At 55.8% G+C, this 115,343-nt stretch carries 102 protein-coding genes, 2 tRNA genes and 1 other RNA gene (2 of these 105 running past the window's edge); 58 read left to right on the top strand and 47 right to left on the bottom strand.

What is annotated here, in order from left to right:
* A protein-coding gene (locus ACZ5CE_RS05360; protein WP_464576778.1) for a hypothetical protein crosses the window boundary here: on the bottom strand, positions 1-1,184 show its 5' portion. 37 nt of this gene lie to the left of the window's left edge; only the first 1,184 of its 1,221 coding nucleotides appear in the window; the start codon lies at positions 1,182-1,184; the stop codon falls past the left edge of the window.
* A 369-nt stretch (positions 1,185-1,553) separates the two neighbouring features.
* Complete coding sequence (locus tag ACZ5CE_RS05355; protein ID WP_464576777.1) at positions 1,554-1,733, bottom strand: hypothetical protein; 180 nt, start codon at positions 1,731-1,733, stop codon at positions 1,554-1,556.
* A 313-nt stretch (positions 1,734-2,046) separates the two neighbouring features.
* On the opposite strand from ACZ5CE_RS05355, the gene ACZ5CE_RS05350 reads away from it, so the two are divergent.
* Positions 2,047-2,328, top strand: coding sequence for a hypothetical protein (locus ACZ5CE_RS05350; protein WP_464576776.1), 282 nt, complete (start codon positions 2,047-2,049; stop codon positions 2,326-2,328).
* Positions 2,329-2,725: 397 nt separating this feature from the next.
* The gene (locus ACZ5CE_RS05345; RefSeq protein ID WP_464576775.1) at positions 2,726-3,289 is read left to right on the top strand and encodes a hypothetical protein; all 564 of its coding nucleotides are present in this window, start codon (positions 2,726-2,728) and stop codon (positions 3,287-3,289) included.
* 127 nt (positions 3,290-3,416) lie between these two features.
* On the opposite strand, the gene ACZ5CE_RS05340 is transcribed toward ACZ5CE_RS05345, so the two are convergent.
* Positions 3,417-3,677 carry a hypothetical protein gene (locus ACZ5CE_RS05340; RefSeq protein ID WP_464576774.1) on the bottom strand — a complete coding sequence of 87 codons (261 nt, stop codon included), beginning with the start codon at positions 3,675-3,677 and terminating at the stop codon, positions 3,417-3,419.
* 697 nt (positions 3,678-4,374) lie between these two features.
* Here ACZ5CE_RS05340 and ACZ5CE_RS05335 point away from each other — a divergent pair.
* From ACZ5CE_RS05335 to ACZ5CE_RS05285, 11 genes are all read left to right on the top strand, one after another.
* Positions 4,375-5,712, top strand: a complete 1,338-nt coding sequence (locus tag ACZ5CE_RS05335; protein WP_464576773.1) for a tyrosine-type recombinase/integrase — start codon at positions 4,375-4,377, stop codon at positions 5,710-5,712.
* Positions 5,709-6,380 (top strand): hypothetical protein, encoded by a 672-nt coding sequence (locus tag ACZ5CE_RS05330; RefSeq protein WP_464576772.1) that lies wholly within the window; start codon positions 5,709-5,711, stop codon positions 6,378-6,380. Before ACZ5CE_RS05335 ends, ACZ5CE_RS05330 begins: the two co-directional genes overlap by 4 nt.
* Complete coding sequence (locus ACZ5CE_RS05325; protein WP_464576771.1) at positions 6,353-6,739, top strand: helix-turn-helix transcriptional regulator; 387 nt, start codon at positions 6,353-6,355, stop codon at positions 6,737-6,739. Before ACZ5CE_RS05330 ends, ACZ5CE_RS05325 begins: the two co-directional genes overlap by 28 nt.
* A complete protein-coding gene (locus tag ACZ5CE_RS05320; protein WP_464576770.1) occupies positions 6,736-8,667 on the top strand; it encodes a phage/plasmid primase, P4 family in 1,932 nt (643 codons plus the stop codon). Before ACZ5CE_RS05325 ends, ACZ5CE_RS05320 begins: the two co-directional genes overlap by 4 nt.
* 33 nt (positions 8,668-8,700) lie before the next feature.
* On the top strand, positions 8,701-10,008 hold the full coding sequence (gene istA, locus ACZ5CE_RS05315; protein ID WP_464575911.1) for an IS21 family transposase: 1,308 nt from the start codon (positions 8,701-8,703) through the stop codon (positions 10,006-10,008).
* Positions 10,005-10,787 carry an IS21-like element helper ATPase IstB gene (istB, locus tag ACZ5CE_RS05310; RefSeq protein WP_464575910.1) on the top strand — a complete coding sequence of 261 codons (783 nt, stop codon included), beginning with the start codon at positions 10,005-10,007 and terminating at the stop codon, positions 10,785-10,787. Before istA ends, istB begins: the two co-directional genes overlap by 4 nt.
* A 58-nt stretch (positions 10,788-10,845) precedes the next feature.
* Positions 10,846-11,388, top strand: coding sequence for a phage/plasmid primase, P4 family (locus ACZ5CE_RS05305; RefSeq protein WP_464576769.1), 543 nt, complete (start codon positions 10,846-10,848; stop codon positions 11,386-11,388).
* A 172-nt stretch (positions 11,389-11,560) separates the two neighbouring features.
* Complete coding sequence (locus tag ACZ5CE_RS05300) at positions 11,561-11,908, top strand: hypothetical protein (protein ID WP_464576768.1); 348 nt, start codon at positions 11,561-11,563, stop codon at positions 11,906-11,908.
* Between the two features lie 8 nt (positions 11,909-11,916).
* Positions 11,917-12,522: a hypothetical protein gene (locus tag ACZ5CE_RS05295; protein ID WP_464576767.1), complete on the top strand. Its 606-nt coding sequence runs from the start codon at positions 11,917-11,919 to the stop codon at positions 12,520-12,522.
* Positions 12,523-12,587: 65 nt separating this feature from the next.
* Positions 12,588-13,697 (top strand): hypothetical protein, encoded by a 1,110-nt coding sequence (locus ACZ5CE_RS05290; protein ID WP_464576766.1) that lies wholly within the window; start codon positions 12,588-12,590, stop codon positions 13,695-13,697.
* A gap of 701 nt (positions 13,698-14,398) precedes the next feature.
* A protein-coding gene (locus ACZ5CE_RS05285; RefSeq protein WP_464574421.1) for an IS3 family transposase occupies positions 14,399-15,627 on the top strand; the annotation gives its coding sequence in 2 pieces (ribosomal slippage) (positions 14,399-14,675 and positions 14,675-15,627; 1,230 coding nt in all).
* A gap of 172 nt (positions 15,628-15,799) precedes the next feature.
* Here the strand turns inward: ACZ5CE_RS05285 and ACZ5CE_RS05280 are convergent.
* From ACZ5CE_RS05280 to ACZ5CE_RS05270, 3 genes are all read right to left on the bottom strand, one after another.
* Complete coding sequence (locus ACZ5CE_RS05280) at positions 15,800-16,906, bottom strand: translation initiation factor IF-2 associated domain-containing protein (protein WP_464576765.1); 1,107 nt, start codon at positions 16,904-16,906, stop codon at positions 15,800-15,802.
* Between the two features lie 513 nt (positions 16,907-17,419).
* A tRNA-Arg gene (locus tag ACZ5CE_RS05275) sits at positions 17,420-17,496 on the bottom strand.
* Between the two features lie 112 nt (positions 17,497-17,608).
* A complete protein-coding gene (locus ACZ5CE_RS05270; RefSeq protein ID WP_464576764.1) occupies positions 17,609-18,619 on the bottom strand; it encodes a zinc-dependent alcohol dehydrogenase family protein in 1,011 nt (336 codons plus the stop codon).
* A 199-nt stretch (positions 18,620-18,818) separates the two neighbouring features.
* Between ACZ5CE_RS05270 and ACZ5CE_RS05265 the strand changes: the two genes are divergently transcribed.
* On the top strand, positions 18,819-19,574 hold the full coding sequence (locus tag ACZ5CE_RS05265) for a DUF4336 domain-containing protein (protein WP_464576763.1): 756 nt from the start codon (positions 18,819-18,821) through the stop codon (positions 19,572-19,574).
* A gap of 387 nt (positions 19,575-19,961) precedes the next feature.
* Here ACZ5CE_RS05265 and ACZ5CE_RS05260 read toward each other — a convergent pair whose 3' ends face one another.
* A complete protein-coding gene (locus ACZ5CE_RS05260) occupies positions 19,962-20,690 on the bottom strand; it encodes a flagellar brake protein (protein ID WP_464576762.1) in 729 nt (242 codons plus the stop codon).
* 171 nt (positions 20,691-20,861) lie between these two features.
* Here ACZ5CE_RS05260 and ACZ5CE_RS05255 point away from each other — a divergent pair, with 171 nt between their 5' ends.
* From ACZ5CE_RS05255 to ACZ5CE_RS05245, 3 genes are all read left to right on the top strand, one after another.
* Positions 20,862-22,655 carry a sensor histidine kinase gene (locus ACZ5CE_RS05255; RefSeq protein ID WP_464576761.1) on the top strand — a complete coding sequence of 598 codons (1,794 nt, stop codon included), beginning with the start codon at positions 20,862-20,864 and terminating at the stop codon, positions 22,653-22,655.
* Between the two features lie 31 nt (positions 22,656-22,686).
* A complete protein-coding gene (locus ACZ5CE_RS05250) occupies positions 22,687-23,343 on the top strand; it encodes a response regulator (RefSeq protein ID WP_464576760.1) in 657 nt (218 codons plus the stop codon).
* A 181-nt stretch (positions 23,344-23,524) separates the two neighbouring features.
* The gene (locus ACZ5CE_RS05245; RefSeq protein ID WP_464576759.1) at positions 23,525-23,986 is read left to right on the top strand and encodes a hypothetical protein; all 462 of its coding nucleotides are present in this window, start codon (positions 23,525-23,527) and stop codon (positions 23,984-23,986) included.
* A gap of 325 nt (positions 23,987-24,311) precedes the next feature.
* Here ACZ5CE_RS05245 and ACZ5CE_RS05240 read toward each other — a convergent pair whose 3' ends face one another.
* Together ACZ5CE_RS05240 and ACZ5CE_RS05235 are read right to left on the bottom strand one after the other, a co-directional pair.
* On the bottom strand, positions 24,312-24,752 hold the full coding sequence (locus ACZ5CE_RS05240) for a YchJ family protein (RefSeq protein ID WP_464576758.1): 441 nt from the start codon (positions 24,750-24,752) through the stop codon (positions 24,312-24,314).
* Positions 24,753-25,009: 257 nt separating this feature from the next.
* Positions 25,010-28,939: a translocation/assembly module TamB domain-containing protein gene (locus ACZ5CE_RS05235; protein WP_464576757.1), complete on the bottom strand. Its 3,930-nt coding sequence runs from the start codon at positions 28,937-28,939 to the stop codon at positions 25,010-25,012.
* Between the two features lie 220 nt (positions 28,940-29,159).
* Between ACZ5CE_RS05235 and ACZ5CE_RS05230 the strand changes: the two genes are divergently transcribed.
* Positions 29,160-30,269 carry a tellurite resistance/C4-dicarboxylate transporter family protein gene (locus ACZ5CE_RS05230; protein ID WP_464576756.1) on the top strand — a complete coding sequence of 370 codons (1,110 nt, stop codon included), beginning with the start codon at positions 29,160-29,162 and terminating at the stop codon, positions 30,267-30,269.
* A gap of 113 nt (positions 30,270-30,382) precedes the next feature.
* On the opposite strand, the gene ACZ5CE_RS05225 is transcribed toward ACZ5CE_RS05230, so the two are convergent.
* From ACZ5CE_RS05225 to ACZ5CE_RS05215, 3 genes are all read right to left on the bottom strand, one after another.
* Complete coding sequence (locus ACZ5CE_RS05225; RefSeq protein ID WP_464576755.1) at positions 30,383-32,209, bottom strand: autotransporter assembly complex protein TamA; 1,827 nt, start codon at positions 32,207-32,209, stop codon at positions 30,383-30,385.
* 240 nt (positions 32,210-32,449) lie between these two features.
* Positions 32,450-33,235, bottom strand: coding sequence for an MlaA family lipoprotein (locus ACZ5CE_RS05220; RefSeq protein ID WP_464577438.1), 786 nt, complete (start codon positions 33,233-33,235; stop codon positions 32,450-32,452).
* A 16-nt stretch (positions 33,236-33,251) separates the two neighbouring features.
* Complete coding sequence (locus ACZ5CE_RS05215) at positions 33,252-34,034, bottom strand: MlaA family lipoprotein (RefSeq protein ID WP_464576754.1); 783 nt, start codon at positions 34,032-34,034, stop codon at positions 33,252-33,254.
* A 331-nt stretch (positions 34,035-34,365) separates the two neighbouring features.
* On the opposite strand from ACZ5CE_RS05215, the gene ACZ5CE_RS05210 reads away from it, so the two are divergent.
* Positions 34,366-34,860 carry a hypothetical protein gene (locus ACZ5CE_RS05210; protein WP_464576753.1) on the top strand — a complete coding sequence of 165 codons (495 nt, stop codon included), beginning with the start codon at positions 34,366-34,368 and terminating at the stop codon, positions 34,858-34,860.
* 89 nt (positions 34,861-34,949) lie between these two features.
* Here the strand turns inward: ACZ5CE_RS05210 and ACZ5CE_RS05205 are convergent, their stop codons facing one another.
* From ACZ5CE_RS05205 to ACZ5CE_RS05190, 4 genes are read right to left on the bottom strand one after another with little or no spacing between them, the layout of a single operon-like run.
* The gene (locus ACZ5CE_RS05205; RefSeq protein ID WP_464576752.1) at positions 34,950-35,588 is read right to left on the bottom strand and encodes a PqiC family protein; all 639 of its coding nucleotides are present in this window, start codon (positions 35,586-35,588) and stop codon (positions 34,950-34,952) included.
* Entirely contained in the window at positions 35,585-37,261 is a 1,677-nt protein-coding gene (locus ACZ5CE_RS05200) for a PqiB family protein (protein WP_464576751.1), read from the bottom strand. Before ACZ5CE_RS05200 ends, ACZ5CE_RS05205 begins: the two co-directional genes overlap by 4 nt.
* Positions 37,254-37,883, bottom strand: coding sequence for a paraquat-inducible protein A (locus ACZ5CE_RS05195; RefSeq protein WP_464576750.1), 630 nt, complete (start codon positions 37,881-37,883; stop codon positions 37,254-37,256). The genes ACZ5CE_RS05200 and ACZ5CE_RS05195 overlap by 8 nt, the downstream gene beginning before the upstream one ends.
* Positions 37,880-38,611, bottom strand: coding sequence for a paraquat-inducible protein A (locus ACZ5CE_RS05190; RefSeq protein WP_464576749.1), 732 nt, complete (start codon positions 38,609-38,611; stop codon positions 37,880-37,882). The genes ACZ5CE_RS05195 and ACZ5CE_RS05190 overlap by 4 nt, the downstream gene beginning before the upstream one ends.
* Positions 38,612-38,967: 356 nt before the next feature.
* Here ACZ5CE_RS05190 and ftsH point away from each other — a divergent pair, with 356 nt between their 5' ends.
* Both ftsH and ACZ5CE_RS05180 read left to right on the top strand, forming a co-directional pair.
* A complete protein-coding gene (gene ftsH, locus ACZ5CE_RS05185) occupies positions 38,968-40,809 on the top strand; it encodes an ATP-dependent zinc metalloprotease FtsH (RefSeq protein ID WP_464576748.1) in 1,842 nt (613 codons plus the stop codon).
* Between the two features lie 496 nt (positions 40,810-41,305).
* Positions 41,306-42,694, top strand: a complete 1,389-nt coding sequence (locus ACZ5CE_RS05180) for a DEAD/DEAH box helicase (RefSeq protein WP_464576747.1) — start codon at positions 41,306-41,308, stop codon at positions 42,692-42,694.
* A 302-nt stretch (positions 42,695-42,996) separates the two neighbouring features.
* Here the strand turns inward: ACZ5CE_RS05180 and ACZ5CE_RS05175 are convergent, their stop codons facing one another.
* A complete protein-coding gene (locus ACZ5CE_RS05175; RefSeq protein WP_464576746.1) occupies positions 42,997-43,383 on the bottom strand; it encodes a group II truncated hemoglobin in 387 nt (128 codons plus the stop codon).
* A gap of 118 nt (positions 43,384-43,501) precedes the next feature.
* Positions 43,502-44,872 carry a DNA repair protein RadA gene (radA, locus tag ACZ5CE_RS05170; protein ID WP_464576745.1) on the bottom strand — a complete coding sequence of 457 codons (1,371 nt, stop codon included), beginning with the start codon at positions 44,870-44,872 and terminating at the stop codon, positions 43,502-43,504.
* Between the two features lie 126 nt (positions 44,873-44,998).
* Here radA and ACZ5CE_RS05165 point away from each other — a divergent pair, with 126 nt between their 5' ends.
* The 3 genes from ACZ5CE_RS05165 to ACZ5CE_RS05155 all read left to right on the top strand — a co-directional run bounded on the left by ACZ5CE_RS05165 (position 44,999) and on the right by ACZ5CE_RS05155 (position 47,957).
* Positions 44,999-45,463, top strand: a complete 465-nt coding sequence (locus ACZ5CE_RS05165; protein ID WP_464576744.1) for a hypothetical protein — start codon at positions 44,999-45,001, stop codon at positions 45,461-45,463.
* 51 nt (positions 45,464-45,514) lie between these two features.
* Positions 45,515-47,188, top strand: coding sequence for an MFS transporter (locus tag ACZ5CE_RS05160; RefSeq protein WP_464576743.1), 1,674 nt, complete (start codon positions 45,515-45,517; stop codon positions 47,186-47,188).
* A 70-nt stretch (positions 47,189-47,258) separates the two neighbouring features.
* Entirely contained in the window at positions 47,259-47,957 is a 699-nt protein-coding gene (locus ACZ5CE_RS05155; RefSeq protein ID WP_464576742.1) for a pirin family protein, read from the top strand.
* Positions 47,958-47,991: 34 nt separating this feature from the next.
* Here the strand turns inward: ACZ5CE_RS05155 and tilS are convergent, their stop codons facing one another.
* Both tilS and ACZ5CE_RS05145 read right to left on the bottom strand, forming a co-directional pair.
* On the bottom strand, positions 47,992-49,467 hold the full coding sequence (tilS, locus tag ACZ5CE_RS05150) for a tRNA lysidine(34) synthetase TilS (protein ID WP_464576741.1): 1,476 nt from the start codon (positions 49,465-49,467) through the stop codon (positions 47,992-47,994).
* Positions 49,436-50,404, bottom strand: coding sequence for an acetyl-CoA carboxylase carboxyltransferase subunit alpha (locus ACZ5CE_RS05145; protein WP_464576740.1), 969 nt, complete (start codon positions 50,402-50,404; stop codon positions 49,436-49,438). Before ACZ5CE_RS05145 ends, tilS begins: the two co-directional genes overlap by 32 nt.
* A 300-nt stretch (positions 50,405-50,704) precedes the next feature.
* Here ACZ5CE_RS05145 and kdpF point away from each other — a divergent pair, with 300 nt between their 5' ends.
* The 8 genes from kdpF (at position 50,705) to ACZ5CE_RS05105 (ending at position 62,190) form a co-directional block, all read left to right on the top strand.
* Positions 50,705-50,794 carry a K(+)-transporting ATPase subunit F gene (gene kdpF / locus ACZ5CE_RS05140; protein WP_464576739.1) on the top strand — a complete coding sequence of 30 codons (90 nt, stop codon included), beginning with the start codon at positions 50,705-50,707 and terminating at the stop codon, positions 50,792-50,794.
* Positions 50,794-52,602 (top strand): potassium-transporting ATPase subunit KdpA, encoded by a 1,809-nt coding sequence (gene kdpA / locus ACZ5CE_RS05135; RefSeq protein WP_464576738.1) that lies wholly within the window; start codon positions 50,794-50,796, stop codon positions 52,600-52,602. The genes kdpF and kdpA overlap by 1 nt, the downstream gene beginning before the upstream one ends.
* A gap of 12 nt (positions 52,603-52,614) precedes the next feature.
* Positions 52,615-54,681 (top strand): potassium-transporting ATPase subunit KdpB, encoded by a 2,067-nt coding sequence (kdpB, locus tag ACZ5CE_RS05130; RefSeq protein WP_464576737.1) that lies wholly within the window; start codon positions 52,615-52,617, stop codon positions 54,679-54,681.
* Between the two features lie 9 nt (positions 54,682-54,690).
* Entirely contained in the window at positions 54,691-55,290 is a 600-nt protein-coding gene (gene kdpC, locus ACZ5CE_RS05125; RefSeq protein WP_464576736.1) for a potassium-transporting ATPase subunit KdpC, read from the top strand.
* Positions 55,291-55,351: 61 nt separating this feature from the next.
* Positions 55,352-58,114, top strand: a complete 2,763-nt coding sequence (gene kdpD / locus ACZ5CE_RS05120; protein WP_464576735.1) for a two-component system sensor histidine kinase KdpD — start codon at positions 55,352-55,354, stop codon at positions 58,112-58,114.
* A gap of 69 nt (positions 58,115-58,183) precedes the next feature.
* Entirely contained in the window at positions 58,184-58,873 is a 690-nt protein-coding gene (gene kdpE, locus ACZ5CE_RS05115; protein WP_464576734.1) for a two-component system response regulator KdpE, read from the top strand.
* Positions 58,874-59,277: 404 nt separating this feature from the next.
* Positions 59,278-60,372: a porin gene (locus ACZ5CE_RS05110; RefSeq protein WP_464576733.1), complete on the top strand. Its 1,095-nt coding sequence runs from the start codon at positions 59,278-59,280 to the stop codon at positions 60,370-60,372.
* Positions 60,373-60,543: 171 nt separating this feature from the next.
* Positions 60,544-62,190 carry an ABC-F family ATPase gene (locus ACZ5CE_RS05105; protein WP_464576732.1) on the top strand — a complete coding sequence of 549 codons (1,647 nt, stop codon included), beginning with the start codon at positions 60,544-60,546 and terminating at the stop codon, positions 62,188-62,190.
* 129 nt (positions 62,191-62,319) lie between these two features.
* On the opposite strand, the gene ACZ5CE_RS05100 is transcribed toward ACZ5CE_RS05105, so the two are convergent.
* From ACZ5CE_RS05100 to ACZ5CE_RS05080, 5 genes are all read right to left on the bottom strand, one after another.
* On the bottom strand, positions 62,320-62,646 hold the full coding sequence (locus ACZ5CE_RS05100) for a type II toxin-antitoxin system RelE/ParE family toxin (protein WP_464576731.1): 327 nt from the start codon (positions 62,644-62,646) through the stop codon (positions 62,320-62,322).
* The gene (locus ACZ5CE_RS05095; RefSeq protein ID WP_464576730.1) at positions 62,646-62,906 is read right to left on the bottom strand and encodes a type II toxin-antitoxin system Phd/YefM family antitoxin; all 261 of its coding nucleotides are present in this window, start codon (positions 62,904-62,906) and stop codon (positions 62,646-62,648) included. Before ACZ5CE_RS05095 ends, ACZ5CE_RS05100 begins: the two co-directional genes overlap by 1 nt.
* Positions 62,907-63,121: 215 nt before the next feature.
* Positions 63,122-63,667 carry a 1,6-anhydro-N-acetylmuramyl-L-alanine amidase AmpD gene (gene ampD, locus ACZ5CE_RS05090; protein WP_464576729.1) on the bottom strand — a complete coding sequence of 182 codons (546 nt, stop codon included), beginning with the start codon at positions 63,665-63,667 and terminating at the stop codon, positions 63,122-63,124.
* Positions 63,654-63,890 carry a PP0621 family protein gene (locus ACZ5CE_RS05085; protein ID WP_464576728.1) on the bottom strand — a complete coding sequence of 79 codons (237 nt, stop codon included), beginning with the start codon at positions 63,888-63,890 and terminating at the stop codon, positions 63,654-63,656. The genes ampD and ACZ5CE_RS05085 overlap by 14 nt, the downstream gene beginning before the upstream one ends.
* 50 nt (positions 63,891-63,940) lie before the next feature.
* Positions 63,941-64,017 (bottom strand) — tRNA-Pro (locus ACZ5CE_RS05080).
* A 419-nt stretch (positions 64,018-64,436) separates the two neighbouring features.
* Between ACZ5CE_RS05080 and ACZ5CE_RS05075 the strand changes: the two genes are divergently transcribed.
* A complete protein-coding gene (locus tag ACZ5CE_RS05075) occupies positions 64,437-66,320 on the top strand; it encodes a glycoside hydrolase family 15 protein (RefSeq protein WP_464576727.1) in 1,884 nt (627 codons plus the stop codon).
* Between the two features lie 75 nt (positions 66,321-66,395).
* Here the strand turns inward: ACZ5CE_RS05075 and ispB are convergent, their stop codons facing one another.
* Positions 66,396-67,364, bottom strand: coding sequence for an octaprenyl diphosphate synthase (ispB, locus tag ACZ5CE_RS05070; protein ID WP_464576726.1), 969 nt, complete (start codon positions 67,362-67,364; stop codon positions 66,396-66,398).
* Positions 67,365-68,003: 639 nt separating this feature from the next.
* Here ispB and rplU point away from each other — a divergent pair.
* The 13 genes from rplU to ACZ5CE_RS05005 all read left to right on the top strand — a co-directional run bounded on the left by rplU (position 68,004) and on the right by ACZ5CE_RS05005 (position 79,095).
* Positions 68,004-68,315 (top strand): 50S ribosomal protein L21, encoded by a 312-nt coding sequence (gene rplU / locus ACZ5CE_RS05065; RefSeq protein ID WP_464576725.1) that lies wholly within the window; start codon positions 68,004-68,006, stop codon positions 68,313-68,315.
* Positions 68,316-68,327: 12 nt separating this feature from the next.
* Complete coding sequence (gene rpmA / locus ACZ5CE_RS05060) at positions 68,328-68,588, top strand: 50S ribosomal protein L27 (protein WP_464576724.1); 261 nt, start codon at positions 68,328-68,330, stop codon at positions 68,586-68,588.
* Between the two features lie 105 nt (positions 68,589-68,693).
* Positions 68,694-69,761, top strand: a complete 1,068-nt coding sequence (gene cgtA / locus ACZ5CE_RS05055) for an Obg family GTPase CgtA (protein ID WP_464576723.1) — start codon at positions 68,694-68,696, stop codon at positions 69,759-69,761.
* A 205-nt stretch (positions 69,762-69,966) separates the two neighbouring features.
* On the top strand, positions 69,967-70,188 hold the full coding sequence (locus tag ACZ5CE_RS05050; protein WP_464576722.1) for a hypothetical protein: 222 nt from the start codon (positions 69,967-69,969) through the stop codon (positions 70,186-70,188).
* An 8-nt stretch (positions 70,189-70,196) separates the two neighbouring features.
* Entirely contained in the window at positions 70,197-70,709 is a 513-nt protein-coding gene (locus ACZ5CE_RS05045) for a hypothetical protein (protein WP_464576721.1), read from the top strand.
* Between the two features lie 11 nt (positions 70,710-70,720).
* Positions 70,721-71,566 (top strand): hypothetical protein, encoded by an 846-nt coding sequence (locus ACZ5CE_RS05040; RefSeq protein WP_464576720.1) that lies wholly within the window; start codon positions 70,721-70,723, stop codon positions 71,564-71,566.
* Entirely contained in the window at positions 71,563-71,961 is a 399-nt protein-coding gene (locus ACZ5CE_RS05035) for a DCC1-like thiol-disulfide oxidoreductase family protein (RefSeq protein WP_464576719.1), read from the top strand. The genes ACZ5CE_RS05040 and ACZ5CE_RS05035 overlap by 4 nt, the downstream gene beginning before the upstream one ends.
* A 273-nt stretch (positions 71,962-72,234) precedes the next feature.
* The gene (gene proB / locus ACZ5CE_RS05030; protein WP_464577436.1) at positions 72,235-73,356 is read left to right on the top strand and encodes a glutamate 5-kinase; all 1,122 of its coding nucleotides are present in this window, start codon (positions 72,235-72,237) and stop codon (positions 73,354-73,356) included.
* A gap of 68 nt (positions 73,357-73,424) precedes the next feature.
* Positions 73,425-73,757 carry a protein tyrosine phosphatase family protein gene (locus ACZ5CE_RS05025; RefSeq protein WP_464576718.1) on the top strand — a complete coding sequence of 111 codons (333 nt, stop codon included), beginning with the start codon at positions 73,425-73,427 and terminating at the stop codon, positions 73,755-73,757.
* Positions 73,758-73,815: 58 nt separating this feature from the next.
* Positions 73,816-76,308, top strand: a complete 2,493-nt coding sequence (locus tag ACZ5CE_RS05020) for an ATP-binding protein (RefSeq protein ID WP_464576717.1) — start codon at positions 73,816-73,818, stop codon at positions 76,306-76,308.
* A 43-nt stretch (positions 76,309-76,351) separates the two neighbouring features.
* A protein-coding gene (locus ACZ5CE_RS05015) for an IS5 family transposase (protein WP_464577434.1) occupies positions 76,352-77,124 on the top strand; the annotation gives its coding sequence in 2 pieces (ribosomal slippage) (positions 76,352-76,667 and positions 76,667-77,124; 774 coding nt in all).
* 148 nt (positions 77,125-77,272) lie between these two features.
* Complete coding sequence (locus tag ACZ5CE_RS05010) at positions 77,273-77,716, top strand: DUF4406 domain-containing protein (protein ID WP_464576716.1); 444 nt, start codon at positions 77,273-77,275, stop codon at positions 77,714-77,716.
* Positions 77,692-79,095, top strand: a complete 1,404-nt coding sequence (locus tag ACZ5CE_RS05005) for a hypothetical protein (protein ID WP_464576715.1) — start codon at positions 77,692-77,694, stop codon at positions 79,093-79,095. Before ACZ5CE_RS05010 ends, ACZ5CE_RS05005 begins: the two co-directional genes overlap by 25 nt.
* Before the next feature lie 281 nt (positions 79,096-79,376).
* Here ACZ5CE_RS05005 and ACZ5CE_RS05000 read toward each other — a convergent pair whose 3' ends face one another.
* The 6 genes from ACZ5CE_RS05000 to ACZ5CE_RS04975 form a co-directional block, all read right to left on the bottom strand.
* The gene (locus ACZ5CE_RS05000) at positions 79,377-79,940 is read right to left on the bottom strand and encodes a CNP1-like family protein (protein WP_464576714.1); all 564 of its coding nucleotides are present in this window, start codon (positions 79,938-79,940) and stop codon (positions 79,377-79,379) included.
* A gap of 33 nt (positions 79,941-79,973) precedes the next feature.
* Complete coding sequence (locus ACZ5CE_RS04995; protein ID WP_464576713.1) at positions 79,974-80,552, bottom strand: DUF3501 family protein; 579 nt, start codon at positions 80,550-80,552, stop codon at positions 79,974-79,976.
* Between the two features lie 64 nt (positions 80,553-80,616).
* A complete protein-coding gene (locus ACZ5CE_RS04990) occupies positions 80,617-81,945 on the bottom strand; it encodes a heterodisulfide reductase-related iron-sulfur binding cluster (RefSeq protein ID WP_464576712.1) in 1,329 nt (442 codons plus the stop codon).
* Between the two features lie 114 nt (positions 81,946-82,059).
* Positions 82,060-82,479: a rubrerythrin family protein gene (locus tag ACZ5CE_RS04985; RefSeq protein ID WP_464576711.1), complete on the bottom strand. Its 420-nt coding sequence runs from the start codon at positions 82,477-82,479 to the stop codon at positions 82,060-82,062.
* A 416-nt stretch (positions 82,480-82,895) separates the two neighbouring features.
* Positions 82,896-83,846: a D-2-hydroxyacid dehydrogenase gene (locus ACZ5CE_RS04980; RefSeq protein WP_464576710.1), complete on the bottom strand. Its 951-nt coding sequence runs from the start codon at positions 83,844-83,846 to the stop codon at positions 82,896-82,898.
* Between the two features lie 76 nt (positions 83,847-83,922).
* Complete coding sequence (locus ACZ5CE_RS04975) at positions 83,923-84,825, bottom strand: DMT family transporter (protein WP_464576709.1); 903 nt, start codon at positions 84,823-84,825, stop codon at positions 83,923-83,925.
* 83 nt (positions 84,826-84,908) lie between these two features.
* Between ACZ5CE_RS04975 and dapC the strand changes: the two genes are divergently transcribed.
* The 6 genes from dapC to prmB all read left to right on the top strand — a co-directional run bounded on the left by dapC (position 84,909) and on the right by prmB (position 90,930).
* The gene (gene dapC / locus ACZ5CE_RS04970; protein WP_464576708.1) at positions 84,909-86,150 is read left to right on the top strand and encodes a succinyldiaminopimelate transaminase; all 1,242 of its coding nucleotides are present in this window, start codon (positions 84,909-84,911) and stop codon (positions 86,148-86,150) included.
* A 13-nt stretch (positions 86,151-86,163) separates the two neighbouring features.
* Positions 86,164-86,985 (top strand): 2,3,4,5-tetrahydropyridine-2,6-dicarboxylate N-succinyltransferase, encoded by an 822-nt coding sequence (dapD, locus tag ACZ5CE_RS04965; RefSeq protein ID WP_464576707.1) that lies wholly within the window; start codon positions 86,164-86,166, stop codon positions 86,983-86,985.
* Positions 86,986-87,081: 96 nt separating this feature from the next.
* Positions 87,082-87,360 carry a type II toxin-antitoxin system TacA family antitoxin gene (locus ACZ5CE_RS04960; protein ID WP_464576706.1) on the top strand — a complete coding sequence of 93 codons (279 nt, stop codon included), beginning with the start codon at positions 87,082-87,084 and terminating at the stop codon, positions 87,358-87,360.
* A gap of 2 nt (positions 87,361-87,362) precedes the next feature.
* Positions 87,363-87,866 (top strand): GNAT family N-acetyltransferase, encoded by a 504-nt coding sequence (locus tag ACZ5CE_RS04955; protein WP_464576705.1) that lies wholly within the window; start codon positions 87,363-87,365, stop codon positions 87,864-87,866.
* Between the two features lie 922 nt (positions 87,867-88,788).
* A complete protein-coding gene (gene dapE, locus ACZ5CE_RS04950) occupies positions 88,789-89,925 on the top strand; it encodes a succinyl-diaminopimelate desuccinylase (RefSeq protein ID WP_464576704.1) in 1,137 nt (378 codons plus the stop codon).
* Between the two features lie 108 nt (positions 89,926-90,033).
* Positions 90,034-90,930 carry a 50S ribosomal protein L3 N(5)-glutamine methyltransferase gene (gene prmB / locus ACZ5CE_RS04945; RefSeq protein WP_464576703.1) on the top strand — a complete coding sequence of 299 codons (897 nt, stop codon included), beginning with the start codon at positions 90,034-90,036 and terminating at the stop codon, positions 90,928-90,930.
* Between the two features lie 18 nt (positions 90,931-90,948).
* On the opposite strand, the gene rluB is transcribed toward prmB, so the two are convergent.
* From rluB to ffs, 5 genes are all read right to left on the bottom strand, one after another.
* Positions 90,949-91,743, bottom strand: a complete 795-nt coding sequence (gene rluB / locus ACZ5CE_RS04940) for a 23S rRNA pseudouridine(2605) synthase RluB (RefSeq protein ID WP_464576702.1) — start codon at positions 91,741-91,743, stop codon at positions 90,949-90,951.
* 444 nt (positions 91,744-92,187) lie between these two features.
* Positions 92,188-92,796, bottom strand: a complete 609-nt coding sequence (recR, locus tag ACZ5CE_RS04935; protein ID WP_464576701.1) for a recombination mediator RecR — start codon at positions 92,794-92,796, stop codon at positions 92,188-92,190.
* A 343-nt stretch (positions 92,797-93,139) separates the two neighbouring features.
* Positions 93,140-93,463: a YbaB/EbfC family nucleoid-associated protein gene (locus tag ACZ5CE_RS04930; protein ID WP_464577433.1), complete on the bottom strand. Its 324-nt coding sequence runs from the start codon at positions 93,461-93,463 to the stop codon at positions 93,140-93,142.
* Positions 93,464-93,479: 16 nt separating this feature from the next.
* Positions 93,480-95,270, bottom strand: coding sequence for a DNA polymerase III subunit gamma/tau (gene dnaX, locus ACZ5CE_RS04925; protein ID WP_464576700.1), 1,791 nt, complete (start codon positions 95,268-95,270; stop codon positions 93,480-93,482).
* 157 nt (positions 95,271-95,427) lie between these two features.
* Positions 95,428-95,526, bottom strand: an RNA gene (gene ffs / locus ACZ5CE_RS04920) — signal recognition particle sRNA small type.
* Between the two features lie 357 nt (positions 95,527-95,883).
* On the opposite strand from ffs, the gene ACZ5CE_RS04915 reads away from it, so the two are divergent.
* The gene (locus ACZ5CE_RS04915; protein ID WP_464576699.1) at positions 95,884-96,306 is read left to right on the top strand and encodes a hypothetical protein; all 423 of its coding nucleotides are present in this window, start codon (positions 95,884-95,886) and stop codon (positions 96,304-96,306) included.
* Between the two features lie 26 nt (positions 96,307-96,332).
* Here ACZ5CE_RS04915 and ACZ5CE_RS04910 read toward each other — a convergent pair whose 3' ends face one another.
* The 8 genes from ACZ5CE_RS04910 to clpB form a co-directional block, all read right to left on the bottom strand.
* Complete coding sequence (locus tag ACZ5CE_RS04910; protein ID WP_464576698.1) at positions 96,333-97,457, bottom strand: glycosyltransferase family 2 protein; 1,125 nt, start codon at positions 97,455-97,457, stop codon at positions 96,333-96,335.
* Entirely contained in the window at positions 97,450-98,709 is a 1,260-nt protein-coding gene (locus tag ACZ5CE_RS04905; protein ID WP_464576697.1) for an O-antigen ligase family protein, read from the bottom strand. The genes ACZ5CE_RS04910 and ACZ5CE_RS04905 overlap by 8 nt, the downstream gene beginning before the upstream one ends.
* Positions 98,710-98,783: 74 nt before the next feature.
* The gene (locus tag ACZ5CE_RS04900) at positions 98,784-99,563 is read right to left on the bottom strand and encodes an FkbM family methyltransferase (RefSeq protein WP_464576696.1); all 780 of its coding nucleotides are present in this window, start codon (positions 99,561-99,563) and stop codon (positions 98,784-98,786) included.
* A 366-nt stretch (positions 99,564-99,929) separates the two neighbouring features.
* Positions 99,930-100,895 carry a glycosyltransferase family 2 protein gene (locus tag ACZ5CE_RS04895; protein ID WP_464576695.1) on the bottom strand — a complete coding sequence of 322 codons (966 nt, stop codon included), beginning with the start codon at positions 100,893-100,895 and terminating at the stop codon, positions 99,930-99,932.
* A gap of 64 nt (positions 100,896-100,959) precedes the next feature.
* Positions 100,960-102,066 (bottom strand): outer membrane protein assembly factor BamC, encoded by a 1,107-nt coding sequence (gene bamC / locus ACZ5CE_RS04890; RefSeq protein ID WP_464576694.1) that lies wholly within the window; start codon positions 102,064-102,066, stop codon positions 100,960-100,962.
* Between the two features lie 276 nt (positions 102,067-102,342).
* A complete protein-coding gene (tnpA, locus tag ACZ5CE_RS04885; RefSeq protein ID WP_464576693.1) occupies positions 102,343-102,774 on the bottom strand; it encodes an IS200/IS605 family transposase in 432 nt (143 codons plus the stop codon).
* Between the two features lie 110 nt (positions 102,775-102,884).
* On the bottom strand, positions 102,885-103,778 hold the full coding sequence (dapA, locus tag ACZ5CE_RS04880) for a 4-hydroxy-tetrahydrodipicolinate synthase (RefSeq protein WP_464576692.1): 894 nt from the start codon (positions 103,776-103,778) through the stop codon (positions 102,885-102,887).
* A gap of 300 nt (positions 103,779-104,078) precedes the next feature.
* Positions 104,079-106,688, bottom strand: coding sequence for an ATP-dependent chaperone ClpB (gene clpB, locus ACZ5CE_RS04875; RefSeq protein WP_464576691.1), 2,610 nt, complete (start codon positions 106,686-106,688; stop codon positions 104,079-104,081).
* 199 nt (positions 106,689-106,887) lie between these two features.
* Here clpB and nadC point away from each other — a divergent pair, with 199 nt between their 5' ends.
* Together nadC and ACZ5CE_RS04865 are read left to right on the top strand one after the other, a co-directional pair.
* Positions 106,888-107,766 carry a carboxylating nicotinate-nucleotide diphosphorylase gene (gene nadC / locus ACZ5CE_RS04870; protein WP_464576690.1) on the top strand — a complete coding sequence of 293 codons (879 nt, stop codon included), beginning with the start codon at positions 106,888-106,890 and terminating at the stop codon, positions 107,764-107,766.
* A gap of 438 nt (positions 107,767-108,204) precedes the next feature.
* A complete protein-coding gene (locus tag ACZ5CE_RS04865; RefSeq protein WP_464576689.1) occupies positions 108,205-109,386 on the top strand; it encodes a glycosyltransferase family 4 protein in 1,182 nt (393 codons plus the stop codon).
* Positions 109,387-109,454: 68 nt separating this feature from the next.
* Here ACZ5CE_RS04865 and ACZ5CE_RS04860 read toward each other — a convergent pair whose 3' ends face one another.
* Complete coding sequence (locus ACZ5CE_RS04860; protein ID WP_464576688.1) at positions 109,455-109,748, bottom strand: hypothetical protein; 294 nt, start codon at positions 109,746-109,748, stop codon at positions 109,455-109,457.
* An 879-nt stretch (positions 109,749-110,627) separates the two neighbouring features.
* Here ACZ5CE_RS04860 and ACZ5CE_RS04855 point away from each other — a divergent pair.
* The 3 genes from ACZ5CE_RS04855 (at position 110,628) to ACZ5CE_RS04845 (ending at position 113,943) form a co-directional block, all read left to right on the top strand.
* Positions 110,628-111,833, top strand: coding sequence for a cation:proton antiporter (locus tag ACZ5CE_RS04855; protein WP_464576687.1), 1,206 nt, complete (start codon positions 110,628-110,630; stop codon positions 111,831-111,833).
* Positions 111,830-112,945: a YbdK family carboxylate-amine ligase gene (locus ACZ5CE_RS04850; RefSeq protein ID WP_464576686.1), complete on the top strand. Its 1,116-nt coding sequence runs from the start codon at positions 111,830-111,832 to the stop codon at positions 112,943-112,945. The genes ACZ5CE_RS04855 and ACZ5CE_RS04850 overlap by 4 nt, the downstream gene beginning before the upstream one ends.
* A 224-nt stretch (positions 112,946-113,169) precedes the next feature.
* Positions 113,170-113,943, top strand: coding sequence for a gamma-glutamyl-gamma-aminobutyrate hydrolase family protein (locus tag ACZ5CE_RS04845; RefSeq protein WP_464576685.1), 774 nt, complete (start codon positions 113,170-113,172; stop codon positions 113,941-113,943).
* Between the two features lie 228 nt (positions 113,944-114,171).
* Here ACZ5CE_RS04845 and thrC read toward each other — a convergent pair whose 3' ends face one another.
* Positions 114,172-115,343 carry the 3' portion of a threonine synthase gene (thrC, locus tag ACZ5CE_RS04840; RefSeq protein WP_464576684.1) on the bottom strand. The gene runs 292 nt beyond the window's last position, so 1,172 of the gene's 1,464 nt are visible here — the last part of the coding sequence; its start codon lies off the right edge, out of view; the stop codon is at positions 114,172-114,174.

Genomic DNA, 115,343 nt, shown 5'->3' with positions numbered 1-115,343 from the left:
ACGGCTCGAATAAAACGGCCGTTTATCCTATGATAGATTTTTTGCAGAATGACATAACCCCAGGCGGGCATCGCGCTTTTACAAAACCTGACGATCACTGATACGAACAACACCCAGATCCGGGTATACAAAGCAGCAGAGAAAAAGTTATCGGGAAGGTGTTTCCAGATCTGATAGCGATTTAGAATCAGGTCCATCACTCCTATTCTGGAATAGTGCGATAGCACGATGTGCGCCGGATATCGATGGTCGCCAGGATAGGGGTAAGCAATCTCTTCTCGCGAAAGAAAGTATCTCCTTATTGCAGGGGCCCAGTCATCGCCAAAATATTTGGTATGATCTATCCATAAAGTGGGCCGCATGTCCGCCTCAAAAAAATACAATCTTCCATCCTGCCCGGACCGGATGCTGCTGATATTGGCAAAGCCGTCGGCTCCAAGCGCCTTTCCGAGCAGGCTTAGCTGATCAAAAATCTCCTTTTCCAGGAAAGCAAGCTGCGTATATCTTCTGACCGAAGTCGGCCCGAACCGGTATTGGTATCTTTCCACCATGGAGCAGGCAAAATGGATGAGCGCGCCGTTCTGGTAAAATGCTTCGAACGACACCTCGCTACCCATGATTTTCTTTTGCGCCAGGACGGGGTAGATATGCGGTTTGCTCGATATCACCCCGAGATCGCTTTCGTTTGCGCATTCAAACACCCCTCTTCCGCCTGTGGATGAGTCCAGTTTTATGACAACCGGATAGCCAAGCATGGCTAGAGACGCCTTTAGTTCCTGCTCGTTATTGGCTATCGCGTAGCCGGGCGTGTTGATTCCGCTTTTATCCAGTAACAGCGACAGGCCGATCTTCGAAAAAATATGGCCGAGATGCTCCTTCGATATGACCGGCAGCAGCTTCGCCTTCTCCTCTTCATGCAGATCGGAATGCAATATCGCGCCTAGTGTCGGATCATCCGTTACCACAACCAGCGAATAGTGTCTCCTGGCCTGATCGACTGCCGTTTTTATCAGGATGTCATCGTTTTGCGCAAAAACGTAGTTCCGTATCGATCTATTGTGCTTCAAGGAATCGTTGATGGAAATGATATCGACAGCAAAGCCAGCACGGGCCAACAGTTCCAGGGTCACTGCCATGAAATCTGGCCAGTGGCCGCCGATTAAAAGTGCTTCGAGCTTATGCATCGCGTCGTTGCCTATCCGTCCGTAACATCGCCATAAAAAGCGGCGCACGACGGTAGTAGATCATTTTCGCTGCCGCGCTGATAGCTGTATAAAATTACAGGAACCCCTTCGAGGCGGCCCCGCCCAGGAAAAAGCGGATGAGCCGGAGGCGGAGTCCGGGCACGGCCGTGCTAATCAGGTGGATAAACCAGAACAACGAATACGTCGGGTTGAATCGAGAAAGGAATGCCTCGAAGATGTGCTGGGACGATATGAAGCAAAAGGCCACCACGAAGGCTGGCCCCGGGCCACCAGGGGTATCAAGGGGGAATATCCATAACGTCAGGGGTTCTGCCCATCTGCCTATAGCCGGGGCGGGTGTCGGGATTATCAGAACTGGATGTCGTCCGGAATACTGATACGGCTCCCGCGAAAATACCGATCCTCCTCGCGTTCCGCATCATCGACTCTGATCGATGCCTGCATTTTCCACTGAATCAGCGCGTACTCCTCGGTCTCATTCTCCGGCACAACGTTCAATACACCGCCTGTCGTTATGAATGCCTTCATTTTATTTCCCCCTATCCCGGTTCCAGAGTTTATCATTCATATTCCGCATGAACTATCTCATGCGTATAGCCAACATAGACCATATGTATACAGCTCATGTGAGACGAGACTGGGCAATTTCCGTAAAGCACGGCATATGCCAGAATATGTCATTCGCCTAATTAGCCTGACTGGAATTTGCTGCGGACTTGCCGGGATATGCCCAGCCTGGGATCAAGGAAGCCATTTACTTCTCTTTATACGGCGGTATAGTTGCACGTTACACCATTGTTAGTGGGAAGAACACACCTGCAAATAATCAATATTTGATGAAATGAAAATTCCCTTTCCTGAAGACCACCATTTCTCATTGCTGGAATGGGTACAGAATTCCTCGACAGACGGGAATATGGAATTCGACTGGTCACTTATCGAAGATGTCTGTGCCGCCAGCGGGATGGACATGGAGGAATTTCTGGATCCCCGCGAGCACGATGCCGCAGCGCTCATACATGAGTGGTACGCCGAACATCGGGGACGAGGTGGCGATCCCGATCCTATCATGGAAGATATTCTTACCGCAGCGAAGATCGAAGAAGCGTTAGGGAAGCGCTGAATAAATCTCCGCTGGCGCGACGGTGGCTTTGCGGGATGGGATGCGCGAAAGGCGACGACGCGAATGGTTGATCCCCTTCGCTAGGAGCCTGACAAGGCAGACCACCCGCAAATCCCCGTCCCATAAGGGTTGCGGTAAAATCGGGCACTCATGGCGTTGCGCTCCTTGGCATCGTAGTCCAAGCTACGACCTGCGTCGCGCGCCTTATGATCATCCCGATTTTACCAGCAACGCGCTCAGCGAGGATTTGTTCAGCGCTTCCTTAAGTAATTCGAATAAGGACAATGAGGATAAAAAAGACTGAATAACAAGCCCTGGCAATTAGAAAGAAGATGCCATGAATAAAACTGGCGGGAATAAATATTTCCCCCTCGGCCGTCAATAAAGGAGATGCGCAGTGAGCGAGCCCGAACTTCCACAGGGGCAAACCGATGAAGGCACGGAAGCATTTTTTGGCGCCGACACCATAGCGTCTGGCGTGATCGCCGCACTGATAAAACAGTATGGGCCAAAGTCAGCTGAAGCGGTATATAAGGCGATAAAGGGCGATGATGTCGTTTTTTTCAGGATATTTGCAAGCTGGCAGGATAGCGAAGGCTATTGCATCCGGCTGGGATTGGAGAATTTGCTCCCCCACGGGGTTTATATTGAAAACATCAGGACAGTAACTCCAGATGATCTTCCGATGAAAGTATTAAAAGATAGCATAAGCTTTGGAGAGGGCAGCGGGGAACAAAGCCGATCGTTTGAGCCGATTTTGCTGCCTCCATACGGACCGGCCGGCGCATCCAAGACAGTATGGTTGCGAATTCAGGACCACGCGTTGAAGCTCCAGAATAAATCCCATGTCAAACTGCAATTCAAGTTGGTTAGACTGGATGAGGTAATTGATGTAGACAAGGAAATCAGATCCTTGACGGTAAGAATTCGGCATCTCAATAATTCCGCCGGCAGCTATTGATACCCTCTCATTCTCAACTCATGGGAATGGATGAACCCATCTTCAGTCCCGGATGCTTGCCTGCGGCAGATAACATCATCACCAGGATAGGGCTCTGCCCAGGATGAGTTTGTAGTTGGTTATTTCATCACGCAACTTTCTTGTCGGGGCTCTTGACCTGTTTTACTTTTGTTTCGACAGCAGACGACGTTCGTCCAAGGATTTGAGCAAGCCGCCTGAGAGGGATTTCCTGGCTGATCAGGTTTTTCAATAATTGGACCTGCTCCGCCGTCCAGGGAGTACCGTAGTTGCGGTATTCCTCCCTCCTGTCGGATAGTCTTCGCCTGTCCTCGACTCGCCGTTCTGGCTCATGATGCGCGGCATCGTTCTTACGTCTATCTTGAGGCATAACTCGTCTCCTTATCCGTTAACGCTCAACCCTTTCTATTGATGGATTTATTGTATAAAAATTAAGAAGCGCTGAAAACAAAAACCGCTTGGTATTGTGAACACGTAAGCAGCTGAATCTACAGATGAGTTATGACACACCCTGCAGGATTCGAACCTACAACTCCTTGGTTCGCAGCTATGTGGTTTTCGCCCTCGCCTTCCTATTCCTCCTCTGCCTTCCTGGCATTTGTCGCCTTCGCCCCCGCAAGAGGCAATCCAGACATTCCTTACTCTCGCCTGGGGAGGTATGCTGTTTTCGGTTATTTGGACATTAGTGGGAGGATAACTATCTGGGCTCCTGGCTTTGAGCAAGTCTGTCCTGCCGCTTCGCATGAATCAATAGACTTTACATCCGAACTCAGCGCAAGCAAAGAAAAACCGCTTAGTGGTTGCACACATAAGCGGCTGAATCTACTAAGGAATTATGGCGCGCCCGGCAGGATTCGAACCCACTACCCCTTGGTTCGTAGCTAGGTAGATACCTCTCTCACATTGTATCTTGCGGTCTCCCCTTATCCCATTACTGTAAACTAAGTTACGGTAATTATTGAATATTTCTTATTGCTCCGTCTCATACTGTAGCGTAAAATATCATCCTATCCCATCAATTTGTTGGGCACTTTGTTGGGCACTTTTTTTGAAGCGCAAGTGGAGGAATGATGCCAAAGCTAACGGTAAAGCAGCTGGAAGCACTTACGGCGCAGGACGCGGGTAAGAGAATATCTGACGCGGAAAGCCTATACGGCACGGTTAAGGTGCGCACTGAAGGGATTAGTGTGCTGTTTCGCTGGCGCTATCGCATCAACGGAGCCCATAAAGACTTTACCTGCGGCACTTGGCCTAAAGTCTCGCTAGCAAAAATTCGCGATAACCTGAATGAGGCGCAAAAATTACTGAAAGGGGGGAAAGACCCTGCCATAGAAAAGCATATAGAACGCCTCAAATCGCATGCCGACCAAGCGGAAGCCATAGATAAGGAACAGGCACGGATCAGCGAAGCTGAGGCACGCAAGGCACGTTTAGACGTGCTTGGACTGTTTGCACGATGGGAGCGGCTGGAATTAATACGGCGCAAAGACAAAGGGGCGGAAGTAAAGCGTAGCTTTGAGAAAGACGTGTTCCCGGCTATCGGTCACGTTGCTGTTGAAGATGTGACGCGTAGCATGGTAGCAAAACTCCTTTACGATGTTGTTGAGCGAGGGGCACCGATCATTGCCCGTAATCTCTTGGGTGACATGCGGCAGATGTTTGGCTTCGCCATAAAAAACGATTGGGTTGAAAATGACCCCAGCAGTCATTTGAAAAGAGATGACTTCGGCAGAAAGGTGGAACGAGAGCGGGTGCTGAGCGAAGCTGAAATCAAGGCATTGCCGGATAAATTGGCAGACGCGCACATGGCAGAACAAAATATATCTACGCTCTGGATCATGCTGTCCACATGCTGCCGAATAAGTGAGATTAGCCAAGCCCTATGGGCTGATGTGGACCTAGGTGCAGCCAAGTGGCGCATACCTCCCGAAAATGCAAAGAATGCGAAAGAGCACACCGTTTATTTGTCCTCCTTCGCTATCGAGCACTTTAATACGTTGCGGAGATTGTCTGAAGGTAGCTCTTGGGTTCTCCCAGCAAGCTATACAAATAGCCATATATGCTTGAAATCATTAACAAAACAGATAGGTGACAGGCAACGGGGGAATAAACCACCTATGAAGGGGCGAAGTGTGAATACAAACTCCCTCGCGCTGCCCGGAGGGAAATGGACCCCCCACGACCTACGGCGAACAGGCGCAACTCTGATGGGAGCACTTGGCGTACGTCCTGACGTGATAGAAAAATGCTTGAACCACGTCGAACAAAACAAGCTGGTACGCATTTATCAGCGTCAGAAACTTCAAGCTGAACAGGCTGAAGCATGGCGAGTGCTGGGAGAGCGGCTGGAACTGCTAAACCACGATATCACGAACGTAGTAAGCCTACGACAAGCCGTTGCATGAAGGACAGTAAACCAAAAGCAGAGCTAAAAATAGCTAATGCAGGTGTTCCGCAATCACTGGTCACACTGTGGGCTATAGTCTATCCACCAACACCAGAGCCCGAAGTTGTACCGGATGCCGAAGTTGTACCGGATGCCGAAGTTGTACCGGATGCCGAAGTTGTACCGGATGCCGTTTCTGAGTTGGCTGCAAAAATTCGCGATTGGATAGGGTACGATAAAGCCCGGACCCCAATGAATAGAACATTTGCAACCTTGAGGACGCGTAGCCCTCAAAAAATCATAGATATTATCCGGTGGCTGGATAATCCAGATACGCAACAGTTGTTCAACACTTCAGGGGCTTACGGAGCGAGAATAGACCTTGTCAATGCTTTGGTAAAAATTCTCTCTGGCGAAAAGGCCCACGCGGCTTTCGGTCAAAACAGAAATAAAGGGCGTCCACGACTGCCGGGTTTTACGCGGTCACGTGATGCTGCACTTTATGCAGAGTACCTTTTTCGGATAAAAGGTTATCCTTCTGACGACGCAACGTATGTAGCTGTCGAAACTTTCAATGCACGTGAAGAATTGGTCAAAGCCGAACGTATACCTCTGACAGCAGTCAGCGATTTGGACATAGACGCGCAAGCCAAGTTTTCATGCAGCAAGCATGGAATCATTCCTTAGTTCTACGTTGTCTTTCTTCAAAACTCAGCAAACGGGGGGTTACCCCCAGCCATCCTCGACTCACTCCATCGCAAGGTGTACAAAGCAAGCTCATAAGCGAGAGCATGGAGCTCTTGCAAAATCTGAGCGAGGAAAATATGGCTGTACAACACCAACAAACCAGTCGCGCCCTTCGGTTACGTAAAGTATGCGATCTTGTAGGGTATGCGCCTGCATCTATCTGGAGAAAGGTAAAAACTCAAGAATTTCCGGCACCGTTTCAGTTAGGCCCAAACGCATCAGCTTGGGACGAGAATGAAGTCTTAGATTGGCTTGAAGCAAAGAAAGCCAGCCGGCTTAGCAACGAGGCAGGGAAGTGAGCGTCCCTGCATTAATCAATCATCGTAACAACAGCGAGGCTTGTGAACCGTTCCTTCGCAGGGCGCTTCCCGGAAGTGGAAACTACAACGTCAGTGGACTTGACGCGCAAAAGAAATTTAGGTCCCAGTACGCAAACTCGGTACGCAATGCCGTAGCGAAAGCTCTTGAAGTTGATGAGGCTGGAAACGATGCCTTCTTCGCCATGGCTTCATATCGCGAACCGGGATCGCGTAAGGCTGACAATGTTTTATGGGTTAAATCCTTCTGGATCGATATTGATTGCGGCGAAGAGAAAGCGGCTGACGGAAAGGGCTATCGAACAAAAAGAGACGCTATCAAGGCATTAAATGCATTTCGCCTTGCTTACGCACTCCCAGCCCCGACAGTTGTAGATAGCGGAGGCGGACTTCATTGCTACTGGATACTGAGGCAAGATATCTCAGCCGCAGAGTGGCTTCCAGTGGCAAAGAAACTTAAGAAAATCATGGCGATGGGAGCAACCGTCCTGCTTGCTGATCCTTCCCGAACAGCGGATATTGCCAGTGTGCTCAGGCCGCCGGGCACTCGGAACCACAAACCCGGGTATAACACCCCCATTGTTAAAGTACTGCGTGAAAGTGCTGATGTTGATTTTTCAGATTTCAACGCAAAGGTAAGTGAGGCCCACGCAAAATTGCCTCTTTTACATCAGCAAAGCGGAGATTTGAGCGAGGGCTTAGGAAGGTATCCACCTCCTCCCGAAACCGTTGAGGAGATTGAGCGAGTTAAATCCATGCTCGCCGTACTATCTTCGGGTTGCGATAGAAGTACTTGGCTAAAAGTCTTGTTCGCGCTTGCATCAACTGGCTGGGAGTGTGCTCAAAATCTTGCACGCGAATGGAGCAAAGGGTCAAGCAAATATAACGAGGATGATTTCGACACCTCATGGGATTCTTATAGGCCGGACGGGGGTATTGGTCTTGGGACTCTCTTTTATCTTGCCAGAGAGAAGGAATGGGTAAGCGCAGCTAAAAATGCTGAGATTGAAGGCGCGCTAGGAGGTGCCAACGGCGATATTGTGAATGGGAAAATCTTTGCCCGACTGTTTTGTGACAGGCTTAAATTTGTGCACGAGACAAAGGAATGGCTTAAATACGAGGCCAATTCCGGCTGGGTTCTTGCACCTCCAGGGGAAGAGATTAGAGCAGCAAAAGCGGTTGTGGCGGAATTACGTAAGCACGCGGCTGAGAAATGGAAAATAGCTCCAGATGAAGCCCAAACGAAACGTCTAATGGCGCACGTCGAGCGGAGCAGTACAGAGCAAAAAATTCACGCCATGATTAACATGGCGAAATCGGAGCCTGCCATGACCGTGCGGCTATCCGAGGTGGACGCTGATCATATGCTGTTGGGAGTACCAAATGGCGTTATCGACTTACACACTCAGGAGCTAATACCCACTACTCCTGAGATACTTGTGACAAAGCGTTGCTCTGTTCCCTTTGACCCCGCCGCGACAGCTCCTCGTCTGGATGATTTTATCAAACGAATTACGGGTGGAAATACACAGCTTGCAGGATTTTTCCAACGGTTTGCAGGTTATCTCTTAACCGGGAACGTAAGTGAGCACTGTTTCGTTTTTTTCTACGGTTTGGGACGTAACGGGAAGACAACACTTGCAGAGCTTCTGTTTTGGCTTCTTGGCGACTATGCTGTCATTTTGCCTACCACCACCCTCATGCAGTCAAAACGTGACCCAAGTGCTGCCTCACCTGATTTAATGCTTCTCAAGGGACGCCGACTCGCATTGGCAACGGAAACTGATGAAAACGCTCGCTTTGCTGAGTCATCATTAAAAGCCATGACAGGCGGTGACACAATGACTGCGCGAAATCCCTATGGACTGTTTGTCATCGGTCATCCAATAATCCCCCGTTACGGTCATTGAAAAATCCCCACCTGTTTTTGTAGGAGAGAACAGATGGATACGTTATTGGAGAAAGCCGAGCGCATCATAGTCAGCATCACGGATACAGGAGAGGCCGTCATGCTGAGCAAAGAGCGCTGTGAACAGGTACGGCAGTTGCATGCCGGGAAGGTCTCGATTGCGGAGATTGGCAGGCGGCTTGATATCGACCGCAAGACTGTGCGCAAGATGGTGCGCGAGGCGGCGTGGCGGCCCTATGAGCGCGAAGCGCGGGCTGACACCTTATTGGCCCCGCACGATGCCTTTCTTCGGCGCCGGGCCAGTCAGGTGAATTATTCCGCACGGATTCTTTATCAGGAACTGCAGCGTGATTGCGGTTATAAGGGCAGTTACGAGACCGTCAAGCGGTTCGTGATGCCGCTGCGCGTGCAGGCGGATCCGGCGCAGATTTGCCAGCGGCGCTTCGAGACCGAACCCGGCCAACAAAGCCAGATCGATTGGGGGCAGATGCGTATTTATTTGCGCACCCAACCGGTGGTACTGCACGTCTTTGTCCTGACATTAGGCTACAGCCGGCGCGGCTATTATCGGGTATGCGCCAATGAGCAACTGGGCTTGTTTCTGGAAAGCCATGAAGCGGCCTTTGAGCATTTTGGCGGGCTCACCCGCGAGCACCTCTACGATCGAGCTCGCACCGTCTGCGAGCCGGTCAAGGGCGAAGGCTGGCGCTGGAATGAAACCTTCCGCTCCTTTGCCCGGCACTGGGGATTCGAGCCACGAGTGTGCGCACCCTACCGCGCCCAGACCAAAGGCAAAGTTGAATCGGGCGTGAAATATGTCAAGCGCAATTTCCTGCCTGGACGCACGTTTATCGATGTGGTGGACGTCCAGACTCAGCTTGACGAATGGACCGCCACCATTGCCGATCTGCGTGTGCACGGCACCACGCACCAGCGCCCTATCGATCGGTTCGCCGAGGAAGCCACGGTACTCTTGCCCAGTGCGGGCCACGGCTCGTTTGGCGAGCAGCGGCGTGTTGCGCGTATCGTGGCCGAGGACTACCTGGTGAGCTTCCAGAGCAATCGCTATTCGGTGCCCTTCGGCCTGATCGGCAAAACCGTCGAGGTCATTCCGGCAGGCGGCGCGTTACGCGTCGAGCATGCTGGAGTGGTGGTGGCCGAGCATCCCTTGTTGTCTGACAAACATCAGATGCGCGTCCTGCCCGAGCATGGCCCCGGGGCCGTGGCGCGCAATGGCCGCAAGCGGTTCGGCCTGGCCGGATCTGCAGAGCAAAGCCGCTGGTGGGGGCCGGCAGAGGTCGAGGTGCGCGACCCGAGCGTGTATGAAGAGGTGATGCAATGATGGCCGGACAACTTGAACGTTTGCATGAGCATATGGCGCAACTACGCTTGTTTAAAAGCCGGGACCGGCTGGAGGCTTTGTTACAGCAGGCCAGCGAGCAGGAACTGCCCTATGCCGACTTCCTTGACCAGCTCCTGGGCGAGGAAGTCGCCTCCAAGGCCGTCAGGAACATCACCATGCGCACTTCGCTGGCCAAATTCCCGTTCGTCAAGGGTCTGGACAGTTTCGACTTTACCTATCAGCCCTCGATCGACAAAAAACAGATCACGACCCTGGCCTCGTGCCACTTCATCGAGCACGGGGAGAATATCGTGATTCTGGGGCCTCCCGGCGTGGGCAAGACGCACCTGAGCGTGGGCCTGGGGATCAAGGCGATCGAGGCGGGTTACCGGGTGTTGTTTACGACAGCCGCCGCCATGATCGCCGTATTGACCAGGGCCGCCGCCGAGGGTCGTCTGGAGGACAAATTAAAGTTCTACACGGCACCGCGCTTGCTGATCGTTGACGAAATCGGCTATTTGCCCATTGAGCGCCACGGCGCCAATCTGTTCTTCCAATTGATCAGCAGGCGTTATGAAAAAGGACCGATGATCCTGACCAGCAATCAAAGCTTCGGCTCCTGGGCGGAGGTGTTCGGCGATCGCGTGATTGCGACCGCCGTGCTGGATCGAATCTTGCATCATGCCATTACCATGAATATACGAGGCAATTCCTACCGGCTTAAAGACAAACTCAAGGCGGGCCTGGTCCGGCCCGCCGAAAACCCATCCGTCGAGTGACGGCAACCCCAGGGTGGGGAAATTTAGATGACCACAACTGGGGAAATTTGTGTGACCCTTGACACTGTTTGCGAGTTGGACGCCAACACATAAGTTACTTATTGTGGGAAATCACCGCCCGGCGATCTCAGGCGGGGACTATGGAATCTGGCGAAGAGTCACGCTAATCCCCTTTAGAGAAACTATTGCCGATGAAGAATGCGATGGAAGGCTTCCAGAAAAATTGCGAGCTGAGGGGTCTGGCGTACTTAACTGGGCTTTGGACGGGCTTAGAGATTGGCAGCGGCAGGGATTGAACCCGCCCCGAGAGGTACAAGAAGCTGGGAAAGCTTATCAAGCAGACATGGATATTTTCGGCCAATGGATGGATGACCATGTAGATATCGCACCGAGTGAAAAAACATCTACAAGTGACCTGTACAAAGCATATACAAGTTGGGCGAAAGCATCAGGCTGGCTAAGACCTGCGACCCGGCAATCGTTTGGCAGGCGGCTGACCGAGCGGGGTATTTTTCTAGAAAAGGCAGGCAGTGGGACAAAATTCGCACGCGGAGTTCGGCTCAATGCAGAAGGACGATTAGCATGCATGAGCATTAATTGACCGGGGCGGATGATCTGGATGATTTACCCCCATTTTAGGAAACTTTTCTATAGCTCTTCTCATAGAGGACTTTCCGAAAAATGCCTAAAATCATCCAGAACATCCAGAAAAAAGTCACACTCATACATATCACCACAAACAGAGGATTTGGCTGAGTCAAGGAGATTGCAAAATGCAAACATGGATGGAAAAGATAAAGGCGGACGTTGCTGAGCGAGCAGCCCGGCGCGAGGTTGAAGATATCTCAGAAATGGACATGTTCAGACTGCGCACCGCACCAGTCATAGAACGGTTGCGGCGGTTTATAGAGTCGATGCCGGACGAGGAGCGCAGCACTCCGAGATCACTTGAATTTTACCGGCAGGTACTCAAGGCCAAATATCATGGGAAACATGCTCATTCAGGGGAAACAGGCGAAGCACTACGAGCCCTTGGGTATATCCGCAAGCGGGGGTGGTCAAGCGTTGAAGGCGGGTTCAGGGCTGTTTGGTATCCACCAGCCAAGCGGGAAATGGTATGAAAAATCGAATGAAACCCCTATTGGCTACGTATGACGCTAACCGGTCCACCATCGATAAAATAGCCTCCGATCGAATCGAAGCATCTGGTGAGCATGAGCGGATGTGCAAGCAGTTGGATGGCCCCGAGTTTACTAAAGCGTGGCGAAATGCTGAAATGCGAATCGTACCTGACCAAAAAACGGCAAGTCTTATTTGTCATCATGTGGCACGTGCTCAAGAGATATTGCGGCGCACCGTTACCCATTTAGATGAACCATTCATGCAAAAGGCGCAGTCTGAACCTTACCCGCGCAGCCATCGTTGCAAAATTATTCGTGAGCTTCCAGAAACCTTGTTAAGTCGACTGCAGCCGGTTTTTTCGCAAAGTGCCTTGTTCGACCCTGCCCAGGAATTCAAAAAGCAGTTTGACGGCTGGCGGAAATCGCTTGTCTCGCAACTGGATCAGGCTGAGCGAAATATCGAAAAAGGAAAGGGATATCAGATTCGCCGGTTTGAGGCATATCGGGAGATATTCGCTAGGGAATACCCGGTAATTGAGGCGTGGTTTGATGGAATTATTAAGTTATTAATTTCTGCCGAGTCTAGCGCAACATCATCGCTTAGTAGGCTCTGAAAAACGCGATATGCGGATAGTTTTTGACCCCACACCCATATCCTGTCCTCCTTCCACAGATAACTATGAGCGAAAACAAGTACACCCAAGAGATACAAAAAACGGGTTTTATTCTTGAGTACAGAATAGCGAACATCCTCCGGCAAGCAGGCTGGACGGTTATTAGTAATAAGTACTACGAAGATGATTTTGAAGGTAGCGTTAGAGAAATAGATCTGCTGGCTTACAAAGTATCGAAGGTACAACAGGTGGACGTATATACGACGCTTTTAGTAAGCTGCAAAAAAAGCGCCGCAGATATTTGGGCTTTACTCGCTAGAAAGATTAACCTTAAAGACCCAAATTCTAACTGGTGGCCTCTTCACGTGTGGAGCAACGACAAAGCGATGGGGTATGAAATTGCAAAGCCGGCCACCGCAAAAAATTATCACAACGAAATGATAAGACTTGGTGTTAAAGAAGCGTTATCCACTCCGGATTATGAGGTATTTGCCTTTCAAGAAATGAATCGGATCAGTGGCGCCCCTCACAACGACAAAAATATATTCTCCGCAGTGACGTCATTAATGAAAGCCCAAGCCTATGAGCTTGGTGCTTTATCGCAACGAAAAAAGACGCCTTCTTGCTATCAATTTAATCTCTTGTCGGTTATTGAATCCGATCTTGTTAGACTTGTTATCGACAACGATGTTATCTCTGAAGAAACAATCGAGGCTGAGCATTACATTTTTCGATACATTATAAAAAAGAACGAAACCTCTTCTAGGATACGTTTTATCACTTATGCTAGCTTTCTAGAGAAGCTAAAAGACTATGATCGCCTTCACCAAGCGAATTGCAACTGGTGTGATGCGGCTGATAAGTCGTTTTACAGTAAGATTCTAGAAGATTATAAGCGCCGAAATATTTTGATAGATGATTTTCGAGCAAAGACTAGGTGGGCAATATACTGGTTAGCCAAACAAAGGCACGGAGTGTTAATAGCGAAGGAAGATATTTCTGTTAGTTGGAGTAATGAACTTAGTTGCGCTGTCGTTTATATTGATTGTGATGAGGCTGTGATCCCAACTCTAAATGAAGATTTATCTTTACACGCCAAGGTAACAACTGGCTTTAAGGAAGTGTACCGGTACGACGGTGAATTTCGTTTTGAAGTTGACGATATTCCTTTTTAATACTATTGCGACCACCATCGACGTTTTCTGCATATTATCTACAGAATGGGTGTCATCGCGCCCATTGAGGAATTAGTGGCTGCCTCCATAACGTCCCCCTAGCGCCCCTAAATAGGAGTGTGTCCAATCTCTGTCCCTGGCAGTAGAATGAAGGCAAAAAACTATGATCCAAGCATGGTCAAGCGAAGAAGCTGGCGATGCCACATGCGAGAAATGTGGCTCAATCTACTCAGTAACAATCACTCGACTCCCCTTTAAGGACGTTGACTCCTTTAATTGTGAAGTTTGTAATCACGTAATGCGGGAATGGAAAAGCACTCGCGTTCCTGAGTACACGTTGAAAACGCCCGGGAAAAAACTACATGAATAAGATATTCCTGCCCCAGTGATCAAATCTTTCCCCTTTGCCACTGCTCAATCACGCAATCCAGCAGCCTAGCAGCATCCATTTGAGAGAGGGTTTTCTCATCGAGTATCGTTAGCCGCGCTGGGCTCGTAATCAAGCCCTTTCTGGCGAGTCTCCAATTCCACTTAATCTGTGCTTCCTTTGCCCGCTTTGCCTCCCTTTCGCGCTTGCGTTGCTCGTTAGCCTCTCGTATAACATCCAGCATCGATATCCGCACATTAATCTCCTAGTATAGTGGACCCCAGATACTGGACAGTGATTTAAGATGGTAGCCTGCTATAAAAAGGAGTAGGCAGTGAGTGAGAAGAAACGCAAGAATTTCAGTGGTGAGTTCAAGGCCAAGGTGGCGCTTGAAGCGATCCGGGGAGTCAAGACGGTAAACGAGATTGCCCGGGAGTTTGGGGTGCATCCGACCCAGGTGGGGTTGTGGAAGAAGGAGTTGCAGGGGCAGGCATCCGGGATATTCGACATTAGGCGCGGCCCCAAGCCGGTTGACCCATCCGCCAGCCCGGAGCGACTCTACTCTGAGATCGGGCGGCTGAAGATGGAACTGGACTGGCTTAAAAAAAAGTCCGGGATCAGTCTATAGGAGAGCGCAAGCGCTGGGTCAGTCCCAATGATCAGTTGGCACTGACCCGGCAATGCGAGCTGGCGGGGGTCGCTCGTTCCGCCACCTATGCACCGCACCGGGCTGTTGAACCGGACGAACAGGAATTGATCCTGTTGGTGCAGATCGATGCCGAATACACAAGGCATCCTTTTTACGGTAGCCGCAAGATGACGGTGTACTTGCGCGGCATGGGGCATCGCATCAACCGCAAGCGAGTGCAGCGGCTCATGGGCAAGCTGGGACTGGCGGGCATGGCGCCGGGGCCGAATACCAGTCGCGCCACCCAGCAGCACAAGGTCTATCCGTACCTGCTGCGCGGGGTAGAGGTGACACGGCCCAACCAGGTGTGGAGCAGCGATATTACTTATCTTCGCCTGGCGCGGGGATTTGTGTACCTGGTAGTGGTGATCGACTGGTACAGCCGCAAAGTTCTGACGTGGCGCGTGTCGAACACGTTGGATAGCGGGTTCTGTGTAGACTGCCTGGAGCAGGCATTGCAGACCTGTGGCCCCCCCGAGATATTCAATACCGATCAGGGCTGCCAGTTTACCTCAGAGGCATTCATCAGAGTGCTCAAGGCGCATGGTATTGCCATCAGCATGGACGGACGCGGACGGGCATTGGATAACATCTTCGTGGAACGGCTCTGGCGCAGCGTCAAGCACGAGGACGTGTATTTGAAAGGGTATGCCACCGTGCCTGAACTGCTGCTGGGATTGACAGAATACTTTGTGTTTTACAACACGGAAAGATCACACCAGTCGCTGGACTATCGCACGCCCAACGAGGTCTACCAGACAGCAAGGGGCGGCGGGGCAAGAATTGTGGATAAATTCAGTGAGCGAGAAACATCTCACTCAGAAACCGAATCGGAGCAGCGCCGTTCCGCTGCATGTGATCAGCTACCCTCTTAAACTCAACCTGATATTGTCTTGACTGAGGGGTCCACTTTATAGTTTAGGTAGGCGGGAACACCCCGATCACAAGTAGATAGTTTAAATAAGTCTCACGGATGAGCAAGAGATTATTTGCTCATGTACAGGAGTCATGTAGGCGATTCTTGTACGGCGGTCCTGTAATGCCGTGTCATGCCTCACTCAAACCGGCTGCCAAAACCGCAGCCTTCTGACTTAAATTCTTTTCCCTCAGTTCGGCAACTTGTCGTGCGATCAGCTCAGCCTGCTTCCTTGCTTCCTCTTGACGCAAATGCTGTACGGCATCTACTACCGGCGCGAGAACCGGGGCTGGCGCTAAAGGCACGAATGCAGCCGGCTCGGCCTTCTTGGCTAAATCACCTCTGACAATAACACGCGTCTTGCGAACCTCCACCTGGATACTGCGGGGACGCCCGGTGCTATCCGATTTGTTGATTTCAGAAGTCTGGCGCCGTGGCAGAGAAATCTTGCCTTTTTCATCCTTCGCGCCATGGATTCCGCGCAAATACTCAAGGAGTTGAGTCTTATCTGTCTCAGTCAGGCTATCCTTGGTCTGATGCTTGCTGACGCCGGCAGCCTTCAATTGCTCAAGCAATACTGCCGAGAGTACGCCGAGTTCACTCGCAAATTTTGCGATCGTAAGCGCGTTTTGCGAGTTTCGGGAAATTTCAGTTTGTTGGTTCCGTTGTTTTACTGAGATAAATTTAGCTGCTACTGCCCTTTCCACCGCACTCACCGCTTGTGTCAAACTACAACTGAAAATCTCATTGCACAGCACTTCTGATCCACTCTTAAAATAGCTTCTTCCCTCTGCTCGAAAACTATGAAGAGCTTGGTGCGTTTCGCTTTCAACCCGGCCCGCATGGTCACATTTGCATGACCAGTGAAACCTCCAATCATTGATACCGCCGTACCTATCTGAGTTAATCTGATCGATTCGAGATTGAACGGATGATGCTGTTGATCCTATTTTTGTTAGGTTATTTTTTGCCGAGTGAGCAACATAAACTTCGCCCGGGTCATTATATCTCGCCTCATAACCAAGGTTTGCAGGGCTACACTGAACGCAATGACCAGACTTTTTCCTGAGTGAATGCCCTCGTTTACAGGGTGTCACGCCCATAGCAACAACATAGCCTCCATCAGCCATTCTCCTTTGATACAGTGATCTGGGCATACCTGTAGCATCGAGAACACGTGAAAGCGGCAGGTTGTAATGTTCCAAAAAGTCCAACTGATCTTTGGTCAGTTTTGTCATTCTCTCCCCTTAGATAGCAGTCGATACAAGTGTTAGATTTCGCTGTAGAAGTTATGGCGCCATTCAAGCATTAATTATGCCAAGGCAACCTAATCTCATGGATTCAAGCTATTACATATTCGCCCTTGTAACTGCTGTAATAAATTTCGACGCAATCAGGGCGCTCCCTACTTCGAGTGCTCCATCACGTAATTAAATATGCTATTGTCATATATCTGAAAATGACTTGTGCTCTATGAGCAATACTTCAACCCAGGCGGGGGGTATCAAGTCCGTGGTCCCACCCCACCCTCTCTAAATCTCATGACTTGGAGTAACACAGCTAATACACACACTCGCTTAACTTCCAATCAAGTAGAAGACCAAGCTGTAACACAACTATAAGACCTGAGTGTGTGACTACAATACCCTTGCAGCCAGCCAATCTGTTGGGCACTTTGTTGGGCACTTTTTGAGATGGTGGCGGAAGAAAAAGAAAAAGGAGTTAGACTTTCATCTAACCCCTTGATTTTATGGCGCGCCCGGCAGGATTCGAACCCACGACCCCTTGGTTCGTAGCCAAGTACTCTATCCAACTGAGCTACGGGCGCTGAAGACCGATTAAAAGCTGTTCCAGACAGCCGGCCAATTATAACAGACTGGGGCATATTCCACGCAAGGCGCAGCCGGCAACGAGGATATTTTTGGAATTCCCATGCTTTTTCATTTCCCGGGAATAAGTACTGCCGCGCCCGTCAGCTTTCCTTCGCGCAGCCTTGTCAAGGCCACGTTCGCTTGAGGCAGAGAAAAAGATTCGGTGATTACCTTGACGGGGATTTGCGGCGCCAGCGCGAGAAACTCTTCCGCATCGCGCCGCGTCAGATTGGCGACCGAGACCAGCCGTTTTTCCCGCCAGAGAATGTCGTAGGGAAAGGCCGGGATATCGCTCATGTGGATGCCTCCGCATACCACGGTCCCGCCGGGCCGGATCGCGCGCAGTGCCGCTGGCACCAGCGCGCCCACCGGCGCAAAAATGATCGCGGCATCGAGCTCTTCCGGCGGCATGGTATCCGATCCGCCCACCCACGCCGCCCTCATCCTGTCGGCAAAATTCTGCGCCGCCACATCGCCGGCGCGGGTGAAGGCAAATAACTCGCGACCTTGATAAGCCAGTATTTGCGCCACGATATGCGCGGCCGCGCCAAAGCCGTAAATTCCCACTCGCTCGGCTTCTCCGGTCATTTTCAGCGCGCGATACCCGATGAGGCCCGCGCATAGCAGAGGGGCTGCTTCGACATCGCTATAGATGTCCGGAATGCGAAAACAATAGCGTGCATCCGCGACAGTATAACCGGCATAACCACCATTGATCTGATAGCCGGTGAATCTGGCCTTCGGGCACAGGTTCTCCATGCCATTGCGGCAATACCGGCATTCGCCGCACGTCCAGCCCAGCCAGGGAATGCCGATACGCTGCCCGATGGAAAAACCATCCACATCGGCACCGCACGCCTCCACCCTGCCCACGATTTCGTGCCCGGGAATAATGGGCAAATCCGAATTGGGCAGTTCTCCATCGATCACATGCAGATCCGTGCGGCACACCGCGCAGGCCGCTATCTTCACCAGCAATTGGCGCGGACCCGGCTGGGGCCGGGGGATGGTACGCAGCTCCACGGGCTGCCCGGGCTCATCCAGCACCATTGCCTGCATGGATATTGTTTGTTCAATCACGATGGCAGCGTCAGCGGCGACAAAACTTATTGGAGATTAATTCGTCCATATCAATACCTGGCAGCGTTGACCCGGCAGCAAGGAACCTACTCTCAAAACAGACGAAATGGCAAGAGTTCCGTAAGCAACATGCCGCAGATTTCCGGCTTGTTTTTTCCAACATTTCCCTTTGAGCTTTTACTTTTGATGATTGGGAATTATGGATCACCGTAGCCATGGCGTCTATCCGCCGCTTAACGTTATCAAACCGGTGACGCAAGACCTCTGGATTGTCGATGGCCCAATCATCCGGTTTGGCCTGCCCTGGCCCAAAATGCGCTTTCCGACCAGAATGACGATAATCCGCCTTGCTTGCGGCGGGCTGCTGATCCACTCCCCCACCTGCCTGACTCCCGAACTAAAAACAGCGGTGGAAAAGCTGGGAGCTCCCCGCTGGATTGTCGGTCCGAACCGTATCCATTATTGGTGGATTCCCGACTGGAAAAACGCTTATCCGACGGCGACAGTTTACCTCGCTCCACGCATAAAAGAACAAGCACGGAATCGTATCGATTTTGATTTTACCGGACTGGATGATGATCGTGGCTATCCCTGGGATAGGGAAATCGCCACGCTCCCTGTCAGAGGAAAATTCATGACGGAGATCGAGTTCTTTCACTATCCAAGCCGGACGCTGCTTCTAACAGATCTCATCGAGAACTTCGAACCGGAAAAACTCGACTCTTTCCTTCTGCGCTGGTTGACACGCCTGGGCGGCGTGCAGGATCCGGACGGCAAAACGCCGCGCGATATGCGCCTGACTTTTTCCGGTAAGGAATTAAGGAAAGCCGTTCAAAAAATGATTCAATGGGATCCGGCACGAATTATTCTTGCCCATGGCAGGTGGTATGAAGAGAACGGGACACTTGAATTGCGTCGCGCGTTTCGATGGTTGCTTGATAAATCCGGTGTCTAGGGAAGCGCTGAACAAATCCTCACTGAGCGCGTTGCTGGTAAAATCGGGATGATCATAAGGCGCGCGACGCAGGTCGTAGCCGGGACTACGATGCCAAGGAGCGCAACGCGGTGAGCACCCGATTTTACTGCAACCCTTATGGGGCGGGGCTTTGCGAGTGGTCTGCCTTGTCAGGCTCCTGGCGAAGGGGATCAACCATTCGCGTCGTCGCCTTTCGCGCATCCCATCCCGCAAACCCACCGCCGCGCCAGCGGAGATTTATTCAGCGCTTCCCTAGAGTAAATTCCTTTTTCAGGTCTTCCCTGATGGGCTTCCGTATATGTCAAACTTTCGCTGCCTCCCCGACAGAGTCGGAGGAACTCTCACGCATGTTCAGGATGACTGCAATCACTGCTTTCTTCTTCGCTCCTGCTCCAGCTTGTTCACGTAGCGCTGAATAAGGGACAATGTAGTTTCCGGAATATCCACATACGCGCATCGCGCGCGCTGGCCGTTTCCTTCGGCAATTTCCGAAACATGCTGTACCTGCAGGTTGACCTTCGCAGTGCCCACTTCCGGCAACGTCACCAGGCAATCGCGGTAGAGGGCGCCTACCTGGAAACCCACCTTTGACCGGGAATCGATCATCGCCATGCCGCCGCCACCGATATCGGATACGATGACTTCCACCCTGATGGATTGGTTTACCACCCGTTGGGATCCGGCTAGCAGAATCGTGCATTTCACCAGGGGAACGGCCGGAACAGGGATGCGGTAATGCTCTCTCCTCTGGAAACGCAATAGTATTTGGGGAACAAGAGCAAGAAAAGCGTCTCGTCCTTCGTATTCGATTTTTTCAAACCCCTCGCAGGTAAACTCGATTTTTACCTTTTCCAGATAGGCCACCATGTGAATCGCATCGGCTTCGAGTACCTGCTTGTTGATCGTCTCATCCGGACCATAGTCCAGCACCATATCGCCATTTTCTCCATCGATGTCGATAATGGCGGTAGGAATCTGATATCCGCCAAAATGGCAGGTTACCAGGCAATTGCTCTGCATCATGGCCCGGAGTATGGAAAGTATTCCCGCCCGTGAATGGATACCGTATTTTTCGTCGTCTTCTTCTTTCAACATCGGTTTGTCAGCTGTTCATAAAAATTTGTATGTACACCATTTTCAGCCAGGTGACAATCACCCAGCATATAATAGATTCGTCGAGCTCGTCGCGACAACCCTGCTACCCGTGACCGGGCCGAAGGCGGGTTGAATCACAGATCGACGAGATGGACAAAACCAGGAGTCTCCATGCCCATAGAAACGAACCAGCCCGAGGATTTCTGCCGGCGCCCGGCCGAGGAACCCGCAAACTCCGGAGGCAGGCTGCACGAACGCTTGAAAGAAATAACCTGCCTGTACGAGATTCGCCGCGGCATGGGACAGGAACTCTCCCTGGAAGAAGTCAGCCGCCATGTCTTTGCCCACCTGATCCCGGCAATGCAGTTCGCCGCGATTGCAACAGCGATGATAGAACTCGAAGGCGAGCGCTTCACTTCAGGAAACCATGGACAGGGACTCACGCACGAACTGCGATCGAAGATCAGCGCCAATGGCAGGATCTGCGGCCAACTGCGCGTATTCTATCCTGAAGACAAGCCGTTCCTGCTACCGGAAGAACAGCGGCTCATCGACGCCATAGCGAGCAACCTGGAGATATGGCTCGAGCGCAAGCAGATCGACGAGGCGCTGCGCGAGCGCCTGAAAGAGATTGTGTGCCTCTATGAAATCCGCCGGGGAATGGGACTGGAATTATCTGTCGACAGCGCCTGCCAGCATATTTTCGAATACCTGATACCGGCCATGCAGTTTCCGGAAATCGCCACCGCCGTGATCGAGCTCGATGGCAGGCGCTTCAACTCCGATAATCATGGAAAAGGCCTCACGCACGAGCTGCAATCGGAGATCCGCGTCAATGGCAAGACCTGCGGCCAGCTGCGCGTATTCTACCCGGAGGACAAGCCGTTCCTGGTTCCCGAAGAGCAGCGGCTGATCGATGCCGTGGCGAGGGATCTGGAGATATGGCTCGAGCGCAAGCAGATCGACGAGGCGCTGCGAGAGCGCCTGAAAGAGATTGTGTGCCTCTATGAAATCCGCCGGGGAATGGGACTGGAATTATCTGTCGACAGCGCCTGCCAGCATATTTTCGAATACCTGATACCGGCCATGCAGTTTCCGGAAATCGCCACCGCCGTGATCGAGCTCGATGGCAGGCGCTTCAACTCCGATAATCATGGAAAAGGGCTTACGCACGAACTGCAATCGGAAATCAGCGTCAATGGCAGGCCTTGCGGCCAGTTGCGCGTATTCTACCCGGAGGACAAGCCGTTCCTGATTCCCGAAGAACAGCGGCTGATCGATGCCGTGGCGAGGGACCTGGAAATGTGGCTCGAGCGCAAGCGCCTGGAGCAGGCCCTGGTTTCCATAGCTGAAGAACAGCAGCGGCTCATCGGACAGGAATTGCACGATAATCTTGGGCAGCAGATCGCGTCGATAGGCTACCAGGCCAAGGCCCTCGAAAAGAAGATAGCCGCATGCGGAAGTGTGGATGCCGCAACCATCGCCGCCTCGATCGCGTCCCAGGCGCAGGTCGCAGTGATGCTATGCAAACAGATCGCACAGGGACTGCTCCCGTTCGAACTGGAAACCAACGGTCTTACAGCCGCGCTGCAGGCGTTTGCATCGAGAATCGCGGCCACCTACAAGATCACTTGCGATTTCGTGTGCAAAAATGGCGTGATCATCAGGGATAATGATTCTGCACTCAATCTCTACCGGATAACCCAGGAGGCGGTCAATAACGCCATACGCCACGGCGGCGCGAACCATCTGATCATTTCACTAGCCTCGAGTGAAGGGATATTGCGCCTCTCCATATGCGATAATGGCAGGGGTTTTGCAGGCACCAGCGCAAAAAACGGCATGACACCGGGAATGGGCATAAAAATCATGCAATATCGCGCCCGTCAGTTCGGGGCGACGCTAGCCTTTCTCAAGCGTCCCGAAGGAGGCGTGGAGGTGCGCCTGGAAATGCGAACCGACTGAACATAGCGTCCAATATATCGTTATGCCAACCATGCCAACCATGAAATCAAAAGTGATGCTGGTGGACGACCACGCCATGTTGCGGCATGGCATGGCAATGCTGATCGATCTCGAACCCGATATGGAGGTGGTGGCGGAAGCTGGCGACGGCGATGAGGCATTGGCCATGCTCAAGTCCGGGCCTCCACCGGATATCGTGCTGATGGACGTATCCCTCAAGACCCTTTCGGGATTCGAAGTGATAAGAAGCCTGCACAACCTCATTCCCAACCTGCCCGTACTCGTTGTTTCCATGCATGATGAAGGCGCCTATGCCCAGCGCGCCTTGCGGGGAGGCGCCCGCGGCTATGTAATGAAGCAGGAACCGGGCGACGTGCTCGTGACAGCCATACGCGAAGTGCTAGCCGGGAATGTCTACCTCAGCAAGCAGATGCAAGCTCGCATGCTGAACCGGGTTGCGGGTGGAGGCTCGCAATCCGAACCGCTGATCAACAGCCTGACCCCGAGCGAATTTGAAGTGCTGCATCTGATCGGAGCAGGGCACAGCAGCCAGGAAATCGCCAAGCTGCTCAGCCGCAGCATCAAGACCATTGAAACGCACCGTTTCAACATCCGCTCCAAGTTGAATCTGAAAGATGGCGCCGACCTGATAAGGTACGCCACTCAGTGGAGCGCCGAGGAGCGCTAGGGAGGCGCTGTTCAACTCTTCTCCTGGGTTGGAAAATTCCTCATCCAGCTTTATCCACTTCTGCAATAAAAATATGACCTAAGGGAAACCCTTAGCATAAAACCAGGGTTTCCCCAATATACTGATGGTATTGGCTCGGGTAGGATGCAATCACGTCATTCTATTTGGGCTCATTACTATCATGAAAGCAAAAATAGGAAAATTCGTCGCAGCCATATCGATGGCAGGTCTTCTTGCCTCCTGCGCGCAAACGGGTGCGCTCGAAGTGCATAACGCCGAACTCGACCAGGCTGCGCAGAGCGCCCGGACTTACGCCGATCATGATCGCCTTGCGAAGCAGTATAAGAACAATGCCCGGCAATTGCTGGTGAAAGCGGATGAGCAGAAGAAGCTGCTGTCGCAATACCAGGAAAAGAGCTACATGTATGGCCGTCAGGCGCAGGACCTGCAGTCCCATACCACGGCCTTGCTGCATAAATACGAGCGGGCCGTGGAGAGCAATATACAGCAAGCCGCTTATCATCAGAAAATGGCGGCGGAACTCGCAAAGGGCGATTACGCCACCGAGCGCAGCGAACGGGAGAACAAAGCCAAGGCGCGCGCAAATCCTACGGACTGGAACTCGGGCTCCGGCAAATTATGATTCTCGATCTGTAGCAGTCTGAATCACCAAGCATAACGGGCCATATATGGCCCGTTATGCTTTTCGGCAGGCCTTTCCAACGCGCCCCGGGACGCAAGGATCGACCCTCGATCGCCCTTGGGGTTGCTTACTCTTACTGTTTACGACGGTCGCCTATCACTTCTGTCGATTTTCCTCCGGAAAACACTGCTCAGCGTTTCCCGCAGCTCTTCTGGTGGGGGCGGGTTTCCGGCGTGATCCATTCAGCCTGAATCCGGCAGTTGGACAGGGTGGAGGGTGCGGTTTATGGAGTGCGGGGCAAGGCGCATCGCTGCCGGATTCAGGCTCAGCCATCCCGGATATCCCCATCAACGTACAGCCATTGTCCGGCATCGCGCACGAACCGGCTGACCTCGTGCAAACAGTACGCCCGACCGGCTACCTTGTATCGCGCCACGAATTCCACCAACGCCCGATCCGGCTCCGGTTGCTCATGCCGCCTTATTTCCAGACCCAGCCATTTTTGACCGGCTTCATCTGCCAGTTCGAGCGAACCCGGACGGGTTTCCGGATGCCACGTTTGCAGCAGATAATCTTCCCGGCGGAGCGCATATGCAGTATAGCGCGACCGCATCAGTGCTTCCGCAGTGGGAGCAGCCTCCCCATTTTCCAGGTAGCGGCCGCAGCAGCTGGCGTATTCCTTGCCAACCCTTGTGCAAGGATCATGCCGTCTCGCACCCGACGGCTTGCTTCCGGTTTCCGATTGGCTGCAGGGACAACTTGCCATTTTTGTTACTTATAGGTAGTAATCGCGATTTATCCAAATAAGATATCAGATCAATGCGCGTAGCGGTCGAAAATCCTTTTGCAGGCGCCCGAGAAATTTTGTTCCGTCCTCGCTGGCTTCCGAAATGAATTTTTTGGTGCATCGATGACTGTTTCTCTGGATCTTGTGATTAACGATTGGTATATGTCCTCCGAAACACTGAAAAAGAAGAAGACTTATCACCTTGAGCAACAGCCTCATTCCTGTCAGGATTCTCCTCAATCGAACGCCAGCGTATAAAGCACATCTATCGCATTATCCATGCCGGCACGCGTGACCAGCGTGATCCTGGGAGTCAGGTTGTAAGTAAGCTTGGTGACCCCAGCAACGGCGACCAGGCCCTGTTCATAGCTGATATAGGCCTTATCCGAAAGGCGCTTGCCGACAACACCCACCTGTCCTGTCAGCGCATCGGCTCCGGATTGCCGTATGGCGAGTTCATCCACTCCGATCGTGCGGCTGATTTTTTCGGTGATGCCGCCTGCCTGCCCGCCCAGAATGGATCCGGCCGCAGCAAGCAACAACGAGGCGTCAGCCTTTCCTCCGGGCGCACGGCCCAGGGTAATCCATGAAAGTTTCTCCAGGTCGGGAACGTTCGGGGTGGATACCAGTTGTACCTTGGGTTGCCGTACGCTGCCGGTCACTTCGACACCTGCCTGCACCGCCAATCCCTTGCGCACGGCAAGCACGTTCAATGCGGGGTCGTCGAGCGGACCCTGAAAATTCACGATACCGCGCTCCACCGTCAGATCCTGTCCATAGGCCTCGAACTTGGTATCGCGCGCGGCGATGGTGCCGCTGGCCCGTAATGGCCGTCCAGGCTCTTCCTGCAGCCGCAGTTGGCCATCCAGCCGTCCCTGGAGACCGGAAGCGCGAATGAAGAAGCGGTTTCCCAGATCGAGAGTCGCTTCCATTTGGATTCGCAGCCCTTTGCGGTCGGCTTGTTGCCGACCATGCTCGGCGGACGCGTTTTCCTCGATAACTATCACATCATCCGGCAGGTGCGGTTTTCCGGCTGTTGGCTGGGCTAGCAAGCCGCCATCCGCGGCAAGCCTGCCCTTCAAGGCAAGAATATTGTTTTCCAGCGTGGCGCGCCCATTTCCCGAAGCAATGATCCAGCGATCGGGGCGCTGAGCCAGCGGAAGAAGATTCGCGGTAATCTCAAGATCTCCCCGCTTGCCTGTCAGATCCATTACTCCAGATGCCACCAATTTTCCGGGGCCTTTTTCCATCTTGAGATGCTTCAGCAGCGGATCCTCCGGCGGGGGCTGATGGGGCGCAGTAAAATCGAGTTTCTCCATGTGCAGGGCCTCCTCGGTGAAGCGCGCCGCAAGGACGCCCTGTTCCAGTCTCACGCCTTGGTCCAGCAGGGCCAGTGCCAGACGGTCGCCACGTATCCGGCCCTTGAGTCGCGGGGTACCGAAAGTCCCGACTAGGTCAGCCTCGAGGGCGAGTTGTCCGCCCGTTCTCAAATTATTGGTATTGTCGAAAGCAGCTCCAGCCCAGGAAATGTCCTCCATACTCACGAAAATGAGCCCGCCCATGGCGGCATTGGGCAACACCATCCAGCCCAGCGCGGTGTCGGATCGGGTTACCGGAACAGTGGCGCTGGCGCTGGCCAGACCGAGACGTTTTCCCTGGGCTTTCAGTTCCCCGGTTATCCTGCCCTCGGCGGCGTAAGCCGCCAATTCAAGCGTCTGCAGCCCCAGCGGAAATGGCGAGTCCCCCGGCAGAATCCAGTCGCCGCTTTCCCGCGCCACTCTTAGCGACCCTTTCAACTGCGTGGCCGATGCGATGTTCCATTCTCCCCCCAATCGAAGCGGCTCTGGACCCGCCTCTTCCTGTTTCCCGCCATTTTTCGAGTCACCCACATCCGTACGGGCACGCAAGCCGATGCGAGTAAAATTGCCCCTGCTGCTCCACTGCCGGGGCGTCCACTCGATTCCGCCGATACGCACATCGCCGCCTGCGACGGCGAGGTTTGCCGCACCAAGGGTGAAATGAGCAGAACCCAACCGCAGCGTAGCGGCGGACACCAGATGAAAGGGAAGTTGACCCGTCCCCGAAAATTCGTATACCTCTCCCGCCCAATGCGCATCCCGCCAACGTTGCACGGATTCGACTCCCCCACTCGCTCTCAGCGCCAGGTTCTGGCCCGCGCCCATCAGCGCTGCCACTTGCAATCGATGCCGGGAAGCGCTTCCTTCCACTTCCACATCCAGACGCTGGAGCCGGGTTTTCGCCTCCTCCGCATAATCCGTCAGCGACAGTTTCAGCGCGATGGCATCGGCCTGCAGGCCGCCCTCGGCCGCCAGAGTCGCAAAGGTATGCTTTCCGTTGAAAGCCAGCCCTTTCCCCTCGATGGTGAAACGCATGTCCGGCAATTTCGCTCTGCCTTGTTCGAGCCCGGCCAGGCTGCTTTCCACCACTCCCCCGGCGTTGAGCGATCCGCCCAGTCCTTGCCTGATTTGCGCCAGCGCGGGCGCAACAAGATCCAGCCGCAGGTGATCACCCGGGCGGCCGAAGCTCCCTCGCGCAGCCAACCAGTTGACCCCGAGCCGCAGCTCGATTTCTCCATTGCCTTGCGGACGCTTGCTGTCCGGATCGTATCGCGCCAGTTCTATCCGCCCCTGCCCCGTGACAGACTGCCCGGCTATATGGCTGTTGCCCATCTTGAAATGGACGCTGCCTGCCGGCTGGCTCTTCGGTCCGGATTGCCGTTCACCCGCCAGCCTCAGCGTGGCGTTGAGATCGGTGCGAGGCACCTGTGCAAATGCGGAAATGTCGAAGTGCTGGATATTTCCTTCAAAATAAATCGGTTGTGGTTTGCCGAGTCCAAGCCCGCCCCTGCCCGCGAGGCTCGAACGCCCATGCCTGAGATGCATTTTTTCCAAAGTCAACATGTCCGCGGCTTTCATGAAGACCACGTCCATTTGCAGCTTGCGATCCTTGAGCGACAGGACGCCGCGCTGGTCATTTTCGTCTCCGCTCAGTTGGATGCTTCCACTGATGCTGGCGGAACGCAAGCGCGTATCCAGCCGTGCCGGATCGATCCCGCTGACCGCCAGATCGGCGGATGCCTTTTTCTGCACCCCTTGCCACCCAGCGGTTCCCGAAATCGCGCCGCCGCCGGGCACGGCCAGCACCAGTTCGTCGAACTGGATCGATTCCCTGGAGAGTATTGCCTGCGCGCGTACTGCCTGTATGGGCAGGCCCCCTTGATCGAACGTCGTGGAAGCACTGTTTCTGCCCGTCAGGGTTCCAGCAAGACGATCTGAGCCGGTTTGCCGGAAACTCGCCTGCAGTGCCAGAGTGGCCTTGGGCGCGGCTGGCGAAAATGCCTGAGGATCGAGACCAGTCAGCGCCAGGCGCAGGCTTGCCACCTTGAGTGGAGAGTATGGCTGCAGCTCGGCCTCGGCGTCTCCCGTCAATCCGGCATCTTTCGCACTTGCGCCTTCCGCTTTTATATTCAGCCGTTCCAGGTTCCCGGCAAGAATGGCCGAGATGCGCGCTTCCGGTATCCCCCTGTCCGCCGCGATTGCCAGGCCAGCCAGCTCTATCCGGACATCCAGGTCGAATGGCCTCGCCCCTGCTATCCGGCCGGAAGCCGCCAGCGTACCGAACTCCAGTCTTGCGCGCAGATCGGATACGCGATGGGTGCGCCCATCGCTTTCCAGACTGGCCATCACTTCCGTCGCCGTAAATTGCGGGTTGCCCCCTGCTTCGCTCAATACGCGAATGCTGCCGATATCGAGCTTGCGCAGCGAAACCGCCAGTGGCAGCTTCAGGCTTTCAGGCAGGGAGTCCGGTTCTGAAGACGGTAGCGAAATGATCTCGATATCTCCCGCAGCCAATGCCGTGATTTCCAGCCACCGCGCCGCAAGGGCGTGCGGCTGCCACTGCAGCCGTATATCCCGGGCGATGACAATCAGGTTGCCGCTTTCGAAGCGGACGGTGCGCGCGCTGATCGCCTCCCCGGATAGCGCGCCACCCAGACCCTCCAGGGTTAATTTGCCTTTGCTGGCGTGCGACGCAGCCGATCCCAGCCATACCAGAGCAGATTGGGTTGTCATCAGCCACATGCCTGCGCTGGCAACAATCACGGCCAGGATCGGAAGCAGCAACGCCAGAACTTTCCATTTTTTCATGCCGGAACCACCTGATTCGCGTTCGTGGCTCAGCCGCGCCATATGCACTTATGCTCCCGCTGTAAACCCAATATGGCTCTGTTCATATCAATCATACCGATCCAGAAAACGAATAAAAAACCGGATGCGCATATTACAATTTACGCAGGCTGCATCGACGTGTGATCGGAGCAGCCGATAACGTACTCGAAGAGGAACCACCATACGCGAACTGGTATTCATGAAACGGTGCGTCGCCATCACCCGCAATATTGCAAAAGATTTCCATCCCGCATACTTTGCGGTAGTGATGGCTACCGGCATCATGTCCATCGCCTTTGACGCACTGGCTTTCACCGGCATATCACAGGCACTTTTTCGGCTGAATCTGGCGTTCTACCCGATTTTATGCACCATCCTGGCTGCACGGGCATTACTCTTCCGTCCGGACTTGATTGCAGACCTGAAAACGCTTCAGCGTTCATGGCTGTTCTTGACGTTTGTCGTGGGCACCAATACTTTGGGCATGCAGTTAGTCATCTTCCAGCAGGCCACGGGCCTCGCCTGCGCCCTGTGGCTTATCGCGCTGACCAGCTGGTTCATATTCATCTATTTCATTTTTTTCAATTTCATTCCTCTCAGAAAAAAACCTGCGCACGAACTGGTGAATGGCGCCACGCTGTTGATCATCGTCAGCACGGTATCGGTGGCGCTGCTGGGACTGCGGCTGCTGAATGCGGCAAACCTGCAATCCGGCCATGTGTATATTGCACTATGGACTTTCTGGTCAAGCGGCTTCCTCATGTATCTGGTCATCATGCCTATATTGATTTATCGCCTGTTTTTCATCGGCCTCAAGCCCATGGATTGGGAAGCGCCTTACTGGATCTGCATGGGAGCACCGGCCATCATTACCCTGGCAGGCGCGGAATTTGTCCTCTACATGCCGCATATGTCGGATATGCCGCAACTGGAAAACATCCGTGAGATTACTTTCAACCTGTCCATACTCGCGTGGGCGATCGGAACATCCTGGATTCCCTATCAGCTCATCATGGATGTCCGGCAATTCGTCTGCATCAACATCGCCGATTCTCCACCCGCATGGATAAAAGCTTTTCCGTGGTCGAGACTCGCGTTCGGGAAGCAGTATCATTTCTATAGCCCTCCATCCTGGAGCAGGGTTTTCCCGATGGGCATGTATACCGCCTGCACCCTTTCACTGGCAAAAATAACCGGTATCGGATTTCTTGGCACCGCTTCCCAATACTGGGGCTGGTTTGCGCTTTTGATCTGGTTGCTGACACTGATCGGAATGCTGCGTTCCGTCATATCCGCACCAACGCCATAGCCACCCGCTCGGTCCTGTATGATGCCAGTCCATTTCCCGCTCCCATGCTTCTGGACCTCCCGGAGTGGGAGGAGTCCCGGGTAGCGAGCGAGGGAGAAGACTTATGCATTCGGTCAGAAGGCGACCGCGATGGAAAAGTGCATCCGCAGCTTGCCGTCCCTCTGTCCGCGCGCAAGATCCAGTGCCAGCGGGCCAACAGGACTGCGCCACCTGATGCCGGCGCCATATCCGACAGCCAGATTCAGGCTTCGCAAGCTGTCCGCCGCATCACCCACGTCGGTGAAAACCGCCGCGCCCCAACTGGGTGTAATCCAGTGATTATATTCAATCGTGCCGGTAGCCATGACCAGACCTCCGACCACGGCGAGCCCCTCATGCACGCCCAGACTCTGAAAGGCGTAGCCGCGCACCGATTGGATGCCGCCTGCGCGAAACAGGTATTCCTGCGGGATGCCAAACCGGGAGGGAGCAAACGTATACCCCATTTCGCCCCGCAGGAATAAAACGTGGCGCCTGCCAACCGGATACCAGAATTGATGCCGCGCATAGGTGCGCAGGAAATCCTGATCGGATAACACCTCCTTGCTGCCACCGCCGATGCGCAATTCGGTAGTGCTGCCATCACGGGGAAACAGTGGATTATCGATCGAGCGGTAGCGTATGTGTCCATCCAGCATCAATGTCTGATTGATCTGGTGCAGTCCTCCTTTCGGAGCGCGATCTTCCCGCTGCCAATTGAGGAAGACACGTGTTTCCACTGCTCCCGCCAGTTGATTACGGCTGAGACTCACCTTTTCCCGCATGGTTTCCAGTTGCTGGATGAACGTTCTGTCCAGGCTCGCTCCCGCCGAGAACCAGCAGCCTTCCTGGTTGGGAATGCTATCCAGCGTGGCTGAGAGGGTCTGGCGCTTTTGTTCGATGCGCAAGACGCTGTTCAGCCGCAACGCCTGATCCAGGAGATCGTTATGCGTGTAATTGATCTCCCCCCGCCCGCCGGTATTGGAACTATAGCCTGCGCCAAACGATATCCGTTGCGACTTCGCCTCCGTCAGAACCACCTCAACCGGAGCGGCTTGGTGCATTGCAGGATCCGGGTCGATGCGGACACTGACGGAGCCGAACTGAGGTAAATTCTGCAGCTTTGTCTGGAATGCGAGCAACTGGTCCCGACGGTAGGGATCGCCGGCCTTGAAAGGAGCAAGTCCGCTTATCAGCGATTGTTCGTAACGATTGAGTCCTTTTATCGCCAATTGCCCATAGCGGAAAGCCGGGCCGGAATCCAGCCTTACCAGGAGACGAACACGGGCGGCGCCGGCATCCACCACCGCCTTGCTTTCCTCAATGGAGACGGCTGGATAATCTTCACCGGCGACACTGGACAACAGCATGGCCTTGGCTTCCTCCCAGGCCGGAGAGCGGAATGGCTGATCCACTCCCAGGCTCCAGGCGGCCCGCAACTTCCCTATCCGCGCGCGCCGTCCCGGCTCGTCAGCCGCGATATCTCCCTTGAATTCGATATCGAACTCCGCTACCAGCGTTCGCGGCCCCGGGTCGACATGCAGCACCGGCGGCTTATCCGGCGACAGGAACTCAAGGGTTACCGAAGGAGCAAAGTAACCCTCGGTAGCGAGCAATTCGCCTAACTCGCGTTTCGCCCTGCGCATTAAAGCAGCACGCAAGGTTTCATCCGCAACCGGCGCATCCGGCAGATGGAAATGGGTTTCGAGCAGTGCCCGCACCGGCTCCGGAGCGTCTATGGTAACGGTGGCAGGCTTGCTCTTTGTCCAGAACCACTGGGCCTCAGCGTAGTCGCTGCCTAGCCCCACCAGGAAAAAGGCAAGAGTCGATACGAAAATGGGGGGGCATCTTGCCGGACACGGACGGAAAAGGTACTTGATAAACATGGCAAAGTGCATCGCCCCGTGGAAAAACTGATCCACAGGCCGCAGAATATTCCTGCGGCCGCATTAGGTTAGAGTTTTCTGCCTGACCGCACCGGGCATGCGGGTTGAAGCGCCCGGATTCAGAACTGCAAGCAACGGCTTGCAAAAAGGAATGATGTAATCAACTTGAAGCTATGGAAGCACTGAATAGGCTCTTTCGGGAACTGGCCGGAGATTTCCTATATAACCATATGATACCGAGGTGTTGTTACCGTTGCAACGGGAAATGATGCCTCTTTATTTTGATGGGGATGGGGACTGGATAGCTTCGTCATCCAGCAGGTCATCATAACTTTCCGTGGGCGGGTTTCCATCGTATATCAAATGCTTGCGCTGCTGCAGATAGCCATCGCGCACGAAGAGATAAGGATCCAGCGCGGCCTCATCCCGAAGCCGCATGGGACCGGTCAGCCTCGACCGTTTCTGGACCACGCCGAGGGTACCGAGCGGAATGGTAACCGGCGCACCGATCACGTAGATGCCTGTCCAGAAAAGAGCGCTGGTCAACATACTTACCGGAATACCCGGTGCATCGCGGTTGCTGCTGGGCCCGAGCAGGGGAATGAAGAGATAGGTATTTGCATCAACGCCCCACACACCCAGCGTTTGCCCGAAATCTTCGTCATGTGCCAGCAGGCCCATCGGGGTCGCCATATCGAAGAGGCCCACCCCGCCTATGGTCGTGTTGACGACAAAACGCAATGTATCCTGAAATCCCTGGCGTATCTTTCCCTGCAAAAATCCATTTAAGATTACATTCGGATAGGCGAGATTATCATAAAAATTCGCGATGGAATGTTGCATGCGGATGGGTACGTATTCGGTATACTTGTTTGCAACCGGTTCCAGGATTTTTCGGTCGAGGACGTCGGTGATGTTGTAGGATTTACGGTTGACATCCTCATAGGGATCAATCGGACCCATAGCTTCGCCAACGTCGCCCCGCGGACGCGGAGCGGCACAACCGGTTGCCAGCAACGTGCAGATCAGCAGCGAGGCCGCCGCTCGATGATGATGCCTCATGTTCACCTATATATGCTCAAGGCTGTGGCCGGACCGGAGATTCCATTTCCTTGGATTCCTCGTAGCTTTCCGGCGGCGGATCACCATCGTATATCAAATGCTTGCGCTGCTGCAGATAGCCATCGCGCACGAAGAGATAAGGATCCAGCGCGGCCTCGTCGCGGAGTTGCATGGGGCCGGAGAGCCGGGCTCGCTTCTGAATGACGTCAAGGGCGCCAAGCGGCATCGTGACCGGTGCGCCGACCAGATAGATGCCCGTCCATAGCAGGACATTGGTGGCGACGCTGACGGGAATGCCGGATACGTCGCGGTTGCTGCTGGGTCCCAGCAGGGGAATGAAAAGATAAGTCGTCGCATCGACTCCCCAAACGCCCAGAGTCTGGCCGAAATCTTCGTCATGCTGCGGCAACCCCATCGGTGACGCCATATCGAATAATCCGGCGAGGCCGATGGTGGAATTGACCACGAAGCGCAGCGTATCTCCAAATCCCTGGCGCACCTTGCCCTGCAAAAAATCATTTAGAATGACATTCGGATATCCGAGATTATCATAGAAGTTTCCGACGGAACGCTGCATGGGAAGCGGCACATAATCCATGTAGACATTGGCTACCGGCTCCAGGATCTTCCTGTCGAGGATATCCGTGAGATCGTAGGACTTCCGGTTAAGATTCTCATAAGGATCGATCGGGTCGGTTTCCACTTCTCCCTGAAGTAGGGGATGCGTGGTAGCGCAGCCTGCCAGCAGCAGCGCGCATATCAGTGGCAGGATCAATCTTTTATGGCTATCTTTCATCATGATGGGGACAGGAAAAAATGGAAGTATGTAAGGGATATGAAGGCAAAATACCCTTCATGATCGCTTCCGGCCTCTCTTTTCTTTTTTTCTCTTCGTGCATAAGGTGCTGGCAGTGGTTCACACAGGGCTTCCGGACAGGGATGAAGATTTCCCATTGGCATACCTCGGTCTTCCTCCGGCATCCGTCGGCTGACTGGCGGACCTGAATAACTTGCTCATAACATCCTTACAGAAATATAACGGTTGCCAGGCGCAGGCCTATAGTTCCAATATCCCATTGCAATCATCCAGCGGCTGAGGTATGACGTAGCTTTTTCGATAAACATCGCAGATGAAACCGAGCACGCCTTTCCCAAACCGCTATCCCGGCATATGGCCAGTTGTTGCGAAGGCCACAATCTTCTGCATCGGCGTGGCGCTATTGCCATCAATCGCGCCCGCATCTCCCTTCCTGCGTTGCAAAGTCACCCAGGGTGGCATGACCTATACCGAAGACTTCCTGCCGGGCACTGACCCCTATTCCGTCCAGGCAAAGGACATCAACGGTCAGTTTCAATTCAAGGCGGTTGTTCTCGGAACCGAATCGCTGGAATCCATCAAAATCTATACCTACTACCGGCAACAACACCAGGTAGTGCTGTTGCACGAAGCGCGATATCTGCCTCCATTCAATCAAAACGTGCCAAACGGCGAGAATACTCCGGGAAACGAGAACAGTCCAGACTCTGCCTCCTACGCTACGCTTACCGGCATCAATTATCTTTATTCTCCAGAAGTCGAGCAAGAGTTACGGTACGGTTGCGCACTCTTAGAGGCACCCGAGTGACACAGTTCCCATTTGCGCCGGGCGCATGCCGGGAACATACCGGAATCAATTGCGGAATCAAAAACTGGGGAGGAGCGAAAAATGCAGGATTACTCTCCCCTCGGGGACGGGCAAACCACGGCTTGTCCCGTATCCAATTCGGCAAGATTGCGCGATATCTCCCCTGCGACCCGCGAAACTGCCTGGCGCACCCCTTCGACCACGCCATCTATGCCCCCGCTGACAGATTCCGATAACTCGGAATAACATGCCGCACCGCGGCTATCCGTGGTGCGCGTGATCGTCCAGTCAAATCTCGCGTTGACGGCTTTCCCCACCACCGCATCGAACTGGCTTAGTTCGATCGCAATCCGATAGGCGGGCTGGTCTGCCCCCCGGCGCCCGCGCGTTTCGTTTATCGCGCCGATCCGGCTCGCAATCCGTGTTGTAAAGGCATCGCGTAACTCGTAATTGAAGTGCGAGGACCACCTGTCCTGCTCCAGGATGAAAAGCCGGGATGCCTGTCCCTGGGTGCGGATGACAAGTTGCGGGCGAGCAAGCCGCTCAGGCACGCGGACGGGCATCACGTCGATGAAAACAGGGCCGGAGGAAAGAGACAGCATTGAATCACTGGCTTCGGAGATGCCCGATGGCTCCGAAAGGGTATAAAACCGGGTTTCCGGAATCGAGGCGCAGCCGGCAGCGAGCAGGGCGGCCACGGCATACAGGACATGTCGTTCCCGTGTCATCTATCATTTCCCCGTTTACCGCGAATGACCGACTCCGGATGGCGTTCGAAATAATCCGTCAAAATTCTCAGCGAGGCAGCCGCGCGGGCTAATTCCTGCAATGTTTCGCGCAAATCCTGCTGCAGCGGCGCATCCACCGACAGCGTATGCTCCACGGCATTCACCGTGCTGCGCACATCCTTCATGGCCGCCATCATCTCCGGCGCCACGTCGTCGTTCAATTTTTCCGCCAGTTGGCCGGTACTTTCCAGCGTCTGCTTGAGCACATCCAGCGATTGCTGCAGATCCCGGCCGATCTCGTCGAATGGCACCTTGCTCAGCTTGAGGGCGATTTCCGAGACCTGCATCTGAAGCTGGTCGGTACTGCTGGGAATAGTAGGCAAATGCAGGAAGGAGGAGTCAGCGGACGCCATGCCGCGAGCATCCTTGTCGATTGAAACAGGCCCCGAATGAAAATCGAAAGCGATGTAAGTCTGGCCGGTAAGAAAATTACCCGTTCGCAACTGTGCGCTAAGACCGCGTTTGATCATGAGATTCAGGCGTTCTTGCGGCGAATATTTCGATTGCTTGCGGTCCTCCGCAAATTTTCTGCCGAGACGGTTCGGATAAACTTCCACCAGCACCGGCATGCTGAATTCCTTCCGCTTGCGATCGTATTCGATGCCTATCGATTTGACCTGCCCCAGCACCAGCCCACGGAAGCTGGCCTCGGCGCCCGGCGCCAGGCCTCGCACGGATTGCTTGAAATTGAGCAGGATCATCTGCGGTTCGCCATCGTCCTCTTCCAATGCCCTGGCCTGGCTTTCCGCCAGAAAAAAAGCGGTATTTTCGTTGGCGGGAGGTCCTGATCTGTCATCCGGAGACGCGAATGACAGGCCTCCAAGCACCACGGTGGACAATGATTCCGCCTTGAGCGTGAATCCACTCGCATTGACTTCCATATCAAAACCGCTGGCATCCCAGAAGCGCGTATTGATGCCTACGAATTTGTCATAAGGCGCATTGACGAATATCCGCAGGGTGATTCCCTTGCCATCCTCGTCCAGATCGAACGCCGTGACCTGGCCCACCCTGATCCTGCGGTAATAGACAGGCGAACCGATATCCAGAGAACCGATATCCGTGGCACGCAATACATACTGCTTGCCGGAGGAGTCGCGCGTAACTATGGGTGGAACCTCCAGTCCGGCAAAGGTATCCACCTTGTCGGTTGACACACCCGCGTCGGCGCCGATATAGGATCCGAACAGAAGCGTACTCAGCCCGGATATGCCGGACCCCGCGATACGCGGCCGCACCACCCAGAAGCGGCTGTCGGCCGCGGTAAAGCTTCTGGCCTCCTTCTTGAGCTGAACACTCACCAGAACCTGCGAGCGGTCTTCACTCAGGGTGATGGATTGCACCGTGCCGATATCGACCTCCTTGTACTTGACCTTGGTCTTGCCCGCCTCCAATCCTTCCGCGGTGCTGAAAACAATGGTGATCCCGGGGCCCCGCTGGATCAAGGTATTGACCGCGAGCGAGATCCCGATGATAGCGGCGAGTATGGGGATCAGCCAGATCAACGACGGAATCCAGTCCCGCTGGCGCACTCTCTCAGGCACGGCCATGGCTTCGGTGGGTCCTCCGGCGCCTCCCGACTTATCGTTTCTACCCTGTTCGTCGTCACTCATCCGGTTTTTCTTGCTCCGGTGCGCCAGTGTCCCACATCAACCGGGGATCGAAACTCATCGAGGCAAACATGGTGAGCACCACTACCGCCGCAAAAGCGACAATTCCCGGTCCGGCATGAACGGTGGCAAAACCCTGGATCTGCACCAATCCCGCCAACAGGGAAACCACAAAAACATCCAGCATGGACCAGCGGCCGATCAGTTCGACGATGCGGTACAGTCTTGTCCGTTCCAGGAGCCGCCAGCTGCTGTGCCGCCATGCCGTGACCAGAAGCAGGATCATGACGGCCAGCTTGAAAAGAGGTACCAGGAAGCTGGCGATAAACACGATGACCGCCAGCACCCATGAGCCGGAAGTCCAGAAATAAATGATGCCGCTCATGATGGTATCCTGCTGCTCCTCCCTGGGGAAAGATGCGGTAATCATTACAGGCAGCAGGTTCGCCGGAAGATACATGATACAGGCTGCAATCACCAGAGCCCAGGTTCGATTGAGGCTATCCGGCTTCCGTGGATGCAATCTCGCGCCACAGCGTCCGCATCGATCATGAGCCTGGACATCCTTCCACAACGCGGCGCAATGGCCGCACAGCACCATGCCAAGCCTTGCAGCGGTCTTCACGGCGACTCCGGCTTCGCGGTTACGGCTTTTTCAGCCGATGGAGCGGCACTGGCCCTATCCGCCGCTGTCGCAAGCTTTTTTCTGCGTTCGGGAGGAGCCATATGCCAGATATACCGGGGATTGAATGAGAGCACCGAAGCAAAAAGCAGGGCCAGCCCCCCCAGCGCCCATAGCGCGGGGCCGGGGAATACAGTTGCCATGCTCGTCAACTTGACGAACGCGACAATGGCACCCAATAGCAAAACCTCCACCATCACCCAGGGACGAAAGGTTTGAATCATGCGCACCCATAGACTGAGCCCATGGGATCGTCGCCCGGTCCCGCTTATCGAAATCAGCAGATAAACCAGCCCCAGAAGCTGAAGCAAGGGAAACAGAATGGTAGTGACAAATACCAGAAATGCCAGCAAATACATTTCTTCCGCACCCAGCGACAAAACCGCACCCATGAGCGTTGTATGATTGACGATGCCATGGAATTCCAATCCGGCCACCGGAAAAACGTTGGCGATAACGTACATGAACAGGCTGGCAATCGTCAGAGGCAAGACACGCCCGACATGTTCACGCATGTCGCGCTCCAGCTCCGCGCCACAGCGGCTGCAACGGGCAACCTCGTTATGGCCGAGCGCCAGCCTGCGATGAACAGCATCGCATTCCTTGCAAGCGATCAAGTCGGGTAGTTGCTGCATGTCTGCCTTGTCAAAGTCGAAGCCGGCCCCGTGCACAAATTATTGCATTCCCGGGAAGAGAATTGAAACTTTATTAAGCGAAGGCGCCGGCCGAAGCAACAGGAAACAGGAACCACGCTCGCATTTTTTCAAGTCAGGGCCTATCAACAGGCCCTGACAAAATGGGTCGAATCGTGGAATCAGGCGACGCGACAATCAGATTAGGCTACGGCCTGCATCGCGTTTCATGATCATTCCGATTTTACCAGCAACGCGTCCAGCGGGGATTCGTTCAGCTCTTCCTGAGCTTCCTGAAGAGCTTCCGGTTTTCCATATGCTATCCTGAGGGAACCGGCCTCCGAATCGTTTGTCTGTCGGTAGCAGGCACTGATCAGTGCAATCTGGAAAACCTCATGGACAAGAAAACCCAAATTAATTTCTGGTACATCATCATCGCGATACTCGGCATGCTGGTGGTACAAAGCTTCTACAAGCAATATACGAAGGTCGAACCAATACCCTACAGCCGCTTCCATACATTGCTGGAAGAGGACAAGATTGAGGAGATCGCGGTTACCGAAAACCATATCTATGGCACGCTGAAGGAAAAAAATGCGGATGGATTGAAGGACTTCGTCACGACGCGAGTGGAACCGGAACTGGCGGACAAGCTGGACAAGCATAACGTCGTTTACACCGGTGTGGTCCAGAGCACCTGGATGCGCGATCTGCTCTCCTGGTTGCTGCCGATGGCGGTTTTCATCGGGATATGGATGTTCATCATCCGCCGCATGAATCCCGGCGGCATGAGCGGAGGACTCATGTCGATTGGCAAGAGCCGCGCCAAGGTATTCGTGGAAAAAGAAACCAAAGTCACCTTCGCGGATGTCGCAGGAGTGGACGAAGCAAAGGATGAACTGGTCGAAATCATCAATTTCCTGAAGGACCCGCAAGGATACAGCCGGCTGGGCGGTCGCGCACCCAAAGGCATCCTGCTGATCGGCCCGCCGGGCACCGGAAAGACCCTGCTCGCCCGTGCCGTGGCAGGCGAAGCAAACGTTCCTTTCTTCTCGATCTCGGGCTCGGAATTCGTGGAAATGTTCGTGGGTGTCGGCGCCGCCCGGGTGCGCGACCTGTTCGAGCAGGCCCGCCAGATGGCCCCCGCGATCATCTTCATCGATGAGCTGGATTCGCTGGGACGTGCGCGCAACGCATACGGAATGGGCGGTCACGATGAAAAGGAACAGACCCTGAACCAGTTGCTTGCCGAGCTCGACGGCTTCGATTCCAAAAGCGGCGTGGTTCTGCTCGCTGCAACCAATCGGCCGGAAATCCTGGATCCTGCGCTATTGCGCGCGGGACGCTTCGATCGGCAGGTGCTGGTCGATCGGCCAGATAAGCTGGGACGCGAGCAGATTCTGGCGGTGCACCTGAGGAAGGTGACGCTGGACTCCGACGTCAGGCCGGATCAGATCGCGGCGCTGACGCCGGGCTTCACCGGCGCCGATCTGGCGAATCTCGTCAATGAAGCGGCACTCCTCGCCACCCGGCGGAATGGCTCCGCGGTGACCATGGAGGATTTCAACAATGCGATCGAGCGTATCATCGCAGGACTGGAAAAGCGCAACCGGCTGCTCAACCCGAAGGAACGGCGCGTGGTCGCCTTCCACGAGCTGGGCCATGCCATGGTCGCGCTGGCGTTGCCCGGCACGGACGAAGTGCACAAGGTTTCCATCATTCCGCGTGGCGTGGGTGCGCTCGGCTATACCATTCAGCGGCCGACCGAAGACCGGTTTCTCATGACCCGGGCGGAATTGGAAAACCGGATGGCGGTATTGCTGGGAGGACGCGCAGCGGAAGAGGTGGTGTTTCACGAAATCTCCACAGGGGCAACGGATGATCTCGCCCGCGCCACCGATCTTGCCCGCGCCATGGTGCTGCGCTACGGGATGAGCGAGGCTCTGGGCAATGTCGCCTACGACCGCGAACGCTCGCCTTACCTCCAGACCGGCATTCCCATGCCGCAAAGCCGGGATTACAGCGAAGCCACCGCCCAAGCGGTGGACGCGGCGGTCCGCAGCCTGGTGAATCGGGCGCTGGAACGCGCCTCTTGTATACTGAAGCATAACCGCGCGCTGCTGGATCACTCGGCGGAGGAATTGCTCAAGACCGAGACGTTGAACCAGCCTCAACTGGAAACGCTCAAGCGGAAAATCGTTGCTCCGCCCGAGCTTGCTTCACCGGCCTCGCCATAGCTTCAGGGACTGACCGCGGGCGCCTATGTCCCCATAGAATCTTCCATGAAAACTGGAAGCCGAACCCTTTCTATTTAAAAAAAACTTTTATGTGGTGCCGGATTGATGTATAATTGCGCTTCGATCGTATGGCTTCGAAGAATTATCCGCTTGCCCTCCCATCGAGTCATCGTTCCTGACCTCTTTTCGATTTCAAGTCTTCAACGGAATTGTGCGGCATCCTGGTTAGCGGCGATGTTCAAGAATCCTGAATAGTCCTAGCGGTTGCGGGGACGGAGGGTTTTTAATACGTGCGTCAGCGGTGCCTTGCCCATCATTCCGGCAGTCCATCCTGCTCGCGCGCTGAGGCGCATTCTTATTCAGAATCAGAGTCTGTCTGCAAAGCCAGGGGAATATTTCCCTTGCGTGCATGGTGACCGCACGCAAGATTGCCTGCGACTGCCCGGCCCGGATTCTGCATGTTAGCGCCGTATTTTTCACTTCACAGGAAAATAACGTGTCTTTTGAAAATTTGAACCTGCACCCTCTCATCCTCAAGGCCATTATCGACTCGGGTTACACCTCGCCCACGCCTATCCAGGAAAAGGCCATTCCAGAGCTGCTCGCTGGCCATGACGTCATGGCTTCGGCCCAGACCGGCACCGGAAAGACAGCCGCATTCATGCTGCCTGCACTGCATCGCCTTGCCACACCGTCCCGCACGCACAGCCGCGGGCCTCGCGTCCTGGTGCTCACCCCCACGCGCGAACTCGCGCTCCAGGTCTCATCGGCCGCCGCCAAATACGGGAAGCATCTGCCTCGCGTGAGGGTCGTAAGTATCCTCGGCGGGATGCCCTATCCCCTGCAAAACAAGTTGCTTTCGCAACCGGTCGACATCCTCGTGGCCACTCCAGGCCGCTTGATCGATCACATCCAGCGCGGCCGCATCGATTTTTCCCGCCTCGAAATGCTGGTGCTGGACGAAGCCGACCGCATGCTCGACATGGGGTTCATCGATGATGTCGCAAGCATTGCCGCTGCCACACCCGAGAGCCGCCAAACCTTGCTGTTTTCAGCCACGCTGGATAGCGAGATAGAGAATATCGGGACACAGTTGCTGAACGCACCCCGGCGCATCCAGGTCGCGTCGCAGAAGGCGAGACTGGATAATATCGAGCAGCGGCTGCACTATGTGGACGACGTGTCTCATAAAAATCGCCTGCTGGATCACCTGCTGCGCGACATCACGCTAAAACAGGCCATTGTTTTCACGGCAACCAAGCGTGATGCCGATACCCTGGCGGACAGCCTGTCCGCCCAGGGTCACGAGGCGGCCGCATTGCATGGCGACATGAGCCAGCGTGACCGCAATCGCACGCTCACCCAGTTGCGCCATGGGGGATTGCGCGTGCTGGTTGCAACCGATGTTGCCGCCCGCGGGATCGATGTCGCCGGCATTACCCATGTGATCAACTTTGATTTGCCGAAATTTGCGGAAGACTATGTGCATCGCATCGGGCGCACAGGGCGTGCCGGCGCTTCCGGCATCGCCGTCTCCTTCGCATCGGGGAAAGACAATGTCAGTCTGAAAAAAATCGAGCACTTCACCGGACAGCGCATTGCCTCCCACGTGATTCCCGGCCTCGAACCGCGGTTCAAGCCACGCGCTGGCGGATCGGGCATGCCTCGGAATACGCCCAATGTCGCCCATAAACGCAGCCGGAGCTGGTCGCCGGATAACCAGCGCCATGTTCCCGCTGCCGGTAGCGCGAGAGGAGACTGGGGCGACAGCCGCGGCCGCTCGTTCAGCGCCAACCGGACGGATGCGAGGGGCAATACGGTTACAGGCAACCGGAGCAGTCCATTTGGGAATGGGCGCGCCGACACGTATTTCAGAAGCAAATAAGCCATCCGGGCAGGTCCGGCAGCCCCTATATCCGTAGCATCCGCGGCAACGACACATCGTTGCCGCGGATGCTACGGGGAATGCAGGATATACGAGTATAAGGGAGCATCCTTAACAGGTTGTTGAAAAACGCATTGGCAGCAGGAACCAGAAGCAAGCCGGCCCTCTGAAACGGGTCATAAGCGATTTTTTGATGTGGTCAATAGTCTGAGTACCCCTATAAATACTCGAAAAGCGGTTTCGGAATAGTTTTTCAACATCCTGTTAAAGGGGTATCTATCGGCGATGCTGATTGCTTCCTCTTACTCCGGCTGGTTACGCATGAAATCCGCCGTCTGGTCGAACGCCATATCCAGTTTTCTGCGCAATTCCTCATCCAGCCCGATATCCACCATTGCGCGGCTCATGCAGGACAGCCACTGATCCCGCTCCGAAGTTCCGATGGGAAAGGGCATATGGCGGGTGCGCAAGCGTGGCTCGCCATACTTCTCGGTATACAGGGAAGGCCCGCCAGTCCAGCCGGACAGAAACATGAACAGTTTCTGCCGCGAATGAGCCAGATCCTGCGGATGCAGCTTGCGAACACCGAAATATTCCGGTTCTTCATCCATCAGGTCGTAGAACCGGTTCACCAGCCGGCGTATTACCGTTTCTCCGCCTATGCGCTCATATGATGTAGCGACATGCATTATCCCTCTCCTTCCACAATGTTACTCATGTTACAAGCACTGGGTCCCGCCGGCTTACGCGAGCAGGTCCATTTAATTAAGTAAGTAAGCGCTGAATAAAGAAGCGCTGAACGAATCCTTAACGTATTCCCGCCACCGCATCTTCCACCCGCTCTACCGCGATGATCTCCAGGCCGGGAAACGGCTGCCTGGGCTTGTTGGCCCTGGGCACGATGGCCTGGACAAAACCCAGCTTGGCCGCTTCCCTCAATCGCTCCTGCCCGCGCTGCACCGGACGCACTTCTCCCGCCAACCCGACTTCGCCAAATACCACCATTTTCTGCGGCAGCGGCTTGTTCTTGAGCGAGGACACGATAGCCAGCAATACTGCCAGATCAGCCCCGGGTTCGGTGACTTTCACTCCCCCGACTGCATTGACAAATACATCCTGATCGAAACAGGCGATACCCGCGTGGCGGTGCAGCACGGCCAGCAGCATGGCCAGCCGGTTCTGTTCCAGCCCTACACTCAGCCGGCGGGCATTCGGGGCATGGGCCTCATCCACCAGCGCCTGGATCTCCACCAGCAGCGGCCGGGTGCCCTCCTGCGTCACCATGATACACGAGCCCGGCACCTGGCCCCCATGGTGGGAGAGAAACAGCGCAGAAGGATTGCTCACTTCCCGCAGCCCTTTCTCGCCCATCGCGAATACGCCCAATTCATTCACGGCGCCAAAGCGGTTCTTGACGGCACGAACCAGGCGAAAACTCGAATGGGTGTCGCCTTCGAAATACAGCACGGTATCCACCATATGCTCCAGGACGCGCGGTCCCGCCAGCGCGCCTTCCTTGGTCACATGACCTACCAGCACAATGGCTATGCCGCTGGCCTTCGCCAGCCGCGTCAATTGCGCAGCGCACTCCCTCACCTGGGCAACCGAGCCGGGTGCAGATTGCAGTGCATCGGAATAAATGGTTTGGATCGAATCGACCACCACGACGCCTGGCTTGCGTTCCAGCAATATGCCCTGGATTCTTTCCAGCCGAATCTCCGGTAGCAGATGGACCGCTTTTGCGTCGAGCGCCAGCCTCTGTGCCCGCAACGCAACCTGGCGCGCCGATTCCTCGCCGCTGACGTACAGAACGCCCAGGGCACTCAAGGCGCCCGGGGCGCTGCCCGACATATGGCAAAGCGCTTGCAGCAGCAGCGTGGATTTCCCGATACCCGGATCTCCACCGAGCAATACCACGCTGCCGTGCACTAGTCCCCCGCCCAGCACCCGGTCGAACTCTGCCATGCCAGTGGAATAGCGCTGCTCTTCCCCTGCTTCCACCTCGCCCAGATTCTGCACTTCTCCCGTTTCTGCCACTAGAGTGAACCGTGAGGCTGTTTTTTCGGAGATAACCTCGACCAGAGTGTTCCACGCCTGGCAATGCGGGCACTGACCCTGCCATTTCAAGGTCTGGCCGCCGCATTCGTTGCAGGAATAAGTGGACTTCGATTTACTCATTTTAAGTTGATCTCGTTTCACCTATTCCACATGAATTGCATATATTATAAATAGCTGGACCAAGTTCGAACCGGTCACGAAAAGCATCTCGCATCGTCAACGCCAAAGTGGCCTCAGGAATTCCCTATGCCTCCCACCGCATCGCTTCGTCTCGCGCCAGCTTCCTGCCGCCTACGCGCGCATTGGCTGTCTCCGCCAGACGAATCCGGGCCGGGCATGAAGAAAATCTCCGGAAGACGAATAGCAGACATCCTGAAGAATCCTTTGGCAAGCGAGATCTTCCTGATCGATCATTTTATTTCCCATGAGGAATACGATCATATATTGGAAGAGCTGCGATTCGCCAAATGGCGCCCGAGCCTGACCTACATGCTACAGCAGGATGACACTCGACGCGACGTATTGAGTTCCTACCGTGTGTGCAAGACCGCCGGGAGCCCGGAACTGACGACCGGCAGCACGCACAAACCCGGCAATGGCGAATTCAAATTTTGGGCAATCCGTGACACAAGAGACAAGAGCCCACCCGGTCTCCGCCGGAACTGTCCCGCCTTCATCCTCCTCGCCTTCCCCTCCGGATTTCCGGGGTAATCTTGGATTCTCGGGACCTGCAGGACCTGAAAACGGAAAGGATGTTTGCGGATGAGTAAACCCGCTGAAGATGGCACCGCTGCCGCACCTGAAAACGTATCGTATCCCCCCGGTTCCCGGGCAGGATCATGGGAGCCGCTCAAGCTTCCCGTTTTCCGGACTTTCTGGCTCGCGTCGCTGGGCTCGAACATAGGAACGTGGATCAACGGCACGGCTTCGGGGTGGGTGATGACCGACCTGTCGCCATCGCCGGTGATGGTATCCCTGGTCCAGGCTGCTGGCTCGCTGCCCCTTGTGATGTTTGCGCTGGGCGCGGGGGCGCTGACCGACATCGTGGACCGCCGCCGCTATCTCATCGCCACCCAGTTATGGATGACGCTGGCAGCAGCCGCGCTGGCTTATCTGGCGGCAACCGGCCAGTTGGATGCATGGAATCTGCTGATCCTCACTTTCGCGCTGGGTGCAGGCGCCGCCATGGCAATGCCCGCCCTGAGCGCTGTCCTGTCCGAACTGGTGCCCCTCAACCTCCTGCCACAGGCAATCTCGCTGGGGGCGGTATCGATCAATCTTTCGCGCTCCATCGGCCCCGCCCTCGGCGGCTTGCTGGTAGCCCAGATGGGCGCGTGGGTGGCCTACAGCCTGAATGCCATCTCGTTCATCGGCATGGTGGTGATGCTATGGCACTGGAGACGCGAACCGGACAATCGGGCCCTGCCGCCGGAGCGGTTTTTTCAGGCGCTGCGCGCCGGCGTGCGCTACGCGCGCCTGGCATCGGTATTTCGCGCGGTGCTGGTTCGCGTGACTGCTTTCATTCTTTTCGCGACATCCATATGGGCTCTGCTCCCTTTATTTGCACGGCAAGAGCTTGCCGGCGGTCCTGGTACCTACGGCTTGCTGCTGACTTTCGTCGGCATCGGCGCTGTTGCCGCCGCGATGCTGCTGCCAAGAGTGCGCGCTCACGTCGGGCCCGACGGCCTGGTATTCGCCGCAACGATCGTCTACTTCCTGACCTGCATCGGACTGGCGGTGGTCCGGAATGAATATGCGGTGCATGCCATCATGGCGGTTTGCGGCGCATCCTGGCTCAGCGTCCTGTCATCGCTGCAGCTCGCGGCCCAGATCTCCGTCCCCGCCTGGGTCCGGGGACGCACGCTGTCCCTGTACCTCATGATCTTCGCCGCCGCGATGACGCTTAGCAGTTTCCTGTGGGGCTGGGTTGCGGCCCATGCGGGCACGCCTGCTGCATTCCTGTTCTCCGGTATCGGAATGGTGGGGGCAGCGGTGGCGGTACGCAGATTCAGCCTCGGCTCCCATGAAGCGCCCGACCTGTCCCCCTCCCACCACTGGCCGCATCCGCAAGCCGCGGAGGAATTGAGCTCGAGCCGGGGACCGGTGCTGGTCACGATCGAGTACCGGATTGCCCTGGAGCAGCGTGAGGCTTTCCTTGCCGCGGTGCAGCAATTGGGCGCCATCCGGCGGCGGGACGGCGCATTCGCCTGGGGCGTTTTCGAAGATATCGCATCGCCCGGGCGGTATGTCGAGCTGTTCCAGCATGCCTCATGGCTGGATCACTTGCGCCAGCACGCGCGTGTTACCCGTGAGGACCAGAGGGTGCAGGAAAGCGTATTCCGTTTTCATACCGGACCGGAGGCACCAAAGGTTTCCCACTTCGTGGGCGGGCTGCCCATGGCATTCAGGGATAACTCGATTGGAACGGGCGAATGAAGCGTGCTGTTGTACCATTGGTATCATTATTCCACTCAAACGAAGCAAACAAGAGAAACGGAGGATACGCATGATGGAGTTGAGACGCGCCGCGGAGCGGGGCCACGCGGATCATGGCTGGCTGAATTCCTGGCATAGCTTTTCTTTCGCCGATTACTACGACCCTCGGCACATCCAGTTTCGCGCGCTGCGCGTGATCAACGATGATACGGTCGAACCCGGAAAGGGATTTGGCACACACAGCCATCGGGATATGGAAATCGTCAGCTACGTGCTCGAAGGAGGCCTGGCGCACAAGGATAGCATGGGCAACGGCTCGGTCATCCGTCCGGGCAGCGTGCAGCGAATGAGCGCGGGTACCGGCGTACAGCATAGTGAGTTCAACCCGTCGCCAAACGAACGGGTGCATTTTCTGCAAATCTGGTTCCTGCCTAACGAGACCGGCATTCCCCCAGGCTACGAGGAAAAGATTTTTGCCGATGCGGAAAAACGCGGCCGGCTCCGCCTGATCGCCTCTCCGGATGGCGCCGAGGGGTCTGTCACCATTCGCGCGGACGCCCGCATGTCGGCCGCCCTGATCGACGATGATGAACGCATCGAGGAACCGCTTTCCGCAGATCGCTCCTACTACATTCATATCGCCCGCGGCAGCGCATCGCTGAATGGAACGTCTTTGGCGCCAGGAGACGCCGCCATGCTGACAGGCGAGAAGCATCTCATCATCGACCAGGGACAGGGCGCGGAAGTGCTGCTTTTCGAATTGTGGTAGCCAGGGGGGACATGGATCGCCGGGGCGGTTCAATTCATCCCCATGGATCCGTCCGGCGCCACTCCACCACCAGTCCCGGCTCCCCGGATGCAGCCTGGTAGGCGCAATCTATCCCGATGCCGGGAACACACACGAGATGATCGCCGCTGAATATCAGGGGCAGGGCGTCACGCTCCCATGGCGGGAGCGAAGCCTCCCTTAGCAGGTTCTTGAGGCTGCGGCGCGGACGATTGCGATCGGGACGCAGCCATTCCCCTCCCCGCCTCATCCGGACCGTGACCGGCTGCTCCGATAGTTTCACCAGCCGGATGCCTGCCCCGTTTCCCATGCTGTTTTCGCGCCTGAAGCTGAGAATGCCGCCGAGATGCGGCAGGCTCAGTTCGCTTTCGCCGCTCCATGCAACCGCTGCAGCCGATATGACTCTCGGCACCGCATCGCCAGGCGTATTCCAAAGCTTCCCGGCTTTGCATACATGAATGATCCCCCTGAAGCAGCGTACCTCGGCATCGCCAAAGATGACATGCGGATTTGTATCGCAACGCGCGGACAACAGCTGCCGCAATATGTCATCCAGCTTCACCGTGCTGGGCAGCACAGCCCTCCGCTGGGCGAGCGTGTAGCGCAGCAGGTTGCGCGCGCGCGGCAAACTCAATTTCCGCAAATCTTCGATATGGAGTTTTCCCGGGATCAGGCCTGCCGCGCTGTCGGCTTCGGCCAGTTCATTGAGAAGCTCCGCAGCCTCGGCCATGTGCCTGCTGGCGCGTGAAAAGGTAGTGCGATAGGCAGGAAAGCGCTTTTCAAGCAGGGGAAATACTTCGTGGCGCAGGAAATTCCGGTCGAACGACACGTCCTCGTTGCTTTCGTCCACGATCCAGCGCAAGCCGTTCTCGCGGGCGTAATTCTCGATCTCGCTCCGCGAGGCATGGAGCAAGGGCCGCAGCATCCTGGGCCGATCATGGAGAGGGACGGCGCCGGGTAATTCCCGCTTGATCTGCGCTGCAAACAACTGGTCCCGCGGTGCCTCATCCAGCGGCAGATCCCGGACGACAGGCATCGCCGCCAGCCCCTTGACACCCGCTCCCCGCAGCAGTTGCAGCAGAAGCGTTTCGGCCTGGTCGTCCTGGTGCTGCCCAAGCGCCACATAATCGGCCTGGAGCGTGGCGAATACCCGGTAGCGTCCAGCGCGCGCGGCAGCTTCGAGGCTTGTACCAGGCTCGCGCCCGATTTTCAGCCGCGCCGTTTCCAGGAAAATGCCAACGCCATGACACAGATCGTGGCAGAACGCGCTCCATTTGCCGGCATTGGCGCTGATGCCGTGGTCGACATGGACCGCGGAGAGCCCGAATCCCATCGAAGCGGACAACGGAACCAGCAGATGCAGCAGCACGACCGAATCGATCCCGCCACTCAACGCCACCACCAGGCGGTCTCCCCGGCGAATCCGCTGGCGCAGTATCTCTTCGGTCCTGCTTTTTATGCTATTTGATTTTGACTTCCTTGAACTTGCCATATCCCATCAGGCGTTCATGGCGCTTCTCCAGCAACGACTCGGTGGAATAGCCTTGCAAATGCCCGAGCGATTCCTGCAATGCCTTTCTGACGGACTGCATGATGGCGAGATAGTCGCGATGCGCCCCGCCAGGGGGCTCGCTGATGATCTTGTCGATCAACCCCATCGTCTTCAGGCGATGCGCGGTGATTCCCATGATCTCGGCGGCCTCCGGCGCCTTGTCCGCGCTTTTCCACAGGATAGAGGCGCAACCTTCGGGCGAAATAACGGAGTAGGTAGCATATTGCAGCATTTGCACTACGTCGCCAACCGCCACCGCCAGCGCCCCGCCAGAGCCTCCCTCGCCGATGATGGTGCAGATCACCGGGACTTTCAGTTCTGCCAGCACGTATAGATTTCTCCCGATAGCCTCCGACTGGCCGCGCTCCTCCGCTCCGATACCAGGATAGGCGCCCGGCGTATCGATGAAGGTAAGCAGCGGTATCGAGAATTTCTCCGCGAGCTGCATCAGGCGTAGCGCCTTGCGGTAGCCTTCGGGTCTCGGCATGCCGAAATTGCGGTAGATTTTTTCCTTGGTGTCCCGTCCCTTCTGGTGGCCCATGACCATGACGGTTTGGCCGCCAAACCGCGCAAGCCCGCCTATGATCGCCTTGTCGTCGGCAAAACTCCGGTCGCCATGAAGTTCCTCGAAATCGGAAAACAGCTGCTGGATATAATCGAGGGTGTAAGGACGCTGCGGATGCCGCGCCACCTGCGAAATCTGCCACGGTGACAGCTTGGCATAGATTCCCGAGGTGAGCGACTGGCTTTTCTTTTGCAACCTCAGGATCTCGGCTGAAATATCCACCGCCGAATCATCCTGCGCAAAACGCAGTTCCTCGATCTTGGCTTCCAGTTCGGCGACAGGCTGCTCGAAATCCAGAAATGTTGTCTTCATGGAGCGCGGGCACTATCAAGAAAATCGCAATGATACAGGAACGCCAAAATACCGCACGCCTGTATCCGGAATCAGTTCAGGAGCCCCTGAACAAGTCTCCGATGACACGGCTGTTTTTATACTTTCTTTGCATCCAGCATCCGGATATTTGCAGCATCTTTAGATGGTTTCGCCTAACCTGTATATTTGGGATAGATCCGATGAGGGCGAAATGGATATCCTCTATGCAGGCGCAATCGTAGCGCTTTTGCTCATGACTGCCGCATTTGTGAGAGGCTGCGGAAAACTGGGCCAGCGTCAATGAATGTGTTCTATGCCGTCGGCGCGGTCATCGCGGCTATTCTCCTGATATATCTGCTTGTTGCCCTGATAAACGCGGAGGACCTGTAATGACGGCACAATCTCTCGTCATACTCCTGGTATTCCTGGTAACACTGCTGTCGCTGGCGTACCCTTTGGGTATTTATCTCGCAAAAATTGGCGAGGGTACACCCATACGCGGCTTGAACTGGATGAAGAAAACCGAAAACTTCTTTTACCGTCTCGCCGGCATCCCGCTGGATTCAGAAATGGAATGGAAGGACTACGCCTTGGCACTCCTGGTGTTCAATACGTTGGGCGCCCTGGTCGTTTATGCAGTGCAACGCCTGCAGGCATGGTTGCCGCTCAACCCCCAGGCGTTGGGCAACGTGAGTCCTGATTCCTCGTTCAATACCGCTATCAGTTTTGCCACCAATACCAACTGGCAAGGTTATGGAGGTGAATCGACGATGAGCTACCTGACGCAAATGCTGGCACTGACCGTGCAGAATTTTTTATCGGCAGCGACCGGCATGGCCGTCGCCTACGCACTTGTTCGCGGTTTCAAACGCCACTTCGCGAAATCGATCGGCAACTTCTGGCATGACGTCACCCGCTCGACGCTCTATGTACTGTTGCCCCTGTCGGCGCTATTTGCCGTATTCCTAACCAGTCAGGGCATCATCCAGAATTTCTCCGCATATCAGGAAGTGAATTTGGTCGAGCCCCTCAGCTATCAGCAGGCCAAAACCGGGCCGGATGGCGAGCCGCTAACCAATGCCGAGAGCAATCGGATGATGGAATCTGCGATCGCCACCACTCAGATGCTGCCGATGGGACCGGTAGCCTCGCAGGAGGCGATCAAACTGCTCGGCACCAACGGTGGCGGTTTTTTCAACGCGAACTCGGCACATCCGTACGCGAACCCCACCCCGCTATCCAATTTTGTCGAGATGCTGTCGATTCTGCTGATTCCCGCCGCACTGTGCTTCGCTTTTGGACGCATGGTCGGCGACATCCGCCAGGGGTGGGCAATATTGGGTGCAATGACAGTCATTTTTCTGACGATGACGTCCATCGTTCTGGTCGCGGAGCAGCAAGCCCATCCGGTATTGCAGGCGCTGAATGTCGACCAGGCGCCGGGCGAGCTGCAGCCCGGCGGGAACATGGAAGGAAAGGAAATACGCTTCGGCATCAACGCTTCCGCTTTGTTCGCCGCGGTCACCACGGCGGCATCCTGCGGCGCGGTAAATGCGATGCATGATTCCCTGACCCCGCTCGGCGGCATGGTGCCGATGCTGCTGATGCAACTGGGAGAAGTGGTATTCGGCGGAGTCGGATCCGGACTGTATGGCATGCTGATTTTCTCAATCCTTGCCGTATTCGTTGCCGGCTTGATGATCGGGCGGACGCCGGAATACCTGGGCAAGAAAATCCAGCCATTCGAAATGAAAATGGCTTCCATGGTGATTCTTGTCACACCCCTGCTGGTGCTGGGCGGAACCGCACTGGCGGTCATGGTTGACGCCGGTAAAGCAGGCATTCTGAATCCCGGCGCGCATGGCTTTTCCGAAATTCTGTATGCGTTCTCGTCAGCTGCCAATAACAACGGCAGCGCCTTTGCCGGCTTGTCGGCCAATACCCCGTTTTATAACTTTCTGCTGGCAATCGCGATGTGGTTCGGCCGATTTATCCCCATCGTTGCGGTGCTGGCCATCGCAGGTTCGCTGGCGGCAAAGAAGCGCGTTGAAGTGACTGCAGGCACCCTGCCGACACACGGCCCGCTCTTTATTGCTCTCCTGTCAGGGACCGTCATTGTCGTCGGCGCGCTCACCTACCTCCCCGCACTGGCACTGGGACCGGTCATCGAGCATTTGCAGCTTCATGCCTTGCGCTGAGAAAGGATCGGAATGAGCCACAAGAAGACTCCCCTTTTCGGCTGGGAATTGATCGGTTCCACCCTCGTCAATGCTTTCAAAAAGCTCGACCCGCGCCTTCAATGGCACAGCCCGGTGATGTTCATCGTTTATGTCGGGAGCATCCTGACCACTCTGCTGTTCATGCAAGCCCTCATGCAGGGTGGCGAGGAGGATGCCGGTTTTATTTTGAACATCACCCTATGGCTGTGGTTTACCGTGCTATTCGCAAATCTGGCCGAAGCGCTGGCGGAAGGCCGCAGCAAGGCGCAAGCCGCAGCGCTTCATGCCTTAAAAAAAATGGTTGCCGCCAAAAAACTGGATGCGCCATACCATGGCAGCAGCTGGACCACGATATCCGCCTCCGATCTGCGCAAAGGCGACATCGTGCTGGTGGAAGCCGGCGACGTGATTCCCGCCGATGGCGAAGTGACGGAAGGAGTGGCGTCGGTTGATGAAAGCGCCATCACGGGCGAATCCGCGCCTGTCATCCGCGAATCGGGCGGTGATTTTTCCGCAGTAACCGGCGGCACGCGCTTGCTTTCCGACTGGCTGGTGGTGCGGATAGCGGTCGATCCGGGCGAAGCGTTCGTGGATCGCATGATTGCCATGGTTGAAGGCGCGAAGCGGCAGAGAACACCCAATGAGATCGCCTTGAACATACTGCTGGTTGCGCTGACCATCATTTTCCTGCTGGTAACGGTAAGCCTGCTGCCGTTCTCGCTCTTCAGCGTCGAGGCCGCCCAGGCCGGTTCGCCCGTTACCATGACGATACTGGTCGCATTGCTTGTATGTCTGATTCCCACCACCATTGGCGGACTGCTGTCCGCCATCAGCGTCGCGGGCATGAGCCGCTTGATGCAGGCCAACGTCATCGCGACCTCAGGCCGGGCAGTGGAGGCGGCCGGGGACGTGGATGTGCTGCTGCTGGATAAAACCGGGACGATCACGCTCGGCAACCGGCAGGCTGCCGCATTTTTTCCGGCGCCAGGAGTCACGGAGGAACAACTGGCCGATGCCGCCCAGCTTGCCTCCCTGGCGGATGGAACACCTGAGGGTCGCAGCATCGTCGCATTGGCGAAGCAGCGCTTCAATATGCGCGGACGGGATATGGAAGCGCTGCACGCGACATTCATCCCATACAGCGCGCAAACTCGCATGAGTGGCGTGGATACCGGAAACCGGGCTATCCGCAAGGGTGCGGCGGACTCCATGAAAAAATATGCCGCATCGCTGGGGCATCCTTATCCATTGGAAGTCACCCGGACCACGGACGATATCGCCCGCCGTGGCAGCACGCCCCTGGTGGTAGTGGACAATAGCCGTGTAATGGGAACGATAGAATTCAAGGATATCGTCAAGGGCGGCATCAAGGAACGCTTTTCCGAATTGCGCCGCATGGGCATCAGGACGGTGATGATTACCGGCGACAATAGAATCACCGCCGCCGCGATTGCAGCCGAGGCAGGCGTGGACGACTTCATGGCGGAAGCCACGCCCGAGGACAAGCTCAAGCTGATTCGTTCATTTCAGGCTGGCGGACGCCTGGTGGCAATGACAGGCGATGGCACCAACGATGCACCGGCGCTGGCGCAGGCCGATGTGGCCGTCGCCATGAATTCGGGTACGCAGGCGGCAAAGGAGGCAGGCAACATGGTCGATCTCGATTCCAACCCCACCAAACTGCTGGAGATCGTGGAGATCGGGAAGCAGATGCTGATAACCCGCGGCGCTTTATCCACATTTTCCATAGCCAACGATGCCGCCAAGTATTTCGCCATCATCCCCGCGGCTTTCGCCACCACCTATCCGCAACTGGCTGCGCTCGACGTGATGCGTCTTACCAGTCCGTCATCCGCCATTGTTTCCGCTGTAATCTTCAATGCACTGATCATCGTCGCGTTGATTCCGCTGGCATTGAAGGGCGTGAAATACCGGGCCATCGGCGCCGCCCTGCTGTTGCGGCGCAATCTGCTGATTTATGGATTGGGTGGCATCCTGGTGCCATTCGCCGGAATCAAGGCGATAGACATGGTGCTGGCGGTACTTGGCCTTGCGTAGGGGCGCCGCGTGAAAACCGCTTTTCGTCCCGCCATGGCATTGTTTGCGATACTGACGATCATTTGCGGCCTGCTGTATCCGCTCACTGTCACCGTCATCGCGCAAACCCTGTTTACGGATAAAGCTGAGGGCAGCCTGGTGCTGCGCGACGGCCAACCGATCGGCTCCTTGCTGATCGGCCAGGCGTTTCTTTCTCCAAAATATTTCTGGGGCCGGCCTTCCGCCACCAGCCCCATGCCCAATAACGGCGCATCCTCGGGCGGGTCGAATCTGGGCCCCACCAACCCGGCGCAGATCGACGCGGTAAGGATGCGCATCGAAGCCCTGAAACGAGCCGATCCCGGCAATATCGCCCCGATTCCGGTCGACCTGGTGACGGCCTCCGCAAGCGGCCTGGATCCGGAGATCAGTATCGCTGCAGCGTACTACCAGCTGGAGCGCGTTGCGCGCGCGCGCAATGCCACCATTGAAGAAATACGCGGCATGATAGCAAGACTGGGCAAGGCCCGATATCTCGGATTCTTCGGTGAGCCACGCGTGAACGTGCTGGCCCTCAACTTGGCTCTCGATCGGGCTTTCGCCCGCACCGGCGATGCCGACCCCCGCTGAAAAAACAACTGATGCGCCTGACCCATGACTCCGATAAATAGCTTTAGCGCCATTGCCTGCCATGCGCGCGGCTGAGCCTCCACGCCCCGATCCTGACGCGCTGCTGGCGCAAATCCAGGAGCGGGAACTGTCCACATCCCGGGGAAAACTGCGTATTTATTTCGGCGCCTCGGCAGGAGTCGGCAAGACTTACGCGATGCTGACCGCCGCCAGGCGCATGCAAGCGGATGGCCACGACATCGTGGTGGGAGTTATCGAGCCGCATGGCCGTGATGAAACAGCCGCACTCATCGAGGGCCTCGAAGTCCTGCCCGAAAAGAAAATCCATTACCGGGGGAAAACCCTGACCGAATTTGATATCGATACGGCGCTGGCACGCCATCCCGCGGTGATCCTGGTGGATGAACTGGCCCATTCCAATGGGCCGGGATCGCGCCACCCCAAGCGCTGGCAGGACGTCGAAGAATTGCTGGACGCGGGCATCGATGTATTCACCACAGTCAATGTACAGCATCTGGAAAGTCTGAGCGACGTGATCGGCGGCATCATAGGCGTACACATTGCGGAAACCCTGCCCGATGCGGTATTCGACGAAGCCAGCGAAATCGTGCTGATCGATATAACGGCGGACGAGCTTCTCATGCGGCTCAGGGCCGGAAAAGTGTACCAGACACAGCTGGTGGAGCATGCTTCCCGGAATTTTTTCCGTAAAGGCAATCTGATCGCTTTGCGCGAACTGGCGCTGCGTCGCACCGCCGATCGCGTGGAAGACGATGTGAAGGCCTACCGCATCGAAAAATCGATCGGACCGGTATGGAAAACCGATTCGACCCTGCTCGCCTGCATCGGGCCGGGTCCGGATGCGGAGCAGGTGATTCGCGCAGCAGCCCGAATGGCAGGACGGATGAATACCGACTGGCACGCGATTTATGTCGAGACGCCGCAATTGCAGCGCCTGTCCCCCGCGCATCGCGAACGCATACTGGAAAAGCTGAAACTCGCGCAGAATCTGGGCGCCACCTCGGCGGTACTGGCAGGGAATGATATTGCCCTGGCGATAGTGGACTACGCGCGCGCCCGCAATCTATCGAACATAGTAGTGGGGCGCAGCCGCTCCTCCGTCTGGCCCTGGCGCAGCGCCTATGCGAAGAGGATCACCAGTTATGCGCCTGACATGGATATGATTGAAATAGGCCGTCCCTTTCCGAAAGAATCGCCAGGCTTGGAGCAAGCGAGCGGAACAGAAGCATCCCAGTCGGCTCCGGGCGTACTGCTTTCGCGGCAACACGCCGTACCCCGTTGGGGCTATGCCTGGGCAGCGGCGGCCAGTCTGCTGACCGCGCTCTTCGCCATGCCGCTGTCGCGCTATCTGGATCTCGCCAACATCGTCATGCTGTTTCTGCTGGCAACCGTGCTGGTGGCGGTGAGGTGGGGACGTGGCCCATCGATTGCCGCAACGCTGGTAGGCGTCATAGCATTCGACTTTTTTTTCGTACCCCCAAGATTTTCATTCGCCGTCAGCGACCTGCAGTACCTGGTGACATTCATGATCATGCTTGCGGTGGGCTTGATCATTGGGCATCTCACTGCCGGCTTGCGCTACCAGGCGCGCGTCGCATCGCATCGCGAGGAACGCGCGCTCGCCTTGTATGAATACGCGCGCGAGCTGTCCGGCGCCTTGCAAACCGAACAGATTTCCGAAGCGACACGCAGTTTTGTTCAACGCACGTTCCATGCGAAGGCTACGTTATTGCTGCCCGACGATGCGGGCCATTTGCGCTTTGCCCCGGCACCAGGGGAAATATCCGGACCTCCTGGCACCCATGCTCCGGATATGGGAATAGCGCAGTGGGCATTCGATCATGCGGCGCCAGCCGGCATTGGCACGAATACGCTTCCCGGCGGAAGCTTTTTCTATCTGCCGCTGGTCGCGCCGATGCGCACCCGCGGGGTGCTTGCCATCGAGCCCGAAAATCGCCGCTGGATACTTATCCCCGAGCAGCGGCGCCAGCTCGATACCTTTGCCGCGCTCGCGGCCATCGCGCTGGAACGCGTGCATTACATCGAGATTGCAAAGAGTGTGCTGATACGCATGGAATCGGAGCGGTTGCGCAACGCGCTACTGGCCGCCCTGTCGCACGATCTGCGCACGCCTCTCACCTCGCTGGTGGGGCTATCCGATTCCCTGGCCATATCCGCTCCGGCTCTTGCTCCATCCCAGCGGGAGCTGGCGGAAGCCGTGCGTGACGAAGCTGTCCGCATGAACAATCTCGTATCCAACCTGCTGGATATGGCGCGCATTCAAAGCGGCGAGGTCAAGCTCAATCTGCAGTGGCAACCCTTCGAGGAAGTCGTGGGTAGCGCATTGCACGCCTGCCGCTCTCAGTTGGTCCGGCATCAACTGCAAACCCGGCTTCCCCGCGACCTGCCCCTGGTTCGCTTCGACGCCGTGCTGATCGAGCGAGTGCTGTGCAATCTCATCGAGAATGCGAGCAAATATACGCCGCCTGGTTCACGCTTTACCATTGCGGCAGAAGTGAAAGAACAGTTTCTGGAAGTCACTTTCTCCGATAACGGGCCTGGGCTGCCGCGCGGCATGGAGGAAGCGGTTTTCGAGAAATTCACCCGTGGAGAAAAAGAGTCGGCTAAATCGGGCGTTGGCCTGGGGCTCGCGATTTGCCGCGCTATTGTCGAAGCGCATGGCGGCACCCTCTGCGCCCGGCGACCGCCGGATGGTGGCGTCGCCTTTGTATTCACGCTTCCGCTTGGCAAACCACCAGATATATCTTCAGTGGAAGAAATCCCTGCTAGTCTTCCGAATTGAATAATATGCGCCGGCGGTGCCGCTGAGTCACGCGAATCTAGAATCCTTCAAAACACCCTGAGTGGATCCATGCCTGATATTCTGATAGTCGAAGACGAGCCGCATATCCGGCGTTTCGTGCGCATGGCGCTGGAAACGGAGGGATGGCATGTGTTCGAATCGGAAACCGCACGGCGCGGGCTCATCGATGCGGGAACGCGCAAACCGGATCTGATCATTCTGGATCTCGGCCTGCCTGACGGCAATGGCATCGATTTCATTTTGGATCTCAGGAAGTGGTCATCCATTCCCATTATCGTCTTATCAGCCCGGAATGAGGAACAGGACAAGATCAGGGCGCTGGATGCCGGCGCGGATGACTATCTGACCAAGCCGTTTGGCGTGGGTGAACTCATGGCGCGGATACGCGCCATGCAACGGCGCGACCTCCAGTCCCATGCCAATGAGAGCGGAGTGGTCAGGTTCGGCGATGTCAGCATCGACCTTGCGTCGCGCCTGGTCACCCGGGCCAATCAGGTGGTGCATCTGACGCCGATAGAATACCGGCTGCTGACGATGCTGGTGAAAAATGCGGGGCGCGTCGTCACCAGCCCGCAGCTCCTGCGCGCGGTCTGGGGCCCGTCGCATTCGGAAAGCGGGCACTATCTGCGCATTTACATGAGCCATTTGAGGCAAAAGCTGGAAGACGATCCGGCGCGGCCGAAATATCTGCAAACTGAAACCGCCGTAGGCTACCGGTTGCTGCTATGCCTGGAATAACTTCGATCTCTGCATTTTTTGCCGACTCTCTACATTCTTTACCCCGAACGATCAATTATTTACACCGTTTTTATGCGGTTTCTTCTAGCATCATGACACGAGTACCGTCATGGTCGACCATCGAGAATATCAGTCGGCTTGGAAGAACCGAACCTTGAAACCCCAGCAATTTTCCTATGTTCCTCGAACGCAGTCTCAACCGGGGAGGCGCGCCACGGCATCGTTTAGCAGGAGTGGAGGCATGTCGCTTTCCGCATGAGATTCGGTCACGGCCTGATTTACAGACTTTTTACGGCACGTAATCGGTTGTTTCCGCTCTTTTTTTACAATCTTCTTTCAATATTCAGTGACTTATATATTTTTCTGAGGCAAAGGGACTTTCCCGGCAAACATGGAAGGCAACGATGAAAAGACTCATGTTTGCAGCCTGCCTTTTGACGACCATGCAAGCGCAAGCGCAAGATGGCATCCCGCAGCTCAGAGGCTTCCTCTCGCCGTTGACCATCAGCGGCTATGTGGAAGCTTACTACGGGAGCAACTTCAATAATTCGGTGGGCAACACCCGGCCTTCGTTTATTTACAGTTTCAACAAGAATAATGAAGCTGCTATTAATCTGGCGTTCCTGAGAGGGTCTTATGCCGTCAGTATGTTCAGGGCCAACCTCGCGTTGGCACTGGGCACCTACATGAAAGCCAACTACGCGCTCGAGCCTGGGTTTCTGGGTAATTTTTATGAAGGCAACGTCGGCATAAAGCTGTCTCGTGAAAGAAACTTGTGGCTGGATGCGGGCGTCTTCCCGTCGCATATAGGCCTCGAGAGCGCAGTGGGCAAGGATAACTGGACACTCACGCGAAGCATCGAGGCGGACAATACACCCTATTATGAATCGGGTGCCAGGATTGGATACACATCCGCCGATGAAAAATGGTTCGTCAGCGCCTTGATCCTCAACGGCTGGCAGCATATCAAGCCGGTGGAAGGCAGTTCCCTCCCCTCATTCGGCACGCAGGTCACCTATAAGCCTTCCCCCGGGATAACACTGAACAGCAGCACGTTTCTGGGCACCGACAAGCCCGACAGTTCGCGGCGAATGCGCTATTTTCACAATTTCTATGGGATTTTCCAACTGGACAACAGGTGGGCTGCGACGGTCAATTTCGATATCGGCGCGGAACAGGCGGACAAACACGAGGAAGCGATGAACCTCTGGTTCAGCTCCATGGTTGCGTTGAGATATACCCCGACTGTAAACACCGCTGTGGCAATCCGCGGGGAGTACTATGACGACAGGCATGGGATAATGATTGCATCAAATACTCCTCATGGTTTCAAAACATGGGGTTTCTCGGCCAATTTCGATTACCGCCTTACCGGCAATTTGCTGTGGCGAATCGAAGCGAGAACCTTGGGCAGCAAGGACGATATTTTCATCACCAAGGACAATACTGCGGTGAAGGGCAATACCTTTATCACAACCTCATTGATCGCCCATTTTTGAGATAGCTTTCTCCACAGGAGAACCGCAACCAGGGCGCAGTCCGGCATGAAAGAATGACTGGCCGGTAGTACCCGATTTCACGGCGCCTTCTCGCCCACAATAGGAAGCCGGCTCGGAATTACTCCGGGAAAGGGTTAAAATAGGCGGTTTTTTACTTTTTCAGGAAAGGTTGTGATCACTACTGCAAACATCACGATGCAATTCGGCGCAAGGCCGTTGTTCGAAAACGTTTCGGTGAAGTTCGGCGACGGCAACCGGTACGGCCTGATCGGCGCCAATGGTTCCGGCAAATCCACCTTCATGAAGATCCTTGGCGGCGATCTGGAGCCGACTTCCGGCAATGTCAGCGTCGACGCGGATGAACGCGTGGGCAAGCTGCGCCAGGATCAGTTCGCATTCGAGGAAGTCCCCGTGATCGATACCGTCATGATGGGGCACGCCGAGTTGTGGCGGGTCAAGGAGGAACGCGATGCGATTTATGCGAACCCGGACGCCACCGAAGCCGATTACATGCACGCCGCCGAGCTGGAAGCCCGCTTCGCCGAGCTGGACGGCTATTCCGCGGAAGCACGTGCTGGCGAACTGCTGCTGGGCGTCGGCATACCGCAGCCGCACCATCACGGATTGATGAGCGCGATCGCCCCCGGGTTCAAGCTGCGCATCCTGCTTGCCCAGGCCCTCTTCGCCGATCCGGACATCCTGCTCCTGGACGAGCCCACCAATAATCTCGATATCAATACCATCCGCTGGCTGGAAGAGATCATCAACGAAAGCAGAAGCACCATCGTCATCATTTCGCACGATCGCCATTTCCTCAACAGCGTTTGCACCCATATGGCCGACCTGGACTATGGCGAAATCCGGATCTACCCGGGAAATTATGACGAATACATGGCTGCCTCCACGCAGGTGCGCGAGCGCATGCTGGCCGACAACGCCAAAAAGAAAACCCAGATCGCGGAATTGCAATCCTTTGTCAGCCGTTTCTCCGCCAACGCCTCCAAGGCGCGCCAAGCCACCAGCCGCGCGCGCCAGATCGAAAAAATCAAACTCGAAGATGTCAAGCCTTCCAGCCGGCAATATCCCTATATCCGCATCGATGTGGATGAGCGCGAAAAGCTGCACCGTCTGGCGGTGTCGGTGCAAAGCATCAGCAAGCGCTTTCCCGGCATGGAAAGACCGTTGCTGCAAAAATTCAGCCTCAATGTGGAAGCAGGAGAGAAAATCGCCATTATCGGCCCCAACGGCATTGGCAAAACCACGCTTTTGCGCTGCCTGGCCGGCGATTTGCCACTCGACGCGGGAGAGGTGAAGTGGGCGGAAAAAGCGCGGCACGGCTACTTTGCCCAGGATCATGCTGCCGATTTCCGGCAGGACCTGTCCCTGACGGACTGGATGGTGCAATGGCGGCGCGAACACGACGACGATCAGGCGATACGCAGCGTGCTGGGCCGGCTGCTTTTTTCCGGCGAGGAGGTGAAGAAATCCGTGCGCGTCATTTCCGGCGGGGAGGAAGGACGCATGTTGTTCGGGAAGCTCATGCTGCAAAGAAACAACGTGCTGCTCATGGATGAACCTACCAATCACCTCGACATGGAGTCCATCGAGTCCCTGAACAGTGCGCTGGAAAAATACACGGGTACCCTGATTTTCGTTTCGCACGACCGGGAATTTGTCTCTTCGCTTGCAAGCCGCATCGTGGAAATGAAACCGGACGGAATCATCGATTACAAAGGCAATTACGAAGATTACCTGATGGCGCAGGAAGCGCCAGCAGCTGGCCCAGCCCCACGAAGCGTGCGCTCCGGTTCAAGATGAGCAGGCAAAGGGTTCGCGGGGCTGCCTCTTCGCCGGCTTTCCTGAGTCCTGATTTTCATCAAGCATCCGGCCTCAAGCCGGGCGGACACACCCTTTCCGGTAGCGCTCCCAATCAAGATAAGATATACCCTATCGCTCCCGCTCTCCTGGCTTTTCCGGTTGAAGATCGAAGGCGCGTTCGATATCCATGCTCGGATGCAATAACCTCAACACAGTGATTCCATCCTTCCGGGGGAGATAGAAGGCAGTATGTGAGACAACGGTAAAGGAGCGTACCTGCGGGGCAATTTCGTCCCGTTCAAACCCGATATGTGGTGACATACTCAGCTTTTTGAGAGCCAGTTCGAGTTCTTCCCGATAGCGGCAGGCCTGCGTATTTCCCCATGTCTGTTTTGTATAGCGGCCAATTTCGCGTAAATCTTCAGTGGCTTTTGCCGTAAATTCGAAACGGGGCATCAATCCGCAAGCTCTTTATCGAGTTCCGCAAAAGCCTGCTCAGCTGACAGGACATTTCCTCGTTCAGCCTCATCCAGGCCCTTGCGTATTTCCCGGCGCAGCAACTCGAGCTTGAGCCGTTGGTGATCTTCGAACGCAGTAACCGACATGAGAACCGCCACGGCGCGGCCGTTCTTAGAAATCATCACAGGCTCCCGTTGCGCTTTATCGAGCAAAGCCCCGAAATTGGTTTTAGCGTCAGCAGCCGGTATCGTGTTCATGGCACTCTCCTCTTCAGTCAAGCCTAGCATATTTTGATCATTACGATCAAATTGATCAATATTTGCTATCCCTGATTAGGTGGAATTTTCCCGCGTAGCCTTGTCCAGCCTGGCACTGACATTCAGCGGTAGGTAACCTATAGCAGACAAAATTTGCGGAGCTGCCTCTTCGTCAGGCTTCCTGGGCTTTCCTGAATTCAGCGACGCATCCGGCCTCAAGCTTGGCGGATACACCCCTTCCGATAGCGCTCCCAGTCGAAACAGGGACCCGGATCGGTCTTGCGTCCGGGCGCGATATCGGCATGGCCGGCGATATCCACGATCGCGTATCTCGCTTGCAGCGTCCCGGTCAATGAAATCAATGCCTCGTATTGCGCATCGGTAAAGGGCTGGGTGTCGCTGCCCTCGAGTTCTATCCCGATGGAATAGTCGTTGCAGCGATCCCTGCCCTGCCAGGAGGAGACGCCTGCGTGCCAGGCCCGCATTTCGCATGGCACGAATTGAATGGTTTCTCCGTCCCGCCGGATGAAGAAATGCGCGGAAACCTTGAGATCCCGGAGATTCCGGTAATAGGGATGCTTGTCATGATCCAGCCGGTTGGTGAATAGCTCGATCACGCCATTGCCGCCGAACTCGTCGGGCGGAAGGCTGATGTTGTGGATAACCAGCAGGCTTACGGGACAGCCCGGCGGCCGCTCGTCGCAATTCGGGGAAGGAATGAAGCGCATGCCGTCCAGCCAGCTATTTTCATTGCCCTGCATGCAGGCGGCGATGCTCGTCGCTGCAGAAAATCTCGCCGCCGGCCAGCACACTCTCGCTTCTGGGCAGATGCACGCCGCAATGGATGCATCGCACCATGTCTTCGCCCTCCACGGAGAGCGTGTGCTGCTGCGCTTCCTGCCGCTTTTTTACCCCGCGAATATAAGTTCGCAACGCCCAGAAAACGAGCACGGCTATAAGGGCGAAAAACAACAGTCTACCCATGCTTACCCATATTGCCCTCCTGGCCCATATTGGGCCGGGGCAGACCGGATTGGTCGGGGTGAGAGGATTCGAACCTCCGACTCCTGCGTCCCGAACGCAGTACTCTACCAGGCTGAGCTACACCCCGAATGATATATGCCGAGCTTTGCATCCCGCTCTGTATTGCGTGCAGGCAAGTGCCCGATCCGTCATCCCGGACTTGATGTGAAGTCCGGGCGGCCAAGCCTTGCCCTCCTGATGCCTGCTACTGCAGAATGACAATTGTACCGCTTTCTCGCCAACCGATAATATAACGAATCGGCTTCCCTGGCGCGTGGGCAGCAATTGTACCAGTAAGGAATGCATGAGCAACGCAAAAATGTTTTATCGTTTTCCCAAAATGCATCCTGATCGTCTGTCGGCCCCGTCAATTGCAAACCAGCCCTCTCCGTCCCGCAGCGTCGCGCCATCGCAATATCCGGATTCAGGCATTTCCCCAAGGGACGAGAAATCCCCGGCCCGTTGATTGTAGAATGACTGCTTATGCCATGTTTCGAGAGATACGCGATGAGCAAACCCATCGAGGATTACGGATTCATCGGCAACATGCTGAGCGGTGCGCTGGTTGCACGCGACGGCTCGATGGACTGGCTTTGCCTCCCGCGATTCGACTCCGACGCCTGCTTTGCCGCCCTGCTGGGAACGCCCGAGCATGGTTACTGGCGCATTTCTCCCGCTGGCGAAGTGCGGAAATCCAGCCGGCGCTACCTGCCCCACACGCTGATCCTCGAAACCACGTTCGAGACGGACAGCGGAAAGGCCACCCTCGTGGACTTCATGCCGTTTTCCGATGACCCCGAGAAGGTGGATGTCATCCGCCTCGTGCGCGGCGTGTCGGGCCGGGTATCGATGCGAATGGAATTCACGCTGCGGTTTGGCTACGGCAAGACCGTTCCATGGGTCCGGGGCCGCGACTACGGCCTCCACGCGGTAGCCGGCCCGGACGCCGTGGAGCTGGTAACGCCCGTGCCTCTGCACGGCCAGGACATGCATACTGTCGCGGAATTCGACGTGAAGGAGGGCCAGGTTATCCCTTTCACGCTCGCGTACCATCCGCTGCATCGCGAGCCGCATTTCATTAGCGATGCCCAGTTGAGGCTCGAACGCACGGCGGCCTGGTGGCAGGAATGGATCCGCATCTGCCAGCTTTCGGAATTCGGGAATTCCAGATGGAAAGATGCCGTGGAGCGCTCGCTCGTCACGCTCAAGGCGCTCTCCTACCATCCGAGCGGCGGCATCATCGCGGCACCGACGACGTCGCTGCCGGAGGAGATCGGCGGAATCCGCAACTGGGATTACCGTTATTGCTGGGTGCGCGATGCGACCCTCACGCTGTATGCGCTCATGAATGCCGGCTACTTCGACGAGGCCGGTGCATTCAGGGAATGGATGTTGCGCGCCGCAGCAGGCGCGCCCGACCAGATGCAGATCATGTACGGCATCAACGGCGAGCGCCGCCTCACCGAAATCGAGCTGCCCTGGCTGCCTGGCTACGAGAACAGTTCACCCGTGCGCATAGGCAACGGCGCGTGCGACCAGATTCAAATAGACGTGTTTGGCGAACTGATGGATGCGCTGCATGCCGCCCGCAAATCGCAGCTCGGCCCGAGCCAGGAGGCTTGGCGGTTTCAGCAGGCGTTGCTTTCCCGGCTGGAGGGCCTGTGGCGCGATCCCGATGAAGGCATCTGGGAAGTGCGCGGCGGGCGTAAACACTTCGTCCATTCGAAAATGATGGCCTGGGTTGCTTTCGACCGGGCAGTAAAAACCGTGGAACAATTCGGGTCCAGCGGACCGGTCGAGAAATGGCGCGCGCTCCGGGACGAGATACATCGCGAAGTCCTGGCGCGCGGCTATGACGGGAAGCGGAATACGTTCGTCCAGTACTATGACGGCAATGCGCTCGATGCTTCGCTTCTGCTGATGGCAGAAGTAGGATTCCTGCCGCCGGATGATCCTCGCTTCCGCGGCACCGTGGAGATGGTTGAGCGCGAACTCATGAATGACGGGCTCGTGCTGCGCTACCGGACCGGAGAAACGGACGACGGGCTTTCCGGCGAGGAAGGCGCCTTTCTCGTATGCAGCTTCTGGCTCGCCAATGCCTATATCATGATCGGCCGCCGCAAGGACGCGGAGGCCCTGTTCGACCACCTCCTGTCGTTACGCAATGATCTCGGGCTTCTCGCTGAGCAATACCATCCCCGCCTGCGGCGCCAGTTGGGAAACTTTCCCCAGGGGTTCTCGCACATCGGCCTGATCAATACGGCCTATAACCTGAGCCGAATCAGCGGCCCCGCGCAACAGCATGCCGATCGCGGCGAGCCGCCTCACGCTGATGGCGCTTCCCGGACAGGCGCTGCCGGCGTGCATCCCACGGAACCTTCAGTGGACTGAGCAGGTTGGGATTAGCGAGTTGGGACGGAATGGGGTGACAGCAATACGCTCACGGAGAACTTGTTCAGCGCTTCGCTAATAGTTGCGCGCCACCGCAAAAGTGGTGAGCTGCAGCAGGCATTCCTTGTACTCGGATTCCGGCAGTGACATGATGGCCGCGGAGGCCGTGTCGGACTCGGCTTGCGCCCGCTTTCGCGCATAGTCCAACGCGCCGGTCTGCTGTATGACATCGAGCACGGGTTGGAAGCCGCCCTCCCCGCCCTGCTCGATCGCCTCGCGTATGGTTGCCGACTGTGCGTCCGACCCGACCCGCATGGCATATATCAGCGGCAATGTGGGCTTTCCTTCCGCAAGGTCGTCTCCGAGGTTCTTTCCCGTTTCGTTATAGTCGCCCGAGTAATCCAGCATGTCGTCGGTCAACTGGAACGCGGTACCCAGGTGCATGCCATAAGTCGCCATCGCCTCCTCCTCCGCGGGCGTCGCATTGCCGAGTATCGCTCCCAGGCGGGTGGCCGCCTCGAACAGCTTGGCGGTTTTGTAGCGGATCACGCGCAGGTAATTCTCCTCGTCCACATCCGGGTCGCGGCAGTTGAGCAGCTGCAGCACCTCGCCTTCGGCGATGGTATTGGTCGCATCGGCCAGCACGCGCATGACGCGCATGTTGTCCACCTCCACCATCATCTGGAAAGCGCGGGAATAGAGAAAGTCGCCGACCAGCACGCTCGCCGCATTGCCGAATAGCGCATTGGCGGTGGCCTTGCTTCTCCTCAACTCCGACGCGTCCACCACGTCGTCATGCAGCAGGGTTGCGGTATGGATGAATTCGACGATAGCCGCGAGGTTGTAATGAAATTTACCGGCATAGCGGAACGCGCCGGCGGAAAGAATGACAAGCGCTGGACGCAGGCGCTTCCCGCCGCTATTGATGATGTATTCGCTGACCTGCCGGATAAGCCCCACATCGGAATAAAGCTTTTCGCGGATGACCGCGTCCACCGCGCCCATATCCTGGGCAATAAGACTTCTGATACGCTCGATTGACACGGGGCTTCCTGAAAAAACTGCCATGGTAGAAATGTCGCCGCCAATGTGTCAAGTTGGATTAGCATTACATGCTAGGGAAGCGCTGAATAAATCTCCGCTGGCGCGACGGCGGCTTTGCGGGATGGGATGCGCGAAAGGCGACGACGCGAATGGTGCGACCGCATAGGGCGGAGCAGTGTCAGTGTCTTCCGAAGTAAGATGCGACCCCGTAGCGGGATGCCTGCGCCCCAACAATACTGTGGTGCGGTCGAAGCATCTCCTCCGCTGCCCGATCCCCGCTCCGCAGGGCCCCTCGGGCGACGCTCCGGGGCGCTCCTTCGCCAGGGGCCTGACAAGGCAGACCACCCGCAAACCCCCGTCCCATAAGGGTTGCGGTAAAATCGGGCTCTCATGGCGTTGCGCTCCTTGGCATCGTAGTCCCGGCTACGACCTGCGTCGCGCGTCTGTCTTATGATCATCCCGATTTTACCAGCAACGCGCTCAGCGAGGATTTGTTCAGCGCTTCCCTAGCTTCCAGCCATAAAACGTATTTGCCACAAGCTTTTGACCTTACAGGTGCGGGTATGTATAATTCGCGCTTACATTTTTTGGGGCGCTCCCTGGCGACAGTGGCGGCGAGCGCAACAATCGGAGCTCACCATGTATGCAATCATAAAAACCGGCGGAAAACAGTACCGCGTCCAGGCCGGGCTGAAACTTAAAATCGAACAGATACCGGCTGATGTCGGCAGCGAACTCGTGATCGATCAGGTGCTGATGATCGCGGATGGCGAAAATATCTCGATGGGCAAGCCTCTGCTAAGCGGTGCCTCCGTCGTGGCAAAAGTGCTGGAACAGGGCAGGCATGACAAGGTGCGCATCTTCAAAATGCGGCGGCGCAAGCATTACCAGAAGCATCAGGGGCATCGGCAGAATTATACCGAAATAGAGATTACCGGCATTTCGGCATAGGAGCATTTAAACATGGCACATAAAAAGGCGGGCGGCAGCTCCCGGAACGGCCGCGATTCAAATTCCAAGCGGCTGGGCGTGAAGCGCTTTGGCGGGGAGCTGATCCTTGCGGGTAGCATCATCATTCGTCAACGCGGCACGCAGGTTCATCCTGGCGATAATGTCGGCATAGGCAAGGATCACACCCTTTTTGCAAAAATTGCGGGCAAGGTCATCTTCAGCACGAAAGGCGCGCTCCAGCGCAAGATGGTCAGCATCATGCCGGTCTCCTGAATCAGGATCAGACCACATTAATTTTTCTCCGTAATTGCAAAACGAAGCCCTGTCCATCATGACAGGGCTTTTTTGTTTGGGGAGGCGGCAACCCGGCCGGAAAACATGAAATACATAGATGAAGCAATGATCCAGGTGATGGCTGGAAAAGGCGGAGATGGAGCCGCCAGCTTTCGCCGCGAGAAATACATTCCCAGGGGCGGACCCTCCGGAGGAGACGGCGGCCGCGGCGGCAGTATTTTCGCCATTGCCGACCGCAACATCAATACGCTGGTGGATTATCGTTTCGCCCGCGTGCACCGCGCCCGAAATGGAGAAAATGGCAGGGGCGCCGACTGTTATGGCAAGGGGGCGGAAGACATCGTGTTGCGCATGCCTGTGGGCACCGTCATCACCCATGCTGCCACCGGGGAGGCAGTGGCCGATCTTTCGCGGGATGGGCAAAAGGTGCTTCTGGCAAAGGGCGGCGCCGGCGGCCTCGGCAATCTCCATTTCAAATCCAGTACCAACAGGGCTCCCCGCCAATTCACCCCTGGCGAGGCGGGAGAAGAATTCGAACTCAAGCTGGAACTCAAGGTACTGGCCGACGTGGGTCTTCTCGGCATGCCCAACGCGGGAAAATCCACCCTGATCCGCGCGGTCTCCGCAGCCCGTCCGAAAGTTGCCGATTATCCTTTCACCACCATGCATCCCAACCTCGGCGTGGTTCGCGTGGACCACAATCGCAGTTTCGTGATGGCAGATATCCCGGGCCTGATAGAAGGCGCCGCGGAGGGCGCAGGACTCGGCCACCGCTTCCTCAAGCATCTGGCACGGACAAGGCTTCTGCTCCATGTAGTGGATATCGCGCCGCTGGACGATAATATCGATCCGGTACGCGAAGCCCATGCCATCGTGGAAGAACTCAGGAAATTCGACGAAGCGCTTTATCGCAAACCCCGCTGGCTGGTGCTCAACAAAGCGGATATGTTGCCGGAAAACGACCGGGACAGGCTGTGCCGGGAATTCATTCGCAACCTGGGCTGGAATGAAAAAAGTTTCATCGTTTCAGCACTCACGGGCGAAGGCTGCAAGGAACTCACATACGCGATCATGGAATACCTCGAGCATGCGGAGCCGGCCCGGAAGCAGGAACCGGAAGAAGCGGAATCTGGTGAAGCAGGCGTTCCCTGAGCAATGAAAACGGCGAAGGGCAGCGAAATCGATCCCCCGCCGCCGCTGACCCGATCCTGAATAACGAGCGCTTCCGTTTCTGCTATAAATGAATTGCAGCGCTCCCGCACGCTGATCCGTAGTGGCGGATAGCGGCAGCCTGAACCGGCTGAAGCCGCCCGCGGCACGCTGATAGCTTGAATCTTACTTTTTTATGGGGACATTGATGAGCACGCTCAACGACAAGGAACTTAGCGGACTGGATGCCGTGATCGCCGCAAGAAAAATGACGCCCGGTCTTTCGGACAAATACGAGAACATCGTCATTCCGATAAACAATAACGCCAGCATTGCCCATACCGGCGACAATACCGGATTGAAAGGGGGAGAAGGATTATCGGTGGACAGCCTGATGAGGCTGCGCCAGAACTCCTTCGAACAGCGATAAAGCACGGCATGTCGCTGCTTTCCCTGCTGCTGTGGCCACTGGTGGCGTTATGGCTGGCGATCACGTTACTGGCCCAACATCGCCGGTTCCAGCCCCTGATCAATCCGCTCGACGGCTTTCACGTCATTCCGCGCTGGACCTTTTTCGCCCCCAATCCCGGGGTGAGGGATTATCATCTGGTGGTACGGGACCGGCGCAGGGACGGCAGCACGACAGACTGGAAGAGTGTACCCGTCTATGCTCCGCGTCCCGGCTGCGCGTGGCTATGGCACCCCGGAAAACGGTCGTCGAAGATCATGAACGACGCGATACAGTCCATAAAATTCCTCCAGAAGCAGGGCGAAGTAGGCGCTACGGGACTGCCTTTCACCATGCCCTACCTCCTTCTGCTCCGGTATGCATCCCATGCGGTGCCCCCCGATCCGGACGGCACCGAATTCCAGATCGCGATCATCGAATCGACCGGGCATGACAATCGGAAGCTGGAGTGCTCCTTCCTGTCGGATTTCCACAGCAGGTAAGATGAGCCTCAATGGATAGGGTGGATATCGCGCCGGATATCGTCCAATGCCTGATCATTACAAAGATCCTGCTGGCGGCGTGGTCGCTGCTGTCAGCGGCTGAATGGCTTTTCAATCTGCATCTCTTCCGCTCCGACGGCCTGCTCTCGTGGAAAATCCTGGGGCTGCGCCCAAGCCTGATCGGCGCGCCCCCCTTCCGGTCGCACTTTTACTCGGAATCCTTCATCGTATCGGTTCTGCTGTCGCGCATCCTTGGCGGCCTCATACTGCTGCTTCCCTATCCGAATCATGTAGGGCCCGGTGATCTGGCGGCCAGCCTGGCGATTCTTCTTTCCTGCCTCTACATGTCCTGGCGCAGCCGCTTTGGCGGCGATGGATCGGACCAGATGGGCATGGTCGTCGCCTTCGGCGCGGCGATCATGTCGGCTGGTGTTGCCATGGATGACGCAAGCCTGGCATGGTGCGGAATCTTTGCCCTCGCCGGACAGGCAACGCTCGCCTATTTTGCCGCTGGTGCCGCGAAGCTCGCCTCCCCGGTCTGGCGGGAAGGCGGCGCCCTGCTGGGCGTGATGCAGACGCAATCGTATGGCGATTCGTTCGCCGCCCGGTTTGCCCGGGACCGGCCGGGTTTTTGTACCTTCGTATGCTGGCTCACCATCGTCACGGAAACGCTGTTTCCCCTGGTGTTCATCCTTCCCCCGGGCCTGCTCATGGCGAGCCTCGCCTGCTTCGCGGCATTCCATTTTTCCAATGCCTGGTTCATGGGCCTGAATGCCTTCGTCTGGCCATTTCTTGCCACGTATCCATCCGTCATCCTGGCGAGCTCCGCGATCCGGGATTGGGCTGGCCTGGCATGAAATCCAGCGGTCCGGATAGCAGTTTTGGCCGGTTATCCATCATTTACGATGGCGAATGCCCGTTCTGCACGAATTTCGTGAAGCTCTACGCCATCCGCAAAAAAGTGGCGGAGGTGGAACTGATCGACGCCCGCGTGCAACCCGGGCTCGTCCAGGAATTGCGTTCCCGTGGAATGGATGTCAACGACGGCATGGTCGTAATATGGCGAGGACATTACCATTTCGGAGCGGCAGGCATGCACCTCCTGTCCGTACTGGGAACCGAACCCGGCATTTTCGGGGCATTCAACCGGCTGCTGTTTCGCAACAGGCATGTGGCACGCATGATCTATCCAGCTCTCGCAACCGGCCGCCGGATCACACTGTCCTTGCTGCGGCGCAAACTGATCCAATGACAGGCCGGGCAGACTGGTCGGGCGTCCGCATTCCGGGAGGCATGGCGATAATCCGCTTTCCCGCTTTCTTTATAATGCGCTCGCAAGCGCTTATACTATTGCGCCGCTTGCCTGCGATTATGTAGGTCGGATTAGCGAAGCGTAATCCAGCAACAAGAAGGATGCCGCGCATCGTCCGGGCCAGCGTGCAGATTTTATAGGTCGGATTAGCGAAGCGTAATCCGGCAACAAGAAGGATTTTTCGGCGAAGGCCCGCACATTACGCTCACCGTGATCCAATCCGTCGTAAAGCAATCCCGGCGCATCGTCGTCAAAGTTGGCAGCAGCCTCGTCACCAATCAGGGACAGGGGCTCGATCACGACGCGCTTACCCGCTGGGCGGGACAGATCGCCGAACTCAAGAAGATGGGCAAGGAGATCGTGCTGGTATCATCGGGAGCAATAGCCGAGGGCATACAACGCCTCGGGTGGAAAAAACGCCCGCATGCGGTGCATGAGCTGCAGGCAGCAGCCGCGGTCGGCCAGATGGGCCTGGTGCAGGCGTACGAATCCTGCTTTCGCCAGCACGGCCTGCACGCCGCGCAGATCCTGCTCACCCATGAGGATCTATCCGACCGCAAGCGCTACCTCAACGCGCGCTCCACCTTGATCACCCTGCTGGGCATGAACGTCATTCCGGTCATCAATGAAAATGATACCGTTGCCACGGATGAAATCCGCTTCGGCGATAACGATACGCTGGCCGCGCTGGTAACAAACCTGATCGAAGGCAGCGTGCTGGTGATTCTCACCGATCAGGGCGGCCTGTTCACCGCGGACCCGCGCAAAGATCCCCACGCCCGCCTGGTGGAAGAAGCACGGGCGGGAGATCCCGCGCTGGAAGCCATGGCTGGCGGCGCTGGCAGCGATATCGGCCGTGGCGGCATGCTCACCAAGGTCATGGCGGCCAGGCGTGCGGCGCGAAGTGGCGCACATACCGTCATTGCCTCCGGCCATGAACCGGATGTCCTGGTAATGCTTGCCCGAGGCAAAGCCATAGGCACCCAACTTCTGGCGGAAACCATGACGCTGGCGGCCCGCAAGCAATGGCTGGCCGATCACCTGCAAATGCGCGGAAATCTCACCCTGGATGAAGGCGCGGTAAAAGCCCTTACCATCGGTGGCAGCAGCCTTCTATCCATAGGCGTCACCCGCATCGATGGCAATTTCGAACGTGGCGAGGTGGTAGGCTGCCTTGACCCGGCAGGAAAGGAAATTGCTCGCGGACTCGTCAATTACAGCGCCGCGGAAACTCGAAGAATCCTGCGCCGCGCCAGCAGCGACATCGAAACCATACTGGGCTATGTGGGCGAACCCGAGCTGATCCACCGGGATAACCTGGTCTTGTTCCAATGAAAAAACCAATGAACCGGCGTATATTATCCGGCCGGCAATGAACTTCCACTCCATTTACAGGGAAAGACATGAAACCATTGACTCGCATCGACGACAATTTCTCCACCACTCCCCAGATCGATATCGAAGACCTGAAAGACATCAAAGCCGCGGGATTTAAAAGCGTGATCTGCAACCGCCCCGATAGCGAGGATGGCGGTTCGCACCCCGACCACAACCTGATGGAAACGGAGGCTAGAAAACTGGGTATCGAATTCGCCTACCTTCCAGTGGTTCCCGGCCAGATAAATGACGGGAACGTAGCCGAATTCAAAACCATAATGGACAAGCTGCCGCGCCCGACCCTGGGCTATTGCCGCATGGGAATGCGCGCGAAGACGCTGTACGAACGCTCGAAATAAATAGCTACTTCCCAAATCCGTACTCCCAACTTTTTAGAACAGTATTGAGGACAAGTAATTGGACCCATTAGCTCTATATCTGACAGAAGAACATCCACTCGAACAGCGCGATATTGAAGAGGTTGAGAAGTATTTGGAAGAAGTCGTGCAGCTATATATCCACGAGTTTAAAGCAGACAAGTTTGCGTGGCCATATCAAATAGAGTATGAGAAGGAATCGGTGTGGCCTTTAGATAATAGGCCTATGTCCGTTAGTACAACAGCGATGATACTCAGTGCAATGCTAAGGCTGATGGGCAGATTTCCGAAGAAACCCAATATCTTTCCGAAGGATAAAAGTATCCGCCCCGACCTACGGGATAAACTGATCAAAAATATTCAGGAAGCCTCAAATTTACTTTTACGTGAAGTGTTATCAAAGGATCACGAATCAGAAACAAAGGAAGTAAAAGAAGAAAATACTGCCTCGAAAGACGAGCATCCCGGTTTAAATCTTGAATCAAACACGTTTGGAAACAATGATATATTCTCTTTGTGGTGGCTGGCTGATGTTAGCACTGCCAAGTGGGACGATCGCCGCTGGGCCCAAGTAACGCACTCTGCGTTAAAGACGGCCAAAGCGAAACTAGACGAGTTCGCTAAATTCTCCTCACCGAAAGCACTATTTTGTCCTCCCAAGAACTCTGATCCATCGATTCACGCTTTTCCAGCTCTGCGTCTAATTCAGATCATTCATAAACTTGACCCTGATTGTGATCTTTCTAAAAATTATGAATATTTCGAGATGTCACTTCACCGTCAATTATCGTTTAGTTCGATTCCTGATAGTAGGTTTGACCCCGCCGAATTGATGTTTTGCCTGGAGGGAATGCTGCTGTGCCAGAGGAATATCGTTGATCGCACGTTGTTCGACCGTGTACTCAAGGTATTAACATCACTGCAAGCTGAAAATCCTTATTGGCGGCCAGTAATGCCTTATATGACAACACCCCAGGGGTTGGTTTTGTTCCCGGTGAGTGTAGAAATAGCCAATTCCCTCCTTCGTGCCTGCAAAATTTTTGACGGTGACGAAATATATGACACATATAGCTCGAAGTGCATCGTTCTTTTTAGGCGATATTGGCAATGGCTTCGCGCACGGACGGTAAAATTCAAAGATAATAAATCTAACGAAGAATATGTTGGCTGGCATTCGGAACACGTTAACTCCTCCAACGTAATTCATCTCTGGGAAACCAGCCAGGTTATCGAATTTCTTCTTGCCTATCGCAATGCGCTTCATTTGCATGTCGCACGCAGAATGCTCATAGCATCGAGATTTACACATAAAAAACCTAAGTCCAACGAAAAAGACTGGCAAAAAAAAGTAAATAAATACGAGGTTGTGACGAGCTTAGGAGAGAAACTTAAAGTTTATGAGCGTATTGAGCAGGAATTTATAACTTCCCACCTTCACAAAAAACCAGAAAGTTTTTCCATGCTGCTTTATGGCCCGCCAGGTACCGGCAAGACAACGGTAGCAGAAAGCATCGCTGAGGTTCTTGGCTATCGATTGATCACGATCACAGTTAGCGATTTCCTTGCGGAAGGAGGGGCACAAGTGGAGGCCAGGGCCAAAAATATTTTTGAGGCTCTTAAGGCTCAACCATCGTGCGTAATACTTTTTGATGAGATCGATCATTTTTTGCTGGACCGCAACTCGGAGCGGTACGGCAAGCAAGATACCCTCTTTCAGTTCATGACTCCGGGAATGCTTACAAAATTGAATGAGCTGCGTCGTACGAAGCAAGCATTATTCATCGTTGCCACTAATTATGCGGATCGTATCGATGCGGCGATTAAGCGGCCAGGAAGGATAGATAAACAATACCTTCTTCTTCCGCCTGACGCAAATAAAAGGAAATCTATATTGGCAGAACTATTAATAAAGAAAATTCAAAAGTTGATAAAAGAAAATGTCGGAGATAAAAACAATACAGCCTCAAAAGAAATTGAGGCAACGATTGAAGGCAAGATAAAGGGGATTAATAACCGCGAGTGGGAAAAACTGCAAAAATCATCCCTATTCCTTGGATATAAAGACCTGGAAGCAGTCGTTGACGGGATCCCGGATGATGTTTGGAATACCTGGAGAAAAAAAAATTACCCGGCATCAACTGTAGACCTCAATTGGGATGATTGGGAACCGGAGAAATTCCCTGAGCAATTGGAGAAAGACCTCACATATCAAGCGCGAACGACTTCCTTGGAGGCGTATAAAAACCGCTTCGTCAATAGCGATGATAAGTCTCTTAATATTAGAGAAACGCCAATGGAAGAGTTTCTATGTTTAATCGGTTTATTTCAGGAAGTCGAGGAAGAAGCTGAAGAGCTGAAAAAAATACCGGCAGTCGAAGATGTAGTAAAAAAAATCCTAAAACTAAAACCCAATCCCACTATCGATTCCGAGATAGAAGAAGAAAATATAAAATTAATTAAAGAATGCGCACCGAATTTGGATGATAAAGTTATAAAAAAAATTGCTAAAGCCCTTACAGCTAGGGCGTGTTAACATTAATAGCCATATTGCATATATTCAGGTATACTTTATGGGTATGGAGATCACTCAAGCCCAGTACGAGCAAATCGTACACTGTCTACCGATGCAGCGTGGCAATGTCAGTCTGAGCAATCTGAGCGTATTGAACGCCATTTTGTACGTGACTGAGCATGGTTGCAAGTGGCGCGGTCTACCCAAACGCTTCGGTAATTGGCACACAATCTATACCCGCATGAATCGCTGGAGCAAAAGCGGTGTGCTGGATCGGGTATTTGAGCAGTTGCAGCAAGCGCAGATTGTTCGCATCAAGATCGAGGCGGTATCGCTGGACAGCACCCTGGTCAAGGTTCATCCAGATGGTACGGGGGCGTTAAAAAAAACGGCCCACAATCCATCGGCAAATCCAGAGGCGGATGGACCACCAAGATTCATATGGTTGCCGCGGATGCTCGAACGGCAATAACGTTTGCCCTGTCACCAGGACAGGCTCACGATGCCGCCGAGGGACGCAAACTACTCAGCGGCCTGGGCAAGCCCCGCTGGCCAGTTCATTTGTTGATGGATAGAGCCTACGAAGGGAACGAAACGCGACAACTGGCGCTGGAGCTTGGCTTCATCCCGGTAGTACCGCCCAAATCCAACCGGACTGAGGCTTGGGAATACGACAAAGCCATGTATCGGCGGCGCAACGAGATTGAGCGATTGTTCAGAAGACTGAAGGGGTTCCGGCGTATCTTCTCTCGCTTCGAGAAACTTGATGTGATGTTTATTGCCTTCATCCACTTCGCTTTGATCGTTGAAGCATTCCGTAGTGTTAACACGCCCTAAAGAGAAATAGCGCATCGTATCAATAATGGACCACGAAAGCCTTCTTCTAACATTAAAGTGTGCCATAGGCGCAGATAGAGCGATCTATCTAAGCGGCCCTATCACGACTGGTCGAAGGTTTGTCGATTGGTATCTGGAAACGGGCCATATGCTGAAAGATAATCCCGACGTTTATCAAGATGCCCTACAGGCAGGTGTCATTAGCCACAATGAGTCTGACATCTGGGCTACCGCTGAATTATTGCGCCAGTATTCACCCCTCCCCGTGATCGAACCGGCCAGCTTAAGAATTTCTTGTTGGGATCAACAAAACTACTACAAGTTTTGGAAATCCGTTATAGCACGGTATGTAGCTCGGGTGGTAGTGATAGACGACTGGCAGTTCAGTGTAGGTTGCGCCATAGAATTTCACTATGCAATGGAACGCGGAATTCCAGTAGAAACAGTTAACGGAAAACCGGTCAGTGCCGAACATGGCAGCGCTCGCATACTGGATGCGGCAATCGAACTTAAACAAAGAAGTGATGCGTTCGACAAATTACAGCGTATTGCGGATCGTCTTTTTGCATGTGCAACGAGGGAAAAGGTTTGACTCTCCAAAAGAAGACCCGCCATTTCCGTAAGGACGAGTCGCTTGATCGCTTAGCCGAATCGATCAATGTTGCACAGTTCGTCAGCTTCTCGCCCGGTGCTCCGGTTCGGCAGGAATATGCGCGAGTACACGGGTACTCGCCAAATCATGTCTTCGGAGACTTGCGCGAGGCCATCCAAAAATTATTGCAAAATAGTCCTGATTCATCAATAAATATCCGCAGTTTCGCTCCAGATGCTACTCAAGGGAATGAATTCGTATACCAGCAGACCAATATCGATAATATCGAAGCAACGGTGCTACGTATGGCGCGTTCGGACTTGCATGTCATTATCAATGAAACTGTTGACGTGCATGACGGGGGAGTTTCCGGAGTAATCCAAGGCGGCATTGTTGAATTCGCACCGGACGATACGCCACGTTGCGTGGAACGTGAAGGAATTGCTTCATTTCCACTTCCATGGGGTATTGCTATTTTACAAAGAATTTATGGGTTTCCGATTGAACTCGATTACGGTCCTGAATACCGGCTTGAATTCAGCATTCATCCCAAACCACGGGGATGGAAACATACTCATATTCTAGGCTGGGAACTGGAAAAGATTGGAAAAACTACCATTGAGCCAAACAAACACTGGCCGAATAAATTTAGCCGCCTGATTGGAGACAAAGCCTTCGGCCTGCTGCTGGGATCGGAAATAGGATTGCCTGTCCCCAGAACAATGGTAATCAGCAGGCGCTTGGCTCCTTTCAATTTTGGCGATAAAACAGGAAGTGCCGAGCGCTGGCTTCGAACCTGTCCAAAGGAACAAATTCCCGGAAAATTTACCACTCATCATGGATGGATAGATCCGTTTACCCTATTAGCGAAAGAAGATCCTACAGGTGACCAAATCTCGTCTGTTCTTGCACAATATGCAATTCCGTCCAAATATTCTGGTGCTCTTATTGTTGCTGCCGACGGTAGAGTAATCATCGAAGGAAAAGCGGGGGAAGGTGAAGCGTTCATGAAAGGTGTTGCCACTCCAGAACAGCTTCCTGAAAGTGTTACTCGTTCAATTAGGGAATTATATGATCGCGCATCTGCGCTTTTGGGACCAGTCCGCCTTGAATGGGTTTACGACGGTGAGCGCCCCTGGGTGGTGCAGCTGCACCAGGGTGCAACCCAGACCCAAGAGAGCGTATTGGTCCCAGGCGAGGCGTCGAAATGGCACTCCTTCAATGTTTCACGAGGGCTGGAAGAGTTGCGCAACGAACTGAGTCAATTAGGAGAAAATGATGGAATTGTGCTGGTTGGCCAAGTCGGTCTTACCAGCCATATCGCTGACATCGTTCGAAAAACCAATAAGCCGGCCCGGCTCAATAGTTCAGCCGTTTAGTCGTATCGTCGACTTATATCGCTTTAAAGTTTTCTTTGTGCCCTGGCGAACGGAACTCAAGCACGTGTGAACCGATAATGAGCCTGAATTGCGCAGTGATGCCTCTCGGATATCTCCTGCGCACCCGCTTTTAATCCGAATCCACGGAGCATGCCATGAACAATATCATCTATACGGTAGGCCTCATCGTGATCGTTCTTGTCATCCTGAAATTTGCCGGGGTCGTCTAAGTATTTGCAGGTCAGGTCAGGTCAGCGCAGCGTAAGCCGACACCGGGACCGTCAATAACGCACCGCGCGGGGATGAATGCCCGCCTTGAGGGCCTGGATGGCCTCATCCGCATCCTTGACCATGTCGATTCCCAGCGGGCAGAAAAAATAACGGTAAAGGGCGCGCTGGGCATAGTTCTGCGCGATATTCTCCAGGTCCATCCACTTCGATGTTCTTGCGCGCGCCCAGGTCTTGTCATTGCGGCCATAGGCGTAGGTTCTTTTTTCCGCCGTCTGGCAACGTATGCCCTCGTAGCTCACGTTCATCGCTCCCTGCGGCGATCTCGTCACCAGGGTATAGCGCACCACGCCGTCTTCCCCTACAACTATTGAAGGCGCATCCACGTAGTGCAAGTTAGCGCTGACGGGGCCGGCATCGAACTTGAGCAGGTTTTCCTCGGAAGGGTAAGGAGGAAGCTGGGACTGCAGCTCCACCCACGGCTTTTCATGATCGAATTCATATTCGAATTTCCTGTCCTGCGCCAACGCTGCGGCAGGTATTCCGATGGAAAAGGCAAGCAGCACGGCCCAGCCGTTTACCGCTCTACTTATATGATTCCTCGTACCGCTCCTCATACGCCTCCTCATACTCCTCATGGGGCCGGCTCCCTACTTTATATCCCCGGCGAGGGAATCCCGCACCGCCGCAGGGACAGGATCAATTCGCGCCTGATAAGCAGGATGATCGACGCCCATGCTCAAGGCCGCGCCTTGGTGCAGCGAACCCGTCATATTCGCATCGAGTTCGAAGCGCAAAAAATGCACTGACGATGTTTTCTCTTCCGTTTCGCGCTCCAGGTCCTCATCCGCGATGGCATATATGGGATCGAGTCCGTTCACTCGCACCCATACCTTGTCTTCTATGCCGATCAATTCGCCTAGCCTTGCGGCGCGTTCCTCCGGGTCCGGGTATTCGATCATCATGGTCGCTTTCCAGTTGCTGCCATCGGGAACCAGGGGAACATAGGCCTTCAGCTCCTCCTGTATTCCTTCCCCGTCGAATATCTTCTCCGCCCTCAGCATCTCCTGGATCTGATACCGTATGGTCAGCTCATCCTCGAAGATGAGAGTCACGTTTTCGCCCAGGTGGACCTTGCGATTTTTCTTGTGGGACATGACCCTGGCGCGAAATTCGTCCCTCGCTCTGGCATATGCCTCTAGAGTCATCAAGCTGTCACGTGTAATCATGTCATCGATTCCTCATCTTTTTTCGTCACCCGGATAATATCTGACGGCTCCCGCCTATGAAGCCTTACAGGCCATAGGCGACGCGCACGAGGGTCAGCGGATGCTGTTTCTGCGCCCTGGTTTCGCCCATTCCTTGCTCGATATGCCGTGCCGCTATGGCGCAGTCGGAGGTGATGTAATCCGGGGCCGATGCAGCCATCTGCTTGAATACCGGCTTGCCTATCTTCATGGAATCGGCGAAGTGCTCGCTTTTGACGCCCCAGGTGCCATCATGCCCGGAGCAGCGCTCCACTACGGTCACCTTGGTACCGGGAATCATTTGCAGCACCTCCTTCGTCTTCTGGCCGACGTTCTGCACGCGCTGATGACACGGAATATGATAGGAAACGCTGCCGAGCGACCGACTGAAATCCGTTTTCAGCAGGCCGTCGCGATGGCGCAGGTGCAGATACTCGAACGGATCGAACATCGCCTCCGCCACCGCCTTCACCTCCTCATCCTCGGGAAACATCAGGGGCAGTTCCTGCTTATACATGAGGGTGCACGATGGCACTGCGGTCAGGATGGCATAGCCTTCCCTGGCCAGTTTTACCAGTGGAGGAATATTGATCGTCTTGAGCGCTTCCACGCCTTCCAGATCGCCCAGTTCCAGTTTGGGCATGCCGCAACAGGCCTCTTTTTCCACCAGCCGCACCGGTATCTCGTTATGATCGAGCACTTTCAGCAGGTCATGCCCTATGCCCGGCTCATTGTAATTCACGTAGCAGGTGGAATAAATCGCGACCTTCCCCGGCGTTCTCGCTCCATCGCGAATTGCATGGGAGGAATTAACCTCCGCGTTGGAGCGAAACTTGTGGCTGGTGTACTCCGGCAGCTTGCGGTCGGCGTGAATGCCGAGAACATCGTCCATCAGCTTGCGGGCCGCCGGCGTTTTGTTCATGGCGTTCACTGTCTGCGTGATCACCGGAATGCTGGCAAGCTTCCCCATGAGATCGGTGCTGGAAAGCAGCTTGTCACGAAAGCGGACATCGCCTTTTTTGTACTTGACCGCCTTGGCGCGCAGCATCAGGTGGGGAAAATCCACATTCCATGGATGGGGAGGGACATAGGGACATTTCGTCATGAAGCACATGTCGCAAAGGTAGCAGCGGTCCACTACCTCCCACAGGCTCTGCTTTTCCACCCCATCCAGCTCGCCCGTCGGCCCCTCGTCTATCAGATCGAACAGGCGCGGGAAAGCGGTGCACAGGTTGACGCAGCGACGGCAGCCATGGCAGATATCGAAGACGCGCTCCAGCTCGTTGAATAGCTTGGGCTCGTCATAGAATTCCGGGTTCAGCCAGTCGAGCGGGTGGCGTTTCGGCGGCTCCAGGCTGCCTTCTCGGCTACTCATAGCAAAATGAAAAAAATGGGAAAGTCAGCAGGAATGAAGTCGAGGAACGAAAGAAATCGGCCGGATCGGCTTTGCGGCATCCGGCCCCTTCGTGTTTCCGGTATTTTCGCCGGATCACTCGGTCAGGTTATCCAGCGCCTTCTGGAAGCGATTGGCGTGCGAACGTTCGGCCTTGGCCAGCGTTTCGAACCAGTCGCCGATTTCATCGAAGCCTTCCTCGCGCGCGGACTTGGCCATGCCCGGATACATGTCGGTGTATTCGTGCGTTTCGCCAGCGATGGCGGCCTTGAGATTTTCACGGGATGAGCCGATGGGCAGGCCGGTGGCTGGATCACCGCTCGCTTCCAGATACTCGAGATGTCCATGGGCGTGGCCGGTTTCTCCTTCGGCAGTGGAGCGGAAGACCGCTGCAACGTCGTTCTGGCCTTCCACGTCCGCTTTCGCCGCGAAGTAGAGATAGCGGCGGTTGGCCTGGGATTCCCCGGCGAAAGCGGCCTTCAAATTTCCTTCAGTTTTCGATCCTTTCAGTTCCATCACTCTCTCCTTTGGTTTGAAAGTCTTTGGCTAATAGTAATAGCCTAATAGTAATTAGTAATAGTTATAGTGAATTGGCGAATTTCCGGACAAGGTCCTGCGTGACGTTATACACAGGGTCTTCCCTACGAAACCATTGTCGCCCTGCACCGGATTCAAAGGGACTTATCCAGCAACTCCCTCATTTTAAGATATTCGACGCAGTATACTCAATCCGACCCTTGATCCGGGAACTCATGCCTGGAATCAGCCACGACCGGAATTGAACCGTGGGAGACTAGCGAAGGGGGTCCGGCTTGTCAACTGCGTCAATCAAACTTCCGGATTCAGGAAAACCGGGACCGGTGGCGACGTCCCCCGAATCGAACCCCGTACCAACTCGGACGCCACCCCTTGCAATTCCACCCCGGCAGGCTTCACGTGACCAGGTTCTGCGGCTTGCCCATCTCCCAGGACTCGATATTATCGATCAACTGATCGGCGAGAACCTGCATCGCCTGATCCGAAGCCCAGGCAACATGCGGCGTGAGAATGAAATTCGGAAGGCGCAGGTTGAGTAAGGGATTGCCGTCCTCCGGCGGCTCGGCGCTGAGCACGTCGACACCCGCCCCCCCGATGATTCCTTCCTCCAGTGCGCGCGCCAGCCCGGCTTCGTCAACCAGCCCGCCTCGGGCAGTATTGATCAGCAGCGCGCCGCGCTTCATCCTGCGAAGCTCTGCCGCCCCTATCATGCCGCGGGTCGCCGGCGTCAGCGAACAGTGCAGCGACAGTACGTCCGACTCCGCCAGCACCTGATCGAAAGGGGTCAGCACCACGTCTTTTTTTCTGGACGAGGGATGATAAGCGAATAGCACGCGCATGCCGAAGGCGCTCGCGATGGCGGCCGTACCCCTGCCAATCGCGCCTTCGCCCACGATGCCCATGGTGGAACCGTGCAATTCGGAAATAGGATGGGCGAACAGGCAGAACTGCGGGGATTTCTGCCAGGCCCCCTGCTCGATTTCCTGCCGGTATCCGACCAGGTTCCGGCGCAGCGCGAGCACCAATGCAAAAACATGCTCCGGCACCGTGTGGGCCGCATAATTCCGGATATTCGCCACCGCAATGCCATGCCCGCGGCAAGCTGCGATATCGATGCCATCATATCCGGTAGCGGTGACGGCCACCATTCTCAGCATGGGCAGCCGCGCAAGCATCGTCTCGTCCAGTTTCACCTTGTTGATGATGGCGATGGTCGCTTTACGTAGGCGCGGCACGATTTGTTCGGGAGCCGTATGCGGATATTCCTCATAGGTGTGCTCGAAACGCGGCCGGCGAATATTGGCCTTGATCGAATCCCTTTCCAGAAACACGACATGGTGACTCATATTTTCCCTCCAGAACGAGAACAAACCTCCCGCAGCGCAAAATCTGAACCGCCCAGGCGATTCCAAGGTTTCCGGCCTACCGGTTCATTTTCGTCGAAAACAGGCTGGCGGATATGATCATCGCACCACCTATCCATTCTTTCATCGTCAAGGCCTCGTCAGTCAGAAAATAAGCGGCAACCGCCGCCACGACCAGTTCGAACAGCATGATCACGATGGCCTGGTTGGCTGGAACATGGTTGAGCCCGTATTGCACCATTACACTCAGCCCGAACACGATCAACCCCAGCCCCAGCAGAAGCAGGCCCGATTCCGTGGAAACACGGCCCGGCATGGCGGCCTCGCCAAAAAGCGAATAACCAAGCGCTACCAGCGTCACTCCCGCCCATACCGCCAGAGATTTCAGCTGGACACTGTGAAACTGATCCCTGCGGCTGAGGACGTTGGACAGGGCAAACATGATTCCGGCCGACAAACCCATCCAGTCGCCGTAGGACAGGGGTAGCAAAAAGCCGGTTTGCGGCTGCCACAGCATGACGATCGCCCCGGAAAGCGAAAGCGCGATCACGAGATAGCCATGCAGGCTCAGTTTCTCATCGAGCAGCAAGTGTGCGAATGCGATGGTCCACAGCGGTGCAAGGTAAAACAGCAACAGCACCCGCACCACTTCACCGTGAATCACGCCCAGCACATAGGCCAGATTGGTCCATCCGGCGAAGAGCCCGATCCCCAGCAACAGGTGCATCTTGCCACCAAAAATCAGCGGACCTTGCAAGCTGTTGCGGAATGCCGCCAGCCCCAGCAGCAACGCGATAAGGTAAGTTATCGCAGTCGCGATGGATCCGCTGATATCGGCCTGTTCCAGCAATCGATAGGGATACCACAACAGGCCCCAGATCGTGGCGCCACCCAGCAGGGCAGCTATCGGAAACGCATTGCCGGCCCGTTTATATTTTCTGGTTAACGGCACGTTCGCCATTTATAATTCCGCATCCTTTCCTATCAATGAAAAGCACGCGGGCATATTACGCTTTATCCCGCCGCGCCACCGCAGGATACAAATTGAACCCGAACCTCGACCGCCTGCAACCCTATCCATTCCAGAAGCTCAACAAGCTGTTCGCAGAAATTACGCCGAACCGGGATTTTTCGCCCATCAGCCTGCATATCGGCGAGCCCAAGCATGCGACCCCTGATTTTATCCGCAGCACGCTGGCGGATAATCTTTCCCTGATGGCGCACTATCCCACCACGCTCGGTGCTGCCTCGCTGCGGGTCAGCATCGCAGCATGGCTGATCCGGCGCTACCGCTTGCCCGGCATCGATCCCGACCTGCAGATCATTCCCGTCAACGGCAGCCGCGAAGCCTTGTTTTCAATCGCGCAGGCGGTGATAGACTCCTCGCGGCCCGGTGCGGCAGTGGTTTGTCCCAATCCGTTTTACCAGATTTATGAAGGCGCCGCACTGCTCGCCGGCGCGACCCCCCACTTTCTGAATACGCTACCCGAAAACGGCTATGCCCTCGATTACGAGGAGTTGCCGCAGGACATCTGGTCGCGCACCCAACTGGTTTATGTCTGCTCCCCCGGCAATCCTACCGGCAAGGTCATGCCGATGGACGCCTGGAGGCAACTCTTCGAGCTGTCGGACCGATATGGTTTTGTCATCGCCTCGGACGAATGCTACGCAGAAATCTACTTCGACGAAGCCACGCCGCCGCTCGGCGCCCTGCAGGCCGCCCATCGGCTTGGACGGCATGATTTTCGCCGGCTGCTGGTCTTCAGCAGCCTGTCGAAAAGATCGAACGTACCGGGCATGCGTTCGGGATTCGTAGCGGGCGATGCTGCGATACTGAAAAAATTCCTGCTCTATCGCACCTATCACGGCAGCGCGATGAATCCGGCGGTGCAAGCCGCAAGCGAAGCGGCATGGAACGACGAGGCGCATGTCGTCGAAAACCGGCGCCTGTACCGCGAAAAATTCGCAGAGGTCGTCGGGCTGCTGGCTGGAACCCTGCCGGTATCCATGCCCGACGCCGCTTTTTACCTCTGGTTGAATACGCCCGGCAGCGATATCGAATTCACCGAACGGCTTTATCGCGATTATAATGTAACGGTTCTGCCAGGCAGCTATCTCGCACGCTATGCCAGTGGAATCAATCCGGGCAAAGATTTCGTGCGCGTCGCGCTCGTGGCGCCACTGGCGGAATGCGTCGAAGCAGCGCAACGCATGGCCATGCTTGCGGCCGATCTGCAGCGCGAGCAGCGCGGAAAATCCACGCCCGGAAAAATATCTCACGCATAGAAAAAGGAAAATCATGGATGAGCTCCAAAGCACTATTGAGGAAGCATTTGAACGGCGTGCCGGAATTACCCCCAGGAATGTCGAGGCCCGGCTGAAGGAATCCGTTGCCCAGGTGCTGGAGATGCTCGACAGCGGCAAGCTGCGGGTAGCGGAAAAAATCGATGGCGAATGGAGTACGCGTCAATGGGTTAAGAAAGCGGTGCTGCTTTCATTCCGGATCGAGGACAACAGCTTTATAAAGGGCGGCTTTTCCAATTATTACGACAAGGTTCCGTCGAAGTTTGCGGACTACAGTTCCCGGGATTTCCGCAATGGCGGCTTTCGGGTCGTGCCCCCCGCGGCCGTGCGCAAGGGAGCATTCATTGCCGGCAATGTCGTGCTGATGCCCTCCTACGTCAATATCGGCGCCTATGTCGACGAAGGCGCCATGGTGGATACGTGGGCCACGGTGGGCTCCTGCGCCCAGGTCGGGAAAAATGTGCACCTTTCCGGTGGGGTCGGCATCGGAGGCGTATTGGAGCCGGTCCAGGCCAATCCCACCATCATCGAAGATAATTGCTTCATCGGCGCGCGGTCGGAAATCGTCGAAGGCGTCATCGTCGGTGAAAATTCGGTGATTTCCATGGGCGTCTATATCGGCCAGAGCACCAGGATCTATAACCGGGAAACCGGCGAGGTCAGCTATGGCCGCATACCTCCCGGTTCCGTGGTGGTTTCCGGCAGCCTGCCGTCCGCCGACGGCAAATACAGCCTCTACTGTGCGGTCATCGTGAAGCAGGTGGATGCGAAAACACGGGCAAAAACCGGTATCAACGAATTGCTGCGCGGGATTTGAAAGCCACACTTCCCAGCCGGCGGGCATCTGTATTGACAACTACTATACACTACTGTATATCGGTATATCTGTTGTATATACAATTTGGATTAACCTATGCGTGATGCCGCCATCAACCTCCGGGCGCGTCCCGAGCAGCGAGACCTCATCGACCAGGCCGCGCAATTGCTCGGCAAGAACCGCTCCGACTTCATGCTCGAAGCCGCCTGCGACAAAGCGAAGTCCGTACTGCTCGACCAGGTGTTCTTCGATCTGGATGCCGCGAAGTTCCAGCAGTTCACCAGGCTGCTCGATGCACCGCCCGCCCATAATCCGGGGTTGGAACGCCTCATGGCGGTCAAGACACCCTGGGACAGGAAACCGGCAAAGGGCTGAGCTTGCAGTTCAATCCGCCGGAGCCACTTACCGCTTTGCATCGGCTGGATGACTTCGAGTGTGGCGAAGCCTCACTTGATGACTGGATCAAGCGGAGGGCGTTGGCCAATCAGTTGAGTGGCGCAAGCCGCACCTTTGTCGTCACCGATGAAGAGGGCAATGTCCGCGGCTATTACGCCATGGCAGTTGGTGCAGTTTCGCACCGACTGGCAACCAGCGGCGTGCGGCGCAACATGCCTGACCCGATTCCTGTCATGATCCTCGCCCGGCTCGCGGTCGACCGGAGGATGCAGAGACTACACCTGGGCGCGGCCTTGCTGCAGGATGCCGTCAACCGCGCAGTGGCCGTATCGCAGAATGCAGGGGTGAGAGCATTGCTTGTGCACGCACTTCATGAAAAGGCGAAGCAGTTCTACGAGCACTATGGGTTTCAACCCTCACCTACGCACCCGATGACGCTCATGCTGCGCTTGAGCAGTGCCCTCCTTGAAGACCATGCGCGATAGCGTACTACTAACCCACAGTAATGTCTGAAGGACCAACATGAATAATGGTGCGTGCCACGTTCGTTTCCTCAATGGTATTCCAGAATTTCGATATTTGCTGGATCGGTGACGTAGGTGTACAAGCCGATGCCCATCAAAGTCATCACAGCCGTGGATCAGCTGCAGTTTCTTGTCAGTCTACAGGGAAGTTCCAAGAGCATCTTTATGTTCTTTCCTCTATGAATTCACACACATCCACGAAGGCTCAGATATGAAGCTAGCATAGCAACCGCCCGACCGTTACGTCAATCGCAACAGCTGAAAGAGAATTTCAGCCTCTGGCGCAACTGTAACGCCAACAACCTTCCTTCTATTGCTGTTTCAGGAGCACCGGTGCTTTCATCTCCTCAGGTAGATCGCCGTAAGCTGCACACAAGCTTGCCCGAGCTCACCGCTGGTTGTGATCCAAGCTTGGCGGTCGATGGCTCTTTGTCCCGGCGTGAACCACCTTTATATCGGGCAGCCGTAACCCAACCCGACTTCAAAGCGACTCGGTCGCCACGATCCGTCCACGCGGCCCGAAAATCGATCGATTTCTCGCGACGCAGCCCAAAGACCTCCTGCTGCCAAGATTGCCCGGCTTCTTGTGCTCCCCTTGCAGCCCTGCCGACGATAAGCTGCGTGATCATCACGCTCGCGCATGATTTGATGGTAAACACCATCAAGTTCTATCAACACCACAAAAATCTATCGACGGCGCATGACGTGGACTGATACCTCGCTGTTAGCCGCGTTAACGGTGTGCGCTCCGGACAATTTCAGTATGCTGCAACTCGTGCAAGAACGTGTTGGCATTGGCGCGATGCAACGAGGCTGAAACGCAACGCGGTACCAGTTATAATTTATGGACCGACCGATGATTCCTTTTTGGAAAAAACACGACATGCAAAATGACACGCTGACTCTCGCCCAGGAGCTCATCGCCCGCCGTTCGTTCACGCCCTCCGATGCCGGCTGCCAGGATATTCTTATCCGACACCTGGAAAAGATGGACTTCCGCATCGAGAAAATTCGCTGCGGAGAAGTCGATAACCTATGGGCGCGGCGCGGAAGCATCGGGCCGCTGATATGTTTTGCCGGCCATACCGACGTGGTGCCGACAGGCCCCCTGGAAAAATGGGAAAGCGATCCCTTTACGCCGGAGATCCGGGACGAGAGGCTTTATGGGCGCGGCGCGGCGGATATGAAGGGCTCGCTCGCGGCCTTCGTTACCGCGATCGAAGCCTTTGTAGCCGAGCATCCCGGCCACCGCGGCTCCATCGCGCTGCTGGTGACATCCGATGAAGAGGGCATCGCCATAGACGGCACCGCAAAGGTGGTCGATAGACTCAAAGCGCGAGGTGAACTGATCGATTATTGCATCGTCGGCGAACCCACCTGCGTGGATGATCTCGGCGACACCATAAAAAATGGCCGGCGGGGATCCTTGTCCGGCACGTTGACGGTAAAGGGCATACAAGGCCACATTGCCTACCCTCATCTTGCAAAAAACCCCATCCACCTCGCGGCTCCGGCTATCGCCGAACTCGCGCAGACTGTATGGGACGAGGGCAACGAATTCTTCCCTCCCACGACCTGGCAGATTTCCAATATCGCCGGTGGCACCGGTGCCACCAACGTCATACCGGGCGAAGTCGCCATCCTGTTCAACTTCCGGTTTTCCACCGCCAGCACGGTCGAATCGCTGCAGGCGCGGATGCACGGCATCCTGGACCAGCACCATCTCGATTATGACATCAAGTGGGAGTTCTCAGGCAAGCCCTATCTCACGCCCGGAGGCAGCCTGGTGGATGCGATAAGCCGTGCGATCATGGCCGTGACGGGGATCGAACCCGCGCTTTCGACATCTGGTGGCACATCGGATGGACGATTCATCGCCGATATCTGCCCGCAGGTAGTGGAAATGGGACCGCGTAATGCAACCATCCACAAAATCAACGAGTACGTGGAAGTGAGGGATCTGGAACAGTTGCCGCAGATTTACCGGATGACGCTGGAAAACCTGCTATTGAAGACATAAGCGGGGCATATGATCCCGAAACCTTCCTTCCTTTAAGGAAATCCTGATTGTGAATCAACGCACCGGGTGATCCGAATCTCTTGTCAGAGTCAATCGGAAATTTCTCCCATGTACAATGAAGCAGGCAATCAGCTCCAGACCGTTCGAGACCTGCTGCGCTTCGCGGTAAGCCGCTTTACCGAAGCGAGGCTGTTTTTTGGGCATGGCTTGGCATCCGCGTATGACGAAGCGGCCTATCTCATTCTCCATTCGCTCCACCTGCCGCCAGACCAGCTCGATCCCTTCCTGGATGCACGTCTCACCACCACCGAACGGGCGCAGGTTTTGCATGTCATCGAGCGCCGCGCCACCGAAAAAATACCGGCTGCCTATCTGACAAACGAGGCCTGGCTGGGAGATTTCTGTTTTTACGTTGATGAGCGCGTGATTGTACCGCGCTCGTTCATTGCCGAGCTGTTGCGCGAGCAACTCGCGCCCTGGTTGCAGGAGCCTGACACCGTCCGCTCGGCACTCGACCTTTGCACCGGATCGGGATGCCTTGCGATACTCCTCGCACATGCTTTCGAAAATGCCGCCATCGATGCATCCGACATCTCGGAAGACGCACTGCAGGTCGCCGCAAAAAACGTGGCGGACTATGAGCTGCAACATCGGATCACTCTCGTGCAATCCGACCTTTTCAATGGCTTGGCGGGCCACCGGTATGACCTGATCGTGAGCAACCCGCCTTACGTCAATGCAGCTTCCATGGCGGCCCTCCCGGAGGAATACCGGCATGAGCCGCGCAGCGCCTTGTTGAGCGGGGTCGACGGGTTGGATGCGATCCGCGCAATCCTGCGCGAAGCCGCGACCCATCTCACCGAAAATGGAATACTCGTGGCCGAAATCGGCCATAACCGGGCCGAACTTGAAAAAAACTTCCCCCGCACGCCTTTTACCTGGCTCGAAACCAGCGGGGGAGATGAATTCGTGTTCCTGCTGAGGCGCAACGAGATCCCGAAGTAATCTTCCAAACCAGTCTCGTCAGCCCTGATTGCCCTCCACCAGCGCCAGCAGGCGCCTTGCTTCAACCTCATCCAGTTCCATCCATTTGCCGCGCTTCAGGCGCGGGGGCAGGTTGATGGGGCCGAACCGCACCCGCATCAGCCGGCTGACCGCCATCCCGACACTTTCGAACATGCGGCGCACCTCGCGATTGCGGCCTTCCTTCAACACCACCCGGTACCAATGATTGGAACCCTCGCCACCCTGGTCCGACAATTGATCGAACCTGGCCAGTCCGTCCTCCAGCTCGATACCGGCGGTCAATCTTTCCACGGCTTCCGGCGTGAGGCGGCCTATGATGCGCACCGCGTATTCGCGCTCGACCTCGAAGCGGGGGTGCATCAGCCGGTTGGCCAGTTCGCCGTTTGTGGTGAAGATCAGCAAGCCGCTGGTATTGTAGTCCAGTCTGCCGATGGCGATCCACTTCGATGACCGCAGTTGCGGCAGCCTGTCGAAGACGGATGGGCGGCCCTGGGGATCGTCGCGGCTGACGATTTCGCCTTCCGGCTTGTGATAGATCATCACGCGAGGCAAAGTGCCGCTGCGCCGGAAGTGGATGACGCGTTTTCCCAGCCGTACCACATCTTCGGGACCGACGCGGTCCCCGATTTTGGCAATTTTTCCATTGATGGTGGCCTGCCCTGCGGCAATCAGCTCTTCCATTTCGCGGCGCGATCCCAGGCCCGCCTGGGCCAGCAGCTTCTGGAGCTTATGCGTGGCCGGGCCGGCGCCGGATGCGGGAGGAACGGAAGGATGAGCGGACACTGCCGGCACAGAAATTATTTTCCTGGTCCCCCTTCTCCTAGCCGTGCGGGAAGATTTGGGCCCTTTCACTGCCGCCGTGGCGGCTGAAACAGCCGCAGCGGCCGGCTTGCGCGGTCTTGGCGCAACCTTTGGCGAGATGGTCTTCATTCAACCTGAATCCGGCAGTAGCAATTGGATAGGGAGTGGAGTGTGCGGTTTCTAGAGTGCAGGGCAAGGTGCTACGACGCGCAATGGCCATTCCATTCCAAAGAGTCGCAACGCAGTCATGTGCCGCAAAAATCGCGCAGTCCGCGCTGTAGCGAACTCATCATACAGGTAAGCGTCGAGTACCGCGGAAAGTCTTGGTGGATCATGGTTCCAAACTGGAAATGACCGGTCAACTGCCGGATTCAGGTTCAACCCTTGAGCCAGGGAACTTCCGGCAGCGGGCCACATAGATTATGCGGGAGCCTCCTATAGCTCCCTGCGCTCGATCATCGCCTGCGCGAGCGTGCCACTGTCCACGTGCTCCAGCTCGCCCCCCACGGGCAAACCGCGTGCAATGCGGCTGACCTTCGCCCCTTTGCCGTGGAGCAGCTCGCCGATATAGTGAGCCGTCGCCTCTCCTTCCACGGTGAAATTGGTGGCAAGCACGACCTCGCGCACCACCTGATCCCGAACCGGATCCTGTATCCGCTTCAGCAAGCGGTCGAGATGAATGTCCCGGGGGCCGACACCGTCCAGTGGAGAAAGTCTTCCCATCAGCACGAAGTACATGCCCTGGTAGCAGTGCGCCTGCTCCATCATCAGCAGATCCGCGGGCATCTCCACGATGCAGAGCATGGTCGCATCGCGCCGGGGAGATCGGCATAGTTCGCATACCGGCTCTTCGGTAAAATTATTGCACTTCTCGCAGTGCCTGATGTACTTCAACGCATAATCCAGCGAGGTGGCGAGGCGTTGCGCGCCGGCGTGATCGCGTTGCAGGAGATGGTAGGCCATGCGTTGCGCCGAGCGCGGACCCACGCCCGGCAGACAGCGCAAAGCTTCCATCAAATCCTGGAGACCGGCAGGCGCCTTCATGGCTGGCCCGGCCATATTCCCGGTTCACCGTCCTTTCCGATCAATCTGTTATTCATCCGCGACCGCAACCGCAAGCTAGGGCCTGCTAACACTTGTTTCACACCCGCGTTGCTGCGCGAAAAAACGTGAGAATAAGGCGCGAAGCGCAGGGCATAGGGGCCTATGCCCAAGATTTGCAACGCCGTCCCCGCGTTTTTTCGTGCGCAACCCAGAGGAACGGGATGGAATTTCACCCAACCCATCGTTGCTCGCCGCTTGCAGAGCTTACTCTGCCGTGCAGCTCGTGCCTTGTTCTGATTGAAATCCATCACCGTCGTGGGTGCGAAACAAGTGTTAACAGGCCCTAGAACGGTAATTTCATTCCCGGAGGCAGGGTCAGGCCGGACGTCAGGCCTGCCATCTTTTCCTGGGCGGTGGTTTCCACCCGCCTCACCGCATCGTTCACCGCGGCGGCGATCAGATCTTCCAGCATGTCCTTATCATCACCCATCAGGCTGTCGTCGATGGTGACGCGCTTCACATCGTGCCGGCAGGTCATCACCACCTTGACCATTCCCGCCCCGGACTGGCCTTCAACTTCGATCGACGCCAGCTTCTCCTGCATGTTTTTCATGTTTTCCTGCATCTGCTGCGCCTGCTTCATGAAATTGCCCAAGCCGCCTTTCATCATTTTCTTGCCTCCACTATTGAATGGGGTTTATCGAGGAAACGATCAGCCTTGCGTCGAAATTTTCCACCAGGTCGCGCACGAAGGGATCGGATTCGATGGCTGCAATAGCCTGCATCTGCTTTTCCTGTTTTTCGCGATTCTCCTGTTCCGCGGGCGTCATGCCTGTCCCGTCCCCAATCGAAAATTTCAGGCGCAACGGTCTGCCCGCATGCTCGCTTAGCACGGCCTTCAATTTATCCTGGTAACCGAGCAAGTGGCTGCTCGCCTTCGGTATCGCGAATTCGATTTCGTGTACCAAGACGTTCTTCACTTCACAATGCTGCGCCAGCTCTTTCGCCATACCGCTCAATTTCAACTGGCCTATGGCCGTTGCCCAGTCGCCGCTGAACAGATCCATGGCGCAATCCAGTCCCGCTGGCATGCGTGCCTTCCCTGCTGCTTCTCCCGATATCGCTGCCGTCCTTGCACCCACCGCGGTTTTCACCTTGCCTGCAGCGCCCGCCATGCCTTCAGCGTCTGCAATCACCGCCGGAGATTGCCCTGGGCTTCGTTCCGGGCTGGATGTGTTCCGCGCCGATGCAACGGGCTTGACGCTTTTGACTGGGCCCGGTGGCGACGGCGGAGACCATCCCGCATTCTTATCAGTTCTGCCGCCACTCATCCGTGGGGCGGATGGAGACGACGGCATGGCGGATTTTGCATCTGCACCCGGCATATCCTCGGGGAGAAAAGCGAGCATGCGCAAAAGAGTCATGGTGAATCCCGCGTATTCATCCGGCGCACGGCTCAGGTCGCTGCGGCCCAGTATGGCCATCTGGTAGAAAAGCTGAACATCCTGCGGCGGGAATGCCGCCGCCAGTGCAAAAACGCGCTGGCGTTCTGAAGTATCTTCTCCTATGGCGGATGGCACGATCTGGGCTAGCGCAAGGCGATGCAGCAGCGTGGCGAGATCCTGCAAGGCCGCATCGAACGACAGGCTGCGAGCTTCCATCGCATCCGCAATGGCAAGCATGCCAGCGCCATCTTTTTGGGCGAGCGCATCCAGCAGATCATAGAGATAGCCTTGGTCGATGGCGCCCAGCATGTCGCGCACGCCTGTTTCTTCAATACTGCCCTCGCCAAAGGCAATGGCCTGGTCCAGGATGCTCAGGGCGTCGCGCATACTGCCTTGGGCTGCACGAGCCAGCAATTGCAACGATACAGGATCGCAGCTTATCTTTTCCTCTTCGAGCACATGCTTGAGGCGGGCCGAAATCAGTGACGGCGGGATCTGCTTCAAGTTGAATTGCAGGCATCGGGACAGGACGGTCACCGGAATTCTCTGCGGATCGGTGGTGGCAAGAATGAACTTGACATGCTCCGGCGGCTCTTCCAGCGTTTTCAGCATCGCATTGAATGCCGGTTTGGAGAGCATGTGCGCTTCATCGATGATATAGACCTTATATCGGGCAGCGGTAGGGGCATACAGCGCGTTTTCAAGCAACTCGCGCATTTTATCGACCTGAGTATGGGATGCGGCATCCAGTTCGATCAAATCGATAAAACGTCCCGCATCAATCTCATTGCAAGCCATGCACGTGCCGCACGGCGCCGGGGTTATGCCTGCCTCGCAATTGAGCGCTTTGGCGAGGATGCGCGCAATCGTGGTCTTGCCGACGCCGCGGGTCCCGGTGAACAGGTAGGCGTGGTGCAGCCGCTTCTGCTCCAGCGCATTGGTCAGCGCCCTGACGACATGCTCCTGCCCGATCAATTGGGAAAAGCTCCTGGGGCGCCACTTACGGGCAAGAACCTGGTTCTGCGACACGATATCGAGAAAACGGGAAAAGGAAAATGAAAACGCTATTGTAGCCCGACGGCTGTCAGGCTGCTCTCCGGCGGCCTTGATTCATGGAAATTTCCTGCCTTCCGTTGCCATGCCGGGCCTGAAGCGATCCGGGCGACCCAGGCAATCCGGCAATAGGGGTGGCGAGCCCGACCCCCGGCACTTGCAGAAAATAGCTGTGGCTGCTTCCTTCCGGACCTGACCAGGTTCACTACCATGCAATGCGGGGAGGCCCGCCATATGAAACTGGATAAAACGTGGATGAAACTTCGACGAAGCACCAATGAAGCGGCCAAAAAATCGGCATGGCGGATCAGCGAATGGAAGCGCGAGCCCCGCATCATCACTTGCGTTATTGTGCACTGAATTGCCGCCGGAGTCCATTGCCATGACGCCGCCTGGAGCGTGCAGCCGGTCTCTTCGAAAAACGGCGGATCGTACTTCCGTACAGATGTACTTCGGTCCAATTGTAGGCCTACGGCATATCCGTAAGATATTCGCTCATGGCTCCTGGGATTTCTTCTTCCTCGCAAATGGTGGGATGAATGATGAAATCACAAACCGCTTACAGGAGACCGTTTAGAGGAGATTTATCATGAAAGCCCATTCCAGAAAAACCGATTCCATTCCCTCCGGAAGAACCGTTCCCGGAGAAGCGGATTCCCAGGGAGCGACAATGCCGGCGCCACAGCCCCTCCGCCGCCCCATGCATCTTCTTCTGCCCATCGCCCGCTGGAAGAGCGAAATCCTGGGCATGCTGTACAAATATGAAGAAACCGAGGCTGCGCTCCGGCAATCCGGCATCGTCCCTGAATGGGTATATTATCCCAAGCGCATCGGCACCGGCAGCATCTCGCCCAAGCCCAACTACTTGGACCTTTACCGGCTAAAAAATAGACGAATACAGCTCTGGATCAGCGCGGACATGGTTATGGCCAGGGATACGGGTTTCCGTCACTTTCTCGGCACCCTGCTGGCGGATAAAGACCTGTCGCTGGTCAAGGGTGAATCCTTATGAAAGCATGTCAACTGCCCGATTCAGGTTCAACTCTGCCATAGATCGCCAAAGAAGCTCACAATGCCTTTTGCATAACGATGATAACGGAGCGTCACCAGTTCATGCATTGCACCCGGCAGGCGGCGCCATCGTTTTAGCGGTAGCCCGCAACGAGCGCGTAAAAAAACGAGCTTGGCATCCAGGCGGCTGAGATGGCGTTCTGATTGCGGAAAGCGGCTACCGAATTTCAGCAGCCTTTCCCGCAACGCTTCAAAACAGCGAAGCGCCGGGCCATACAAGAGCGCAAAGCTTCCGCCGTGCCGCTTGCGCCGGTTGCGCCAGCCCCGCCTGGGTATTCCGATCTGGTTGGCGCTGTGCTGGCGATAGGCGATCAGCGGAACAGGCAGCGGCACCAGATGCGACACCGACCCTATCAGCAGCGAAATCCACGCATCGTGTATCCATATTTCCGGTATCGGCAGCAGCAGCTCCCGGTAGCTCGAGCGAAAAGCCATCGTCGCCCCCGTTACCACCGGATGCCTGAGCAGCACCGAGAGCGCATCATGCGCCGCAAACCGCGCCTGGTCCTTCCGCTGGAACCGTACCGTGCCCCACAGCCGCGGACCAAATGGCCGAAGATCCTGGTCCACCACGTCCGCATCGGTAAATACCGCTCCCGCTTGCGGGTCGCCGATGAATTCCTCTTCCATGCGCGCTATCTTGTCCGGATACCATACGTCATCCTGGTCGCATAAAAAGATGATATCGCCGCTGCAGGCGCGTATGGCCGCTTCAAAGTTGCGGGTCGACCCCAGCCGTTCGGCGTTTATCTGGAACCGTACCGGAAAAGACGCACGCCCGGCAAAATCCCGCACAATGGCCGCGGTCGAGTCGGTGGAAGCATCATCGAAAATGACCAGCTCATCCGGCAGCCGCGTCTGACGAAGCAGGCTCTCCAACTGCTCCCCAAGATAACGCTCGCCATTGTATGTCGCCAGTGCGATAGACAGCCGATTGCTCCCGCTCACCCTTGCCACATCGGCAATATCCCGTTCAGGAGCCACTGCCTCGTCATCGGCTATCGACTTTAAGATCGTCTGAGAAACAACGCCTTGGCCTTCTCGCACAAGGAGGACTGTCAGGCCTGGCAAGCCGGAACCGGAATCAGGCATGGGCGGGAGAACCTTTCGCACCATAAAACTGAATCCGGCCCGGCGCCTTCCAGGTAAGTCCGACCGCGGTCAGGGCCAGTAACAGGTAGAGATTCTGCCTGAATATGACCAGTACATCCGTCAGTCCAAACAGGAAGATGAAACAGAGAAATGCGGCGCCCGGTATGGCCAGATGATGCAGGCGGAGAGCCTGGAACCAGCTCCAGAGGAGAAAAGCATAAGCTGCCAATCCTGCTATTCCGATCTGCATGCCGATTTCAATCCAGTCGTTGTGATAGTGATAGGTCTCTTCATGAAATTGCAGCAGGTTTCCGTAAATCCCGTTCTTGTATGTCGGAATCGTCTTATCAAAGTAACTGGCGGCCATGCCGGTGCCGTGGCCGGAAAACGGACGCTCCGATATCCCGTGCAAGCCGACATCCCATATGGCAAGGCGATATCCCAGGCTAGTGTTGTACTTGTGCTGCTTGGAGAGCTCGATATCGCTTCTGGCCTGCATGAGCCTCTCCCGGAGGGTATCGCTTTGATACGAGAAAATCCCGATGGCGACTACCGCTACGGCCATGATACTGGCGAAAGTTTTAATATTCTTTTTATGAAGCAGAAAAACCAGGAATCCCGAGGAAATGATGGTAGCCAGGAGAATGGCCCGCGCATTCTGATGGAACTGCATGAACAAGAGCCAGAGCGCCACAATCCACCAGAGGACACGCATGGACCGGCTGTTGCTTGAACCCGCAAGAAACAGGGATAGCAGGACGCCGATAGCAAGCATGAAAGAGAAGTCCAGATAGGTGATGCCCAGGGGCGGAATACCCTGCTCTCCCATCATCAACCACTGGTATGTGCCCAGAAACAGGACCCCCACGTAGCCGAGAACCAGTCCGCCGACAGCCCACGGCAGCCGTTTCGCGCTCATCAGCGTAAAATACGGGATAAAGATGAGGAAGGCAAAGTATCTTTGCCATACCTTATGCCCGGCTTCGGGACCATCGCTATAAAGGATGCCCGCTGCCACCAGAAGGCACAGGATCAGCATGGCCTTCACGAAGGGTTCCCTTCCCACCTCCTTCAGCCGCTCCAAGCCCCCGCCCGCCACTATCCACGAGGCAATGAGCAGGTAATAGGCATATAAACTCGGTTTTTTGCTCCACAAGGCGATGCCAAAGAAGAAAAGAGCAAATTTCGCAAGGAAATCGCGGCTGGCGCAGGTATGCTGCTGGAATGCGGATAAACCGGCACGAATAGGCACTTATCAGGAAAAACTGCAGTTTGTGCAACAGCGGAAATCAACTCGCGGGTGACGAAAGATAGAGGCGGCTGCCATTATAACGTGGCCATCCGTTCGAAAACAAAACACGTTTCCCCCCAGTTCCTCGTCGTCCTGGACTTTACGCCCAGACCTGCCTGCGCCATCAGGCGTATCGCTTCCTCCTGCTCTTCAATGGTCCCCAGTTCAACGATTACCGACCTGAGCTCCGGCCTTTTGAGCGTGTTTTCCGCGCCGCGTATGATGGGAATTTCTATGCCATCGACATCTATCTTGATGTAATTGGGACAGGGAAAGTCCCACCTGGTGCAAAGATCGTCCAGCGTCACGCCAAACATGCCCTGAACATGCGCGCTGGGTATTTTCATGTGCTTCAGATCTTCCCTTCCAAACTGGGAGCGGTTACCGCCGCCGATAAATTTGGGTATATACAGCCTGGAGAACGTGCTCTGTCCGGATACCGCCACGCAATAGGCCGTGACGATGCTATCGAGCTTGTTCAAATGGATGTTTCTGTTGAGCAGGTAATAATTGGCGCACTGGGGTTCGAAAGAATAAACCCGGATTTTTTTACCGTATTTTGCCGCGGGGTACAGGGAGTATTGGCCGATATTGGCGCCGAGATCAAAAAGGCATGAGTCGGGCTGAAAGCTGTCGAGCCAATCCAGCGTATCCGGCTCCTTGATGGAATACGTCTTGGCCCGCTGCAGCGTACGCAGGTTATCCACCGCGAGGCGTATTGTCTGTCCTTTAACCTTTACCTTTGCATAGCCTCCCTTGAGTCCATAAAGCGCCACGACAAATCCGGAAAGGATATTCATCAAAAATGAATTCATGAAGGGGCGATTGATCCGGTGGAACGGGTTATCGATGCCAGGATATCGTGTTTGTATGAATCTTGCCCGGATCCAAAAATGCAGCCCCGTGCAATCAGCGGTCATGGCTGACGGGGCTGCGGCAATTCCGAATATCGTCAAAAACATCATGCCGCCATGCCTGACCCTAAAACGCGCCCCGCATGCCGTTTTTCCTTGAAATTGCATTCTTATCGAGGAAGCACTGAACAAATCACTGCTGGGCGACGGCTGCTTTGTGCAAGGGGCTGCGCAAAGAGCAGTGAGCTACGTCGCGCACCTTATGATCATCCCGATTTTACCAGCAACACGCTCGGCGAAGATTTGATCAGCGCTTCCAGCAGCCTGCTAGCGCAGCAAATCCCGACGGAAACTCTTCCAGCCATACGCATGGCGATGATAGCGCAGCGCTGCGAGCTCATGCATCGCACCCGGCAGGCGGCGCCAGCGGGAATCAGGAAGGGCTGCCCTCGCCCGCAAAAAAAGGAGCATGTCATCGATGCGCTCGATACTTCGTATCGCGCCGGGAAAACGGCTGGACAATTCTGCGAGACGCGCGCGCGCCATTTCAAAACGAGGAACCTGCGGTCCGTAAAACGCCGCGCAACCGGTTTTAACACGCTTCGATTCCCGGTTACGCCTGGGTATTCCGATCTGGTTGGCGCTGTGCTGGCGATAGGCGATCAGCGGAACAGGCAGCGGCACCAGATGCGACACCGACCCTATCAGCAGCGAAATCCACGCATCGTGTATCCATATTTCCGGTATCGGCAGCAGCAGCTCCCGGTAGCTCGAGCGAAAAGCCATCGTCGCCCCCGTTACCACCGGATGCCTGAGCAGCACCGAGAGCGCATCATGCGCCGCAAACCGCGCCTGGTCCTTCCGCTGGAACCGTACCGTGCCCCACAGCCGCGGACCAAATGGCCGAAGATCCTGGTCCACCACGTCCGCATCGGTAAATACCGCTCCCGCTTGCGGGTCGCCGATGAATTCCTCTTCCATGCGCGCTATCTTGTCCGGATACCATACGTCATCCTGGTCGCATAAAAAGATGATATCGCCGCTGCAGGCGCGTATGGCCGCTTCAAAGTTGCGGGTCGACCCCAGCCGTTCGGCGTTTATCTGGAACCGTACCGGAAAAGACGCACGCCCGGCAAAATCCCGCACAATGGCCGCGGTCGAGTCGGTGGAAGCATCATCGAAAATGACCAGCTCATCCGGCAGCCGCGTCTGACGAAGCAGGCTCTCCAACTGCTCCCCAAGATAACGCTCGCCATTGTATGTCGCCAGTGCGATAGACAGCCGATTGCTCATCCCGGTATTGATCCAGCCTGACCTTCCCTGCCTATCGGTATTGCTCTGCCTTACCGGTGTCGGATTACTTCAGTTGCTCGTACAGCAAGCCCAGTATCCGGCTCGAAGTGCTGGATTTCTCGGCCTCACCGTCCTTGTTGAGTACTTTGACTTCTGTGGCCGCCGCACCGGCCTCGCTTAACTGGACACGATACTGATCCGCCGAATCGGCATTCTCGTCTCGCCAGAATAGCAATTTTGAAAGCAAGCCGCCACCCGTCTTGTTATCCGCATCCGGGTTGATATATCGGACGAAGTAAATTCCCTGCGAACGGTCGCGATCCTCCACCGTGAACCCAACGCGGTCCAGCGCCAGCCCAACGCGCCGCCAGGCGCGATCGAATGCCTCGTTTACCGTCAGCACGCCACCCTTTTCACGATTCATGCGTGCCCGCTCCGTGTTGGCGGAACTGCCCACCATCGCCCTGGCACGTTCCTCCGCCACGCCGAATCGCATCATCAGACGGGAGAGCATCTCGGCTTCCAGCTCAGGATCCGGAGGACGAGGCTGCCAGATCGTGCGCATATTGGCTTCCAGCACTTCGTCCATGCCGCGATGACTGATGTAAATCTCGGTAACGCCGTCCTCCCCGCGCTCCAGGCGGGTGCGAAACTTGTCCCGCTCCGCGCTTGAATAAAGCGTATCAAGAACTTTGGAAAGCGCACTGCGAATCAGATCCTGTGGAATCTTTGCCCGATTTTCCGCCCAATCCGTCTCCATCACCCCGGCTTCGGGCATCTCGATTTTGATAAGAAAACCCAGGTCGTGCCAGAATTCCTTCACCACCGGCCATATCTCTTCCGGTTCGCCTTTCACCACCAGCCAGCGCTGCGTGCCGGAGCGCTCCATGCGCACGCCGGAATCATCCAGTGTCGGCAGAATGGAACTGCCGCCCGATCCCGGCTGCTTGTTACGCTCCTTGCTGTAGGCAGAAAAAGTTGCGCTTCCTGTCGGATTGATATCCGGAACGACATAGCGCTCGTCGCTGCCCGGCGTGGTCAAGTCCGGCGGCACTTCCAGCGGAGGGAGCTTTCCCGCCGATTTATAATCGATTTTCTTGCCTTCCGGCAACAGGTTGCATCCTGCCATGCTTGCCACCAGGCATACTGCAACCACAATCCGCCATTTCATATGCAACACCGGCTCCCTCTAATCATGACCGCCCAACACGAAGGAGCCAGCCAACTCTGCAGGATTGGTGCCAGCCGCCGACTGAACGGATTCGAACAGATGCCGATGCTGGTTTCCATGGACGAGGCCAGGTGGATGATCCTCGGGGAAGCTTGCTTAGATGGATCGCGAACAACGGAATATGTGGTTCCAGTTAAGTCACCTCCGGCAAAGCCGGAGGCTTAGTTCTATTAGCCCCTCAAAGGGGCAAAAAGCTGGCGCCGCCTGAAGGCGGCATCACATGCCAAGCTTGAGCTGATCATAATGTTCGTCCTCTTTCTCTTGGTGCCGGATGTATTCTCTGACCATCTCTTCATCCAGTCCTACGGTCGATACAAAATAACCACGCGCCCAGAAGTGCTCGCCCGTAAAGTTTCTTGCCTTGCCCATAAACTTCCTCGCAATCGATATCGCACTCTTGCCCTTGATATATCCCACTACATGCGATACCGCGTACTTGGGTGGAATACTGATGCACATGTGTACATGGTCCAACTGCAAGTGCCTTTCCACGATCTGGCAACCCTTCTGCTGCGCCAACTCGTGCAGCACTCTTCCAAGGTGCTTGCGTATCGCCCCAAATATCGCCTTCTTCCGCCTCTTCGGTATAAACACGACATGGTACTTATAGTCCCATGTCGTGTGCGTCAGACTCTGGTAATCTCTCATTCGATTCTCCTAGCTTTTGGTCGAGCTAAAAGAATCGGGGCGACCGCTTCACACGGTCAAACCTTACTGAGTCCCCCGGCATAGCCGGGGGATTACCTTGTTTATTTATATCATTGTATTGCTATGCCTGCGTGGGATATCGCATCCCGGACAATCTGTCCGTTTCGATCGGATAATGGCGTCAAGGGCAACCGCAGGGCCGGCCCAATCAGCCCCATCTGCGCCACCGCCCATTTCACCGGGATGGGATTAGCCTCAATAAACAGATCCTGATGCAGTTTAAGCAGCTTCCCGTTCAGGGAGCGCGCCTGGCCGAGATCGCCCGCAAATGCGGCAAGGCACATTTCATGCATGAGCCGCGGAGCGACATTGGCGGTAACCGAAATCACCCCATCCGCCCCGAGCAGCAGCAACGCGAGTCCGCTCGCGTCATCTCCGCTATAAACCGAAAACCCCTCAGGGGCACGGCATAACAGATCAAAACCTCGCCCCATATCCCCGGTGGCATCCTTGATGCCGACAATATTGGGAATTTGAGCGAGGCGCAGCACCGTCTCGTTGCTTATGTCAGCCACGGTGCGGCCGGGAACATTGTATAAAATCTGGGGAATATCCACCGCTTCCGCGATCGCTCTGAAATGTCGGTACAAACCCTCCTGGGTGGGCTTGTTATAGTAGGGCACGACCGACAGGCTCGCATCCGCGCCCGCATCTTTGGCGTACAGGGACAAGTCGATCGCTTCCCTCGTCGAATTCGCGCCGGTTCCCGCAATAACCGGAACGCGTCCAGCAACCCGTTCCACCGCCGTCCGGATTAACAGATGATGCTCATCAAAATCCACGGTGGGAGATTCGCCAGTGGTGCCGACGACTACGATACCGTCCGTTCCCTCTGTCACGTGAAAATCGATCAGCGCGTGAAAACGTTCCAGGTCCAGCTCACCCCCCTCATGCATGGGCGTGACAATGGCAACCAGGCTTCCTCTGATTACGGCACCATGCATGACAGTACCCTTAAAAAAACGTCCATTTTACCTGAATCTCGTGCCTCTCAATATAATTCCCGATTGGGGGCGCACACCCCCGCACCTTTCGACAGCAAAAAATCAAGAGCTGGCGGAGGAACAAGAACGAGCGGCCCGGGACTTCCCCCTGCAATACACGGCATCGGTAATGAAACGATGAACAATCACTTGGTCGTGGGATTCGCGCAGTCCGGGCGGCGACACCTTGCGCGCGCCGCCCGGCCCTCTCGAGGCTGTGGACCGGATTAGCACAAGGTGGAGCAAAGCAATGCTGTCTTGCTACGATTTCGCAAATAACATCACTCCGTTTTTACAATCCACCGCGATATTGTCCTTCGCTGCGAAGCGACCTTCCAATATTTCCTTGGCCAGAGGGTTCTCGATCTGCGTCTGGACCGCGCGTTTCAACGGGCGCGCTCCGAAAACCGGGTCGAACCCCGCTTGCGCCAATTCCGCCAACGCCGCATCCGATACCTGGAGATTCATCTGGAGCTTCGCCAGCCGCGCCTCCAGTTGCTGTAGCTGGATCCGCGCTATGGATTTGATATGCTTCTCGTCCAGTGCATGGAACACCACCACCTCATCGATGCGATTGATGAACTCGGGCCGGAAATAGGCTTTCACCTCACCCATCACCGCCAGTTTGATGACCTGGTAATCATCCCCCGCCATTTGCTGGATCATCTGCGAGCCGAGATTCGAAGTCATTACGATCACCGTGTTCTTGAAATCCACCGTGCGGCCTTGCCCATCCGTCATGCGGCCGTCGTCGAGCACCTGAAGCAGAACATTGAATACGTCGGGATGCGCTTTTTCGACTTCATCCAGCAGAATCACCGCGTACGGTTTCCGCCGAACCGCTTCGGTCAGATAACCGCCTTCCTCGTATCCTACATAGCCCGGAGGTGCGCCAATCAATCGGGCAACGGAATGTTTCTCCATGAACTCGGACATATCGATACGGATGAGATGATCTTCGGCATCGAACAGGAAGCCGGCCAGTGCCTTGCACAATTCGGTCTTGCCCACCCCCGTGGGACCCAGAAACAGAAACGAGCCATAAGGCCGGTTAGGGTCGGCCAGTCCCGCGCGCGAGCGGCGGATCGCATCGGACACCAGCCGAACGGCCTCATCCTGGCCCACGACCCGTTCATGCAGTTTCTCCTCCATGTGCAGCAGCTTTTCCCGTTCGCCCTGCATCATCTTGGAGACCGGAATGCCGGTCGCGCGCGATACCACCTCGGCGATCTCTTCCGCCCCCACCTGGGTGCGCAGCAGCTTCGGCCTGTTGCCGGGCGCCTCGGATTCCGCCGCTTGCTCTTCGCGCTGCTGGTTGTTGAGTTGCGATTGCAATTGCGCCTCCAGTTGCGGAAGGCGCCCGTACTGCAATTCCGAAACCTTTTGCCAGTCTCCCTTGCGCGTTGCCGCTTCTATCTCCAGCCTGACCTTTTCCATCTCTTCCTTGATATGCTGGGAGCCTTGCACCAGCGACTTCTCGGCCTTCCAGATCTCTTCGAGATCGGCATACTCGCGCTCCAGTTTCGCGATTTCATCTTCCAGCAGGCTCAGGCGTTTCTGGGAAGCCTCGTCTTTTTCCTTCCTGACGGCCTCGCGCTCGATCTTGAGCTGGATAAGGCGCCGGTCCAGCCTGTCCATCGACTCAGGCTTGGAGTCGATCTCCATGCGGATGCGGGCCGCCGCTTCATCGATGAGGTCGATAGCCTTGTCCGGCAGAAAACGATCGGTGATGTAGCGATGGGAAAGTTCGGCCGCGGCGACGATGGCGGGATCCGTGATATCGACGCCGTGATGCACCTCGTATTTTTCCTGCAGCCCGCGCAGGATGGCGATAGTCGCTTCCACCGTGGGCTCCTCCACCAGCACCTTCTGGAATCGCCGCTCCAACGCCGCGTCTTTCTCGATGTATTTGCGATATTCATTCAAGGTGGTGGCGCCCACGCAATGCAGCTCTCCGCGCGCCAGCGCGGGCTTGAGCATATTGCCCGCGTCTATCGCCCCTTCCGCCTTGCCAGCCCCCACCATGGTATGAAGCTCGTCAATGAACACGATGATGCTGCCTTCACTCTGGGCAATCTCCTTCAGGACGGATTTCAGGCGTTCCTCGAACTCCCCACGGTACTTGGCGCCCGCCAGCAACGCCGCCATGTCGAGCGACAGCACGCGCCTGTCCTTCAGGGTTTCCGGCACCTCGCCATTGACGATGCGTTGCGCGAGGCCTTCGACGATCGCCGTCTTGCCCACGCCGGGCTCGCCGATGAGAACCGGGTTATTCTTGGTGCGTCGCTGCAGTACCTGGACAGTGCGGCGAATCTCGTCATCCCGGCCGATCACCGGGTCCAGCTTGCCCATGCGTGCGCGCTCGGTCAGGTCCAGCGTATATTTCTTCAGCGCTTCACGGCTGCCCTCGGCTTCGGGACTGCCCACATTTTCTCCTCCCCTCACCGCGCTGATTGCCTGCTCCAGCGCGGCGCGACTGGCTCCGTGCTGCCGCAGCAGGTTGCCGGTTTCGCCTTTATCCTGGCATGCCGCCAGCAGGAACATCTCGGATGCGATAAATTGATCGTTCCGTTTCTGCGCTTCCTTGTCGGCAAGGTTGAGCAGATTGCCGAGCTCGCGCGAGGCATTGATTTCCCCGCCGGTACCCTCCACCTTGGGCAAGCGTTCTATGGCCCTTTTCAAGGCATCGCGCAATGGAGGGACATTGGCGCCCGCCCGCTGCAGCAGCGAGGTGGTTGAGGCGTCTTCCTGCTGCAGGAGCGCGAGCAGCAAATGCTGCGGTTCAATATAGGGATTGTCCTGGCCCACGGCGATGCTCTGCGCATCGGCCAGCGCCTGCTGGAATTTGGTGGTCAGCTTGTCGAAACGCATGGGAATTCCTTGGGTGGTTGAAAGAGTGCCTTTCTTTATATGTGGGAGCAAAACCGGAATTTCAAGGAGACACCCTTATCGGCCTGGGCTGGGAAGAGCCATTGGCGATATGGTTCGCCGTCCGGTGGCCGGGTCATCCTCTTCGGGTAGAATACGCAATCAATTGAACAAACAGGTTAACGGCAAACCGGGAGAGCTGATGGACCTTGCCATCGAAATAAGGGATAACGTGGCTCGGGCGCTAGCGGAAGACCTCGGCCCCGAAAATGCGCACGACTGGGACAGCCGCGGGGATATCACCGCACAACTGATCCCCGCAGGCGAGACCGCCGCTGCCCGTGTCATCAGCCGCCAGAACGCGGTATTATGCGGCGTTCCGTGGTTCGATGCATGCTTCGCCCGATTGTCGCCCGATACCCGGATCGAATGGTTTGCAGGGGATGGCTCCGTCATAAACCCCGGCCAGGAACTCTGCCGGATCACCGGGAAAGCACGCACGCTGCTGACGGGCGAGCGTTCCGCGCTGAACTTTCTTCAGCTGCTGTCGGCAGTCGCAACGGAAACCTCGCACTATGTCAACGCCGTCCATGGAACCGGAGTCGTCATAGTGGATACCCGAAAAACCCTGCCCGGATTGCGGCTCGCGCAAAAGTACGCGGTGAAGTGCGGTGGTGGAACGAACCATCGCCTGGGGTTGTACGATGGCGTACTCATCAAGGAAAACCATGTCATCGCGGCGGGCGGAATCATGCAGGCGTTGCGGGCTGTGGAAAAAATTGCATCGCCAGGATTATTCATGCAGGTGGAAGTGGAAACGCTGGATGACTTGCAGGCTGCGCTTCATGCCGGCGCAAAAATGATTCTCCTGGACAATTTCGATCTCGAAAGCTTGAGAAAAGCAGTGGCGCTGAACAAGCAGGCATCCGGCAAGACCGCGATACTGGAGGCATCCGGGGGAATCGCCCTGGAAAACGTTCGTGCGGTAGCGGAAACCGGCGTGGACCGCATTTCCATCGGCAGCCTCACCAAGGATATCAAGGCTGTGGATCTGTCGATGCGATTCATATCCAGAACCTGACTGGGCGATGCAACGCAGTCATGTACCGCAAAAATCGCGCAATCTGCCTGTAGCCGCCCTGTAGCGGACTCACCATGCAAGTGAACGTCAAGTACCGTGGAAAGTCTTTATGGATCATGGATCTAAACCGGAAATGAGTGATCGACTGCCGGATTTAGGTTCATACCCTGCCCCGAGGAATAACGATCCAGCAAACCTGTAAATTCTTACAGCTATTCATCCCGATAAGGGTATTCGACAATATTTGCGCCGTGTCTCGCGGTCTAGCCGTTCAAATATTCGAGATTTGACTTCGCCTGCACTCGGATGAATTAAGGAAACAACGCTGAACAAATCCTGGGTGGCGCGGCTATGGCTTTGCGGGATGGGATACGCGAAAAGCAACGAAGCGAATGGTTGTTCAGCGCTTTCTTAAGTTTGCTCACCACGCCAGCATCCATGAAAATACTCATTACCAACAATACGCTTGCAGCCTTGGGAGGTAGCGAGTGGGCAGTGGTCGACCTCGCTCGGGCTTTGGTCTCTCGAGGACATCAAGTTGCGGCATGCAGTTCGCAAATCGGCGAAGCAGGAACCCTGTTAAAAGGAATGTCGGTTCCCACAATTCTCAATCCTTTCGAGTCCCCCTTCAAGCCTGACATCATCCATGGGCAGCACCATCTGGATACCATGCGCGCTTTGTGTGCATTTCCTGGCGTGCCAGCCATCTATCATTGCCATGGATCGCTGCCGTGGGTGGAAAGACCGCCGGTTCATCCACGGCTTCTGTACTACGTCGGGATGTGTTCGGTGGTTTCAGAGCGTATTCGTTTGTCGCTTGGCTTGACCGATCAGGAAGTCATGACCATTCCTAATTGGGTCGATCTCGACCGGTTTCGTTTTGTCCGCACGCCGAGGAGAAAACCCCGGACTGCGCTGCTCTACCTGAGAAGCTTCGACCGCACCGGCTGGCATGCCTCGCAGCTTTGCAAGGCCTTCGAATCCATGGGCATCAAGCTCGATCTCTGGCTACCGCAAGGAGAGACGTGCGCGCCGGAGGTGGTGCTGCCCGAGTACGATATCGTTCTTGCATCCGGCCGATCGGCTATCGAAGCGATCGCTTCCGGATGTGCGCTCCTACCAATCAGTCCCACCGCATGCCTTGATCTTGCCGATCTAGACAACCTTGATTTACTGCGGGGTCAGAATTTTTCGCCGAGGTTAACCACAGGTCAATTCAATTCTGCATCCATTATTCAGGCCGTTTCCGCATATGATGCTGATCGAGTCGCGGCCGTAACAACCACCGTCAGGAGCAAATGCGCACTTCACGCCGCGGCAGGCGCACTGGAGGCTTTGTATACCAGGGCAATCGAGGATTTCAGCAAGCAGGACTTCCTTCCTTCATCCATATTCAAGGATGAACTGCACGCCATGGCAAGCTATATACAATCCGTCATGCCAATGGTACGAGACCGGGAAAGATTGCTTGCGGAGAATGCCGATTGCCGCCAGGCAATGGCGGTGAAGGAGCAAGCGATGGCAGCGTTCCTTGAATGCAACTCGATGCGCGTAACCAGGCCGGCAAGGGCGATAAGACAATGGCTAAGGCGAGTTGGCAGGCGGTTGAAACGTTCATGAGTAGAACAAGTCTTTCAGGCATGGGCTCACCAATATTACATTGCGATAAAGGGCGGGGATTGCGATGCCTACCCGTCATCATCCCGCCCCTCCTGCCAGGTCAAATACGTCACGACGATAATGATGATTGCAACCGGAAGAATAACGTACCAACCCAGGGCAGATCCTGCCCCGATATCGGAATGGTGCGGAGGCGGCGTGCTGATGATCTTCGACGCGTGAACGACCGCGACCATAAGGACCAGGACAAGACCGGCAAGCCGCCGATTCCGGATCAGGATGCGGCCGGTAAGCTGGTTCAGCAAATATGCAGCCACAAACCCGAGGAAATAGATCGCAGTGTAAAAAATCAAAGCGCCCATTGTCCGCCAGCTATCCGCTGATTACCCGCTTAAGTGCCATACTTATTCTTTGCACATCCGGAGGCGAAACGCAAGATCATTTTAGGAAATAACTCGCCGAATCGCTATTCCCTCCATAGGATCATGGAAATCCTGGTCCTGCACCATGCTGACCCTGGTTCATAAGCAACAATCACAATCCCATCCGCAAACTTCGCTCTGCGGGAAGCGGGGAAGACCAGACTGAAAGAAAACTTTTACTTAAGGAAGCGCTGAATAAATCTCCGCTGGCGCGGCGGTGGCTTTGCGGGATGGGATGCGCGAAAGGCGACGATGCGAATGGTTGATCCCCTTCGCTAGGAGACTGACAAGGCAGACCGTTCGCAAAGCCCCGCCCCATAAGGGTTGTGGTAAAATCGGGTTCTCATGGCGTTGCGCTCCTTGGCATCGTAGTCCCGGCTACGACCTGCGTCGCGCGTCTTATGATCATCCCGATTTTACCGGCAACGCGCTCAGCGAGGATTTGTTCAGCGCTTCCTTAAGTTCCGTTTATCACAAGATCTTTCCGTGAAGCGGAAGGGTTCTCGATTGAGACAAAATCCTTCCGGAATGCCCCTATTTCCCTATTACGGCCAAGGACACGGTGTAATGGAACATCCGATGAACGCTTCCCAACCATTCCTCATCGTTTATAATTCAGCCATCTCTCCAGATTTACGGTTCTCAGCCAGAATCCTCACCCACGGGCAACCACGCGTTTCACTGTTTTAAGCAGTTTCGTTTTGTACAAGCACAAGGCGCCACGTTCACTTTTATCCCCAAGGAGGGCCGGGTGTATCCGAAAATAACGCTTGAGGCGGCAAATACGGCAGCTTTCCCGACATTATCTCTTGTCCCGGCATGACCTGGTCCAGCTATCTTCCCCTCTGGCCGCTTTCTGTCAGCCCCGCGCTCTGGCTTGCGCTTTCGCTGGTGGTGGGCGTACTTGTCGGCGAGGCGCTGGTGCGCTACGCCAATCTCCCGCGCATCGTCGGTTATATAGGTATCGGCTTGTTGCTTGGTCCAGGCGGGATGGGTTTGATCCCCCAATTGCCTGCCGCGGAATGGCGCCTGGTGGTCGACCTCGCACTTGGGATTCTGTTATTTGAGCTGGGAAGCAAGGTGAATCTTCGCTGGCTCAAGGCCAATCCCTGGCTTGCCGCCACCAGTCTGCTCGAAGCTGGAGCAAGTTTTTTTGCAGTGCTGCTGTTCCTGGTCTGGTTTGATATTCCTTCCGTCACCGCCTTTGTGGTTGCCGCCATCTCCATCGCTACTTCACCGGCCATCGTGGTGCGCATCGTGACCGAGTCGCGCGCCCAGGGCCAGGTAACCGACAGGCTCTTGCTGATGACCGCCCTCAATTGCATTTATGCGGTCATTTTGTACAAAATCGCAGTAGCCTTCATGCACGGCGAAACCGGCACCGATCTGGTGCATTCCATATTGGCTCCGCTCTACCTCATCAGCGGGTCGGCCCTGCTGGCCTGGCTGTTTGGCGTCACCTTCGAACGCATTCATCATTACGTGGGCCGGCACGAGGAAACCTTTTCCTTCGTGCTGTTCGGTATGATCGCCTTCGCGACCATCATGGCGTCGACCCTCAAGCTCAGTCCGATCCTGGTGCTGCTTGCCGCCGGCTTGATCACGCGTTACCAGCGCCAGCGGCCGCGTTCTTTCCCCCCGCATTTCGGATCAGCCGGCGCTGTTCTGGTCGTGCTGATGTTTATCGCAAATGGCTTGGCCGCAGACCTGAGCGGCTTGCGTTACGGTTTGCTGGTCTTGCTGCTCATTGTCGTGCGCAGTGCGGCAAAGCTGCTATCCGTGCTCGCGCTGGGGCATTACAGCGGCATTGGCATGCGCCAGACGGTGGCTTTGGGCATTGCGCTCGTGCCCATGTCCAGCGTTGCGCTTCTGCTTACGCTGGATACGAGCACGATGTTTCCCGCATTTGGCGCCGGAATGGGGCTCGTACTGATGAGTTGTATCGTGATACTGGAGATTGCCGGGCCCATCGTGATGCAAAAAGCCCTCAAGGCGGCCGGGGAGACCCCGGAGGAGAAAACATGAGCCTGATGCCGTTCGCATCCTCTCGCCCACTCACCCTGGGGGTGGAACTTGAGCTGCAGTTGCTCAGTTGCAATGACTACAATCTGGTTTCTTCCGCGCCCGACATACTGCGGCGGGTGGCAAAGCATACGCATCCCGGCGATATCAAGCCCGAGATGACTCGCAGCATGATCGAGATCAACACTTCCGTACAACAGGAATATGCCGCATTGGTCGATGAACTGAGCGCACTGCGCAAAACAGTTTCCGATGCGGGGCGTTTCCTCAACGTTGCCGTGGCGGGTGGAGGCACGCATCCGTTTCAGCACTGGAGCGAGCAGAAGATTTTCGACGCTCCCCGTTTTCATTACCTTTCCGAACTGTATGGGTACCTGGCCAAGCAATTCACCATATTCGGCCAGCACGTGCATGTCGGCTGCGCAGGCCCTGACGAAGCGCTCCATCTGATGCACATGCTGTCGCGCTATATACCGCACTTCATCGCCTTATCGGCCAGTTCGCCTTTTGTGCAGGGACACGACACGGGCTTCGCCTCGGCGAGGCTTAATTCCGTATTTTCGTTCCCCTTGAGCGGACGTGCCCCCTTTGTCCTGAGCTGGAGCGACTTCGAAGCCTTTTTTGCCAAAATGACGGCTACCGGCGTGGTGGAATCGATGAAGGATTTTTATTGGGATATTCGCCCCAAACCAGAATTCGGGACGATTGAAGTACGGGTATGCGACACGCCGCTCACAGTGGAAGTTGCAGCCGCCATCGCCTGCTACATCCAGTCCATGTCCCGCTATATCATGGTGGAGCAGCGCACTCCGCCGGAAGAGGATGACTACCTGGTATATACGTTCAACCGGTTCCAGGCCTGCCGCTTCGGACTCGAAGGAATTTTCATCGACCCGCGCTCGCATGAGCGGCGTACTATCCGGGAAGATATCACCGCCATGCTGAACCGCATTGGCGACCATGCAAGCGAACTGGGAGCGGTGGAGGCGCTGGAACAGATCCGGAAAATACTTTCCGCGGGAAATGGCGCAAGCTGGTTTCGCCGCACCTATGCGCGGGAACACAACCTTGGCGACGTCATGCAACTGCAGGCCGAGTTATGGATGGGGAATTGACGATTTTGGGTTACGCCGCAATACAGTGTACTATGCGATAGCGCACATCGGTGCAGTTGACCTTTCAGAATATCTCCGGAATAGTACGTTAAAAATGAGCAGGATCGACGTCAGCGGCGAATGATCAAGCGCGTTGTTCACCCATCGGCACGAGATGCCGCGGGACAACGCCGATCCGGCATTTTTGACTAGAGAGCTTCCGAAGCATTACACCAGCCACCACGATGACGCGCCCGTTACGCATTGGTTTATCGCCGCGCATTCTGCACAACCCTCCTGCAGAACTGGGATTTCGCAACAAAACACTGCAATATCTCGAACAGAGTGTCGCGCACTGGATCATGCGGCGCCGTGCGCTGGCATTCATGCTGCCGGCGATAGAATCGGGAGGGGTGGAACGTTCCAGCGTGCGCATCAGCGATTATGTCAAGGAAATAGACGGCCTGGTGCTGCAGGGGGGCGCGGATGTCAGTCCGATCTCTTATGGAGAAACCCCCATCCGGCCTGAATGGTCCGGTGATCGCGTGCGCGATCTTTACGAAATGGAACTGTTCTGGGAGTGCGTGGTGCAGGGAAAACCCGTACTCGGCATATGCCGCGGCCTGCAGCTTATCAATGTGGCGCTGGGCGGAAGCCTGTACCAGGATATCGTCACGGAGTGCCCGGATGCTGCTCCCCACGTGGATGCGGTGCTTTACGACCGGCACCGCCACCAGGTGCATATCGAGGAAAATTCCCGTCTGGCGACGTTATATGGAAATAATCCCGTCCACCTCGTCAACAGTATTCATCATCAGGCTATCAAACGGCTGGGGCGGGATTCCGTGGTCGAAGCAGTCTCCACCGACGGCATCATCGAAGCCATACGCATGCGTGGAGAATGTTATGTGACGGGATTTCAATGGCACCCCGAGTTTCACTTCGACGCCAGCGAATTGCTCGACTCGGGCCCGATACTGGATGATTTTCTTTCCGCGGCGAAGAAACAGCGCATTTAGGGAAGCGCTGAATAAATCTCCGCAGGCGCGGCGGCGGCTTTGCGGGATAATGCGCGAAAGGCGACGACGCGAATGGTGCGACCGCGCAGGGCGGAGCAGTGTCTTCCGAAAGGAAGATGCGACCCCGTAGCGGGATGCCTGCGCCCCAACAAAACTGTGATGCGGTCGAAGCATCCCCTCCGCTGCCCGATCCCCGCTCACGATGCAGCAACAGTCTTCCAAAAACCGTTATCGCACTACCTTTTCATATTCTTCGAAAGTGCCTGCTTCGCCAGTATTGCGTGCTTGCTCGGCAATGAATGTCTTCACCGGGTCGGCGTCGGCATTCATTACCACATACCGTTGTGGCAGGTTCTCTATGCCTTGATACCCGGCTGGGCGTGGCGGCTCGTGGCTGATAGCCTCCATGAGGCTTTCAGAAAATTTGACCGGAAGCGCGGTTTCAAGGCAAACCAGCGGCACGCCCTCCTCGCGGTATTCCATTCCCACTTTCAAGCCATCCGCGGTGTGAGGATCCACCAGCACGCCATACTGTTCATGAATCCGCCGTATGGTTGCGATGCGGACCGCGTGGCTGCTGGTTCCGGAAACAATGCCGAAGTCCTTTATCTTCTCCCACAAGGAGCCGCCGGAAAGATCGAAAAAACCTCCTCCTTCCCTTTCGATTTTCCCCCACAGCTCCTTCACCTGATTCGCGTCCCGTCCCGCCAGATCGAAAATGAAACGCTCGAAATTGGACGCCTTGGATATATCCATGGAAGGGCTACTGGTGTGATGCGTCTCATCGGTGCCGCGGGGACGGTAGCGCCCTGTCCTGAAGAACTCATCCAGCACATCGTTTTCATTGGTGGCGAGAATCAGGCGCCTGATAGGCAGTCCCATCATTCGAGCCACATGCCCCGCGCAGATATTGCCGAAGTTACCGGATGGCACCGCAAACGACACCTGTTCCGCGTTTGATCGGGTTGCGGCAAAATAACCCTTGAAGTAATAGACGATCTGCGCGGCGATGCGGGCCCAGTTTATCGAGTTGATCGTTCCGATATGGTATTTCTGCTTGAAAGTGGAATCATTGCTGACTGCCTTGACGATATCCTGGCAGTCATCGAACACGCCGCGGATGGCAATATTGAAAATATTCGGATCCTGCAGGGAAAACATCTGGGCTGTCTGAAAACGGCTCATCTTTCCCTGCGGCGACAGCATGAATACCCGGATTCCCGCCTTGCCCCGCATGGCATATTCCGCGCTGGGCCCGGTATCCCCGGATGTGGCGCCCAGGATATTCAGGTGGTCCCCGGTTTTTGCCAGCGTGTATTCGAACAGATTGCCAAGTAATTGCAGGGCGATATCCTTGAATGCCAGGGTCGGCCCATTCGACAGCGCCAGGATATGCAGTC

Source organism: Nitrosospira sp. TNL200 (genome assembly GCF_055386305.1).
This window is presented reverse-complemented; position numbering and strand designations above follow the sequence as displayed.

Bases quoted from the DNA above. Each gene is read 5' to 3' on its own strand.
- ACZ5CE_RS05355 (WP_464576777.1), bottom strand. From the start codon at position 1,733: ATGAAGGCATTCATAACGACAGGCGGTGTATTGAACGTTGTGCCGGAG.
- ACZ5CE_RS05350 (WP_464576776.1), top strand. From the start codon at position 2,047: ATGAAAATTCCCTTTCCTGAAGACCACCATTTCTCATTGCTGGAATGG.
- ACZ5CE_RS05340 (WP_464576774.1), bottom strand. From the start codon at position 3,677: ATGCCTCAAGATAGACGTAAGAACGATGCCGCGCATCATGAGCCAGAA.
- ACZ5CE_RS05335 (WP_464576773.1), top strand. From the start codon at position 4,375: ATGATGCCAAAGCTAACGGTAAAGCAGCTGGAAGCACTTACGGCGCAG.
- ACZ5CE_RS05330 (WP_464576772.1), top strand. From the start codon at position 5,709: ATGAAGGACAGTAAACCAAAAGCAGAGCTAAAAATAGCTAATGCAGGT.
- ACZ5CE_RS05325 (WP_464576771.1), top strand. From the start codon at position 6,353: ATGCAGCAAGCATGGAATCATTCCTTAGTTCTACGTTGTCTTTCTTCA.
- istA (WP_464575911.1), top strand. From the start codon at position 8,701: ATGGATACGTTATTGGAGAAAGCCGAGCGCATCATAGTCAGCATCACG.
- istB (WP_464575910.1), top strand. From the start codon at position 10,005: ATGATGGCCGGACAACTTGAACGTTTGCATGAGCATATGGCGCAACTA.
- ACZ5CE_RS05300 (WP_464576768.1), top strand. From the start codon at position 11,561: ATGCAAACATGGATGGAAAAGATAAAGGCGGACGTTGCTGAGCGAGCA.
- ACZ5CE_RS05295 (WP_464576767.1), top strand. From the start codon at position 11,917: ATGAAACCCCTATTGGCTACGTATGACGCTAACCGGTCCACCATCGAT.
- ACZ5CE_RS05290 (WP_464576766.1), top strand. From the start codon at position 12,588: ATGAGCGAAAACAAGTACACCCAAGAGATACAAAAAACGGGTTTTATT.
- ACZ5CE_RS05280 (WP_464576765.1), bottom strand. From the start codon at position 16,906: ATGACAAAACTGACCAAAGATCAGTTGGACTTTTTGGAACATTACAAC.
- ACZ5CE_RS05265 (WP_464576763.1), top strand. From the start codon at position 18,819: ATGGATCACCGTAGCCATGGCGTCTATCCGCCGCTTAACGTTATCAAA.
- ACZ5CE_RS05260 (WP_464576762.1), bottom strand. From the start codon at position 20,690: ATGTTGAAAGAAGAAGACGACGAAAAATACGGTATCCATTCACGGGCG.
- ACZ5CE_RS05255 (WP_464576761.1), top strand. From the start codon at position 20,862: ATGCCCATAGAAACGAACCAGCCCGAGGATTTCTGCCGGCGCCCGGCC.
- ACZ5CE_RS05250 (WP_464576760.1), top strand. From the start codon at position 22,687: ATGCCAACCATGAAATCAAAAGTGATGCTGGTGGACGACCACGCCATG.
- ACZ5CE_RS05245 (WP_464576759.1), top strand. From the start codon at position 23,525: ATGAAAGCAAAAATAGGAAAATTCGTCGCAGCCATATCGATGGCAGGT.
- ACZ5CE_RS05240 (WP_464576758.1), bottom strand. From the start codon at position 24,752: ATGGCAAGTTGTCCCTGCAGCCAATCGGAAACCGGAAGCAAGCCGTCG.
- ACZ5CE_RS05235 (WP_464576757.1), bottom strand. From the start codon at position 28,939: ATGAAAAAATGGAAAGTTCTGGCGTTGCTGCTTCCGATCCTGGCCGTG.
- ACZ5CE_RS05230 (WP_464576756.1), top strand. From the start codon at position 29,160: ATGAAACGGTGCGTCGCCATCACCCGCAATATTGCAAAAGATTTCCAT.
- ACZ5CE_RS05220 (WP_464577438.1), bottom strand. From the start codon at position 33,235: ATGAGGCATCATCATCGAGCGGCGGCCTCGCTGCTGATCTGCACGTTG.
- ACZ5CE_RS05215 (WP_464576754.1), bottom strand. From the start codon at position 34,034: ATGATGAAAGATAGCCATAAAAGATTGATCCTGCCACTGATATGCGCG.
- ACZ5CE_RS05210 (WP_464576753.1), top strand. From the start codon at position 34,366: ATGAAACCGAGCACGCCTTTCCCAAACCGCTATCCCGGCATATGGCCA.
- ACZ5CE_RS05205 (WP_464576752.1), bottom strand. From the start codon at position 35,588: ATGACACGGGAACGACATGTCCTGTATGCCGTGGCCGCCCTGCTCGCT.
- ACZ5CE_RS05200 (WP_464576751.1), bottom strand. From the start codon at position 37,261: ATGAGTGACGACGAACAGGGTAGAAACGATAAGTCGGGAGGCGCCGGA.
- ftsH (WP_464576748.1), top strand. From the start codon at position 38,968: ATGGACAAGAAAACCCAAATTAATTTCTGGTACATCATCATCGCGATA.
- ACZ5CE_RS05175 (WP_464576746.1), bottom strand. From the start codon at position 43,383: ATGCATGTCGCTACATCATATGAGCGCATAGGCGGAGAAACGGTAATA.
- radA (WP_464576745.1), bottom strand. From the start codon at position 44,872: ATGAGTAAATCGAAGTCCACTTATTCCTGCAACGAATGCGGCGGCCAG.
- ACZ5CE_RS05165 (WP_464576744.1), top strand. From the start codon at position 44,999: ATGCCTCCCACCGCATCGCTTCGTCTCGCGCCAGCTTCCTGCCGCCTA.
- ACZ5CE_RS05160 (WP_464576743.1), top strand. From the start codon at position 45,515: ATGAGTAAACCCGCTGAAGATGGCACCGCTGCCGCACCTGAAAACGTA.
- ACZ5CE_RS05155 (WP_464576742.1), top strand. From the start codon at position 47,259: ATGATGGAGTTGAGACGCGCCGCGGAGCGGGGCCACGCGGATCATGGC.
- tilS (WP_464576741.1), bottom strand. From the start codon at position 49,467: ATGGCAAGTTCAAGGAAGTCAAAATCAAATAGCATAAAAAGCAGGACC.
- ACZ5CE_RS05145 (WP_464576740.1), bottom strand. From the start codon at position 50,404: ATGAAGACAACATTTCTGGATTTCGAGCAGCCTGTCGCCGAACTGGAA.
- kdpF (WP_464576739.1), top strand. From the start codon at position 50,705: ATGAATGTGTTCTATGCCGTCGGCGCGGTCATCGCGGCTATTCTCCTG.
- kdpA (WP_464576738.1), top strand. From the start codon at position 50,794: ATGACGGCACAATCTCTCGTCATACTCCTGGTATTCCTGGTAACACTG.
- kdpB (WP_464576737.1), top strand. From the start codon at position 52,615: ATGAGCCACAAGAAGACTCCCCTTTTCGGCTGGGAATTGATCGGTTCC.
- kdpD (WP_464576735.1), top strand. From the start codon at position 55,352: ATGCGCGCGGCTGAGCCTCCACGCCCCGATCCTGACGCGCTGCTGGCG.
- kdpE (WP_464576734.1), top strand. From the start codon at position 58,184: ATGCCTGATATTCTGATAGTCGAAGACGAGCCGCATATCCGGCGTTTC.
- ACZ5CE_RS05110 (WP_464576733.1), top strand. From the start codon at position 59,278: ATGAAAAGACTCATGTTTGCAGCCTGCCTTTTGACGACCATGCAAGCG.
- ACZ5CE_RS05100 (WP_464576731.1), bottom strand. From the start codon at position 62,646: ATGCCCCGTTTCGAATTTACGGCAAAAGCCACTGAAGATTTACGCGAA.
- ACZ5CE_RS05095 (WP_464576730.1), bottom strand. From the start codon at position 62,906: ATGAACACGATACCGGCTGCTGACGCTAAAACCAATTTCGGGGCTTTG.
- ampD (WP_464576729.1), bottom strand. From the start codon at position 63,667: ATGCAGGGCAATGAAAATAGCTGGCTGGACGGCATGCGCTTCATTCCT.
- ACZ5CE_RS05085 (WP_464576728.1), bottom strand. From the start codon at position 63,890: ATGGGTAGACTGTTGTTTTTCGCCCTTATAGCCGTGCTCGTTTTCTGG.
- ACZ5CE_RS05075 (WP_464576727.1), top strand. From the start codon at position 64,437: ATGAGCAAACCCATCGAGGATTACGGATTCATCGGCAACATGCTGAGC.
- rplU (WP_464576725.1), top strand. From the start codon at position 68,004: ATGTATGCAATCATAAAAACCGGCGGAAAACAGTACCGCGTCCAGGCC.
- rpmA (WP_464576724.1), top strand. From the start codon at position 68,328: ATGGCACATAAAAAGGCGGGCGGCAGCTCCCGGAACGGCCGCGATTCA.
- cgtA (WP_464576723.1), top strand. From the start codon at position 68,694: ATGAAATACATAGATGAAGCAATGATCCAGGTGATGGCTGGAAAAGGC.
- ACZ5CE_RS05050 (WP_464576722.1), top strand. From the start codon at position 69,967: ATGAGCACGCTCAACGACAAGGAACTTAGCGGACTGGATGCCGTGATC.
- ACZ5CE_RS05045 (WP_464576721.1), top strand. From the start codon at position 70,197: ATGTCGCTGCTTTCCCTGCTGCTGTGGCCACTGGTGGCGTTATGGCTG.
- ACZ5CE_RS05040 (WP_464576720.1), top strand. From the start codon at position 70,721: ATGGATAGGGTGGATATCGCGCCGGATATCGTCCAATGCCTGATCATT.
- ACZ5CE_RS05035 (WP_464576719.1), top strand. From the start codon at position 71,563: ATGAAATCCAGCGGTCCGGATAGCAGTTTTGGCCGGTTATCCATCATT.
- ACZ5CE_RS05025 (WP_464576718.1), top strand. From the start codon at position 73,425: ATGAAACCATTGACTCGCATCGACGACAATTTCTCCACCACTCCCCAG.
- ACZ5CE_RS05010 (WP_464576716.1), top strand. From the start codon at position 77,273: ATGCTGAAAGATAATCCCGACGTTTATCAAGATGCCCTACAGGCAGGT.
- ACZ5CE_RS05005 (WP_464576715.1), top strand. From the start codon at position 77,692: ATGTGCAACGAGGGAAAAGGTTTGACTCTCCAAAAGAAGACCCGCCAT.
- ACZ5CE_RS05000 (WP_464576714.1), bottom strand. From the start codon at position 79,940: ATGAGGAGCGGTACGAGGAATCATATAAGTAGAGCGGTAAACGGCTGG.
- ACZ5CE_RS04995 (WP_464576713.1), bottom strand. From the start codon at position 80,552: ATGATTACACGTGACAGCTTGATGACTCTAGAGGCATATGCCAGAGCG.
- ACZ5CE_RS04990 (WP_464576712.1), bottom strand. From the start codon at position 81,945: ATGAGTAGCCGAGAAGGCAGCCTGGAGCCGCCGAAACGCCACCCGCTC.
- ACZ5CE_RS04985 (WP_464576711.1), bottom strand. From the start codon at position 82,479: ATGGAACTGAAAGGATCGAAAACTGAAGGAAATTTGAAGGCCGCTTTC.
- ACZ5CE_RS04980 (WP_464576710.1), bottom strand. From the start codon at position 83,846: ATGAGTCACCATGTCGTGTTTCTGGAAAGGGATTCGATCAAGGCCAAT.
- ACZ5CE_RS04975 (WP_464576709.1), bottom strand. From the start codon at position 84,825: ATGGCGAACGTGCCGTTAACCAGAAAATATAAACGGGCCGGCAATGCG.
- dapD (WP_464576707.1), top strand. From the start codon at position 86,164: ATGGATGAGCTCCAAAGCACTATTGAGGAAGCATTTGAACGGCGTGCC.
- ACZ5CE_RS04960 (WP_464576706.1), top strand. From the start codon at position 87,082: ATGCGTGATGCCGCCATCAACCTCCGGGCGCGTCCCGAGCAGCGAGAC.
- dapE (WP_464576704.1), top strand. From the start codon at position 88,789: ATGCAAAATGACACGCTGACTCTCGCCCAGGAGCTCATCGCCCGCCGT.
- prmB (WP_464576703.1), top strand. From the start codon at position 90,034: ATGTACAATGAAGCAGGCAATCAGCTCCAGACCGTTCGAGACCTGCTG.
- recR (WP_464576701.1), bottom strand. From the start codon at position 92,796: ATGAAGGCGCCTGCCGGTCTCCAGGATTTGATGGAAGCTTTGCGCTGT.
- ACZ5CE_RS04930 (WP_464577433.1), bottom strand. From the start codon at position 93,463: ATGAAAGGCGGCTTGGGCAATTTCATGAAGCAGGCGCAGCAGATGCAG.
- ACZ5CE_RS04915 (WP_464576699.1), top strand. From the start codon at position 95,884: ATGAAAGCCCATTCCAGAAAAACCGATTCCATTCCCTCCGGAAGAACC.
- ACZ5CE_RS04910 (WP_464576698.1), bottom strand. From the start codon at position 97,457: ATGCCTGATTCCGGTTCCGGCTTGCCAGGCCTGACAGTCCTCCTTGTG.
- ACZ5CE_RS04900 (WP_464576696.1), bottom strand. From the start codon at position 99,563: ATGAATTCATTTTTGATGAATATCCTTTCCGGATTTGTCGTGGCGCTT.
- ACZ5CE_RS04895 (WP_464576695.1), bottom strand. From the start codon at position 100,895: ATGAGCAATCGGCTGTCTATCGCACTGGCGACATACAATGGCGAGCGT.
- bamC (WP_464576694.1), bottom strand. From the start codon at position 102,066: ATGAAATGGCGGATTGTGGTTGCAGTATGCCTGGTGGCAAGCATGGCA.
- tnpA (WP_464576693.1), bottom strand. From the start codon at position 102,774: ATGAGAGATTACCAGAGTCTGACGCACACGACATGGGACTATAAGTAC.
- dapA (WP_464576692.1), bottom strand. From the start codon at position 103,778: ATGCATGGTGCCGTAATCAGAGGAAGCCTGGTTGCCATTGTCACGCCC.
- clpB (WP_464576691.1), bottom strand. From the start codon at position 106,688: ATGCGTTTCGACAAGCTGACCACCAAATTCCAGCAGGCGCTGGCCGAT.
- nadC (WP_464576690.1), top strand. From the start codon at position 106,888: ATGGACCTTGCCATCGAAATAAGGGATAACGTGGCTCGGGCGCTAGCG.
- ACZ5CE_RS04865 (WP_464576689.1), top strand. From the start codon at position 108,205: ATGAAAATACTCATTACCAACAATACGCTTGCAGCCTTGGGAGGTAGC.
- ACZ5CE_RS04860 (WP_464576688.1), bottom strand. From the start codon at position 109,748: ATGGGCGCTTTGATTTTTTACACTGCGATCTATTTCCTCGGGTTTGTG.
- ACZ5CE_RS04855 (WP_464576687.1), top strand. From the start codon at position 110,628: ATGACCTGGTCCAGCTATCTTCCCCTCTGGCCGCTTTCTGTCAGCCCC.
- ACZ5CE_RS04850 (WP_464576686.1), top strand. From the start codon at position 111,830: ATGAGCCTGATGCCGTTCGCATCCTCTCGCCCACTCACCCTGGGGGTG.
- ACZ5CE_RS04845 (WP_464576685.1), top strand. From the start codon at position 113,170: ATGACGCGCCCGTTACGCATTGGTTTATCGCCGCGCATTCTGCACAAC.